Source organism: Paenibacillus periandrae, from assembly GCF_022458865.1.
In the GTDB taxonomy this organism is placed as follows: domain Bacteria; phylum Bacillota; class Bacilli; order Paenibacillales; family NBRC-103111; genus Paenibacillus_S; species Paenibacillus_S periandrae.
Window position 1 is genome coordinate 346028 of the sequence record NZ_JAJNMU010000003.1, and the last position, 113633, is coordinate 459660.

Consider the following 113633-nt stretch of genomic DNA (forward strand, 5'->3'; position numbering starts at 1 on the left):
TGGGATCAACTAAAGGTTAAGAGTGGGGTTAATTAAAATGATCAACAAATTTACCGTAAGTAGAGACGATAGTATTTATGAAGCATGGCCGGATCTTGTGCTGACAGAAAGCGACAGGCTGATCTGCGTATTCTCCGAGTGCACTCACCACAAGGATCGTTCCTACACCCGTATCGTGATGTGTGAAAGTACGGATCGGGGCAGGACATGGGGTGGAAAAGAACCATTAACTGACGGAACTAACGGTCTGCCTTACTGGAATTTGTTATTCATGTAATCGTAGATATCCCTCTCAACAACCTCTTTTATATATTTCACAAGCGAACCGATAGATGCGAGTCACATTTCCTAAGGTTTATTTCCTATGCTCGGAGGTGATCTGAATCGACACCTTTTATATATTGCAAGTGACAATACTTGTTATGGAAGCTGTATTCATGCGCTTCTGACGCATAGATCAAGAATTGTCCGTTATCGCCTTAAGGTGGATGCCGTATACTGAATGTACCTGATAGATTCATCCAGAGGAGGACTTTATGGCGAACCGGATTCAATCATGGACCCGTTATTTGTTTTTTGGAAAAGCGGGCCGCAGCGGAAAATATATGCACCGTTTTGTATGGATCGGCTGTTTGGCTGTCTGTATTCCGATCGGGTTAGCGGGCATGATCTACTATAACCTGTCGATGGAGCGCATGAAAAGTGAAATTATGGATGAGAGCAAATCCTCTCTTGTGCTGCTCAAGGACAGAGCGGAACGCATCCTGCAAAGCATTGAAAAGGAATCCTTGCAGCTGGCAGCAGACCCGGCCATTTATGATCTATTCACGAATCGGGTAACCGATAATCCGTTAGTCTGGCACCATGAGCTGCTAACGAAAATTACACTGGCGAAGAACGCTACCGACTTTATTAACGAAATTTATTTTTATAATGACATTGACCATATTGTTGTGTCCAATACGTACGGAACGATTGATATAGATAACTATAAATTTAAGGAGGATATTAAACTGCTCATGAAGCAGGAGGCGATCTCCAGTTGGAGCTACCTGCCGTCCAGCCAAAGAGAAGGTTACCTGACCTTTGCCAGACGACTTCCAGTAATAGGTAAGTCCCCTTCAAAGGGAATCATAGCTTTTCAGATTGAAACGGAGGTGGTCAGCAAGTTTTTGCAGGCAGATACGACGATTATGTCCCAAGGGCAGGAATTGGTTTTCGTCAATTATCCGGACCCGAAGCTTACGGGCAAGCATACGTTCATGAATGCAGACAAGCTCTCAAGCCTGCCGGCTCTGCACAAGATCAGCGAATCGGATAGCACGATCGACAGCTTTTATGATGATGGCCTGAATGGAAAGCGTGTACATTATTCGTATGTGAAAAGTGTATTCGGCCGCACCTATGTGGCAATTGTGCCTGAGGAGAGCATTACCGAAAGACTGATATGGATTCGTTCCTTTACGATGCTGACCGTTTTGTTTCTGATTGCTCTGGCTGTGGTGATTACGTATTTCAGTACGAAGCGGGCTTACAGTCCTATTGAGCAATTAATCAAGCACAGCAAAGCGGTCGGTGCAGGCAAGGTTCAAAGCAAGGACAACGAGCTGGACTACATCCGCGAATGTATCGACTATTTAAGTAAGGAAACGCAGTACCTCGGCAGTTATATGGAGAAGATTCAACCAACCTTGCGGGAGCGTTGCCTGCAGCAGCTGCTAGATGGGGATTACATCCGCAGTGAATCGTTAATTCAGGATTGCGACACCTACGGGCTAACCGTCAATTCCTATTATGTGGTGATGGTGGTTGAGGTGGAAAATGTATATAAGGAACGGCGGTTTTTGCCGGGAGACAAGCCCATTGTAGCGTTTGCCGTGACCAACGTCATGCAGGAGCTGATGGGAAAAAGTCCTCATTTGAATGGATATGTTTTTCCTTATCAAGGTAAAGGGATTGCCCTGATGCAGTGGAAAAATGAAATAGAGCAGATGAAGCTGCATCATAGAGTGATTGAATTTGCCAATTCGGTTCGTGAATCGTTAAAAAACTATTTGTCATTTGATGCTTCTATCGGGATAGGCAGATGCTACTCGCATATTGCCGATGTTCCGGTTTCATATAAGGAAGCGGAGCTGGCTCTGCAGTACCGGATTTATCACGATTCCGACTCCATCCTGCATATTGAGGATCTGGAAAATTCCAAAACCGGTTCCGCTTTCAGATATCCGCGTGAGCTGGAAGGTGCGATTATCGAATCTTTGACCAAAGGAGAGGTTGAGGAAGCGGAGAAGTCACTTACCGGATTTTCGAAAGCGCTTAACATTTCACAATCGTATAACTTTATTCATCAGAGCTATTACGTACTGGTTTCGGCGATTATTACCTCCCTGGAGAAGCAAGAGGGCAGCATACTCGATATTCTTGAGCACAACCTGTTTGGCCAGCTGGAAAGCAAGCATACCTCAAGGGAAATTACAGATTGGTTTGTAGAGGTGCTGTTTCCACTTTACAAAAAACTGACAGAGGATTACTACAACAATGTAGGACAATCCGTGATCCGGCAGGTATGTAAATATATTCGTGAGCATTGTACAGAGGATATTTCTCTGGTGCTTTGCGCGGAACGGATGGGTATCAGCCATTCTTACCTGAGCCGATTGTTCAAGAAGGAGATGGGTATCAACTTTTTGGAGTTTGTCGTGGAATGCAGAGTTGAAGAAACCAAACGGCTGCTGCTGGAGACGGATCAAAGCATCAGTGAAATTGCGGCGATCATCGGATATTCGGAACGCAATCTGACCCGCGTATTTCAAAGGCTGACACGGATGACTCCAGGTGTGTACAGAACGGAAAATCGCAATGGATAAGGAAACAGACATTTGGCAGGCCAAAGAGACAATTATTGACCTGAGGTAGCAAAATCCCAATCAGGAAAAGATTTGTCTCTTACCTGTTCGCCAATTTGCAACTATGCTATGGAAAGAAAGCGCTACCAGCCATCAGGCTTTCCAAGGGTTGGTCGTAAAGGTTAGTCCGTGAAGCATCATGAAACAACGTGAGGCATCTGGAACTACAAACTTTTAGGAGGGTTAACATGAAAAGATCATTTCGTAAACAAGTCAGCTGGGCAGTAGCTCCTGTCCTATCTATCAGCTTATTGGCTGGCTGCACCGGCGGCGCTCCTGCTGCGACAGGAACAGGTACGAGTACAAATACGGCAAAGGAGAATAAACCTGCCGCAGCCGAACCTGTAAAAATTCAATTTCTTGTACCATCGTTTGCCGAGGTTCCGAATATGGCCGACCAATATTGGACGGAGTTCCAAAAAAGGTCAAACAGCAAGCTCGATATCGAGTGGATTCCATCCGGTGACTATGATACCAAATTCGACCTGGTGCTGGCTTCAGGCAATCTTCCCGAGGTTATTGTGTCCCAATCGGCGACCCGTCCAACTTTGCTGAATGCGATCAATCAAGGCGCATTTTGGGATTTGACGCCTCTGCTCGGCGATTTCAGCCAATACCCGAACCTCAAGAAAAATGCCGATCCGAACGTCTGGAACTACATGAAGGTGAATGGCAAAATATACGGCGTAGCCCGTAACCGTCCGAATATCGATCCCGGTATCAAGATGCGTAAGGACTGGCTGGACAAATTAAATCTGCCGATTCCACAAACGCTTGATGAATACACGGCAGCCTTGAAAAAAATCGTTGAAAGTGATCTCGATGGCAATGGCAAGAAGGATACGATTGGTATTCTCGGTCATGGCTTCCTGGTCGCAGATGGAGATCCCTCCTACTTGGCAGCTTTCGGCGGACTTGATCCGATTTTTGATAAAGATGGCGGTTTGATCAAGGAAACGCTGACTCCCAACTATACGCAGATGATCGACTGGTTCCGCAAGCAGTACGCTGACGGGATTATGGCGAAGGAATTTTCCACAATCAAGAAAACACAGGCTGAAGAAATGTTTGCGACCGGACGTGCGGCTTCTTATACCCGTAATATCTGGCGCGATTTCTCTTGGGAGCAGGACATCAAGAAAGTCCAACCGGAGGCGAATGTTATCACCTTGCCGCCAATGAAAGGGCCGGGCGGAGTGAGCGTCGCCTTGGTGCCGCCGTTCTTCGGAGCTTTCTATATCTCGAAGAAGGTACCTGAAGCTAAGGTGAAGCAAATTCTGGAGTACTTCAACACGACTACGACTAAAGAATTCACCGATTTCAACTATTTCGGTATTGAGGGTGTGCATCACAAGTTGGTGGATGGACAGCCTCAGCTTACCGATCTGGGAGTCAAGGAAGTCACAACGAATGCAAACCAGCCGTTCCCTATGGCATTCAACAACATTATGAAGGTGTTCAATGCGTCTGCTCCTAAAGCTTACAATGACGCCAAAATCAAGGATACCGAAGTCTTTGCCAAGGTAGGTAAAATGAACTTATTCAACGTTGTTTACTCGGATACGTGGACAACAACATGGCCGAAATATGAAAAAGAGTGGCAGTCGATGGTTATTAAAGCGATCGTTGGACAAATTTCGATGGATGAATACAAGAGTTATGTAGACAAATTGAATACGAATGCGGATATTAAAAAATCGTATCAAGAGTTTGCCGCCAAATACAAAGAGTTTTTTGGAAAATAATTAACGGCAGCGAGCAATTGGGATTTTTGATAGACGATGCAGGAACGGGACATAGGTAGGGTAGTGCATTCCCGAAGTGTGAACCGTTCCTTTTACTTTCTTGGGAAGCTGATAAAGATGTGTTGCGCGATTGTGAATTTCTCCCATAATACATGCAGGAGGGGAACCATGACAGGATTAAGCAAGCTGCCTCAATTGCCTTACGGCGCCGTTTATTTTCGCAAATCCAACCCGCCAAGGGAAGATTGGGAACGTGATTATGCCGTAGCCCAGGAGGACGGAATGAATATGAACCGTCACTGGTTTATGTGGGGAGCCATCGAAGTAGAGAAGGGCGTATACGACTGGGAAGATTATGACCGGCATATGGATCTGGCTGCCGAGCATGGAATCAAGACGATTATTGCAGAGATGATTACATCGGTACCGGAATGGGCCGCTTATGAATATGCATATGCTGCCTATGTGAAGGCGGACGGCACCCCGCTTCGCACACAAATGGGCGTTAGCAGCTCAAGCGGCGGCTTCGGCGAAGGCTCGCAGGGCGTGCTTTCCCTGGATTGTCCCGAAGTCAGGGAGCTGGCTGGCAAGTTTCTGACAGCACTGGCGCTTCGTTATAAGGATCATCCCGCGATGGCGGGTTATGACGTATGGAACGAATGCAATTATTCACCGCAGGTGTGTCACGGTTCTTATACAAAGGCGAAGTTCCACGAATGGCTGCAAAATAAATACGGAAGCCTGCAGGCGCTGAACAAGGCCTGGCACCGGTACAGCTATTCCGCATGGGAGCAGGTAGAGACGCCCAAGCAGCTGGGACCGTATCCGGAATGCATCGATTGGCTGCATTTTACCAAGCACAATTTCTATGAGCATATGCAGTGGCGGGTCGATCTGATCCGCAGCGTGGATGATAAGAATCTGATCACCGCCCATGGGATAGCGGGGAGCATTAACGTTATGGCGTCTATGGGGGCCGATGATTGGCTCGCTGCCTCCAAGGTCGATTTGTACGGCTTCACCTGGGTCGCCTCGCGCAAGGGCAATGAGCCGTGGAAGCAATGGCATGCTGTCGATCTGACACGCGCAGCCTCGCGCGGTAAAACCTTCTGGCATGCCGAGACGCAGGGTGGTCCATTGTGGCTTCAGCCGCAGGTTATCGGACGGGCGAAGGATGACGGGCGGGTCACCGAGCCGGAGGATATCCGCATCTGGCAGATGATTACCCTGGCCGGAGGCGCGCGAGGCGTGCTTTTTCCACGCTGGCGTCCTTTGCTGGACGGCCCTTTGTTTGGCGCGTTTGGCCCTTATGCGATGGACGGCTCACGGACACCGCGTTCCGATATGGCCAGCACAATAACCAAGTGGGCTAATGCCCCTGAGCAGCGTGAGCTGCTCGAATCCGCTCCCGTACAGGGGGAAATCGGTATTCTGGTTGTACCCGATACGCAGGTTTTCGACTATTTGTTAAACCGTGAAGGCAAGAACGCTTTTTATGAGCAGGCGATGTGGGGAGCATATCAGGGATTTTTTGATCAGGGGATTCAAGCGGATTGGGTGCATATCGAGGATATTGCCAATTACCGTGTGCTCTACTGGCCTTATCCCGTGATGATTGGGAGTCATGAAGCGGAGGCGCTGCAGCAGTGGGTGGCTGATGGCGGTACGCTGATCAGTGAAGGATGTCCAGCCTACTTTGGAGATCGTGGCAAGGTCGGGACGCTGCAGCCTAACCATGGACTGGATCAGGTCTTCGGAGCCGTGGAGGACAATGTGGAATTTATGCCCGATATCTCGGATACTGTTTCTTTTGAGCTTGGCGGCGTTCAGGTGCGAGGCAGCATTTACAATCAATCGTACAGGTCAGCCGGAGGTCAGGTGATCGGACAATATTCGGATGGCTCTGCCGCTGTCGTCGAGCATGTTTATCGCAAAGGGAAAACGATGCTTGTCGGCTCCTTTCCATCAGCAGCCTACTATCATACGCACGATGAGGGCAATTTGCAGTACTTTTCCAAGGTCCTGGAATGGGCCGAGATACAGCCTCATGTAACACGATCCAATGCGAAGCTGCAGGTACGATTGTCGCGGGGAACCGGCGATTCGTTGTATATCTGGGCTGTAAACCCGCATAGGGAAGCACAAAACGTCGAGCTTGAGCTATCCGAAGCCTGGGGAGTCTGTAACGCGGAGCATGTATACTGGGGAACCGAAGAGTGGTCACAGCAGGGCACCAGACTGAAGCTGACGATACCCGGACGCGATGCATGGGTTGCCCGTTTAAAAGCAGCGGATAAAGCTTAACAAGAGTTTCCAAAGAAATGGAAATTGGCTTAAGGAGGATTCATATGAAAATTAAAAGCATCGAAACCTTTAGTACAAGAAATATCAGTATCGTAAGGGTGAAAACCAATGATGGCTTCGAGGGTTATGGTCAGCTGGCGACATACCACGCCAATATATCGGCAATGGTGCTGCACCAGCAGATAGCTCCCTACGCATTGGGGGCTGATGCCGAACGGATTGCCGATTTGGTTGACAAGGCTGTGGAGGGGGAGCACAAATTTCCCGGGTCTTATGTCTGCAGAGCTGTTGGCGGCTTGGACACGGCATTATGGGATCTTCACGGCAAGCGCGCCGGTCTTAGCGTCTGCGAGCTGCTGGGCGGGAAGCCGCGTGCTGTCGATGTGTACGGCTCCAGTATGCGACGCAACATTTCACCATCCGACGAAGCGGAGCGGCTGCAAAGGCTGCAAGCGGAGCAGGGCTTTCGTGCTTTTAAAATAAGAATTGGCAACAATTTTGGACGCGATATCGATGTATACCCGGGCAGAACAGAGCAGGTGGTAGCTGCTGTACGCAAGGCTATCGGTGACGATACGTCATTGTATGTCGATGCGAACAGCGGGTTTACGCCTCGCCGTGCCATTGAGGTCGGAAGGATGCTGGAGCAGCAGGGGGTATGCCATTATGAGGAGCCTTGTCCTTATCCAGAGCTGGAATGGACGAAGCAGGTGACCGATGCGCTCGACGTAGCAGTGACGGGCGGGGAACAGGATACGGATATGGCTCATTGGAAAAGAATGATTTCGATGCATGCGGTTGATATCGTTCAACCCGATATTTGCTACATAGGCGGCTTAAGCAGGGCGTTGGAAGTAGCCAAAATGGCCCAGTACGCGGGAATGACCTGCACGCCGCATGCGGCTAATCACTCGATGGTGACGGTGTTCACGATGCACATGGTTGCTGCAATTCCAAATGCAGGCACCTTTATGGAATATTCGATTGAGTCGGACTCATGGACAGAATCTCTATTCACTTCAAAGCTGCAGGTATCCAATGGACAGGTGCAGGTACCGGATGGTCCGGGATGGGGCGTTACGATTAACCCCGAATGGCTGGCGAAGGCTGATTACCAGATTTCACAAATCTAAAATTTGATCATAAAGGAGATTTTTCACTAATGACGCAAATAAACGGAGTATCCGTAACGATAACATATGACGCTTCCGATTCCTTGACAACCCATGATTCGGTAAGCTGGGCGATTACCCAACTGCAAACGGTGTTAACCCGTCAGGGCTTGCAGGTGAGCCATGCAGGCGATACAAGCCTGAAACCAACCGTCGATACGGCTGCCGATTTCGAGGTTATACCGGAAAGCATTCATATTCAGGTATCGGGAGCGGATTCAGTCGTGTCCAAGCAGCTGCTAAGAGCACACAGTATCGAAGCTCCGGAAGCTGCGGAATCCTTTAGTATCATTAATAATCAAACAGCCGAAGGAACTACCATTACGGTAATCGGTGTGGACGCAAATGGTCTCGTCTATGGACTGCTTGAGCTGGCTGACCGTGCTGCTTATAGCGAAGAGCCGGCGGCCGCGCTTCAAGCTGTCGAAACCTATTCCGATAAGCCTCATAACAAGGTGAGAAGTATTAACCGTTTATTCGTAAGTGAGGTTGAGGATAAGCCATGGTTCTATGACCTGGCGTTCTGGGATGAATATTTGACCGAGCTGGCAGGCCAACGTTTTAACCGGCTCCATTTGGCATTAGGAATGGGCTACGATTACGGGCATAATCCGAATGTAACGGACAATTACTTTTGCTTTGCCTATCCATATTTGCTGGATGTGCCAGGCTACGAGGTTCGTGCGGCAGAGCTGGCTGATGGAGAAATGGAGCGCAATTTGGAGACGCTGCAGTATATCGGCAGGGAAGCCAAGCGAAGGGGTATCCATTTTCAGCTGGGGATCTGGACACATGCCTTTGTGCAGGAGGATAGTCCAAACTCTGATTACACCATTACAGGTATCGACGAATCCAACCATGCCGCTTATTGCCGTGATGCGCTGAAGCTGCTGCTGGAAACGTGCCCGGAAATCGACGGCGTGACGATTCGTACCCATTACGAGGGAGGCATTCCTGAACCGGCCCATCTGTTCTGGGAGGTCGTTATGAGCGGCGTTAAGGCTTGCGGACGACCTGTCGAAATCGATATGCACACCAAAGGTGTAGATGATCAGATGCTGCAGCTGTTCCTTGATACCGGCATGCCGGTGGTGCTGTCTCCGAAGTTTTGGGCGGAGCATATGGGCCTGCCTTATCACCAGGCTGGAATTCGTCCCTGGGAGCTTCCGGTGGCGAGCACGGATCGTCCTGACCTGATGTCCATTACGGCGACCTACCGTAGATTTACCCGCTATGGCTATGGCGACTATTTAAAAGAAGGCCGTTCATACGGTGTGCTCCACCGCATATGGCCAGGCACGCAAAGAGTACTGCTGTGGGCCGATCCGGCGATGGCAGCCGGCTACAGCCGTCGCGGCAGCTTCTGCGGCAGCATTGGCGTCGAGCTGTGCGAGCCGCTTGCCTTCAAAGGACGCAAGGGCAGCGGCAAGGAAGGCGGGCGTGAGCCTTATCTGGACAGCACCCTTCAGTTAGATGGACAGGAATGGAAAAAATATTTGTATTATTACCGTCTGTGGGGACGCTTGCTGTACAACCCGGATACAGAGCCAGAGGTGTGGCAGCGATACCTTCGCCAGCAGTTTCACTCAGCAGCGGCTGATTGCGAACAGGCGCTAGCTTATGCCGGACGTATCCTGCCGCTAATAACGACTGCACATCTGCCTTCAGCAGCTAACAATGTCTATTGGCCTGAAATTTATACGGACCAGACGATTGTCAGTACAGGGGAACCGTCGCCCTATGACTTTGATACACCCGCACCGAAAACCTTTGGTTCGGTAAGTCCATTGGACTCGGCTTTATTTTACCGGGTCGATGACTTTGTTGACGATTGCCTGCGCAATCAACGCAGCGGCAAGATGACACCACTCGAGGTTGCGGACCGGTTGTCCGATATGGCTGTATCGGCAGAGAAGCATCTTAGCACTGCGCAATCGCTGGTGGGAGATTCGACGGAAGCAACATATCGCAGGCTGGCTATCGATGTGGCTGCACAAGCGGGACTTGGGCATTTCTTTGCACACAAGCTGCGTGCTGCGGTTGCCTACTCCTGGCACGAACGGACGGGCAGCATGGAACGTCTGGAGGAAGCACTCAGCAGCTATCGGTCAGCGAGGACGGCCTGGGAGCAGGTAGTTGAAACAACGAAGGATGTTTATCAGCCTGATCAGGTATACGGACACGTACAGATCATGCGTGGCAGCTGGGCGGACCGTCTGGAAGGCATCGATGCGAATATCGCCGTGATGGAGCAGGTGCACGCGAAGCTGCTCAGCGGTGTTGAAGCAGCGGCAGATGCAGAAACGGGAACAGACACGGCGGCATCAGCAGCTCCGTCCGCGGAAGCGTTCATCCCGCAAGCTGCATCCATTCAGGAGTTTATCCCCGCAGCGGTGACCGTAGGTCATTACCCTGACGCGCTAGCTTATGCGGATATTTTCCCCACAGCCGTGGTTGATTCAGCTAAGTTACGTCCAGCCTGCGAGCATGTGTCCCCTGTGCATTATCGCAAGGGTGCTCCGGTGGAGCTTGGTGTCAAGCTCTTGGGGTCGGTAGAGGGTGTGAAGGTGACCTTGTTGTACCGTCATGTCAATCAAGCTGAGGCTTATGAGACTGTAGCTATGTCTGGGAAAGATGGTTTGCTTACAGCTACAATTCCGGCTGCATATACCGATTCCGTGTACCCGTTAGTTTATTATTTTGAGCTTCAAGATGAGCGGAGTCACGCTTGGCTTGTACCCGGGTTTGACGCTGACTTATCCAACCAGCCGTATTATGAGCTTACGCAGATGGCCTAAGCAGGTATCAGCATGAGCTGTTGCCGTTTGATATTCCCCAAATGAAGAGAGGTGTTGCATATGCAGGAGCCTAATGCATTGGCCAACATGAAACTTACAAAAAGACGGCAGGTAACCGGATTCTGGCCACGGCTCGGAATTCGGATGCTGCAATACAAATATATGTATTTGCTCGCACTGCCGGGTGTCCTGTATTTTATTTTATTCAAATTTGTGCCGATGTGGGGTTTGCTGATTGCCTTCAAGGATTATAATCCGTTCAGCGGATTTTGGGGCAGCCCGTGGGTTGGCGGCAAGCATTTTGAATCGCTGTTCTCAGATAACAATTTTTATATTATGCTGCGCAACACGTTTTCGATTAACCTGATCGGACTGGTGTTCATGTTCCCGCTGCCGATCCTCCTGGCGCTTATGCTGAATGAGGTTAGACACGAAGCCTTCAAGCGGTTTAATCAGTCTATCGTATATTTGCCCCACTTCCTGTCCTGGGTTGTGGTGGCAAGTATGACCTTCTTTATTTTGTCTACCGATGTAGGGATTGTGAACAAGCTGATTACCGGATCAGGTCGCGAAAGTGTGGCCTTTCTAACGAACCCGAACTATTTTTGGGGGATGATCACCGCACAAAATATGTGGAAGGAAGCAGGCTGGGGTACGATCATCTTCCTCGCAGCCATGGCCGGCGTCGATCCGCAGCGGTATGAAGCAGCTGTTGTGGACGGTGCCTCACGCTGGCGCCAAATCTGGCATGTGACCCTGCCGGCGATTCGTCCGACCATTATCATTTTGCTGATTTTAAGACTGGGTCATATGGTGGATATCGGCTTTGAGCAGGTGCTGCTGATGCAAAATCCATTGGTGCTGTCCGTTTCCGAGGTATTCGATACGTATGCATATACTCACGGAATCTTGAAGGGACAGATCAGTGCAGGGGTAACGGTAGGCATGTTCAAGGGCTTCGTCGGCCTTGTACTTGTCATGGTATCCAATTATGTTGTCAAAAAACTCGGCCACGAAGGCATTTATTGAGGGGAGGATACCTGCTATGAGCTTTGTTGCCAGTAAAAAGCTGACGTCGTTCGATTGGGTGAACTACACCCTGCTCGGGATCATCTCGGCGGTGTGCGTGTTTCCGTTTCTGTATGTGTTCAGTGTTTCCTTTACAGATCCGAAGGTGTACGTGCCGCTGCAATTTTATATTTTTCCGGAAAAATGGTCACTGATCTCTTATAAATACATTTTGTCGACCAACAGCTTTCTGAACTCGTTAAAAAGTACAACGTTTATAACCGTGGTCGGGACGGTGCTTAATGTCGTGGTATCGTTCTCGCTTGCATATGCGTTAACCAAAAAAGGCATGCCCGGGCGAGGAATCATGCTGAGCGCCGTCATTTTCACGCTTGTTTTTAATGCGGGGATCGTACCGAGCTACATTTTGATTAAGGAATTGGGGCTGCTCAATTCGTACTGGTCATTGATCTGGTCGGGCTTAACCAGTGCCTGGAGTCTGATTGTGATCAAAAGCTTTCTCGAATCGCTGCCCTCCGAGCTCGAGGACTCGGCCAGAATCGACGGCTGCACGGATTTGGGGGTATTTTTAAGGATTGTCATTCCGCTTTCCATGCCTGCGATTGCCGCGTTTACGCTGTTCTTTGCAGTCGCCCACTGGAACACTTACTTTAATGCATTGATTTATATTTCCGATTCCAAAAAATGGACGCTGCAGGTACTCGTCAAAACACTGGTGATCGATTCCGATTCCAATGGGGTCGGTCAGGCGGGGGCTGGCGGCGATGACAGGACACTGCCGCAGGAAACGATTCGGATGGCTGCGATCATGCTGTCGATGGCGCCGATTCTGGTCATCTATCCTTTTTTGCAAAAGCATTTTGCCAAAGGGGTCATGCTCGGTTCGGTTAAGGGATAACAAATCAGGAAGCTCGATCTACATCGGGCTTCTTCAGCATGGAAGGACAGACTGAAATTGAAGGTTGGGCGGACATTCAGAGGAAGCACATTTAAGTGATGTCAATAGGATGTGAAGGAGATGTTGATGGATGAAGCAGGGAAAAGACGACAAGTTAACGGTAAATGTGGTTCGTGACACATCGGATGTATTAGCGGTGAGCGAACCGGTGAACTGGGCAGTTGCCCGGTTGGCAAACGTGCTGGAGCAGCAAGCCATAGAGCTTACGGAAACAGCCCTAGACGGTCAGGGCAAGGTAACCCGAAACGCCACAGCAGACACGCTTCGAATAACGATTGCAGGAAATTCCGAAGGCTCGGCCGTTGCCGAGTCGTTCCTGATCCGTCAGGAGGCTGCCGAAGCCGAAGGCTCAACAAGCCTGCTGCACATTACTGGTGCCGATGAACGCGGCTTGGTCTATGCGATATTGGAGCTGGCCGACCGTGTCCGCTGCAGTGAAGCGCCGCTTGCGGATCTGATCGAAATCGATTCCTACTCGGGTGAGCCTGCCAACGAGATTCGCAGCATCAGCCGATCCTTCTGCAGTGAAATTGAAGATAAGTCGTGGTTCTATGATCAGGCCTTCTGGCTGGAATATTTGACGGAGCTGGCTACCCATCGATTCAATCGATTTCACCTTACACTCGGGATTTCGTATGATTATGGTCATGATCCGAATGTGCAGGATAATTATTTTGGCTTCGTCTACCCGTATTTCCTGGATGTACCGGGCTATCAGGTTCGTGTTCGGGACATGCCGCAGGAGGAAGTCTCACGGAATCTGGAGACGCTGCAGTTTATTAGTCGGGAAGCGAAGCGTCGCGGGATTCATTTTCAGCTGGGGTTGTGGAACCATGCGTATCAAATGGCCGACAGCCCAAATGAGCTGCACATCATTGACGGCGTGGACGAGTCCAATCATGCTGTCTACTGCCGCGACGGATTGCGGCTTCTGCTGGAGCGCTGCCCGGATATCGATGGCGTCACACTACGCACACATTACGAGGGAGGTATTCCTGAGCCATCCCACGTATTCTGGAAAGAGGTCATGAAGGGCTTGACCGCGTGTGGACGCACGATCGAAATCGATATGCATCCCAAAGGTGTTGACGAGCAAATGCTGGAGGTCGCCCTGGGTACGGGGATGCCGGTGATCGTTTCCCCCAAATTTTGGGCGGAACATATGGGATTGCCTTATCACCAGGCGGCTATACGTACGAAGGAGCTTCCCGTCGCGACGACGGACCGTGCGGATCTGATGCTGATTACCAACACTTATCGCAGGTTTACCAGATACGGCTATGCGGATTACTTGAATGATAATCGCAGAACCGGTGTGCTTCATCGCATTTGGCCAGGCACACAGCGGGTGCTGCTGTGGGGCGATCCGGCGATGGCTGCAGGATATGGACGCAGCAGCAGCTTTTGTGGAAGCCTCGGTGTGGAGCTATGCGAGCCGATGTCGTTCAAGGCCCGCAAGACAAGCGGAACTCCTGGGGGCCGGGAGCTTTATAAGGAAGAAGCCTTAAAGCTTCCTGGGGAGGAATGGAAGAAGTTTTTGTATACGTATCGTGTGTGGGGCAGGCTCATCTATAATCCCGAAGCTGATTCTGCTGAATGGATGAGATATTTGCGCTATGAATTCAAGAAGGCAGCACCAGATCTGGAGCAGGCGCTTGCCCATGCCAGCCGTATTCTGCTGTTGTTCACAACAGCGCATTTGCCCTCTGCATCCAACAATTATTACTGGCCGGAAATGTACAATAATCTGGGAATCGTGAATACAGGCAAGCTGTCCGAGAGTGCCTTCGATACACCAGAACCACATACGTTCGGAGCGGTTAGTCCATTGGATACAGCTATCTTTTATGGCATTAACGAATTTGTTGCCGATTATTTGCAGAACCGACTCCAAGGCAAGTACTCGCCGCTTGCGGTTGCTGCGTGGCTGGAGGAGCTGGCAGATACGGCAGAACGGCACCTGGCTGCCGCTGATTCACTCATTGGTGACCAGACAATAGCCAATTATCGGCGTTGGTCCGTAGACATTGCTGCCCTGGCCGGACTGGGTCATTTCTTTGCACAAAAGCTGCGGGCAGGTGTATCCTATGCGCTGTTCGAGCAAACAGGTCATGTGCAGCAGCTGCGTGAGGCATTGGGCAGCTACCGCTCCGCCAGAGCAGATTGGCAGCACATCATCGACGTGACCCAAGACGTTTATCGCGATGATATTACATTCGGCTATAAGGCTCATATGAAAGGGCACTGGGCTGATCGCATGTCGGGTATTGAAGCGGATATTGCCGATATGGAGCAGGTATATGCCCGAGCAGCTGCCGCTGATAGCCGTGATCCGTTGTCTAACGAGTCGGCAGCAACTGTAAGCTTCCCGGATAATTCAGCAGTGCCGCCTCGGCCGATTCTTCATCACACGCCTCCGCAGATTATTCTCAAGGGTGAGGCTGTTGAACTGCACGCGATGCTCGTCGGGCAAGCAGCAGGACTGCAGATCAGCCTGCTATACAGACATGTTAACCAGGCGGAGGCTTACGTAACCGTGCCCATGTCGATTGAGAACGGAGTGTATAAAGCTGTCATTCCCGGCAGCTATACGGATTCACCTTATCCTGTTTTGTATTACTTTGAGCTGACTAATGAGCAGGGTGCGGTGTGGCTGGAGCCTGGTCTGGCAGCGAACTTATCAAATCAGCCCTATTATGTGCTCCAATACCAGGGCTGAGGCAATCGGTTCATTTATTGTGATCTGTTGTTCAGCAAGGTGGAGCTACCCACCGAATGAGTCACGGAACGCCTTGGACAATACGACGAGGTCTACCTTCCATAGCTCAGCAATCTCTGGAGCCACGTGCTCTTCCCACCAATCGGAGAGCACTCTGCGGTTGCTGCCGTTTGCCACAATCCATGGCAAATTCAAAATTACTTTTTTAAAATAAAGCTCGTCAGCCTGCTTCACCAGCTCGGGTGTAATATACTGCCCGAGCTTTTTGCGTGTCCGAAACATCTCGCGACTGCAGGAACGTCTTATTTTGCGTGCTGTGGGATAATCCTGATCATGTTTGACATTATTATTCAACGGCTTCACCATGAGGCTTCGCTCCTTCCTGTTATAGATTATGCGGAGGAGGCCTCAAGCGAAACTGTGCCTGGCAAAAACCGAAGCGCAGCATACAAGCTGGTTCGATAGCCCGCAAATATGTTAGAATGAAAAAGATGATTAGGCGGAGTTATTCCGGAGTAGAGAGGAAGAGGCTGGAAGAGGATGCTAAAAGAATTGATTCATAGCGCTTTAGTGTTTATTGAGGGTCTAGGTGTATGGGGGATTTTACTCGGATTGATGCTTGAGGTGATTCCAAGCGAGCTTGTACTGTCCTTTGGTGGATATCTGGTTTCACAAGGAAGGGTATCGTTCTTCTGGGCCATCGTATTTGGAACAATCGGTTGTGTCCTTCAGCAGGTTATCCTGTATTGGATTGGGCGGTATGGGGGCAGACCCTTTGTTGAGAAATACGGCAAATATTTGCTGCTTAAGCCGCATTTCATTGACATGGCAGAAAAATGGTTCAACAAATATGGAGCGGGGATGGTGTTCACTGCCAGATTTATCCCGGTTGTACGGCAGGCGATCTCCATTCCCGCAGGTATGGCGCGGATGCCTATGCTGCAATTTCTTTTGTACACGATGCTTGGAACGATTCCATGGGCCATTTTATTTGTTTATCTAGGTCGTACACTGGGCTCGAACTGGGAGCAAATCAATGAGATTGCAGCTCCGTATATGAGACCTTTGATCATCTCGGGTATTATTCTTATTCTTTTGTATATTATTTTTAAAGTATTAACCCGGAATCGTAAGCGCAGCGCATAAAATAGCGAATACAACATTGTACGAAATGCAGCGACAACATGAAGCCCCGTTCTTATCGGAATGGGGTTTTTGCGTACGCGGATGTGGCGAAATCACCAATCTTGTGCTGACGGTTATCGCTTCATGTCATTTGTCTGTAGATTTTTGATTGTCCAGGGTGTTCTCAAAAGAAGAGTTTGTTTTCGCAGCAGTTTCTCGTTAAAATAAGAAGGATAGCAGCCCATAAGGAGGTTTTAGGAACCATGAGTACAAACCTGGAAAGTAAGCTTCGCACAGGCTTGAAGCCGCAGCAATTTATTGATGGTATGACGAAGAATCAAGAAAAATTTGTGGAGTGGTACGAAGCTTTCACATGGGAAAACGAGGACGACAAGGAGTTTTTCGAATCCTTGAACAATCGTGATGACCTGCGTTGCCTCGCATTGATCGCGGATTGGTGCGGTGATGTGGTGCGTAACGTACCAGTCGTGTTCCGCGCATTGGAAATTTCCGGTGTACCTACCGAGGTATTGATCAAGGAAGAGCATCCGGATGTGATGGCACAGTTTTTGACAGGTGGCGGGGAAGCCGTTCCTATTATTATTTTCACTGATTTCAGCGGTCATGTACTTGGGCATTGGGGACCTCGTCCTGCACATGTACAGTCGGTGATGACCCAGTTCAAAAAGGAAAACCCGGATCGTAACGCTGCGGATTATAATGAGAAAATTCAGGTGGCGCGCCAGGAAATGGGCCGTCAGTACGGAGAAGGCACCGGTTATCAAACCGTTATCGTCAAAGAACTGCGCGACCTGCTTTCCTCGTTTTAAGGCGGGCGTACGATGAGCATTGAAGGTTTGAAGATTGAAGCTTTCTCGCTCGGGCCACTTGGGACAAATGCTTATTTGCTTTCCAGACCCAACGAGGGCAAGGCGATCATTATCGATCCCGGAATGAATCCGAAGCCGCTTCTGAAACGGATTGGCGATTTGCAGATTGAAGCCATTTTACTTACACATGCCCACTTTGACCATATCGGTGGTGTCGATGAGATTCGCAAGCTGAAGGGCAGCCCGGTCTACCTGCATGATGCAGAGGCAGATTGGCTGACGAATCCGAAGCTGAATGGCTCTACGAAATACCCCGAGCTTGGCGGACCGATCCAGACGGATCCAGCCGAATTCGCTTTGGATCAAGGACAGGTACTGAAGCTGATCGGTTTGGAGATCAAGGTATTGCATACGCCTGGTCATTCTCCGGGCAGTGTCAGTTTTTTGATCGGTTCTGAATCCGAGGGCTGGTATTTGTTCGGTGGCGATGTGCTGTTCCGTTTGTCGGTCGGCCGTACTGATCTGCCGGGAGGCCGATCGGAGGAGCTGTTCGATTCGATACATGACAAATTGTTCAAGCTGCCGGATGAGACTGTGGTGTATCCGGGTCACGGTGTGAAGACGACCATTGGCTATGAGCGGGACAATAACCCGCACGTGTAGCAGCTTGTTGGATGGTATAAGCTCTTTCGTTATCGCTTGTTTAAGCGGTAATGAAAGAGCTTTTGTGTAAGTATAAGGATGGATAAACGCATTCCTCCATGAAGGACGGAGTGGCCGTTTATCCTCGTCCCTGTACAAAGGAATTCATAAAAGGGACTGCCGCTTGGCAGTCCCAGGTTGTATCAGCTAACTAATTATTACGATTAAAGCTCAATTTCGGCAATTTTCAAAATATCCGCCAAATCGTCATGGGTAGGCTCCAAATTATCGGCAGCTTCATCGACTTTGGCTATGGCTGTCTTCTTGAAGCTGTCCAATGCAGCCGGATCCACGCTGACAGCATCCGATTCCTCAACAAGCCGCCTGATATAAATTAATTCCAAGAAATAGTCCAAATCCACAACGATGCCGCGGGCTTGTTTATTGCCTGTATTTTGAATCGTGTAGATGTCGTTATTTTGCTTGTTTGCATAAGAATCCAGAATCTCGGAAAGCTTTTCTGTCCGTGATACCTCGGAAACGTTAATCAAGTTCTTCAGAATCGGATTCAGCAAATCCAGTGGAACACCAGTTGGTTTTTCCATTTCACAACACTCCTCACCTTGACTTAAACGCTTACATGGCTCATAAGTTCTGTATGCGTAAATGTATCCTGAATACGGGATTCTTCTATTATGCCACTTCCGAAGCGGTCCTTCAAGCGTGCTATTCAGGTTATACGGGTGAGATTGTTGGAAATTACCTATAGCGAACGAGAATATCTATCGGATATCGTCCTGCATTGCGTCCGTATAGACATAGCCCTCCGGAACCATCAGGCAGATCCGCTGGTACCTCCAGTTTAAGTGTAAACGAGCCCTTGGCGATAATTTCGGGTGTGAGTCGGCTCGGAATACGGATATGCTGCAGATAGCCGTAGGAGCCAGCCTCATCGAGCTTGCGGTCATCAGTCTGATAATGCCACGATAGCACACCACGACTGTCGGCAGGGTCATCGGATAACTGCAGCTGCTCGATTTGGATGTTGTCGATGTAAACATTAACCGTGCTTGGATGATGGATGTCATCGGTCATATAGTAGGAATTGGCGTTCATTCCCGGATCAGCCTTCTTGCCGTGCATATATGAAATATCGATGGAAGGGTCATCGATCAGCTTTTGATCCTTGTCTAACAGCTGCTTGGCACCTGCTTCAACATACAGATCCAGATCGCCAAATGGATGATCGACCGTCAGGCTGGAAATATCAATTTCGTATTCAAAATATCCGCCGTTCGTACCGCTGCCGTTCACTTTGCTACGCTGAAGCGCCTGCCAGGCATAATCCCACTGCTGTTTTGAAAAGCTTGCTGGTTCAACCTGCAGCCATTGACCTTCCAGCTCGAACAGTCCCTGAGCGGTTTGACTGCGAACATCGAAGGTGATAAAATTACGCGCAACTGAATAACTTGAAGCACGTGTTGGATCCTTGAGCTCTACGACAAGCACAGCTACCGCATCGTTCTCCGGCATGTACAGCTCAAGTGGATTCAGCACTGTTGTGCCATATTTGCCCCAGCTAATGTCTTCAGTACCTTGGGCAGCTACCTTTTTTTCTCCGAGATGGTCGTACCAGAGCTTCCATGACAGCTGCATGTCCAGACCGTGATACGTATCAGCAAAGCTGGATACAGCAAGCGGAATGCTGACCTGCTGACCGCTGGCGACGGTGGTGCACGGTGGCGCATCAATAACGATAAAGTCTGGCTGATGGAGATCACGGAGGCTCATGCCTTCACTAAATCCGCTGTAGCCGAAGTCCTTATCTGAATCATCGATTCGGTAATAACCGTTGAATTCATTCGTTACGTCCTTGAACTCGGTGAATATGAAGCCGCATATATTTTCGTGCCTGCGGAATTCATTTAGCATATATCGATAATGCCAACCGAGATCGCTGTCACCGGCGCTGCCTTCAATCCCCCAGACCGCTCCGCATTCGCTGTTCATAAGCGGTGCATCAGACTGTTGATGTCCGTCAATGTAATTCCAGGTGGAGCCGGGATAAGTGCTAGTCGCAGCCTCTTCAACATGATCTCGCAGCAGTTGGTAGCCATTAATGTAAAAGTGCCATGTATTCAAATCGCTTTTCACATGATCGTTACGGCATGGAGAGTTATCCTCGATCAAGCGTGAGGGATCGATTATTTTAGCCCATTCATACACCTGCTTGACCCATTCCTGAGTTTCAGGCAGATAGATCGAATTGACTTTACCTGCTTCCGTTTCGGTTTTGTGAAGCAGTCCCCAGCTTTCATTAAAAATGACCCAGGAAATAATCGAAGGATGGTTCCAGTCCCGTTGGATCGTTTCGAGCGCTTCCGGCAGGTAAGCATTTTTTGCTTGCTCATCGGGTGTTCCCCAGAAGCAGGGCATATCTTCCATTACAAGCATACCGAGTTTATCCGCCCAGTACAGCTTGCGTGGCTCTTCAGGCTTAATATGAATACGGACGAAATTCAGGCCCAGACGCTTCAAGCGATAAATTTCATCACGCATCATATCATCGGTCGGATAAGTGAAGAAGCCTGTTGGGTGGAACGATTGATCCAAAGTCCCGTTCAGAAATATCGGCTTGTCGTTAAGCGTGATCCAGCGCGACTTTAAGCCTTCAGGCAGCACAGTACCTATCGTACGGATGCCGAAGTAGGTTTGTACACGATCTGCTCCGCCCCTTTGATCGGGGTGGTTCGTCTCGGTCTTGAGGGTAATCGTACCTTCATACAAATGAGGCTCATTGGGACTCCAAAGCCGGGGCTGCTCCACTTGAAACGTAGTTTGGAAAGCGTGTTCTCCCGGCTGAAGCTGCAGCTTCAACGTATGGGATACGGCACCGCCGTCAAAGTCAAAGCTTATTATGGCTTCTTGCGCAAGGGCAGACTGTACAACACCCTTCACGGTAATTGTACCGTCCAGCTCGGTAAGGAATTGGACACTCTCTACATATTGCTCAGGCCTTGCTTCGATCCACACCGTCTGCCATAACCCGCGGATTTCCCCGTACCCTTGTTTGCCTCTGGTTTGGTAAGCTTCGTCCTGGTCTTCGACACGAATGACGATCACATTATCTTGATCCAACTTCCAGGCGCTGCTCACTTCCAGCTCGAAGGTTCCATAGCCGCCGCGATGGCTGCCTACAAGTGTTTGATTCACCCATACTTGACATTCATAATCAACTGCACCGAACCGAAGAAACAAGCGGGAGCCTTTTGCTTCAGGTGTCCATTGGACAGTGCGCCGATACCAGGCAACTCCTCGTACGTTCTCACCAATACCGGACAACGGGGAGACCCAGGAAAAAGGCACTGTAATTGTCCTGTTCAAGGCTCCGGAGGTTCCATCATACCAATGTGCAGTTAGCCCTTGATTATCGTTGTCAAAACCGAAGTCCCACTCCCCATTCAAATTAAGCCAATCGGCTCGCTGCCAATCGGGTCTTGGATATTCGGGTCTGATGAGAACCTCTTTTGTAAGTGTTGTCACATGTACACAACCTTTCATTGATTATTTGATATACAGAATATACAATGTATATTATATAAACGCAATAAAAATATTTAAAATTAGCAATGTACATTATGAATTTACAATGTTAAATAAAAAGGATGGTATAAATATGGCTGACGAACAAATCGATACGGTGAAACGCATACCTGCGAATCAAATACAGGAGGTAGCCAAGGCGCTGTCAGGGGATTTGCGTCTGCGTATTTTAGAAGCATTGGGAGAGCGGCCAAAAAGTATTTCGCAGCTGGTTGAGGAGTTGGGTGTTGCACAGCCTACAGTTTCCATTAATGTGCAAAATCTGGAGCAGGCGGGTCTCATTAGCTCGTCAACAAGCGGAGGCAGCCGTGAGAAGATATGCTCCCGAGTTCTGGATGCGCTCCTGTTCGAGCTGCCGCGGCGACCGGGCGAAGGCTTGCAGCATATTGAAGAGATTTCCATGCCAATTGGTCTTTATACGGATTGTGTCATTCAGCCGCCCTGTGGGCTGTACGGTATGGAAGGTGCCATAGGCTGCCCGGATGATCCGCGTGCTTTTTATATGCCGGAGCGGACCAAGGCTAATTTGCTCTGGTTTAGTGAGGTCGGACATGTGGAATATGTGTTTGCTAATCCGCTACCTGGTGGTGTGCCGCTCCACAAGCTGCTGATCAGCGCTGAGCTCTGCTCAGAAGCCGCCGGCTATAATCAGGAATGGCCGTCGGACATCACGCTGAGCATCAACGGCAAGCAGATTGGAACCTGGACCTGCGACGGTGATTATGGCGACAGAAAAGGAAAGCTTTCACAAAATCTCCCGTTCGGCTGCACGCAGTATGGCTTGCTGACCGAGTGGAGCGTTTCGGAGACGGAGAGCTGTATTAACGGAATCAAATGCTCGGATATGACGCTTGCCGAGCTTGAGCTTCATTACAACCGACCGATCAAGGTAAGGCTGGAGGTTCTGGCGGATGCGAAAAATTGCCGCGGATTGAACCTGTTTGGAGCCGGCTTCGGCGATCATCCTCAGGATTTGAAGCTGCGGTTTGTCCGTGGTGGATGTTAACACGTATAGACGGTTGTCCGATGAAGGGCAGCCGTCTATTTTTATTCGTATAGGTGAATACCGTGTTTCCTATAGGTATATCTCCATAGACTGATGATGTGTTCAGTAGTAACGCCCTACACATTATGGAGGTGTCCCCGAATGGAAAGATATCCAATGTCAATGTCCAACGCACAAATGCCCAACATGCAAATGCCTTATGTTTCACCTGCATCCATGAATCCGATGCCGTCCATGCCTGCCAATCAAGCAGCACCAGTCACGGTTCATGCCACCTTTGAAGAAATTAACATCTATGAACCCAAAAAGCATCATCATCACGTCCATTGCAAGCCAGCAGGAGGAATATCCTTCGGAGCTATTCTGGTCCTGTACATCCTGCTCGTCATTATTCTTCGCGGCTTTCGCAGATAAAGCAGGTAGTGGCTATTTTGAACTTTTGAGGCAGCAATCCAGAGCTGACTCGGCTGCCATTAGCTGACGTGCTGATGTCAATGGCCTTATTAGAAAGGCCCCTTATTCAACACACGCTTTATGCAAAGGGGCCTTTCGATGGAGTTTAGGCAGCAGTTTACATCGTTATCCCACATACATAGTGAAGGAAATCACCCTTACAGCAGCTTCGTACGCCTCCTGCCGAGTGACAAGAGAGCCCGCAGAGGTAACCGGTCTAACCGGTCGTGGCGATGTCTCTGCCTTGCAATCAACGTGCGATAGTTCCTATAATATTGTATACAAGTTGCCGGCTCATGTTACGATATGACAAGAGAGAGGATGATAGTATGAATGAAACCATCAAGCTTTTAACAAGCCATCAATCCATTCGCAAATTTACGAATCAACCGGTTACGCAGGAACAGCTGGAGACAATCGTTACCGCTGCGCAATGGGCTTCAAGCTCCAGCCATGTACAAGCCTACAGTATCATTCATGTCACAGATGAAGCGATGCGTGGTCAAATCAGTGAATGGACAGGCCATCAGCCGCATGTGCTGAACAGCCCGGTTTTCCTCGTATGGTGCGCTGACCTGAATCGCTTGCGGACAGCGTATGAGATTCACGAAAATGCGGATGAGGCTTACTTGGGTACTGCAGAAAATTGGATTGTTGCCACTGTGGATGTTGCCTTGGCAGCTCAAAATGCCGCTATTGCAGCTGAGTCCCTTGATCTGGGCATCGTATATATTGGAGGCATTCGTAATCATATTGAAGATGTCTCCAAGCTGCTGAGGCTGCCCAAGTACACAAGTCCGATTTTTGGCATGTGTATAGGCTACCCGGATCAAGACCCAGGTCAAAAGCCGCGTTTACCGCTGCAAGCCATCCTGCATCATAATACATACCAGACTGGCGATATGCTGGAGCAGATACTGAAATACGATCAAACGATGAAGGCATATATTAGCAAACGAACCGATGGTAAGCGAAACGGGACCTGGTCCGAGGATATGAAAAACAAGCTGAAGACGCCGACACGAATGCAGATTAAAGCTTATTTGGAAGCTCAGGGGTTGAATGTGGAATAGAATTGTAAAGGGTTGTTTAAGAGGGCGGTGCGATTGTTACCCAAAACAATGCCAAATTTCAAATGCCTATGACCACAACACCAGCACCAACAGGGCCTGTGAACATGACCAAGGTATGGATGAAGCTGAACAGCAGCGAGCTGAAAATTAATGATAAAATGATCATGATGGACACCGCTCCATTCATGTCAAATGACAATACGTATATCCCGCTTCGTTACCTGAGTGAAGGTATCGGTGCTGAAGTGACCTGGAATGATACGACCAAAGAAGTTGAGGTCAAAGCCGGAAGCAGCGTGCTGAAATTCTGGATCGGTAAAGACTATATGGAAGCTAATGGCGTTAGACAAGATATCGGTGCACAGGTCTACATCAATAAAGATGGCCGCACGGTTGTTCCACTTCGTTTTATCACGGAGCTGCTGGGCTGGACTGTAACCTGGAATCAAGCAGATAATTCCATTACCTTGACCCAAGCAATGAAATGATTGTATTTGATTCAGCCCTATTATGTATGAATAAAAGACATGCCTCGATCCTTGTATGCTAAGGGTCGAGGCATTGTTGTAATTTTCATTCCGGCATCGGCCCTGTGTACACCGATTGCGGACGGAAAATCCGATTGACCTGTGCCTGCTCTAACAGATGGGCTGACCAGCCAACGACTCTGGCTGCTGTGAAGGTAGGAGTAAACAGCTCCGAAGGAAGGGCAATGGCACGCATGATCGATGCGGCAAAAAATTCGACATTGGTATACAAACGCCGCCCAGGCTTGTATTCTTCAAGTAGAGCGATGGCCGTTTTTTCAACATGAATGGCAAGATCGAACCATGGATCATTGCTGGAGAGAGCTTCGGTTACATGACGAAGCGCTTCTGCTCGTGGGTCACTTGTTTTGTAAATGCGATGACCAAAGCCCATCAGCCTGTCACCCCGTTCCAATGCCTGACGAATCCAGGCTTCTGCATGCTCTTTACTCCCTATTGCATCCAGCATAGCTATTACTTCAGTAGGTGCTCCGCCATGAAGTGGCCCCTTCATAGCTCCTACAGCCGCACTTACAGCAGAGGCCATATCCGATTGTGTGGACAGCACGACCCGGGCAGCGAAGGTAGAGGCATTCATCCCATGCTCCATACCTAATATTAGATAAGCGTTCAACGCCTTAACGTGGGCTGGTTCGGGCTGCTTGCCAGTCAGCATATATAAATAATTTGCTGTATGACTAAGCTGGTTGTCAGGCTCTATCGGAGCCAGACCTAGCTGGGTTCGATAGCTATAAGCAATAATTGTAGGAATAACAGCAGTTAAGCTAATAGCCTGTTCAAGGGTTGGGGGCCAGCTGAATTCTCCTGAAAGCATGGCTATTGCGGTTTGAAGCACGCTCATAATTGGCATTTCCCGGGGAATATTGTCGAGCAGTCTGCGGACGGTCAAGGGCAGCTCTCTGCTGCTCGCAAGGCGTGCTGTAAACTGCTGTTTTTCTGAGGCATCGGGAAGTTTTCCCATCCATAATAAATGGGCAATTTCCTCATATTCGTAATGAACTGCCAACTCCTTAGCCCAATAACCGCGATAGATCAAGTAGCCATTTTCTCCATCCACATGACCAATATCTGTTTCCGCGGCAACGATTCCATCCAATCCAGTTACTTTTGCCATTCATGTTCACGTCCTTTCAAGAATTACTTTAATTATAAAACAATACATTAATAAAGTAAATTTATATGTTTTTATATAATATATAAAATATTTTGATTGAAATTCAATTGTGCAAAAAGCTGGAAATTCACTGCTAACGGGTTTATGATGGGCTATAGAAAGTAGCAATCATACAGACGGAGTGAATGTCAGGAGGATTTACGGGATGCAAAAGAAAGCCATATTTTTGGCCGAGCAGGATAACATCATGATTAATCGGGTATTTGATGAAAACGTGAGGGACAGGCTTAATCAGCAGGTAGAGCTGCAGCCGATATGGATCAACCCTAGCAATGCCAACCTGCACAAGGACGAGCTTGCTGGAGTGGTAATTGCTTTTTCTACATGGGGGCTTCCCTTATTCACAGCTGAGGAGCTTCAGCTCTATTTGCCTAATTTGAAAGTCTTATTTTATGCTGCCGGTTCAGTCCAACGTTTTGCTAGAGTATACATGTCGCGCAATTGTGCTGTTGTCAGTACTTGGGCTGCTAACGCAGTACCTGTTGCCGAATATACAGCTGCGCAAATTGTACTGGCCAATAAAGGTTACTTTCAAACAGCGCTCCATTGTAAGCGTAACCATGAAGATGCCAAAAAGCTGGCCCAACTGTATCCAGGCAATTATGCAGCAAGAGTGGGAATTCTCGGTGCCGGTATGATCGGTAAAAAAGTGATTGAGCTGCTGAGACCCTTCAATATTCAGATCGACGTATTCGATCCGTATTTGCCCGATACAGCTGCTGTAGAGCTCGGTGTACGTAAAACCGATTTGCTGGATATTTTTACGAACTGTGATGTCATCTCTAATCATCTGGCTAACCTGCCGGCTACTGTTGGGATGCTGAATGAGCAGCATTTTGACAAGATGAAGCAACATGCGACTTTTATCAATACAGGACGCGGCGCTCAGCTTGTTGAAGATCATTTGATACAAGCTCTTCGTGAAGTGCCGACCCGGACAGCTGTGCTGGATGTGACTCATCCCGAGCCTGTGAGTCGTGACAGCGCTCTATTGGAATTGAATAATGTAATTTTGACTCCGCATATTGCCGGAAGTATGGGCAACGAGGTGGCAAGAATGGGACACTTTGCTGCCGGAGAGTGCGAACGCTATATGAGTGGCGTTCCCTTGCAATATCAGGTTACACTGAGTATGCTGGAAACCATGGCGTGACCTATAACGGGCTGGAATTCCTACCTAACTGGCAAACATATAATCAACCATACGTAGACAGCACTATTTAGACATTGGAGGATATACATTGATACAAACAGGACTTTTATCAGTTACTTTTCGTCAGTTGTCTCCACTTGAAATTATTCAGCTTGTCGCTCAGGCCGGCTTGCAGGCTATCGAATGGGGCGGTGATATTCATGTACCTCACGGGGATGTGAATCGGGCCAGGGAAGTCAAGAACTGGACGGAATCAGTGGGAATCACGATTGCTTCCTACGGCTCCTACTACCGGGTTGGGTGCACCAATAAAGAGGGTTTGACCTTTGAGCAGGTTTTGGAATCGGCATCAGCCTTGCACGCTCCTGCGATACGGGTTTGGGCGGGAGATCAAGGCTCGGCTCTGGCTGACGACGCATGGTGGGACAAGGTAATTACCGACGCGGCAAGAATCGCTGATCTGGCGCAGGAAGCGGGGATCACCGTTGATTTTGAATATCACGGAAACACCTTGACGGATACACGCGAAACGGCAGTTCGCTTACTGGAGGGAATCGGACATCCGAATATACGCTGCAACTGGCAGCCATCTGTCGCTTTGACCATTGAACAGAGACAGCAGGATTTACGAGCAGTCCTGCCTTGGCTGGCTAATGTCCATGTGTTTCAATGGGAGCCGGGCGTGCGCAGGCCCTTGACGGATGGCTTGGAGGAATGGCGCGATTATGTTAGTATCGTCCGTGAAGTCCCAGGTGATCGTTATGCGATGCTGGAATTTGTGAGGGATAATGATCCGCAGCAATTTTTGGCGGATGCGGGCATACTGAAACAAGTGGTTGCCGGCAGCCTGTCGAATTAGTACGGGGAATATGCTTGAAGATTACCGGATGGTGAAAGGATTGTGACCATGAGCGGAATTCATCTCTACGAGAGTAAGCATCGGGAAAGCTACGAAGTGAATATCCATCACCATAGCAACTATCAAATATTGTATGCGATAGAAGGGGAGGGCTCAATTCAACTGGATGGTGTCAAGCATGCAGTTGAACAGGAGTGTGCAGCAATTATTTTTCCGCACTCGGATCATGCTGTTTCCTCGGAATCCCATTTGACGCTGCTCGTTATGGAATTTGATGTTGCGCTGATGCAGGATGCATTTGCATCAAGGTGGAAGGCGGATATGATCGATGGCTCTATTTTGCTGCGGCTCAATTCGGTTAGCGGCAATGAGCTGAGACAGCTGCTGCGCAAGCTGCTCTTCGAGCAAAAGCAAGAGGATTCGCTCAGCCAGTGGGCGATGCAAATTCATCTGCTGGAGGTGCTGCTGCTGCTCGCCCGTGCCAAGCAGAGCGCACAAGTCACTGATGCCAATGGTTTACGTGCCGAACGGATTCGCTCCTATATCGATTCACACTATTTTGAGCCGCTGATGCCAGGTGAGCTTGCCCAAAGGCTTGGCATCAGCTCACGCCACGCTGCCCATATATTCAAAGAACAATACCAGCTGACCCTTCTGCAGTATTTGACAGAGGTGCGAATGAGCACGGCCATGAAGCTGCTTGCAGAATCCGATAAGGACATCGTTTCTATCGGCTTTGAGGTCGGCTATGAATCGCTTCCTACTTTTTACCGAACCTTTAAAAATTACGTCAAGCTTTCGCCCAACAAATATCGTCAGCAGCATCGAACTCCCGTCCAGTCCGTCTGAACGGGTTTTTGTCGTTTTGTGAAAAAACGCTTCCATATCTGAGAATTTTACTCCAATCTGATAAGACGTAACCAGATATTAAAGCTATGATGGGAAAGTAATCATAACGGAAAACGCCAATGATAAACGAAGAGGAGCTGCAACTATATGACAGTACACACAATAGGAATTATTATGAACGGAGTTACAGGAAGAATGGGGACGAATCAGCATCTAGTTCGTTCGATTTTGGCCATTCGCCAGCAAGGCGGCGTGACATTGCCCAATGGAGATATTATTATGCCCGATCCGATACTGGTAGGCAGACAAGAGCATAAAGTTAAGGCATTGGCAGAAAAACACGGCGTTACACGCTGGAGCACTGATCTCGACGCTTGCCTGGCAGATCCGGCGAATCAAGTGTATTTTGACTCCCAAACGACTGTACACCGCGCTGAAAGCATCAAGAAAGCTATTGCGGCAGGCAAAGATATTTATTGCGAAAAACCTACCGATACAAGCTTGGAAGGCTCCCTGGAGCTGGCTCGCTTGGCGAAGCAGGCTGGCGTTAAAAACGGTGTTGTTCAGGATAAGCTGTTCCTGCCAGGTTTGTTGAAGCTGAAACGTCTGATTGATTCCGGATTTTTTGGGAAAATTTTATCGGTTCGTATGGAGTTCGGTTACTGGGTGTTTGAAGGAGATTGGCAGCCAGGACAACGTCCTTCATGGAACTATCGCAAGGAAGATGGCGGCGGTATTATTGTCGATATGTTCGCTCACTGGCGTTATGTGCTGGACAACCTGTTCGGCAATGTGAAAGCTATTTCTTGCCTGGGTATGACTCATATTCCTGAGCGTGTCGACGAGCAGGGTGAACGCTACACAGCTACAGCGGATGATGCAGCATATGCGACATTCCTGCTGGAAGGCGATATTGTGGTTCAAGCCAACTCTTCATGGGCCGTACGCGTAGACCGTGATGACCTATTGACTATTCAAGTAGACGGTACAGAAGGCAGTGCGGTTGCAGGTCTTCGTGATTGCAAGGTACAACACCGCGTGAATACACCGAAGCCTGTATGGAATCCGGATATTGAAAATCCTTTTGCATTCACAGAGCAATGGGTGGATGTGCCTGCTAACCAAATTTTCGACAATGGCTTCAAGGTACAATGGGAATTGTTCCTTAAGCATCTTGTTATCGATACTCCATTCCCTTGGGATCTGCTTGAGGGCGCTAAAGGAACACAAATGTCCGATCTTGGACTTCAATCGTGGAAAGAACGGCAATGGGTTGATGTACCAGATTTGAAACTGTAATAGAGGATGAACACATGCTTAAATAAGGAGGAAACTGCATCATGACTGATAAGCTTACATTGCCCAAAGCCGGGGGTGCCTTGTACGAGTACGTCGCGGGTACCAAAGCTCCGATTGTTGCGCCACAAGGAGCATTTACCGGACGGATTGCATTCTCGGCCGCACATGTTGTGTGTGATCCATTTGCAGGGACCGATCCGTTGAACCAGCCTTCGATCGACTGGGAAAACACATTATCCTACCGGCGTCATTTGTGGTCGATGGGTCTGGCCGTTGCGGAAGCGATGGACACCGCGCAGCGCGGCATGGGCCTGAATTGGCTGCAAGCCAAAGAACTGATCAAACGGTCGATAGATGAAGCCAAAGCGGTTGGCGGTAAAGTCGCCAGCGGTGCGGGAACCGATCATTTGGCCCCGGGCCCGAACGTAACCTTGGAAGATGTTGAAGCTGCTTATGAAGAGCAGTGCGGTTATGTGGAAGGCTGCGGAGGCCAGATTATATTGATGGCAAGCCGGGCACTCGCTGCCTGCGCCAAAACACCAGAAGATTACGAACGGGTATATGGCCGTATTCTTCGTCAAACGAAGCAGCCTGTTATTCTTCATTGGTTAGGCGATATGTTTGACCCTGCCCTTGCCGGTTATTGGGGCAGCTCTGATTTCAACGAAGCGATGGAAACTTGTCTGCGTGTCATTCGTGCTAATGCGGACAAGGTAGACGGCATCAAGATTTCGCTGCTGGATGCGGACAAAGAAATTCAAATGCGCCGTTTGCTGCCTGACGGGGTAGTCATGTACACTGGTGATGATTTCAACTACCCAGAGCTGATTCGCGGCGATGAGCAGGGCTATAGTCATGCGTTGCTTGGAATTTTTGATGCAATCGCTCCGGTTGCAGCGTCTGCTTTACAAGCGCTGGATCGTGGAGATTTGGCACAATATGATGCCCTATTCGAGCCGACGATCGCGTTGTCCCGACACATTTTTCAAAAGCCTACCTATGCTTACAAAACAGGTATCGTATTTATGGCATACCTGAATGGACATCAGAACCATTTCCGGATGATTGCCGGCGCCGAAGGCTCGCGCTCGATTGTTCATCTGTCCGAGCTGTTTGTGCTGGCGGATCAAGCGGGATTGCTGCAGCGTCCTGAGCTTGCGGTGGAGCGGATGAAACGGGTATTGACGTTATCGGGAATTGAATAACAGGCCGAATCGATCCGATAATACAGATTCAATGGACGGAGGGATACTTGTGGAACGTTTTACAAACATAGATCGTCTGAGCTTAAATCAAATTACGACCAACAGCTGGAGCTTGCGTGAAGCTGCTGAAGGCTGCGTTCGGGCAGAGATTCCCTGGATTGCTTTATGGCGCAACAAGGTAGAGGAAGCAGGCCTGGCTGAAAGTAAACGTATTGTCCGCGATGCAGGCTTGAAAGTATCGAGCTTGTGCCGCGGCGGGATGTTCCCTGCAGCAACTGCAGCCGAACGCGCTGCTCGCATCGACGATAACCGCAGAGCGATAGATGAAGCGGCTGAGCTTGAAGCAGAGGTTCTTGTGCTGGTGTGTGGTCCGGCACCGGACCGCGATATCGATGGAGCTCGCCAAATGGTCGAGGATGCGATCCATGAGCTGGTGCCTTATGCGCAGGAGCGCGGGGTTACACTCGGCATTGAGCCGCTGCACCCGATGTATGCAGCCGAACGCTCCGTGATTTCAACACTTGCCCAGGCAACTACGATTGCCGAGCGTTTCACGCCACAGCAGGTCGGCGTTGTTGTCGATGTGTTTCATGTATGGTGGGACCCTGAGCTGTACAAACAAATTGCCCGCGCAAGCGGCAGAATTCTGGGCTTCCATGTTTCCGATTGGATCGTGCCTACTCCTGACATGCTGTTGGGCCGAGGCATGATGGGGGACGGTGTTATTGAACTGAATCGCATCCGTCAAGCTGTTGAAGCAGCAGGCTACAGAGGACCTATTGAGGTGGAAATTTTCAATCAGGCGATATGGGATCGTCCTGGCGATGAAGTGCTGGCCGAGATGAAGGCGCGTTATTTAGAGCATGTGTAACGATATCAATCATTAGCAGCGTATAGATTTAGTACTGTTAACGCTAAGGGTTATTAAAATTAAGAGACGTTAAGCCCGGTACTGAAGCTGCTGTGATCCTTATTGAATACGAATTTAAGCAAGGTTTACGGGCTGGTCAGCGGGTTACATCGTTGATCGGCCCAATGTCTTATACATGTGTGAGAGAAGGGAATTAACCATGAGAGCAATTCGTACTGCCTTGATAGGGGTAGGGGGATTTGGTAAAGTACATATCCGTCATTTGGTTGAGCTGTCAGGACAAGGTCTGTTGGAGGTCACAGCATTTAGTGATATCAATCCCGATGTGAATCCAGAGGGCTGGCAGCAGCTTATGACGCTTGGCGGTGCTCCTTATTCCGATTACAAAACGATGCTGGACCGTCATCCCGAGCTGGATCTGGTTGTTATCGCCTCACCTATTCCGATGCATAAAGAGATGGCGATGTATGCTTTTTCACGTGGAATCCATGTTATGCTTGAGAAACCACCTGCTGTAACCATACAGGATCTTGATGAAATGCTGCGTGCTCAAGCGGGTTCATCATCATTATGTCAGGTTAATTTTCAAAATACATCGGGAGCGGCCTTCCGTGAATTGCTTCGAATCATTCAGGAGGGGCAGATTGGCGATGTGCTGCATGTCACGGGAGTTGGCCTATGGAAGCGCACGCAGGCCTATTATGACCGTACACCGTGGGCAGGCAAGCTTATTCATAAGGGCAATTACGTGCTCGACGGTACGATCAATAATCCGTTGGCTCATTTGCTGAATAATTGCCTGTTGGTTGCCGGCAGCGGGAATATAGAAGAAAGCACTCCGTTAGATATTCAAGCTGAGCTGTATCATGCCAATGCTATTGAAGGCGAGGATACGTCTTGTCTTCGGATTCGTACGCAAAGCGGAGCAATCGTTCATTTCTATGCCAGCTTGTGCCACGTTGGGGAATCGATTCCTTCCATCACGGTTAAAGGGACACAGGGTGAATTAGTGTGGACGTATAACAATACGCTGAATGTTCGAACCGATGGTTCGCAACCATCCAGCCGCAGCTTTGCCAATGAGGATTATGTCCATAATATGTACCTGAATACGCTGGCGGCGATTCAAGATGAATCGGTCGCTCTTCTGAGCTCGCTTCAGCAGTGTCGCAATTTTGTGCTGGCTGTTAATGGTGCATTTGAATCAAGCGGGGAAACGCATCCGATTTCTGAAGGTTTTCTTGTGCGAAAAGATGAAGGAAATACCGTATTCACAGAAATCACAGGTATCGAAGCAGATGTGCGTCGTGCAGCGGCAGAGGGTGTGCTATTCTCGGAGCTCAGCGTTCCATGGGCAGTTGCAGGCAGGTTGTTTTCTTTAGACGGCTATCACAGCTTTGATTTATTTAGATCTTGAGACTTTTGCACAGGGATGAGCATTTCCTTCCTTCAGGAATAAGCGTATCTTTTGTCCGGGTAGAATACAAGGTAGCTGTTTATTCCTTCTTCGTGTAAAATGGAGGGGGATTCACAGTCGAGATGAGGGAGCGATAACCATTGAAAATTGCAGCACAGCTTTATACGGTTAGGGATTTTTTGAAAACACCGGAGGATATTGCAGCTAGTTTGAAAAAAGTCAAACAGATCGGTTATGATTCGGTCCAGGTTTCCGGCGTAGGACCTATTGACAGCAAGGAACTGAAGGCGCTTGCAGATCGGGAGCAGCTTACGATTTGCGCGACCCATATTCCTTATTCGGATTTTGACAATATCGATGAAGTTATTAAAAAGCACCAAATCTGGGATTGCAAATATGTAGGATTGGGCGGATTGCCGCCGGAATACCGGACAAGCAAGGAAGGCTACTCGAAGTTTGCGAAGGAGTTCTCTGAGGTCGGCCGCAAGCTGCACGATGCCGGATTGAGATTTATTTATCATAACCACGAATTTGAATTTGTAAAATTCGATGGCCGCACCGGAATGGACATTTTGTTCGAAGAGTCCGATCCGGAAGTATTTGATTTTGAGCTTGACCTCCATTGGGTACAGGCTGGTGGCGCTGATCCGGTTGAATGGATCCGTAAAGTCGATGGACGTATGAAAGTCGTGCATCTGAAGGACTGGGCAGTTACAGCTGACAGGGAACGCCGCTTTGCAGAAGTGGGAGAGGGCAATATGAATTACCCGGCTATTCTAAAAGCTTGTGATGCTGCGGGTGTGGAATGGGGAGCGGTTGAACAGGATCAATGCTATGGTAACGATCCATTTGACAGTCTTGCAATCAGCCTGCGCAACCTGCACAAGCTGGGATACAAATAAGCTATAAGCGGGTACTTATTAAGGAGAACCACGAGGGCAGTGTGCAGTTGGGGCACAGCGCTCGACATTGCAATGATGAAATCATCCAATTTATACAGCCTAACACACAGAAACCGGAAGCCTGAGGGCCTCCGGTTTCTGCAAATTCGGCTATACCTTCATCACATTGTAAAGAGGTAAAACAAATAACTTAACGATGGTTAGGTGAGAAAAAGAAAGTGGAGGTCAGCTCATGATTAGTACCAAATTAAACAAAATCGCTTATGGCGGCGATTATAGTCCCGAACAATGGCCGCAAGAAGTGATGACCGAGGATATGAGAATGTTTAAGCTTGCGGGTATTGATATCGCGACAGTTGCTGTTTTTTCCTGGTCCTTAATGCAGCCGGATGAAGAGACCTATCAATTTGAATGGCTTGACGAGATCATGGACAAGCTTTATGACAATGGTGTGTATGCCTGTTTGGCAACGAGTACGGGTGCACATCCGGCCTGGATGGCGCATCGTCATCCTGATGTGCTTAGGGTTGATTTTGAAGGGCGCAAGCATACCTTCGGTCAACGCCACAATTCGTGTCCAAATAGTCCGACCTACAGACTTTATGCTGCACGACTGGCACGCAAGCTGGCTGAACGATACAAGGATCATCCGGCGCTGGCTGTGTGGCATGTAAATAATGAATACGGCGGCATTTGTTATTGCGACAACTGCGCCAAAGCTTTTCGTGTATGGCTTCAGCAGCGATACGGCAGTCTGGATCAGTTGAACAAGGCGTGGAACACCCGTTTTTGGGGGCATACCTTTTATGATTGGGAAGAAATCGTCCCACCCAATTTATTAAGTGAGCATTCTGCAGAAACTCGAACCACCTTTCAAGGAATTTCGCTCGATTACCAGCGTTTTAACTCGGACGGGCTGCTGGATTGCTACTTGTTGGAATACAACGAATTAAAGGCAGTAACACCGGATGTTCCGGTTACGACGAATATGATGTGGATGTTCAAGCAGCTGGATTATGCCAAATGGGCGAAGCACGTTGATGTGGTTTCCTGGGATAGCTATCCCTCCAACACGACACCGCTCAGTCATGTGGCGATGTGGCATGATGTGATGCGCGGCTTGAAGGAGGGGCAGCCATTCATGCTGATGGAGCAGACGCCAAGCCAGCAAAACTGGCAGGCGTACAATGGTCTGAAGCGTCCAGGCGTGATGCGATTGTGGAGCTATCAGGCTGTAGCACATGGTGCTGATACGGTGATGTTTTTCCAGCTGCGTCGTTCGGTCGGTGCTTGTGAGAAATATCACGGAGCGGTTATTGAGCATGTAGGTCATGAGCATACCCGTGTTTTCAGAGAATGCGCGACACTTGGCGGCGAGCTTCAGGTTCTGGGAGATAAGCTGCTCGGTTCCCGGATCGAAGCCAGGGTGGCGATCATCATCGATTGGGAGAATTGGTGGGCCATGGAGTTCTCCTCGGGACCTACGATCGATTTGTCCTACATGACAGAGCTTGCCAAGTATTATGTTGCTTTCTATGATCAGAATATTGCGGTTGACATGATTTCAGTGGAAGCGGATTTTTCCCGTTACGATGTCGTTATTGCACCTGTACTCTATATGGTGAAACCGGGAGTTGCCGACAAACTGGAACGCTACGTGGAAGCAGGCGGACGTTTTGTAACGACATTTTTTAGTGGTATCGTGAATGAATCCGACCTAGTTACACTTGGCGGATATCCAGGTGAGCTCCGCAAGCTGCTCGGTATTTGGGTTGAAGAAATCGATGCATTATTTCCGCATATGTCCAACCGCATCGTGATGACCGAAGGACGGGAAGGCTTTAAAAAGGAATATGCCAGCACATTGTTATGTGATATTCTGCATACGGAGGGAGCTGAGGTTTGGGCTGAATATGGTGAGGAGTTTTATAAGGGTACGCCTGTGCTGACGCGTAACAGCTTCGGACAAGGTGAGGCGTGGTATGTAGCATCCAGTCCGGATAAATCGTTTCTTGCCGATTTTGCTGCGCTGCTGGTGAAGCAAGCGGGGATTGAATCCGTGTTGGCTGCTCCTGAAGGAATTGAAGCGACACGACGTGTTAAAGACGGACAGGCCTATACGATGATATTGAATCATAATGACAGCGAGACCGAGGTGAATCTCGGCACAAGCCAGCGCACCGAGCTGCTTAGTGGTCAAGTGGTTAGCGGAGCTGTGACGATTCCTGCAAAGGGTGTCTGGATCTTGGAAATGGCTTCGCTATAAATCCCGAAATGGGCGGTTAATCTGTGCATCTGTCTATACCGTTTCCGCTAATTGCCATACACTATGGCATAGGTTGATGTACATGAGGATTCGATGTCGTTGACTTAATCAAGACATAGGAGTGATTCTATTGGCACATGTTGGCGGTGTAGGTGTGGGAAGTTGTGCAGGGGCATATGGCGGGTTTGGTACATCAACAGGAGAAATTCTGGTTCTGTTCATTTTATTGGTTATCATAACAGGCTCAGGATTTTGGGGCGTATAAACGATAATAGCAATATTAAATAAGGTTTAAAAGATAAGTAAAGAAGCACCATGGCAGCAGTTTAGCAGATGCTGGCAGGTGCTTTTACTTTTCCATCTTACGGCTAAGAGCTTAATCGATTCCTTTGACAGGGCTGGTTTTGCGATATTCGAGCAGCTCCGAAATCGTGACGAAGCGATAGCCGCGGCTTTTAAGCACGGGCAAAATTCGCCTGAGTGCCTCAATGGTTTGTGTCTTGCCCTCTACATAATCATGAAACAATACAATATCTCCATTGCGCGAGTTGTTAAGCACCTTATTGGTGATATGGCTAACCCCCGGTGTATTCCAGTCCATCGTGTTGATATGCCAGGACCACATCACGACCGTATAGCCCTCTTGTTTGGCGATTTGAATCAACGGATCGTTATAGTAGCCTCCTGGCGGACGAAATAAGTGCGGCTTTTGCCCGGATACCCGAAATATAGCTTTTTCGGCCTTCATCAGCTGGTCACGCATATTGCTTTCTTTGACTCCGCGGGTGAAGTACATATGGGTATAGGTGTGATTCGCCAATTCATGGCCTTCGGCCACTTCCCGTTTAATGAGGTCCTGATAACGCTCAGCTTTTTCACCGATCACAAAAAAAGTAGCTTTAGCTCCATATTGCTTCAAGAGGTCCAGAATCTGCGGTGTATCCTCAGGATCGGGCCCGTCATCAAAGGTCAGCGCGATAATTTTTTCCTCAGTGGGCACCTCCCATACAATCTCACCTCTTTTTTCATAATAAGGACGCCCTTTACTGGGAGCGTTGGATAGCTCATTAATGGATCCTGTAAGCAGCATCGATAGCGACAGCACAATGGGGATGGAGACAGTCCACATGGTAATCAAAGCCTCCTTCGTGTAGTAGGACGAAGATAGTTTTCCCATTTCACCGAGTATTAGCCATCGAAGTCAAAAAAGTAATTTACCTGTACAAAACCTTGCAGTTCCTTGTTAAAGAAGGCAAGGGAAAGCCTAGTAATGATAATTTGCTGTTGGATACCAATCATTGGTTTTATTGATACGTTAACGGGTGTACATGCTATATGAAGACGGGACAATTGAAAAGGGCTCAAGCTATAAACTATACTTTTGATACTATCTTACATAAAAGTGGGTACTTGTATTTGATACTAAAAGCATCAATAATAAAATAGGCAGAGGATTTGATGACCTGCATATCGATAAGCCAAATTGGAAACAGCGGAGGGGATTACGATGAGAGACCAACTGTTTACGTCCTTTGAGATCAAAGGCTTGCAATTAAAGAACCGTGTAGTGATGGCCCCTATGTGTCAATATTCCGTTGATGCCAAGGACGGCAAACCGAACGAATGGCATTATGTTCATTATTTGAGCCGCGCTATCGGAGGTACGGCGCTTATTATTATGGAAATGACGGACGTTCATCCGGATGGTCGCATAAGTGATAAGGATTTGGGATTATGGTCCGATGAGCAAATTCCCGCCTACTCGCGAATTATTAAAGAAGTGCATGCTCATGATGCCAAAATTGGTATCCAGATTGCACACGCCGGTCGTAAAGCTGAAGATGCTGAAGTACCCGTTTCCTCATCTGCGATCAAATTTCCAGGAGCTGCTTATAAAGTACCGCGGGCGCTCACGACGGATGAAGTTAAAGGGATGGTACAGCTTTTTGCGGATGCAGCTCGTCGTGCTGTAGAGGCCGGTGTGGACATGATTGAATTGCATGGAGCACACGGTTATTTGATCCATCAGTTCCATTCTCCACTAACAAACCAGCGCGACGATATTTACGGACAGGATTTGGCCCGGTTTGGGGTTGAAATTATACAAGCTGTTAAAAAAGTAATACCTGCAGAGATGCCGTTATTTTTCCGTATTTCCGCTGTTGAATATGTGGATGGCGGTTATGATATCAATTACACCCTACAGCTGGCTAAAGCTTACAAAGAGGCCGGTGTAGACGTGTTTCATGTGAGCTCGGGTGGGGAAGGGCCAGCAGGTGAAAGAAAACCAGGAAACTACCCGGGATACCAGATTCCATATGCACGCACTATTCGCGAAGCTCTGGATGTTCCTGTTGTTGCAGTAGGTATGCTGGAGTCCCCGTCGCTTGCTCAATCGGTCATTGGCAATGGAGATGCTGATCTGGTTGGAATAGCGCGGGGTTTGCTGCGGGATCCGTATTGGGCCACTCATGCAGCTTTGGAACTAAAAAGTGAGCATGCTCATGTGCCGCAGCCGTACAAACGGGCTTATCTTTAAAAGCGATGAATAGACAAAAGCACGAGCCCAATCTATGGGCCCGTGCTTTTTTGGGATGAAGTGGTTTAATGGATTGCCGCCCACAGAAGGGAAAGCCCGGAAACTGCCAATAAAATGTCTAACACATATTGGAAGGTGATGACACTCATCCGCTGAACAATAGCTTTTGAAGCAAATGTTCCCAGCATCAGAGATGCACCAACGATAATTCCGTGTACCATCAGTTCTGTGGGGAGTGCTCCAAGCTCCTGGAAGGTTACAACCTTGCTGACATACAGGGCAAGTGAGCTGACCGCTTCCGTAGAGAGGAATGCGCCTTTCATTAATCCGTAAGAGGTGAATGCGGGTACGCTTAGAGGACCCGTAGAGAGGACGATTCCAGTCAAAAAGCCAATAATAGCTCCAGCGACGGCAAGCTGCCATAAGGAAATATGGAAATTTTTTGCCTTTAGCCAATACCTGACAGGGATCATAAGCAAAAAAAACATACCAAGCCCTATGTCTATAACAGCTGTTGGCAGTTCCCACAACGTTCGCGCACCCAGTGCGGCGGCGGGCACACCTGTAATCGAGTAGGCAGCAAAAGCCCGCCAATTGATTTCACGCCACCAGACAACGACTCTGGTCAGGTTTGCCATAACAGCAGCCACTGCCATAATAGGTACTGCTTGCTTAGGGCCAAATGCAAATACAAGAACAGGTAATAACATAATGGATGAGCCTGTTCCTATGACGCCACTGACAGCCCCGGCTACTAGTCCTACCAGCAACACAAATAAATAATCGCCCAAACAAACACCCCTAATGGATAATCTTATGGGTAGTTCATATCCGTACCCTGCGAGTCCTTGCACAATTGATTATAGCAATTATACTGAGAATATTGTAATTAGAGCGATACAAATGGTGACTTTTGGGGAAAATAATCGAATCTAGTTGCTTAAAATTGAAATATGTGGTAATTTATAGTCAATATTAGAAGTGATGAGCGGAAGAACCGCCTCTCCCATGCTGAAAAGCTTGGAAGGGGCGGTTTTTTTGCATTCCAATCAGCGTCACGGTTGGTGCTGCTAAATGCAATAGCTGTTCATTGCTGATTCTTGAACAAACGTGTAAAAGGATCGCATAGCTCAAATGGGGGTGGTTGAGATGCAGATGCAGCCGCAGGGCAAACAAATCGGCGATGTAGTCGAAGGGCGATACCGCATCGTTTCCGTACTGGGAAGCGGTGGGATGTCTACCGTATATTTGGCAGACGATTTGCGACTAGCCGGCAAACGCTGGGCGGTTAAGGAATCGAGGCAGAGCAACGGAACGGAATATGAATTTCTCGCGGAAGCAGAAATGCTTGTTAAACTTAACCATCCGAATCTTCCAGATATTGTTGATTATTTTCCAGCTGACCCCTATGGATGCAGCTATCTGGTGATGGATTATATTGAGGGAGAAACGCTGCTGCAGCGCTTCGAACGGTCCGGCAAACGTTTGCCGGTCAATCATGTGATTGATTATGCGCTGCAGCTGTGCGATGTATTCGCGTATTTGCACAGCCACCAGCCTGAGCCGATTATATACAGAGATGTGAAGCCAGCGAATCTGATGATCGATGCACAGGAGCGGATACGGCTCATTGATTTTGGCATAGCACGCAGCTATAAGGCTGGACAAGCTGCCGACACGGTGCGAATTGGCACGATTGGTTTTGCTGCACCTGAGCAATTCGAAGGGCGGCAGACCGACGCGCGCACCGATTTGTTCGGATTGGGTGCGCTGTTGTATTACTTGCTGAGCGGCGGTCATTATTATTATGCCGTGCGCAGGCCGCTGAGCGACCACAGCGCAGCGATCTCTGCGAGCTTGTCAGCGCTGGTGGAGAAGCTGCTGCAAGCGGAGCCGCGAGCTCGCTGCCAGAGCGCCGAGGAGGTACGCGACGAGCTGCTGCGAATTCAGCCGCTGCAAATAGCAGCGCGTAATAATGGAGCGGACGTGTATGGCGAAATAGACGGGGATGTTGGTCGAGGACGAAATCGAGAGGGAGGTCGAGCGGAACAAGGCGGCACAGCCTCAAGGGATAGTGGTGGAAAGGGACTGTCAAAGTCGCCGCCGCGAGTCTTGGTTGTAGCCGGGCTGTACGCAGGTGCTGGCGCAACATTCACGATACTATCGCTGGCTCGCGCACTGCACGGACTTGGTATCAGGCACGCGGTTATGGAGGCGCAATCGAGGAAGCCGGAGCTGTACGCACTATTGTATGGTGAGAAGCATGCTCCCCCCGATTATCACTGCTATAACGAAGCGGCAGTGGATTTGCGGCAGCAGCGGACAGCTTGGGAGGATGGCAACACGCTGTGGCTGCCAGCGGCACCGCAATCGGGAGCTGAATGGCCCAATGATTCCATAATTAGCGATTCGATACAGCCCAGCCTTGCAGATGGAAGCCGAACAGAGCTGGCGTTCAACCGACTGCAGCAGATGCTACTCCAAGAGATAGAGCGTCCTATTATATTGGTCGATATCGGTTCCGATTGGGAGGACGAGACGGCAAACGAGCTGATTAAGCTTGCTTCCGAATTTGTTTATGTCATGGATCCCATGCTGCATAAGCTGGAGTCGGCTGCTGCAAGACGTAATATGAAGCGGCTTAGGGAACTGCGACTGCTGGGTAAGCCGGTATGGGGTATCGCCAATAAGGCAGTGAATTCCAGCCATACCGGACAATGGCTGAGTGTGTTTCCCGAACCACCGGTTTGCATGCTTCCAGCGATTGATTTTACCAAGATAGCTGAGGCGAGCTGGTTGGGTATACTGGTGCAGGATCGCCCTGGAGTCCGTGCTCAGCTGGAGCGTTCGATGCAAGGCTGGCTTCGCAGCTGGCTGCCTCCTACGAGTCCCAAGGGGCTGCTGCACAAGCTGTGGGGAAACGGATAGTAAGGAAATGGAGGACCCGGCAGGATGAATGTTTGGTATAAATGTATGTATTATGTGTTGGTTATCGGCTTGTGCCTGTCAGGGCCTGCATTGCTGATCGGTTGGAAATGGTTCGTGGAGCCCAATTGGGGAACGGTTGAAGTGGTTCAGGCTGCGCGGTCTGTCGAACGCGGCTTACGGCTAACCGAAGCAGATCTCAAAACGGTCAAGGTAAAAAAAGAGCAGCTTGTTGACGGGGCAATGGTACGTATGCCCTTAGCACTTCGTCAGGAAACGACAAGAGCCGTTCGACTGAATGAGCAAATCACAGCTGATATGCTGAATACCGCTCATTTGCTGCCTGCTGCTGATGAATGGAACATGCCACTTCCAGTAGAATGGATGTTTGGAAAACCACCTGGCAGCTTGCTGCGAGGCGATCGGGTCTCCTTGCTGCTGGTGCAAAAGGAAGAGAGTAAAAAGGTTGATGACAAAACAGCCAATCAGGAGCTTTCGCGTGAGAAGCTGGACCAGCTGAATGTGTCTTACGAGGAAGAGAAAAAGCTTCAGGAAATTGTCGTCAGCTATGCCAAGGGCACCAACAATCAGGAAATCGGAGCCTCCGATGATCGTAAGAAGCCTACAGGCATGGTCAGTGCGGTAGAGCTGATTGTCAATAATGATCAAAAGGAGCTGATTCGCAAATACGGCACGAAGGGTTACCGATTCCTGGTCGTTTATCACTAAACGTACGTTGAATATAAGTTAAAAGGAGGTCAATCAATCGTTGAATGCTTATGTGGTGACAGGTGACCGAAGACTGCTGGAGGCATTACGAATTTCTGGAGATTATGAGTCCGTATCCAGCGTATCCAAGGATATGGCAGCGGTTCTTCTGATGGGAGAAAGGGTGGAAAGCAAACGGGACTCTCTACTGAAAACAGCGCGATCCCTCGCATCGAATCCTTCTGTAGCGGCTCCAGAGACTTCATTATTACCTGGAGATATATGGATTGTAAGCGATGCGCTGCTGGATATGCACGAATTGTTCACACTGCGCAGTTATTATCCGGATAATCGGATTATTTATTTACTTAGCAACGGAACGGACCCGTTGACCTTAAAAACAACACAAAGCCTGTGCGCAGCGCAAGGTATCGACTATGTGCTCCCTTACCATACACCCGAACAGGTAGCCGATGAGGCAGGGAGAATATGCCTGATTAAGGCAAGGACTGTCAGTAAGGTCATAACCGCAATCGGCGCACTCCCCCAACTGGGTGTCACCTCCAGTTTATTGTCAATCGGAGTTACACTGGCTGCACTATCAGGAGTAAAAGTAGGGATTTTTGGACTCAACGGTTGGAATCCGGGGGATAGCGGATTGCTTTATTCCGCCAAATATATGGATGAGCTGTGGGGAAGCTTGCAGGGCAAGCAGCTTCAGGCTGCAGAGCTTCAGGGGAAAATGCAGCTACTGGCACCTAACGTTTATTATTTAGCGGGCAGCCGGGATTTGAAGAAGCTGTACTATTACCAAACGGATGGAGTGTCATGGTTAATCGAGAAGGCACGAGAGTGCTTTGATCTGGTGCTGTTGGATGCAGGCAGCTATCCTGACCACGCATTGGCCGCACAAAGCATACATGCCTCTGATTTGCTGCTTGTTTATATGAGTCAAAGTCAGCAGGCCAAGGTACAGTGGAAGCGAATGTGTGAGCATATTTTGCACCCGGTTTTCCAATGGGAGCAGCGCCAATCGATGCTGCTGTTCAATAAAATGGTTCGCTCACCCGATATTGAAAATGAAAAACAGCTGTCACGCCAGCTTGAGATGCCTTATGTGGGCAGTTTGCCGTATGACCCATCGTTTTATCGCAAGGAAGCAGAGGTTGGGTGGGTTCATCCGAATAATCAAGATTACAACAAGGAGCTGGGCAAAATAGCAAGGGCGATGCTGTATTATTATGATTTGCCGCTCGTTCACAGTTCTGCTGTAGAAACGGCCACCAAGCTCATGGATTCTGCGGCAGGCTCCTCGAAGGGCTCATGGTTCCGTTGGTTGAAGCCTGTTAAGGAGGCCTAACCATTGGTCAGTCAGTCGAGGTTTCATATAGGACAGTTTCATACGGAGCCTGAGATTTGGGAACCGACGATTCCATCCTCTGTCGAGCACAAATATTCTCCACCCCTATTGATCAGCGGTGGCGGAAAGGTCCTTTTTGAGCAAGCCTGCCAAACTTATAAAGAATTTGTTGGTGAACGGTTTGCGGGTGCGATGCATCAAGGGATGGGCAATCGGAATCTGTCAGGATTACCGGATAACGATGATGCGGAGGCCTTCGTCGAGCTGGAAAACAAAGCGATTATCGGTGTACCCGAGACAGTGACGGCCATCATGGAACAAATACAATCTTATGTGGACCGTCAGGGACTGCACCAGCTGGAACTGCCGGATTACTACATGAATCTCAGACGGTTTGCCAAGGAAGAGCAGCGCTGCTATGGCGATGTGACACATGCGATGTTTCATGAAATATACGGCTTTAAGGCACTGGCCTGCTGGCAAACGTATCCGGACAGCTACGCCGCGCAAATTATTGGAACCTCCATCTGGATCCATCATCATGGCCGACATGAACGGATGCCATTTCAATTTGCCTCCACACAGGAGGTGGATAAAATCATTCGTGCACTTACTCGCCAAAAGGAAGATGCAATTGTCAATCTATACAATACAACCTTGGAGGTGGACTTATATACGGGGGAGCGGGTTACGCTCACGGTGAAGCCCGATGTAAGGCATGATGTGATTACGTTCCGGCGGTTTTTGATCGGTCGGGTAACCGTGGAGGATTTGGCAGATACCACACGCCGAACGATCCCACCGGAAGCTGTTGAACTGCTGCAGGGCATATCCAAAACTCATTGTAATGTAATTGTGATTGGCCCGCCGGGTACGGGAAAATCCACGACACTTAAAGCACTGATAGCTGAACGGGAAAACCATTACACAGGCGCGATTATCGAAAAGCATTACGAGCTGGCTGCCAGCCGTGATTTTCCCGAAAAGAAGCTGATCGAGCGAATCACCCATGAAGGCACCTTTCATCATGCAATGGATCAGATTCTGCGCTTTGATGTCGATTATGCGATTATCGGTGAAGTGCGCAGAGTTGAGGCCGAGGGCGCGATGCTCGCCTGCGAACGATTGCTCAAGGGCTTTGGCAGCACCTTCCACACCTGGAAGCCGGAAACCGTACCCTCCCAATTCGCGAGGCTGCTGTGCAGCTTGAATCCGGGTGTGCGTTTTGAAGAGGAAGAAAAACGTGTGGCCGAAAACATCGATATTCTGATCGTGCAGACGCAGGACCCGACTCGCACGCGTAAACGACTCAAAAGCGTGATGGAGCTTCGCTACAATCGCTATACCGGAGAAATTAGCACTCATGAGCTGATGCATTGGAATGAGCGAACGGATACATGGACGTATCGTAATGATTTGAGTGAGGGTCTGCGTAAGGAAATGCGAGAGGTTCATCCGGAATGGTCCGAACGCACCTTCCAAACGCTAGCTGCGTTAGCAGCGGCATCACCGATTCCAGAGAGTGAAGGCATAGTCGTTTATAATCCTGTAGCGGTCAATCCGCTGCACCGGATCAGTGTTTCGATGGGGCAAGTAGCTGCCGCAATGTCGAGGAACCTGCTGCATGAACATTCATCCATATCCTTGTCTATGGAGGGAAGTACAGCTGTACAACCACCCGCAATCACTTTTACATCACCTACAGTGCAGCAGACAGATGGGGAGGATTAGCCCTTGTCTATGTTTCCGTTTTTGACGATGTCGCTTTTGTTCATCTCAGCGTGCTTATTTACAATCGGTTTGTATATGGCTCTGAGGCAGCCGCTCCGATATCTTCGCAAGCTGCTGCTGACAGAGCATCGACACCGACTTAGCATGAAGCAGTTGAAGCGTAAGCCGCGAGGTCAGAATCAGCCGGGGCGTATTGCGACAATTTACCGAAGAATCCATCGTCAGCTGGAGCTGCTGCTGAAAGCGACGATGAAGGAGCGTTATAGCGAATATTCGGTTCAGCGATTTCTGCTGCTGGCTGTATCAAGCTCCTTGTCGGCCGGGATGGTTTCCTATGTAATGGCTTTTGACATACGCTTCAGTCTGTTTATAGCCATTGTCGCTTTTGCAGTACTGATTATTTACCAACGGTTGAAGCTGCGCAGTCAACAAATCCAAAGCGGTTATGATCTTGCAGAAACGATAGGCATATTGACCAGTAAATACAAGGTTACCCGCGGTAATATGCGTATGGCACTGCAGCTTGCTTGTCAGGAAATATCATCCAGTGCGATCCGCAGTCATTTTATGAACTTGATCAGAGAGGAGCTTAATTATGTGGACTCGCGCGAAATGGAGAAGGCGGTTGAAGAATTTATCTACAGTATTCAAACATCCTTTGCCAAGCAGCTTGGCTTAACGATGCTGAAAGGACTGCTGCGTAATGAAAATGTGGAAAGCACACTCATGGCAATTGATAAAAATATTCATAAACAGATCGATATGCTGCGCGATGAGGGGGATTCCAGCTCTGAGGTGCTGCAGCTGAGCTGGCTTCATGTGCTTTTGTTCCCATTGCTTTTGATAATGATGATCATATTTATGGGCTACACGAGCACGGTACATTATCAATTGGGAACAGAGCAGGGGCGATTTTGGCTGACAGTTACGGTTTGCTTCATTATAGGCTCGCTGCTTTTGGCGATTTGGTTCCGGCGTCCACCCAATGATTATTAGAACGTTGAGATCAGCTTCGGAATATGAAGCTGCAGAATACGATTAAGCCCATAAGGAGGTCGAAGATGTTCTTTCAGATGCACCATGATCTATATGCTGTTGGCGGAGGGCTTCTTGGCATCCTGATTTGCCTTATTTACATGCTTGCTGCTTATCTGATTCATCGCCGTTTGCGGACCCCCCTGTCCATCAAATACATGTCCCGCCTCCAGTATATACGATTAAAGGCCTGGCTTGATCATCCTGAGCTGGATCAACGACTGGAGCGTACCGGGTATCCATTAGGGATGAATGCGATAAAAATCCAGTCCATTCGTTATGGTGTCGCGCTGCTATGGTTAATCAACAGCTTATATGACATCTCCTTCAATTGGGATATTCAGTCCCTGCCTGCACTGCTGCTCCAGCTGTGGGGTCCGGTAGTGATGCTGCTTGCGACCAACACGAAAGCTTCGCTGCTCACCTACTTTTTGGCCAAATGGAAGGAGATTGACGACGGGGAAAAGAACCGTGAGCTGTTCATGATCTACAGCATGATCGCTGACGAGCTTAAAGGGGTTGGTCGCCGCAGGTTGAATCTGCATACGATGCTGACCAAGCTGCGCGATTATACGGTAAGAATCAAGCCCTCCTTGAATAAAGGTCTGCGGTTATTTGACGAAGGGGCGTCCGCTGCACTGCATGCGATTGGCGAGGATATCGGAACCAAGGAGGCTAAGGAGCTGTGCAAGCTGCTTGCAGATCTGGAAATGACGCCGCCAGAGGATATTTCTGTCCTGGTGGAGGCGAGAGAAGAGAGCTACACCCAGATGCTGCGCGAGAATCGGCGGCGAAGACGCAAGTTTTTTGGGAGCTTGGCTTATGCCGCGGCATTTAGTCCGCTGTTGATTTATTTGTGGAATGCGTTGAACATCGCCCAGCAGTATGTAACGGATTTGGCTCGCAGCACGAATCATTTTGGTTGAACCCTTGAAGGAGTGGATGAATAATGAAACCGGCCTTGGAAAAGTTTTTACTCATTGCAGCTACACTAGCTGCCATCGGATTGTTCATTTTTGTGGCGATGTGGAGCTCGATTAAGGATAAAAAGACGCAAATGGATGATTTGTTCAACAACACGAAATGTACATTAGTATCTACTATTGGAGCGCTAACGTCATTTCCTCTATGCGCCACACCTTATCGATCTTAGCAATTTTTATGGATGAATACAAACTCTGAATAAGTCGTTTTCGTTCGAGGTCATTAAGGTATTCCCAATTTTCAAGCAGGTTCTCAAGCAGCCTCACCGTTGCAGCATAAGTCAATTGGCCGCTAGCCGTTGTCGTCATTGGCAAATCAGAAAGTCTGCCCTCCAGCTCCGATACCCGATTTTTGATTTCTTCTCGTTCTTTTTCGTATGTCTGTAAGTCTACCTTATCCGCGAGATACAACTTCAGCAACTTTTCCATTTCCGCATTCTTCGTGGTAATCTCCTTTAACACTCTTTTGCGCTCCTTATCCGTTCCATCGCTAGTAGAAGCAACTTCCTTCCTTACGTTTTTAGCTTCATCCATAAACGTTCTGATTTGGGCCAGAACAAGACGTGTCACTTTACGCTCAGAAACTGTTGAGATGTTGCAGACACCCAATTGACGCTTACCTTGACAGTAGTACTGTATCTGCCGCCGGCCACTTTTCTGAATGTGTGAATTTCCATAGAAAGAATACCCGCAAGATGCACATTTCAAGATGCTTGAAAAATAGAACGTATAACTGCTGCTGGACATGTCGCCAGTTGCACGCCGTTTGATCAAGCTCTGTACGTAGTCGAATTTCTCTTTATCAATTAATGGTTGGTGAGTTCCCTTTTTAATCACTCGCTGCTCTTCTGGCGCTTCTTTAGGTTTCCAATGGTTATATCCGATGTAAGTGATATTCTGAAGCATGCTCATTATGGGTGATCGTGTCCAAACACCACCGCGCGAGGAAGGTATATTCCGCAAATTTAATTCACGAACAATTTTATGAACGCCCTTGCCTTCGATATACCAGTCATAAATCATGTGTAGAATCGGTATTTCTTCCTCATTTGGAGTCAGCGTGAGATCCGGACCCAGATGATAACCATAGGGGCGCGATGGGGTGTTACGTTTGCCTGAGTTAGCCCGTTTTATATACCCGAGCTTTGTACGCTCAGAGATCCTACGGCGCTCTGCTCGTGCCATAGCAAGTCTTATGGTCAGCATCATTTCCCCGTCTGCGCTCTTAATATCCAACTCTTCCATAATTGAAGCGAAATCAATACCTTTCTTGTAAAAGGTTTCGCGGCACATGATCAAGCCGTCAATCGGATCGCGCGTCAGTCGATCCAAAGCCCAAAATACGATATAGTTGATTTTTTTCGCGTTTACATCTTGTAGCATCCGAGTGAGTGCCGGCCGGTTCATCGTCTTTGCACTGTACCCGTCATCTGCATATACTTCATATTCTGTATATCCGCGCCTGAGCAGATATTTTACACACTCATCTTGTTGAGCTGGTAAAGAATGACCATGGATTGCTTGGTCCTCCGTGGATACGCGAATATAAATGGCTGCTTTCATTTTAGTTCCCCCATTCATAAAATTGTTTTATATTCATTTGAAGGACTTCTTCTAAGTCGTTTATTTCAAGGATGAACTGTTCAATTTCATAAGAATCAAAGTGGGGATAACGAATATTTTGCTCAATACGCTCAAGAACAAAAGGCAGATAAATGCCAAAATGATCTGGCCGTTCAAAGCTCTTAATTAAATCAGTTTGGATGATGGTCATACTCAGACTCTCCTCATCGTAATATTCAAATTGATGCCTTTCGAAGCCGGCTTGTATCGGAAAATACAAAGATGAACTATCCCAACGGATGCCCCCTTGTCCAAACCTAACAATCATCTTTATCGGTATGAAACATAGCCCGTCAAGTCCGGGGTGTTCTTTGTATAGTACCAAGATCTTCTGCATGCTGACCACCAAACCTTTCCACCCATTGTCTGCCTAATTCTTCACGTTTTTTCCTGATGTATTCTTGAGTTATCGGCTTTTGATTCTTAACGTGTTCTTTACGATCTCTTTCTTGCTGCTCCAAATATATTCGATTCTGAATTTGCTCAATTCGTTTGCGTACGAGTGGGATTGGTAATCGAAAATCGTTAGAGAGTGTGCTTATGTATTCTTGCTGATTTTGAATGTGGCAGTATGGTTCTAACATATAGCAGGGTATTGAAGCGTAAAGCTGGAAATGAGCTGCCTGATACTCCTGGAGTTCAATAAATAGGCTATGCATACCATTTTGAAATCCAGCATGTCGCACTACATGTCCAATCTCATGGAATGCTTGTTCGCGCCGTTGCCGTTCATCCAAGCTTTCATTGATATAAATGAGCCCAAATCTATCGTTCCAAATAACTTTTGTTTGACCGGGATGATAAAGGATGGACGCATTAAACATTCCAGCGATACGGTCAATATCGAGGTCGGGGGCATAGTAAACTCTATTTTTTTGATAGGTACATATGATCCAACTTTCAAGATCGTTAGTTTTATAAAGGGATAAATTCATAGGTGTCACCTCCAATGGAAACGTATGTTCTGTTTTGGGATAAAAATAAAAGGCCGAGTTACCGGACCTTAAAATCACAATTTTCTTTGATGAAGAAACCGCCATTGATATATACGCAATCCTCTGTGTGCTTCTCAATCTGGCCGCCGCGGTCTATTGGCTCGCCGTTTTGGAAGACTTCGATATTTGTTCCAAAAAACATGGCATTGTCAAAGTCAGCTGGGTGAAGCAGGGGGGTGTTGGATTTGAGCATGGGTCACCTCGTTTATGGGTTATTACCGATTCCGCAGACAATGGAAAAAACACCTTTGGCATCGTACTTTAGGATAACTATGAAAGTCCCTTGATTAATGTTTTTTTTAGTATAAAAGTCATCACCTAAGATATTGGGTAGAAGCTTACTTTCATATTGAATTACATCCTTTCCTTCGCTATGCGTCCACTCTTTAACTTTAATGGCGTCTGTCGGTATAATATCGTTGACTACTTTTAGGGCCTCTTCTTTTGAAACTCTTCTTAGGCTGGTCGTTTCGAAGGACCGAGCAAAATTATAAGTACGGTCATTCAAATACATCGCTGAGGCAATGCCATCCTGATATCCACCCACACTAGTATCTGATTTATTTTTGTTCTGATTGGGACCATACAATTTTTCAATGGTTTTTCGTGTATCCCCTAAACCACCTGATTTGGTGATCTGTTCATTAACCTTTTCTTCAGCTAGTTTCTTCTGCTCAGCCTCGGCTTTAGCTTTCGCTTCAGCATTTAACTTTTCTTTGGCTTCTTGTGCTTGCTTTTCTTTCTGTGCATTCTCAGCCGTGTTTATAGCTTTTGGTTCAGGAGCAGGTGCTGCAGCGGGAGTAGTGCTGCTCGTCCCACAGGCGGTCATTGATACTGCGAGAATTGCCCCTAAAAATGCATGCTTTATCAAGATTTAACAGCTCCATTCGAAAAAAATACCTCATTATCGAGGTGCATGCTATTTCTTATCTGGATTGTTCCGTTCAAACTCCTCGTCTTCACGGCGCTTTTTTTGCATTTCATAGAACTTCTTCTTTTCCTCTTCAGATATTCCGTCTAAGTCTCCACCATAAGCAGCAGCGTTCAGCTCTTCTTGCTCTTTAACCGGCATTTGTATCACATTGATTTCCTTCGCTTCAGCAACGGCCAGACGAATCTTTAAATATTCATTGAGAGCCTTCCGTTCTTCTGGCGGAAGCTTTTCTGTTGTCTGTATGAGTTGTTGCATGTCATTGGGCAATGATCTTTCGGGGTCGCTGAAAAAATGTGAAAGTGTTACCCCGAGAGCCGCACATAGACGTTCGATTGTATCAATTGTGGGCTTTTTCTTTCCTTTTTCAATCTCACCTATGTAAGGCTGTGAGACTCCTGATTTTACAGAAAGCTGATTCATAGTTAATCCAGCCGCTTCTCTGTGGTGGGTCAACATTTTGGCGAAATCCATATTTACTCCCCATTCAAAAGCTTAATCATCTCTATAGAGATTATATCATAACAAAAAAGCAAATAAATCATATCAATAGAGTTGACAAGTCATATCAATAGATATAATATAGAGGCATGGAGGTGATACGAGTGATGAATATCAAAGACCTACGGAATAACAAACAATGGTCACAAATGGAGCTCGCTAGAAGATCAGGCGTGTCCCAATCGTTTATTAATAGCTTGGAGACCGGAGCAAAAGACGCTACGTCCAAAACGCTACGAAAACTAGCGGACGCCCTTGAAGTTTCGATAAGCGAACTACTCGGAGAAAACGAACAAGCCGCAACGAAGGAGGTGGGGTAGTTGAGGGAAATCCAAATCAATCTAAGGGAGGGGATCACATGAAACTCGTAAATAAATCCGAAATTCCTGCACTACTGGCTCAGAAGATTCAGCCGATTGTAATTCAAGACACGCCAGAATGGGACAGGTTTTTGGAAGAGTTCGCGCCATTGGCTGCGGAAGTTGAACAAAGGAAAGAAAGAGCAAAAGAACAGGCGGGTTAAGAAGAACACCCGCCACCAAGCAGCGGCGGGCAGAGGCGTAAGGGAGTAGGTAACACGGGGGTTGGTTCAGGGGAACTGGCGGGGCAACTAAATAACTTATAAAAACAGCATACCTCCATTATCCAATAGTTACCAATCCACCTTGGAATAAATTCCAACTTGGCATAGGAGGGAGGTACAGAATTGTGAATGCAATCGTTGATCCGAATTTTATCTGCAAAAAGATTAAGAAAAAGCGGCGGGCAGCTGGCTACTCTCAAGAAAAAATGGCAATGGAACTTGGAATTACCCAAGCCACGGTCAGCAAATATGAGAATGGCAGAGTGCCCGATGCAGCTACATACGAAAGCTGGCTACAGGTTTGTGAAAGATCAATACAAGCAGTTCAAGAAGGGAGAGCATTGTATGTATAAAGTGGTTAGCGAACAAGCTTACTTGGACCATACAGAGGATATTCGTCGGGGAATGTTTCGTGATATTCACATCGATTTCGAAACGGCTTGCGGATACTACGATTGGTTGCAAGGACAAAAAGCTGAAATGGAGCGGGAGAAGGCTGAGGCAGCTGAACAAAAGAAAAACACCCGTCCTGCCAGACGGATGTATCTTCGTGCGTATTTGAAACTTCTTACTCAGAGTATAGCACACAATGTTTCTAAGAAAAAGGGGGCTGCGCAGGATGCTCCCTAATAAAGCGAAAATCGAAATGGACGGGCAGCAGATCAAGCTTCAGATAGCGGCGAACGAACTGGCTTACAAAGCAGCCTGCTATAGGCAAGATTTTCATCAGGCTAATCAGTACCGGATCATGAACGACTTGCTTGCGCTTGAACTAAAGCAATTTCACGAGCAGCATGCTAAGGCATTTGCTGAACGTTATCCGATTCACATACACATTCATGTCGGCGGACAGACGCGGGAGGGTTAAACGATGGAGATTAAAGCAGGGATGCGGGTATGGTCTTCAGTGTTTGAATGCAATGTAGACGTGATTCGGGTATACAAACACTCGGTTACAATACAAACCTGGGGACGCGGATTAAAGGAAGGTAAATTGATGACTTTCCGCGGACAGAGCATTGAATCACTTCAACCAATGCGGAAACGTGCATGTTAGTTTGACCTTATCAAGTGAGGGCCCACTGCGGTGGACCTTCGATGATGCGGTTAAGCATCAAAGCATAGGGAAGGAGAGATGAAATGAAATCATCCGAAAAAGCAATCGCTCAGTATGACACACTTCAAAAAATCGTCGAACAGTTGAGAAATGGCGGTTATGAGTGCGATGCAGGGATTTTGACAAAGAATGTAGCTTTTATTGCACTTGAACGCATGGCTGAAAATGAAAAATAGACCCTGTAGCGAGGGTCTTTTGCATCAAAACTATTAGCGCCATCTTAACACGGAAAATTGGAGTTGACAAGGAGGCAATCATTTTGAACCTCACAAACGCACAAATGGCAGCAGGCTTGGAAGAATTGATCCAAGGTATTGACGAGTCACTGGAGAACGGCTGGCGAGTCCTGCAACAGCTGGGGCTTGGTGATGAGCAGCGTCAACTGGATTTCGAACTCAATGAAGAGATAAAGGAGCGTGCAAGCGCATGAAACAAATCGTTTTACAGAGCCTTACACTTCGTAATTTCAAGGGGATTCGTAATTTCACCCTTAATACGAATGGAGAGAGTACAAAAGTTTTCGGTGACAATGCCGTGGGCAAGACGACCTTGTTTGACGCCTTCACATGGCTCAAGTTCGATAAGGACAGTCAAAACAAAAAGGATTTTGAGATAAAAACGCTGGATGCAAAAGGGCAGCCCGCTCACCATCTGGAACATGAAGTTGAGGGCGTGCTGCTGGTTGACGGCAGGCGCCGGACATTCCGGAAGCTGTATAAGGAAGTTTGGACGAAGAAACGCGGCTCGGTATCACAGGACTTCTCAGGCCACACATCGGATTACTTTATTGATGGGGTGCCTGTGAAGCTGGCAGAGTACAAAGCCGAGATCGCTGCTTTGATCAGCGAGGACATTTTTAAACTATTGACTAACCCTTCTTACTTTAATGAGCAAATGAAGACTGAGGAGAAGCGGGCGCTGCTACTGAGCATTTGCGGCAACTTGACAGATAACGAGGTCATTGCCACAAACATGAAGCTTTCCAAGCTGCCAGGTATCATCGGTGACAATACGATCGAACAGCACAAGAAAATCATCAAGGCACGCATGACCGCTATCAACAAAGAGCTTCAGGATCTTCCGATCCGAATCAATGAGGCCAATCGATCCATGCCGGACGTTGGGGATACAGATGAGGAATTTCTGGCAGATGACATTGCCTCACTTCAAAAGCGCATCCAGGACAAAGCGGATGAACTATCCCGCATTCAATCCGGCGGCGAGGTTGCCGTCAAGGAAAAGCGGCAGCGGGAGCTTGAGGGCGAGCTGATTCAGCTTCGCAATCAATTGCAGTCAGGAACGATGGAGAAGATCACTGAACAGCGCAGAGTTGTTTCCAAACTTCATAATGAGGCAGCGGCATTAGAACGGACCATAGATGAAAAGGCACAACGCGTAAGGTCGAATGAAGCAGCAATCAAGCGCGGCGTTGAGGAACGGAGCAGGTTGCGGGAGCAATATGACAGGATCAAAGCCGAGGAATTCCAGCATCAACATGACGAGAATTGTCCGACATGCGGCCAAACGCTACCAACTGAGCAAGTAGAAACGTCGCATCAAAAGGCACTTGCTGCTTTTAACCTGAAGAAGTCCGAACGCTTGGAATCGATAAGTACACAAGGCAAGGCAGCTAAGGCCATATGCGACAAACTGGAGGCCGAGAACAAAGAATTAGCTACTGAACACGATTTTCTTAACAATGAGTTGTTCTCGAAAAACACGGAAGTATCCTCCGCCGGTTCAGAACTGGAAACCCTACAAGCAGGCATGACCGACGTTAGCACGGACCCGGCATACATTGCCAAGCAGCGGGAAATCGACATGGTGAAGAGTGAAATCCTCGGACTGCGATCGGCAAACCTTGGAGCCTTAGAAACAGCTCGAATGGACCTTTCAAAGCTTCGATCCGAAGTCGGCATGATGCAGCAGCAACAAGCCAAATTCCAGCAGGTCAAGATATTACAGGGTCGCGTTGAGGAGCTAATGCAGCAGGAAAAGGTACTTGCCGACGAATACGCCAAGCTTGAAGGTGAGCTGCACCAGACTGAAGAATTCACTCGGACCAAGGTCGCGCTGCTGGAAAACCGGATTAATAGCAAATTCAAATATGCTCGATTCAAATTGTTCGATGTTCAAGTGAATGGAGCCTTAAACGATGTGTGCGAGACAACCTTCGAAGGCGTCCCTTACAGTTCCGGCCTTAACAACGCAGCTCGGATTAATGTAGGACTCGATATCATCAATACACTTTCCCAGCATTATGGCGTGACAGCTCCTATATTCGTTGACAATGCCGAGGCAGTAACACAGTTGATTCCTACTGATGGGCAGCAGATTAGTTTGATCGTCAGTGAAAAGGACAAGCAACTTAGGGTTGAATCAAGGAATGACGACCAGATCAGAAGCGATGAGTTACTTACATTCGTATCGGGTTATGCAGCAGTAAGCCAAATAATCGTAGATAACGAGGTGATCCAATGAGTGGCATTGTGACCGTAAAAGTTATCACTGGAACCGGATGGGAAGGGCTCACACGCGAAACGCTTGAGATCGATGGTAATGAAGTGATGAGTATTGGTCCATTGTCAGAGTGCCCAGAGGACGCCATTTTAGAACGGGATTTAGTCGGACCTTCCGACTTCTCCCGGTTACTGAAGGATTTCCTGATAGAGCATAAGGGCAAGCAAGTTAAATTTGTTTACGAAGATGCGAAGGAGGATGAGGAATGAGTATAGCAATCGTTAAAAAGGAAACTGTAGACGTTGTTTCCGCGAAGGTTCGGCAATTTCAAGAACGTGGGGAGATTCATTTCCCTGCGAATTACAGCCCAGAGAACGCAATAAAATCAGCCTGGCTTATGCTTCAAAACGTGCAGACAAAGGACTTCAAGCCAGCTCTTGAGGTTTGCACACGCGACAGTATTGCTAATGCATTGCTGGACATGGTTGTTCAAGGTTTAAACCCAGCAAAGAAGCAAGGTTACTTCATCGTTTATGGAAAGCTCCTTACCTTCCAACGTTCATATTTCGGCACCATGGCAGTGACCAAACAGGTGACGCAAGCCGAGGATATTGACGCTCAAGTAATCTACGACGGTGACGAATTCGAATTTGAAATCGTCAAAGGTCGAAAAAAAATAATTACACACAAATCCTCGTTTTCTAATATTGATGACTCCAAAATAATTGGTGCTTATTGCTCCATCTTCTGGCCTGACGGTCGCGAATATACAGAAATCATGACGATGGCAGAGATCAAGAAGTCATGGAAGAAGTCGAAAATGTCACCAGATAAGGAGGGCAGCACTCACAATGAATTCCCCAGCGAAATGGCTAAACGGACGGTTATCAACCGAGCCTGCAAAGCCTACATGAATACTTCTAATGACAGCAGTTTGATCATGAAGCACTTTAGGCAAAATGACGATGCGAATGACGAAGCTGAGGCAGAAGAAGAAATTGCCCAGAATGCTAATGGTCAAATCATCGACGTAACACCGAATAGGCCCCCTGAGAAAGCGAGGCAGGGTGATATGGGACAAACATTAACAAATCGCGATCCCAAATCATTTGATGATGCCATTGCTGATTTCGAACGGGATAACCCACCTGCCAGCGGCGATAGCGAGCCGGATTGGGCATGATCCAGATTATTCCCTTGGCTTCCAGCAGCGCCGGAAATGCCTACTATATTACAGATGGCACAACGGCGCTCCTGCTGGAAGCAGGCATACGCTGGCGAGATATACAAAGGGCTTTGGACTTCAAGACACAGGACATCGCAGGCTGCCTGATCACTCACGAACACGGTGACCACATTAAGGGAGCTACTGAGGTACTGAAAGCCTGCATTCCGGTTTACGCCTCACAAGGCACCTTGGACGCCGCCAAAGTATCTGGCCATCGCGCCAAGCCTGTGCAGGCTATGAAGAAATTTGTTATCGGAACATGGACGATCATGGCATTTGATGTACGACACGATGTATCGGAGCCTTTGGGCTTCTTGCTCGTTAACGAGGCAGGGGATAAGCTACTTTTCGCTACTGATACCTATTACATTCCTTATCGATTTGAAGGGCTCACACACATCATGGTTGAGTGCAACTATAGCAAACGCCTACTGGATGAAAATGTTGCTTCTGGTAAGGTTCCAGCGCTACAGAAGAAGAGATTGCTACGATCGCATTTTTGTCTGGAGAACGTTAAGGAGTTTCTGAAAGCTAATGATCTACACCAAGTTCAAGAGATATGGCTGCTCCATCTTAGCGACAGCAACAGTGACGAGGCCATGTTCAAGCGTGAGGTACAGGAGCTTACAGGCAAGTTAGTTTATATAGCGGAGAGGTAGGAAAATCCATGATTTGTAAAGCCCGCGGGAGGGGGAGAACAGATGCATGCCTGACAATCACATAATCCCTGTCTCCAGCGGTCTTTTCGAACACCGGGAACGTATAGGGCCTGCTTTGTGGGAATTCCTATGGTGCATTGATGCAGTGACTAGCGAGGAAATCGACGCACAGGGAAACCATTGGGGACTGGTACACGGCGGGGCAATCGTAAAATATGAGCGCATTGCCCAAGAAGCCATGACAAGCGAACGAACCGTTAAACGGAATATGGCCCTATTAATGGATGAAGGATATATCGAGACCGTTCGGACAGCCCGGGGATACATCATAAAACTTGCCAAAAATAAGAAAGACCTCTTTAAAAAGAGAAGTGCCAATAATGGCACATCACAAGAAAGTGATATACAAAAAGTGGCACATCACAACGAAAGTGAAGTGCCAATAATGGCACATCATGAGGCGAATTTAACAAAAAGTGGCACTTCATTGCATAGTGATGTGCCATATGTGGCACCTCTAAAAGACTTTAAAGATCTTAGTACTACTTCTACTACTACTACTGAATTTTCAGAATCTGATGAAAACGAGGAAGACCCGTATCTGCAATTATTAAATGCTTATTGCAAACTTAACAACCGTTTTGACATTCACGTGAAACGAAATGAGCGCGATGCCATGGGTAAGATGGTCGCCGGAGGTATGCCTAACCCTTTTACCATCCGAACTATGGAGAGCCTCCTTGAGGCCAAGCGCGCACGTGAAGGGAATGCCTTCAAGCTTCCGACCAGCTTTTTGTACTACGAAAATGCTTTGTGGGAAGCGTGGAGGAACGAGAATTCCATAACTGCCGCCGGGTCGACGGACGGGGTCATCCTTGGAACTCGTAAAAACAGTAAAAGCCAACAAGAACAAGACTTAGAAGAGCTTAGAATTGCGAAGGAGGAGGCGAAACGCCTTGCAAATGTGGGAAGTGATTGAGCTGTTTGAGGAAATTAAATTCCGGTATCCCAGCTTTTTGTCAGGCGAAAAAACGCGTGAAGTTTGGTATAAAGACGGATTGAAGAACGTAGAATTCGACGTCGCACTTGCCAACCTTGAGCAGTATCATGCCACCGAAGAAAAATGGCTGCCGAGCCTTGCTAGATTGTCCAGACCTCTTGTTGATCGTGAAGATCATCGGCATGAGTTTTTAAAATCCATGACTGAGGAGCACAACAACAACTTGGAAAAATGGAGTAAGGCAGCTGTACCACCGCCGGATCACATCAAGGAGAGGATGAGGCAGCTTGGATCAGGAACCAGAAATCAAGCCACCACAGAACATCGAAGCTGAGCAAACTGTGCTGGGAGCCATATTTCTCAGCAATGAAGCCTTGGACGATATCGAATGGTTGAAAGGCGAAGCGTTTTTTGATAAGCAGCATGCCCGAATTTACCGAGCCATGAAAAGCTTGCGAAGTGAAGGAGCTCCCATTGAGATTTCTTCCATGTTGACTAAACTGAAAGACGGCGGGGAGCTAGAGAAAGTTGGCGGGGTTATGTACTTGAATGCCCTGCTGGACGCGGCAACCACTGCAGCCAATATTGATTATTATGCTCGATTGGTTCTTGGTGAATATCACAAGCGCGTCGCCATCATGGAAACTGAGGAATTGCACGAACAAGCCAAGCAAGGCGGAGATACCAGCAAGATCATAGCCAACCTGCAAGCCGTACAGACTAAACTGGAAGATCATTCAGTCAAGGGTGCGGATTTCAAAATGATTAAGGATGTGTGCTTGGATTTTTATGAAAATCTCGAAGTTGTAGCTTCTTCCCCAAATAAAAGCGGTGTTACAGGCGTATCATCAGGATTTCCAGATTTGGATAGGGTGACAGCGGGGTTTCAAAAGCAAGATTCCATCATCGTTGCAGCTCGACCATCCGTAGGTAAGACAGCTTTTGCTCTGAATATTGCGCAGAATGTCGGCATCATCCAAAAGAAGGTTGTGCCTATATTCAGCTTAGAGATGGGCGCCCGTTTGCTAGTACAGCGGATGGCATGCGCAGAGGCTAATGTGGATGCTAACAAAATGCGAACAGGCATGCTGGACCCTGCAGATTGGGAAAAGGTTGCTATGGCAGTTAGCATCATAGCGGCATCTGACATTTACATCGACGACACTCCATCAATCACGATTAGTGAAATTCGGGCCAAGTGCCGCAGGCTGAAAAAAGAAAAGGGCGAAATTGGCATGATCCTGATAGATTACCTGCAGCTTATCGCAGGTTCGGGTGGGCATAAAAACAGGGAACAAGAAGTATCTGAAATTTCCCGTACAATCAAGCAAATCGCGCGTGAAATGGATTGTCCAGTGATCACATTGAGCCAGCTCAGTAGGGGCGTGGAACAGCGGCAGGAAAAGCGACCGATGATGTCGGACTTACGAGAGTCGGGTTCAATCGAGCAAGACGCCGATATAGTCGCCTTCTTGTATCGGGATGATTACTACGACAAGGAATCCGAAAAAAAAAACATTATCGAAATTATCATTGCTAAGCAAAGAAACGGCTCATTATGCACAGTGGAATTGGCATTTCTCAAAAGCTTTAACAAGTTTGCCACACTCGATCATGTGCACCAGGAGACAGCAGGCACTCAGCAGGCTCCACCGCCTAAGAAGGCATATGACAACCGGAGGAGGTTCGGAGCGTGAAAGCCAATCGCTGGCAAGTATATGAGTGGATTAAGCAATCGTACATGTTCTACGGCGTTGTTCCTACCCTGTATCAAATCAAAAGGCACTTTGGAAAGTCTCTACCAGAATCCGAGCTTGCAGAGGGCATTATCGAATTCGTACTTACCACACGGCAACCAGTTCGGAAATGGCGTGGCAAAGGTTATACAAGACCGAGGAGGCGAGGAGCTTGAACCCCAAATCAATAATTGATGAAGATATTGTGCACAAACTCTTCATGGCTGGCGTGCATGTTGATGATATTGCTGACCAGATCGATATCAATGTGAACACATTATATAAATTTATCGCAAAGCAACGAAGATTGAATCCGGAGAAATGGCCAATACGCAAACTGGGTAAGGCGTCCAAGAAAGATGTGAAAGAAGGTCGTGTTGTAATGCCGATCTTAGCCAGTCGCCCGCCGTTACCAGTACATCGCCACTCCGCTAGCCCAGTTACCATCAGCTATATGTCTAAAGAGGAAATCGAACGGCGTTATGGAGCTTATAAACCTCCAACCAATAGCGATGGTAAGGTGAAAAAAGCACCAATAGGCTTGTTTTCGGATTGGAGGCATACCCGTGAAGGTTGATCTGCTTGAGCAGGAGTATCACCCGTTTCTGATCATCGGTAAGGGCAATGAGATTCTGGCCGAGGTGTATGTCGTGCATCTCAAACATATCCAGTACACCCGAAGCACGCGGAAGGGAAAAATACGGATCAAAAGGGCGGTGTAGGGCGTGACAGAAGAAAAAGTCAAAACCAAGTACAATGCGTCGAAGGCCATTTTGTATATCACAAAGAACGTGATCGTCAAGGTGACGGCCGCCGAATTAAAAAAGCTTAAGGAGACAGGGCTGATTGATGCGGTTGTTTTCGATAGTGAGCTGGAGGCCAAGTTTTACCGGGACATATTGCTGCCCGAAGTGCAGCGAGGATTGATCACCGTAGAAATGCAGCCGAAATTCACATTGCTGCCAAAGCTGGAGAAGGGCGGCATTAAGCATCAGCCTATCACTTATTCACCGGACTTCAAGATCACTTATATCGCTTCGGGTAAGGTTCGATTCATCGACGTGAAGGGCATGGAGGATCAGAAGTTCCCAATCAAGCGCAAAATGTTTGATGCTGCATTCCCCGAATTCCCACCGCTTGTTGTCATGAAGCATGTCAAGAAATTCGGCGGCTGGATCACGATTGAGGAATATACCAAGAAAAAGCGCGAAGAAGACAAACTAAAAAAATCGAGTTGAGAGGATGATTTAAAATGGTTATGGCAAAAGGGAAAGCAACAATCGGCACAATCGCAGTCGGAGAGAAGAACGTCAAAATCGTCATGATAATAAGCAAAAAGGACTTCTTCCGGAATGCCAGATTTTTCGAAGATACTTCAGAAGAAGTCGAATTTGCACTTGGCGACAACCAAATGAGCCTAGATGATTATTTTGACGAAGAAGCAGAGGCCAGACAAGAAGATGCCCGACGCGCTGCTTGGCTTCTGAACCAGCCTAAGAAAATAGCCACTGTGGACGGTCAAGGAATCGTGCAGAGCCTTGAACCTATCGACGATGGGCAGGCAGAAATGCAGGACCAGAACGAAACTGAGGACAATGCAGAAGGCGAAAATGTTGAAACTGATGAATCGGACGAAGATCAGCGAGAAGAATCAGAATTCGACTCGGACACAGACGGAGATGAAGAGGACCTATGGCCCGACCCTAACGAGGACAACAATGATGACGATCTGGAAAGCTCGCTTGAAGGGTCTGAACCGGATGCTGAGCAAGATATTGAGCACGAGCCTACATCCAAGGAAGTGGATGCTTACATCATCCAGAAGCAGCCGAAATATGATGATATCGAATATGATTTCGCAGAGCTGCTGGTACGTAAGAATGAGTCGAATGAGACATGGCGTGAAATTGCAAACTCGTTCGGGATTTCAACCGGCGTCTTAACAGCCGAATTGAGCACTCTTCGTAAACGTGTAAAGCAAATTATCATCGAACAAAAAAGGGCAGCTTAGGCTGCTCTTCCCCTTAGGAGGCAGCATGAACGACACGATTAACGCGAATAAATGGATCTATTTTAAAAAAGACGTACACGGTCTAGAGGTTGGCGAGGAACGGGTCTGGCTGGTAGATGGCAAGGCAGTCGTTGTAAAGCTTGCTGAGGTGGCAGACCTTGACCGGATTAACCGAGGCGTGATCTGTATTGATTAATTTGGGAGGTACATCCTCCCCCACTAGACCCTTGTCGGCCTTAGCGGATTAAACATAAGGAGGTACAACGATGAAGGCACTCAGCCTATTCAGCGGCATCGGTGGCATAGACCTGGCATGTGAATGGGCTGGGATCAAGACAGTAGCTTTTTGCGAACGCGAGCCATTCCCACAAAAGGTGCTGCGGAAGCACTGGCCCAATGTACCAATCTACGACGATGTATGTACGCTTACGAAAGAGAGGCTAGAAGCTGATGGAATCGGAACAATTGACATTATTCACGGGGGATACCCTTGCCAACCTTTTAGTAATGCCGGGAACCGAAAAGGCACGGAAGATGACCGTCACCTCTGGCCTGAAGTGTTCCGTCTTATACAAGCCATACAGCCCCGGTGGTTTGTTGGTGAGAATGTTGCTGGGCACGTCACATTGGGGCTCGACATCGTGCTTGCTGACTTGGACAGTATCGACTACGCCTGGGAATCGATTATTATTCCGGCTGCAGCCGTCAACGCCCCACATCGAAGAGACAGAGTTTTCATTGTGGCCCACCCCAAAAGCATCGATCAGGGGGGATTGTCCATCAGAGAGAAGGCGGCACACACCAGATTTACATTCGGCGGTCAAGATGTGGCCGACACCCAGGGCAAACGATGCAGAGAAACGCGGGAACATCAATCCGAACGAACCGCGCAATGGACTACCGGCAGCAGTGAAACTCTTTCCGACCCCACAAGCCCGGGACTATCGATCTGGGGACGATCCGAACGGACCGAGATCTCAAAGGAAACGCGAACAGGGATGGAGCCCGAATCTAAACGACGTTGTGAAGATGTACCCGACACCGACTGCACAGGACGCAAAGAACAGCACGCTGCCACCATCACAGATAACTCGGGATTCAGTACCTGGGGCACTCCTTCGGGAGGGGAACAGTGGGCAATTGAACCCGACGTGGGTCGAGTGGCTAATGGGGTTCCCCAGCGGGTGGACAGACTTAAAGCACTCGGAAATGCCGTAGTGCCTCAACAGATTTATCCGATATTAGCTGCAATAAAGCAGATCGATGACATGATGTGGACGGTGTAGCTCTTGCCGTCAGGCCATCAATTCGACTGAATCCGCCCAAGCCGCAGCAGGTTTGGGCATTACAATCAAAGGAGGTACAAGCATGCTTGAACGATTTAAAGTAGTGATCCGGTACAATGGGAGCAGTGTTGTTCATTTCACCGAAACCGATGGAGAGGAAGTATTCCGGTACAAAGGATTTCGTTTCTTTACACATCGATATTACGGTAAAGATTTACCTGAATGGCGCGTATCATGCGCAATGAGTGGATCAGCTATAGGATGGGCTCCGTTTAGGGAAGATGCCATTAAAATGGCGAAAAAGAATCTTCACTTCGAATTCGAAAAATATCTAGCAGGACTGAAAAATCGTCCTAAAGCAAGATGGAGCCGTAGACCACCCCAGCCGCTAAAGGGCTAATCTATAACCTGATACGGATGGGTGGATGATTACTTATCCCAGTTATAAGGAGGAGAGTGGTAGAAATCGATCAATTCTCTGGCTTCCTCTACAGTGTCAACTAACTTAGTTCTTTTTGTGCCCAAGTCAGCTCGGTAACCATTTTCGGACTCATACTGTAAAATGCGAATTTTTTTATAAGTCTCAATCTCTTTATAATCTAACATCATGATCCACCTGCCTATAGGTATTTATTGGTAGTATACCATAAAATAATAAACTCGCATGATAAAGGATATTAAGCTCATTATCTATCAAAGGAGAGATGACCATGGCAAGCGGAATCATCATGGGTGATTGCCCTTATTGCGATGAGCTTGTGTGGGAGGACTCATGGACCCTCGATAGGTTTGATCGGGTATGTTGCGTAAAATGCCGAACAAAAGCAGGCAAGAAGGCGGCGATGGAACTGAAAATAAAGGTCATGATGGAAGCTCTTGAAAAATTATCTCCAGAGTCACTTATCGCCACAGAAGCGCTGTTCAAGGTTAAGGAAATTGATGGAGAGGGATAGGACGGTGTAAACATGGAAAAAACATATCAAATATTCTCAGTTGGTTTAGACAGACCAGAAATCATTGTCGCAAGTACGGAAGTAGAGGCTGTGAATGATCATTTAGAACGTGCTGGAGCAGGATTCTACGGTGCTGATGAAGCGCTCGAAGTATCGACAATATCCTTAGATAAAACATGCAAGTTTGAAGCCGATGACGGCAATTACAACGAAATGACATTTGCTGAATTCCTGGGCAAAGATTACATCTATAATGGTCCGCACTTGATTTGCTGGGTTGACTAATTTGGGGATAGGACGGTGTATAGGGAATGAAACCCGATAAATGGAAGCAGGAGTTAATCTTTATCAAGAGGGACGAAAACGGTGTGATCATCGGGGTCAGTGAACATACTCCAGAGGATTATGCGGAACCGGTTACGGATTCAGAAGAATAAACAAATTCCCCAGCGTGTGCCTTGGTCGGAGGCGCTGGGGAATAACTGTTCTCATCTACCATTATAACACGGGGGATGGGATTATACATGGCAAAACAGATGCAAATTTCAATGGCGATATATCAAATAGACGAAGAAGCAACCAAGGACGCCGTAGAGAAGTACCTGGGCGAAGCTCGGGAGTACCAAGTGACCGAATACATCCCTCTTGAGCAAAAGACAACACCAAGCTATGAGCCACGGTACCACGGTAATACAAATACCGTAAGCTCACCGGTTGAAAATATAGCGATGCATAATATAGAGGAGCAAGAACGCCGTGCCAAACACATTGAACGTGCCGAGAGAGCAATCTGCAGGCTTGGCTCCAGGCATCAGAAACTAATCAGAGTGCGCTTCATGGAGGATGATTATGTTACTGACACAGATGCAGCTGAAGAGCTTGGTTACTCAGGCAGACATTACCGCCGTATGAAGTCTCTTGCCGTTTACAGGTTGGCCGGAATACTCGGATTGGTAGTTTTAAGAGATGAATAAACACGTCCGCTCTAAGGCCATTCTGAGGCCGCTTTATGACCGATCCTTTGACGAAAGGCGTGGTATGATTGTATTGTAGCAAAATTGGATACGAACAAATGAGGGGCGCCGATGGTCAATGTCATTAAGTTAAAGCGTGTGCCCAATATTCAAAAGCAAGAGCAGGTTATCGAATAGATAGCCCGCTCTTTTTTTGTACCCCAAAAGACAAATAAGCCTTGACAAGCAGTTGGGAATGTGTGGCGAAGCCCCTTGAAAAAACGAGGAGGTTTCGCCCATGCATGCTTACGCGAGTTCACTAAAAGAAACGCTGACAACCCTCATTCAAGAGATGTCAGCGGCACCAGCGCCTTATGTCAAAAACCCCGAAAAAGACTTTACCCGGAAGAGAAAGCTGTCCTTCGAAACGATGATGCAACTTCTGATCTCTATGGGCGGAAACAGCATATACAAGGAGCTCTTGGAATCGCAAGGTTATGACGTAAACACGGCAACGACTTCCGCTTTTGTCCAACAACGCAATAAAATTTTGCCGTCTGCTGTAGAATGCTTATTTCATAAATTCACTCAAACGTACAGGGATATCAAGGATTACCGCGGGTATCGATTACTTGCCATTGACGGTTCGGATTTACATATCGCAACGGATCCAGCTGACAAGAACAGCTTCTTTCAAAGCCAACCCAACACGAAAGGCTATAACCTCCTGCATTTGAACGCAGCGTACGACCTATGCAGCAGACTTTACGTGGATGCTCTTGTCCAGCCAAGAAGGCTAAGTAACGAGGGAAGCGCGCTGGCAACCATGGTTGATCGTTCGCCCATCAAGAGCAAAACCATTGTGATTGCGGACAGAGGCTATGAAAGCTACAACAATTTCGCGCATATTGAACGTAAAGGGTGGAACTACGTCATTCGGGTAAAGGATTTGGATTCCAGTGGTATTCTGTCTAGCTTACGTTTGCCCGCTAGCGGAGAGTTTGATCGGGACATTCATCTGACACTTACCAGAAAACAAACCAAAGCGTTCAAGGCTTATCCTGGGTACAAATTCCTTCCGTCCAATTCTACATTTGATTTTTTGGATTCGCATGAGAACATGATTTACCCGCTATCTTTTCGGGTTGTTCGTTTCGTCCTACCTGACGGCGCTTATGAAACCGTCATTACGAATCTTTCTGCCGCGGACTTCCCGCCCGATGAACTCAGGTCCCTTTATCGCATGCGATGGGACATTGAAACCTCGTTTAGGGCATTAAAATACACGGTTGGTCTGACGAGTTTTCACACAAAGAAGCAAGCGTTCATCGCCCAAGAGATTTATGCAAGAATGATTCTCTACAACTTCGCTGAAATGATGACCTCGCACGTCGTCATTTCGCAAATGGATAAACGGCATCAATATCAAGTCAATTTCACGGTCGCCGTTCACGTTTGTAGACAATTCTTACGCTCTCGAGGTGATGAACCCCCGCTCGATGTTGAAGCGCTGATTCGCAAAAACATTTTGCCGATTCGACCCATTCGCCCGGGACAAAAGAACACGCGCAAAATCCGCTATAAATCAGCTGTCAGCTTCGTCTACAGAGTAGCATAATTCGATTCATATGAACATTTTTTTAAGCGGATCGTCCATCCGTTTGTTTGCTGTACCCATTTTTCAGTCTTGCAACAAAAAACAAACGGCACAGGGCTTTTCCCATGCCGTTTCAGATTCATTTTCTATTCACGATCTTGTCTCTGAGATTAACTTAATGACATTGCGCCGATGGTGTCCTTTTTTTGTTATCCATTTACCAATCGCAACTGTCGGTGGTACCGAAATCTTGATGGGGGTGAACACCTTCATTCAAATTAACACCTTTGCGATACAAGTTGGATACGTGCGGTTTACCGTGCTGGGAATATCACGCATTGAGGGCGAGGGGAGGGTGCCGCGTGAATGCATTAACAAATGAACAACGAATAGAATGGCTCGAACAAAGGATCTCACGGCTACTCAGCGATAGGAACCTGTATTTCAGAACAAGTCGAAGATTCATGGGTGAGTTATGCCAATTGTCTGTATGGGCCTATCAGAGGGAATTGCAGGTGCTGCAGCGATGAAGAGACTTACAGATAAAGAAACATCCAAGCAGCCTGCATTATGCGTAAAATGCGTTTGGGGTAATTGAGATCATCGGAAATAAAAGGAGCCTTCGATCGGCTCCTACTGTACTAATGATTTCCCCAGTTCAATAAACCTTTTTGAAAATTATCCGCGGCTAAAGGAACGATTCCCATTGCCATGCATACAAGCAGGGTCAAGACTATGACAGATAAAATACTGCCAATCAAAATGTCACGTACTGGTAGATTTTGTACCCATTCCAATGTGTTCAAATTAAATCACCTCCTTTAGACCTATTACTTTCGACGGGAAAAGAGGTAAATCCTTCCTTTTGTCGAATTGTGATGGTGGGGGGGTGATAGCTTGAAATACAAAGTAGTATTTACTGTTGCTGTTTCGAACGAATATGCAGCCGCTCATGTTGAAAATCTTTTTAATAAAATGGCGGATGATGGGTATAGACTTCATAGCTTAACACAACAAACAAACAGGATTGGTACATCTGGTAACTTAGCAGTTTTTGAAAAGATAGATCCCGAGGCACCCTAACCGGTGCTTTTTCTTTTGCCAACAAACAAAGTGAGGTGGTGGTCATGGCTAAGAGTAAGTGGGAAATAAACGTTAAGCCTAAGCTTGATCTAATCAAAAGCTGGGCTCAATCTGGTTTGATTGATAGGCAAATAGCCAAGAATCTCAATATCGCCTACTCAACATTCAATTTATACAAGGACAAATATTCGGAATTATCGGAAGCCCTAAAGAAATCCAAGGAAGAGGCGGACTACGAGGTCACAAACAGCCTCAATAGGGCTGCTAATGGCTTTGAATATTTCGAAGAGACACAAGAGCTTATCAATGGAGAATGGCAGGTTACCAAACGAACCAAGAAGGTCCAACCTCCGAACGTGACAGCTGCTATCTTCTGGCTCAAAAACCGCGACCCTAAGAACTGGCGGGATAAGCAGCATATCAACCATTCCGGTGGCGTTGTGAGTACAGTAGTTGATTATAGCCATTTGAGCGATGAAGAGCTTGAAAAGGAGCTTGAGAGTTATGGCGACGATTGAGTTGACCCGGGATGAAAAGGAGAAAATGCTTGCCCTGAAAAGAGAGAAGCGAATAAGAAGAGCCCGGGATTCCTTGTGGGAGTATTGCAAAACGGAAAGCCCTGGCTTCTACAAGGAAAACCGTTGGCACCTGAAGCTTAACTGCTGGATCCTTCAAGCGTTGTATGATCGGAAACTTACTAAAGAGGCGTTTATCGAGGCATGTGCTGAGATAGCGCCTATTTGGTTTATCAAGGGCCGTGAGTATATCGAAATGCTTGAACAACTCCAGGATCATCATACTTATACGCGCCTCATGCAGAATCTTCCCCCACGGGTTGGTAAGAGTCGCACGCTGGTTAACTTCTGCAAATGGGCATTCGGGCAGGATCAGGCGAACCGTGTCATTACATGTTCCTACAACGATGATCAGGCGAGCGATTTCAGTCGTTACACCCGGGACGGCATTGATGAAACCAAGAACTTCCCGCATGAGATTATATTCAATGATATTTTCCCGGGCGTTTACATCAAAGATGGCAATGGGTCCTATCAGCAATGGGCGCTGGATGGTCAGTTTTTTAATTACAAGGGAGCTGGGATCGGCGGGAGCATCACAGGTAAAGGTTGTAATATCTCCATAGTCGATGACCCTGTAAAGGATGCTGAGGAAGCTTATAACGAGAACAGGCTCAACGTGATCTGGCGCTGGTATACAGGCACATTCCTTTCCCGTTTGGAGGATGAGGGCAAGGGCGGTATAGAAATCGTCAACATGACTCGATGGGCCAAAAAAGACGTTTGCGGTCGTATTCTTTCCGGACCTGAAGCAAACGAATGGTTCGTGCTGAAGCTTGTAGCCATGGACGACGACGGAAATATGCTTTGTCCAGACCTGCTCTCTAAAAAGCGTTACCTCAGCCTTAAAACAAATGTAGACGCTGCTATCTTCCGGGCCAACTATCACCAGGAGCCCGTCGATATCCAAGGTAGGCTATACAAATCGTTCAAAACCTATGAGGACATTCCTCGCTTCTCCAATGGAGAAGTTGCTTTTGAGCGAATTATCTCGTACACGGATACAGCTGACACGGGTAACGATTATCTTTGTCAGCCTGCAGCTGGAGTTTACAAAGGAGAATTGTACATGCTAGATGTGCTTTATACGAAAGAGGGCATGGAAGTAACCGAGCCAGCTGCTGCGGACATGCTTGTCAAGAATGGCGTCAATGATGCAATTATTGAATCCAATAACGGGGGCCGCGGCTTCGCACGAGCCGTTGAGCGAATCATTTGGGAGAAGTATAAAACAAGGTCTGTCATTGTCAAGTGGTTTCATCAAACCAAAAACAAAGTAGCGCGAATCCTTTCAAATAGTACATTCGTGATGGAACACATCTACATGCCGGCGAATTGGAAAGATCGATGGCCTGAGTATTACGAAGCCATGACCACTTATCAGAAGGAAGGCAAGAACAAAAATGATGATGCTCCTGATGCGACTACGGGATTGGCTGAACAGATCAATGAACAGGCTGCCAATCCGTTAGATCGATTAAGACGGCTATCGAGATAAGGAGGTTATCCAAATAGATGCAAGATAGAGACACGCAATCAAGGCTGGACGGCATGCGTAGCCGGGCTAATGCTGTGCAGAGGAATGATTTCTTGGTCGGCCATGGGAAGGCGGGAGCAAAGGACGCTTTATCAAGGCAGCGGATTCCGCTTGGGTATAATCGTATTTCTCACCCTGAGCTTGCCGCTTTTTACGCCACGAATCAGTTCGTACAAAACATCATCGACATACCTGCTGAGGATCTGGTCCGTAACTGGTTCAAGCTGAAAATGAAGGATGAGAAGCTGAATGGGCTGCTCATGCGTAAGTTGCGGGACCTGAACGCCAAGGAAGCTTTCACGGACATGCGACGCTATGAACGGCTGCATGGTGACGGCTTTGTTTCTATTGGAGCGAATCAGGCGACAAACTTCACACTGGCCCAACCGCTTGACCCGTTGAAGCTTCGGCGCATTGATTACCTGCACGCGTTCAGTTCCTATAAGGTCGGCAGCTTCCAGGTCAACGAGGACATGTTCAGTCCGACATACGGGCAAGTCGAGCAATTCCAGATAAACAGGCGCAGTCAGATAGGGCGCCAGATCGCAGGAAATGATAACGGCTATGTTCATCGGTCGCGCCTCTTCCACGACCAGACACGGCGCTTAGAGATGGACCTGCAAGGTCAATCAGTCATAGAGCCTATGTATGATGTGCTGACGGTGTTCGATACGGCGCTATGGAGTGTGGGGCAAATCCTTTATGACTTTACGTTTAAAGCATACAAGAGCCCGGGTGTGGACCACATGAATAAGGAGGACAAGCAAGAATTCTCCATGCTTGCAGATTTTATGTTCCGCACTGAAGCGTTAGCCTTGATCGGTAAGGATGAGGAGTTAACCAAAGTTACAACCAATGTGGCGGGAATTAAGGATCTGCTCGACTTCGTATGGGAGTCTCTTGCCGGATCTGCCAAGATGCCTAAGAGCGTAATCAAGGGGCAGGAAAGCGGCACGATCACAGGCGCACAGTATGATGTGATGAACTACTACTCTCGTATCGCGGCCGCACAGGAGACAGAGTTAAGACCACACGCGGAGCGTTTGATTGGATACCTCATGCTGTGTTCCGACGATGTTGGCGGTCGCATCGATCCCGATAACGTTGAATGGGAGCTTGTCTTTAATCCACTGTGGAACGTCGATCAGGAAACGGATGCTAAGATCAGGAAGATGCACGCTGAGGCAGACAACATTTATATAACCGCTGGTGTACTGGATCCTGATGAGGTAAAGGCGAAACGGTTCCCTGAGCTGGAATCGTCTGAGACTGCATTAAAAACGGACAGCCTCATCTTTGCCCAAGAGGAATTAGACGAGCTGCTGAAAAGGGCAAGCGAACGGTTTGGGGAGTGATCACATGGCACGCCGAATGATTATACCACCTACTCGCTTCCCGAATGCTGTTGCAGCCAGCTATTCACGGGCGATGGCACAGATGATACAGCAGATGCACAGCATCACGTACGCTGCCTTACTAAAGTCTATTGCTGAGGAAGTGAGGATTTACCAAAACGAGAGTTACCGTGCTGATGGTCCGCTGGATATTATTTGGAACGCCTTGAAGTTTGCCAAGGATCGTGTCGCGGCGCAGATATTCAATCCGGCCAAGGTTGTTGAGGTCGCTTCTCAGTTCGTAAGCCGCGTTAATTTCTTCAATAAACGCATGGTCAACAACCAATTTGACGGCAGGGTTAGAGGATTCGATCCAACCGAACGAGAACCGTGGATAAACGACTATATGAAGGTGTCGGTCAAGGAGAACGTCAGTTACATTACAAAGCTCCAGGACGATTACGCTGCCCGTGTGGAATCTATTGTCATGCAGGGCGTCAAGAACGGGCAAAAGCTTACCGACATGGCGCAGGAGATCAGTAAGGCTGCCAACATAAGCTATCAGCGAGCCAAGTTTATAGCTCGGGATCAAACGGGCAGTATCACAGGGCAGCTCACAGCAAAGAGACACCAAGATGCCGGATTCAAACGGTTCAAGTGGTCTACAAGCCATGATGAGCGGGTCAGGCCAGAGCACCGAGGGTATGACGGCAAGATATACCCCTACGATCAACCGCCTGCTGGTAAGCTGCCAGGAGTACCTTTTAATTGCAGGTGTGTTGCTTATCCGGTAGATGATGAGGAATAAATTGTGTGAAACTTCCTGAGAATCGTTAATTTTCCGTTGTATAATCAATGTGTGTTAGTAGACGAAGGAGGATGAACGCGTTGAAAGATCGTTATTTTAAGATTACGGGCACGAGAGTGACTGGGGACTATTTTGTTAAAGAATACATCAATGGAGTTCCTAACGAGTTATTCAAAATAGTTAAGAAATACAAAGGTGGATTGAAAGAGGCTAGGCAAAGAATAGGAGAACACCTTAAAAATCAAGGTTACTCCATGAATGATGTTTTCAAACATGAATGTATTGTCCCTGGGAGAAAAAACAACCCATCACATAAATGGACTATTGAAGAATATCTAATCGGAGTACCAATAAAATAAAGAAATTAAAGCGCCGGAGGGTGCTTTTTTAATTGCCCGGAAGGAGGTGAACAAAAGCAATGAAGCAGCAACGATATGACCGCGCTACCGTGTTGGACTTTGCTGACGATGCCGCTGGGTACCTGACCGTTACCGCTGCTATAACGCGCCCGGGCGTCTTCCCTTACCGCAGGAGTGACGGAAAGGTGCGGTATGAAGCGAAGCTGCCGGAGGATATATTCAGCGATTTGGCAGTATCCACAGCTCGTGCAAAGCCCGTTACCGACGAACACCCGCCGGAACCAGTCACTTCTCGCAATTGGCAGCAGTATGCGAAGGGTACCAGCCACACCGATAGTCGGGTCGAGGGAGATATGCTTAAAATCTCAATGACCGTCACGGACCCGGCATTGATCCAACGTATTCGCTCTGGTGACCAGAAGGAGATTTCCATAGGTTTTGAAACCGATTTGATCAGCGAGCCTGGCGAGTACATGGGGCAGCGCTACGATGCAAAACAAACCAACATAGCAATTAATCATATTGCAATCACTAAGCAAGGGCGGGCGGGTCCGACGGTGGCGATCCGCGGTGATTCAGCATATGAGATTGACGAAAACGACAAAGGAGATGAAACGATCACAATGGCAAAGTATACGATTGACGGAAAAGAATTTGAAGTGCCAAGCGAAGTTAAATCTCGTTTGGATGCAGTTGAGGCTCAATTGGAGTCAGCTAAAACAAAAGCGGCTACGGTAGATACTCTGCAAGGGCGCTATGACGCTTTGGAAGCAACACTCAATACAACCAAGCAAGAGCTTGAGGATACCAAGAAAAACGCCCTCACGAATCAACTGGACGCTGCTGTTACTGCAAGGGTGGAGCTTATTGGGTCTGCGAAGACATTCCTTGGAGATTCTTTCAACTTCACCGGCAAGAATGACCGTGATGTGAAGCTGGCCGTGATTCAAAAAGTGAAGGGTGCGGATTTCAAGTCCGATGGCAAGACCGACGATTATGTGAATGCTTTCTATGATGCTACAGTCGAACGTTCCAAGGCAGATGGGTTTTCCTCTATCGGAGCTAACCACATGGCTACAGGCGGCACATATAGCACAGACAGCCAGAAAAAGGTTGATGAGAACCGTGCAGCTCGCTTGAATATGCACAATAAGGAGGCGAAATAAGTCATGCCCATTTCAAGCTATCCGCAATACATGAGTGAGGTTGGCGGCAAAGGTACTCTTGCTCTATATCCTGAACATCATGCCGACACGGTGGCTGCATCTGCGACAATCCCATGGGGTAAAGCAGTGCAATATACGGCTACCAATAAGAACAAAGGCGAGGTATACGCAGGTACTCGCAAGGTGATTGGCGTGGCAATGGCTAACCATTATGCGGAATATCGTACCACGACTACAGTAGGTGAGTATGTAGTCGGTGACGCTGTTTCCGCGCTTCGTAAAGGCTGCATTTGGGTCGAAGTGCTGGAAGATGTGGTAAAGGGCGATCTTGCTGTTGCAGACAACACCACAGGTAACTTCAGACCTTCAACAACCGGAACGGCAACGATTTCGGCTATTGTTGGAGAGTTTAAGTCATCTGCATTGGCGAATGGCCTTGCGATCCTTGAATTGAATCTGCCAAATGCTTAATCAAATTAAAATGGAGGTGCTCCAAGAAGATGACAATGACAAACGATGCGATCACAACAAGAATTAGGCCGCTTGATCTTGAAGCGGTGGACAACACGCTGTACGAACCGAAATACGAAGAGCTCACAGCACGCCAAGCAATCAGCCTGAAAACGGATATTCCTGCCGGTGCTGAAACCTACGCCTACAACATCATGACACGGTCAGGAGTTGCTAAGATTCTGGCCAACAATGCCGATGACGTACCTTTGGTTGACTTGGATATGCGCAGAGAGTTCCAACGCATCTATTCAATTGTAACAGGGTTCTCATACACGGTTCAGGAGCTACGCGCAGCTGCCATGGTAAATATGCCTGTGGACCCTGCTAAAGCGGCTGTTGCACGTAGGGCCGTAGCCGAAAAAGAAAATCGCTTAGTATGGGCTGGTGATGACGATTATGCAATTAAGGGTATCGTCAACACTGTAGGAATCCAAGTGACCAATGTTCCAAATAATGCAGCTGGTACCAGCAAGCTTTGGTCTGCAAAGACTCCAGCAGAGATTCTTAAGGATATCCGCATCCTTAAAGGTCTGATCACGGTTTTGCCGGGTCAATCAAATGGGAGCTTAACTTTGGCTTTGCCAGTTACGCAATTCGAAGCGCTTGACGAGCGGTATAGCGATTACGATTCTCGAACTCTAAGAGAGGTCATCAATTCTTACGGGTGGTTCAAGCGCATTCTGAGGGTTGCTGATTTAAAAGGAAAGGGGACGGCTGGCTCTGATAGTATGCTGATCTTTGACGGATCACCTGAGGTTGTTCAGTTACTGCTTCCAATGGATATGATTCGCCATGACCCTGAATGGAAGTTCCCGCGCTGGAAAATCGCGGTTGAAGAACGTTGCGGCGGCGTTATCGTTCGCTATCCCATGGCTATTGCGAGAGGAGACGGTATCTAATGATCGTTCATAACAAAGGGGATTTTGTAAGAAGTCAGGGAGGCGTCCGGTTGATTCCGGGCGTCAATAACATCACGGATGGGGAATGGGCTATCTTTAAAGCTGATTCTCTCAATCAGGAACTTATCGATGATGGGGAAATTGTTGCTCAAGAGATCGATGGCAAAGCAAAGACATTGGCTGATTTGAATAATGGAGAAGCAGCAGCTTTGATTAAGGACACATTTGATTTGAATTTGCTGGCTTCACTGCTCAAGGAAGAAGAGGCAGGCAAGAACCGTAAATCGGTCCTTGATATCATTTCCAAGCAGGCAGCTACGATTGAAAAAGAGATCGAGGAGGCCAAGAAAAAGGCCAAGGAAGGCGACGACAACGAGTAAAGGCGGTGCGTCATGAAAACAACTATTCAAAAAGTTCGTGGTATAGCTGCGCACCTTACAGGTATGAAAGATGAAGACCTACAGTTGTATGTTGATGATGCTTACGACGATGTAATTAACCTGTATGGTGTTCCGGACGAAAAAGCGGAACGTCTAAACCGCTATCTTGCTGCGCATATGGCTACTCTGAACATCCGGAGAGCTATTTTGAAAAAGGCAGCAGATTTACAGGTACAATATGCACGCGCAGATAGCGTAGGTGGTTCGGAGTATCTTGACGAATTCAATCGCTTGCTTGCTTTGCTAACCGGGAAGGGTCCGAGGATCGGATTAATGGTGCTCTAATGGCCTCTAGTGGCGTTCGTGTAAGTATTTTTGATCGCATTTCAAATTGGGTGAAGTTCAAGAAGCACATGAAGGAACTGGATAAGTATGGCGTTGAGGTCGGGGTATTCGGGGCAGATTCATTCATTCAGATGATCGCCAATGTTCACGAATACGGATTAACCATAAAACCTAAAGGTCAATTCTTAACAATTCCTACTGCAGCAGCGGGTGATCGAGGGGCAAGAGACTTCGGGAAAGAACTGTTCAGGCCAAAAGGTAAGAAAATTCTTGCAGTTGCAAAGCCGGACGGGACCCTTGAGGTCATGTTTTATTTAGTGGAGAGCGTAACGATACCAGAACGTTCTTTCATTCGTTCCACCTTTGACGAAAAGAAAAGGGAATGGGACCGTTACTTCGAAAAGCTGATGGAGGAATTGCTGCTCAAGTACAAAGCCACACCAAAGCAGCTATATGACAGGCTGGGGGCTCGCATGGTAGCTGATGTACAAGCTAAGATAACAGCTCTTCATAATCCGCCGAATGCGCATGCCACCAAGAAGCGAAAAGGAAGCACTAACCCATTAGTTGATACCGGAAAGCTGCGTCAAGCCATTACCTATAGGGTGGTGAGGAAGTGACACAGATCATGGACTTTAATGAGTTGTTTAGCGAGTGGGTAGCTACATTCCAACGTATTCCGAAGGGCGAGGGCCATTACGATTATGAAAACGGCGGTATTTGGGTATCAGGATATGGCGAGCCAGAGGAAATGACGGCAATAATCGTTGCGCTGACATACAAGGACCTGAATGACCTCCAGTTCTCTCCTGGGGGCGTGTATACGCGGGATGATTGCAAGATTTACCTGCAGAAACCACGGGAATTAATTAGGGATGATCGTGTAATATACAAAGGGCAGGAATACCTTGTCGTGGAGCAGATACCTTACGATGAATATGCCGATTTTGATATATTTATCATCAAGCGGGTGGATACCAAGGGGCGTGACCCTGTTGTTTGATATCCCAGCTATACGCAATCCGATTATCAAAGGGGCTTACCAAAAGCTCCAGTGCCCGCTGATCCGTGTCGATCAGACAGGCGATGTGCCGGATTACCCATATGTTACGTATACCATTACCTCACCGCGGATCGCTCAGAGCCAGCATGAAATCGACGTCACAACAGCGCTCGGTCGGACTCGTACTAAGACCGTGGAAATGGTGTTTTCCTTTACGGCCTACTCTGAAAAGGAAGATGAGACTATGGATTTATGCATGAAGCTGGTTGAACATTTTGACCGGACGGCTCGGGACGATCTACGGGATATCGGAATCGTGGTGGTGAACATTGGATCTATCGATAACCGTAGCGTATTTTTGGCAGAACATTACGAAAGGCGGCAAGGCTTGGATGTGCGAATCCGAGTCATTGACCGTCTTTTTGAGCCTGCAGGTACAGGAACGGGTTATATTGAGCAAGCAGAAATTACGAAGGAGGAATGATCGTGCCAATTTCAGATGTAAGAGTCATTATCGATTTGCAAAAGCCAGCAGGCCTGATTGGTTTCGGGCTGCCTCTCATACTCGGAACCAGCACAGCAGGAGCGGCTTACAAGAAATACGCTGATTTGACGGCAGTGGCAGTGGATTACATCGCAAGTACAGAAGAATATAAAGCAGCTGCGGCATTGTTTGGTCAGGGCGATAATTCGCCGCGGGAGATTGCCATTATAGCAAGGAAGACCGGATCAACAGCAGAAACGCTGGCTGATGCGCTGGTAAGGGTTCTCGCCGCGGACTGGTATTTCCTTATCGCCATCACAAACACGGTAACAGATGTAGTACAGATCGCTGATGCTATCGAAGCAGAAGGAAAGCGAATGTTCTTCACCCGCACGAGCAGCAAGACAGATCTTGCCACCATTCAGGCAGAGGATTACATGCGCACTGCTGTTTTCTATCACACCACGACCACGAATTACCCTGAAGCGGCATGGGTAGGAGATACAGGTGCTCTTCCGGTGGGCAGCGCTACATGGAAATTCAGAACACTGACAGGTATTCAGCCAATGGCAATCGATGCAACAGAACTGAATGCTATTCATGCGCTAGGGGCTGTTACTTATGTTACGAAGGCAGGAACGAACAGCACCTCAGAGGGCGTCGTCGTGGAGGGCGAATACATTGATAATGTCATGGCTCAGGATTGGGTTAAAGTCAATATCGAGAATAGTGTGCAGTTCCTTTTGAACCGCGAGGACAAGATCCCTTATACCGATGCAGGCATATCGTTAATCGAGGGGGCTGTCAGAACTGTTCTGCAAGCTGGGTTTACTCAGGGCATTATCGCAGGGGATGAGGCCGGGAAGCCCATGTATTCAACAGATTTTCCGACAAGGGGCGAGACAACCGCAGCAGACCGAGCAGCAAGGGTTTTGACAGGCGGTAAGTTTTCATTCCAACTTGCGGGAGCAATCCACTCGGTTGATCCAATTAAAGGCACTATATCGGTGTAGAAAGGGGAAAGAGACATGTCGAATTTAAATAGTTTCGATGCAAAAAGTGTCACTGTTACCGTTAATGGCACGTTTATAACGGGTTTTGCGGATGGCACATTTGTTCAGGGCGAGAAAGATGAGGATAACTTCACTACTAGCGTAGGCGCTCAGGGTGATGTTGTTGTAAACGAAGTGAATAACCCTCTCGGAACAGTCACCATCACGATCCAACAGACTTCGCCGTCGGTTGCATACTTAAACGGTTTGGCCAACAGTAAAGAGTTTGTTCCGGTTTGGGTTATCTCTAACAACTCACCTAAAGAAAAGTTTGGTGGAAGCAAGTGTCGTGTCAAAAAGCCAAGCAGTTCTTCATTTTCTAATGAAGATGAGGATAGAGAGTATGAAATTCAAGTTTTTGATTATACGCAGGAATAATGGGAGGTTTTTAGATTGGCGAATCCAAAACAAAAAGCAGTTACGATCCAAGGAGTAGAGTTTACTTTTCAACACCCAGGTGTACGTAAGTCCCTGCAAATTAATGATAGTTCTCGGGATAAACACGGAAATTTAATGTCTGAAGCATATTATGCGCAACTTATGGAGCATGTCATTGTTCAACCGAGAACAAATTGGGAATATTGGGACGAGCATACCGAGCTCTTGGAGGAAGTCATGACTGAAGCTGTCCGATTTCTTGTCGGCGCAAAATAAGCAGCCTCGCGAATACCGACGAATAGCTGAACGCAATTGGGCATTTTGGCGAATCGTTCTCTCTGATAACGGCATAACCTATGGAGATGCTCAATCGATGGATTGGGAAGAAATTTATGAGGCTAATGCAGCAATCGATATTTGGCAATCCAAAACTACGGGAGGAAGAAGGAGAAAGCAATGAACAGTGCTTTAAGAAGCTTACTCATAAGCATTGGCTTCAACGTGAATCAGACTCCTCTCCAAAATCTGGACAGGCTGGTCGGCTCCGTTAGTAATAAAATGATGGGATTAGCTAAGATACCAATAGGGGCGGCAATCGCAGGAGCAGGTGCGGCGGGTGTTGCCTCTATTGTTGCTGTTAAGTCCTCACTGGACAAGGCATTAGATTTTGAATCACAGTTGTCGAGTATCAAGGCGCTGACAGGTGCAACTGTTGAAGAAATGCTTTCAATGGAGGATTTGGCACTTGAGATGGGATCCAAAACGAAATACTCAGCGCTTGAAGCGGCTAAGGGTATTGAAGAGCTCTTGAAAGCAGGATTGACCCCTGCAGCTGTTAAAGCAGGTGGTTTAGAAGCTGCACTTAATCTTGCAACGGCAGGTGGCTTAGGACTTTCTGAGGCTTCTGAAATCATGGCCACCTCTTTAAATTCATTTAAAAAAGATGGGATGAGCGCGGCAGACGTTTCAAATATTCTTGCCGGAACAGCCAATGCTGCAGCGGCAAGTGTTCACGGGTTGGGCTATTCGCTATCTTCTGTTGGAAGTGTTGCTGATATGATTGGCATGTCATTTAAGGATGTTAATACAGCCATCGGAATTATGACTAACGATGGTAACAAAGACGGAGAGAGTTCAGGAACGAGCTTAAAAGCAATGCTGATGTATCTACAACCACAGACGGATAAGGCTGTTGAGATGTTTAATCAACTCGGCATTGGAGTTGGCAAGGCTAACAAGTTTTTCAAAGACGGTAAGATAAAAGATCTTGCTGGTGTTGCTGACGTTTTACAAGAAACATTCAATAAAATGAACGATCAGGATCGAACAGCTGCTTTTCTTGATATGTTTGGCACGGATGGGGTCAAAGCAGCTACTTCACTTTACAAAGCCGGTTCAAAAGGCGTAAAGCAATTTTACGATGATATGGGCAATGTAACGGCCTTGGAAGTTGCTACGGAACGAATGAATAACGGGAAAGGTGCTATCGAACAATTTAAGGGTGCCCTCGAAACCCTACAAATCAGAGGGATGAAGCCATTTCTGCCAGCAATAAAGTCATTATTCACACAGGCAGGCGCATTCATTGAACAAAAGTCACCGCAGATCATTGCAGCCACTCAGGCCATTGCTGACAAGGCGAAAAACTATTTGAAAACACATTTCATCGATAATCAGGAGTTTAGGGATTTGTCAGTAGAAGGCAAGATTAACTTTGTCTTTAATGATGTGATTGAACTTTTCAATTCATGGTATGCATCTAGCGGTTCTAAACAAATTGAGGATATATCGAAGAAACTGGCGGCAGGTCTTGCTAGTGGTATTGAGGCTAGTGCAGGACCTATTACCGATGCCGCAATGAAAATAGGTGCTTCTATTGCTAAGGGGATGGATGAGGGTTTACAAAAAGCAGCAGCAGATTATCCAGTTATATCGATGTTGCTTGGTGGAGTTGCAGGCGCAAGATTTGGTGTCCCAGGGCTAATAGGCGGTGTGGTAGCTGGTTCTGGATACTCTTTATATTCCTCTTATGAGCAAAATAAAGACAAGGGAAATCCCCTTGTAGATTTTGATAAAAAGGACAGAGGATTAGGGTATGTAAATGACTTTTATAAAAATAAACAAGAGAAACAGCAACAACAACAAACTCCAGCGCCCATTATTTATGGTCCTCCTGCTCCTGAGCCTATATACGGTCCTTTCCTTGATGGATCTCACGCGAATGGCCTTTCCAATGTGCCGTTTGATGGATACTTGGCTGAGTTGCACAAAGGCGAGCGCGTTTTGACTGCTTCAGACAACCAAGAGTACAGCTCATCCTTATTACGACGGGATACACAGCAAGGGTCGAATACTTCATCTGGAGGGTTATCGCCCACAATATATGTAACCATTCAAGGGAACGCAACCAAGCAAGATGCCTATGACGGAACAATGGCGGCTTTGGACGCATGGGGCCGAAGTAGACAACGTAGAAATCCTCAGGTGGTGATTGGCTAATGGCAACAATTGCAGGTGTGGAAATCCATGTGGAGACAGAAAGTCCAGCTTATATGGTCAACATCATGACGCATCCGGTAGAAGAAGGGTTAGCGATTACGGACCATGTTCAGCAGATGCCAATAGGCTTGTCTCTTTCGGGGCAGATCCTCAATCCAAATGCATCTGAGAAGCGGGATCGTTTGCGTGCTGCAATGAATTCCGGTGAGTTGGTCGTGTATCTTGGAAGGAATTCGGCATATACCATGCTGATAAGCTCAATGCATTGTGACCATACCCACCGGATAGCAAATGGGTTTAGCTTTACTATGGAGCTAATCGAAACACGTATTGTCAGGGTACTCCAAGAGGCTTCACTTGAGACTGACCCCACGCTGACGGCAACGGCAGAAGAGGGCAATCTCGGTACTCAACAGCTTGAACAGACAGGCGAAGAGGTCTATGCAACCATTCAAGACGGAGACACATTTTGGGGGCTATCTGGAGTGTTCAGGACGACGGTAAGCAGCATCCAAGATCTGAATCCTGGGGTTAACCCTTTGACTCTACAGATAGGTCAGAAGGTGAGGGTCACATAATGTACAGGCTCAATATTAACAAAGCGGCGATACCCTATGCTTTTGAGGTGACAATAGCCAATACCAGATATAAATTCACCGTCCGGTACAATGATCAGTACGATTTTTTTACCCTAGACCTCACCCGAGATGGTGGGGTTCTTGTCACTGGTGAACCTCTTATATATGGATCGCCTTTGTTTCAATCAATGGAAGACAGTCGATTTCCGAGGTTTGCCATTACTCCAACCGATCCAAGCGGGATAACTGATAGAGTGACATGGGAAACGCTACAAGAAACGGTATTTTTGGCGGTGCAGCCATGACGCAGATAAACGCATTCGGACGAGAGATTGAGGTGCTAGTAGGCGAGAACCTCCGATTCTTCCGCGATGGTCAGAGCGGGTTGGATATCGAGTTCGAGGTCCCATTTGATGACGACATACTGGCAAACGAAGCAACAGTAACTATTTACAACGTCAAACCAGAAACATACAACCAAATCGAACTCGGCATGGCCTTAATCATTAATGCTGGATACCACAAAGATCGAGGTTCTATATTTGTTGGCGAGGTTTCTTATGTTGAACCATTACGAGATAAGCCAGACAGCAGATTAGTCATACGCGGATTAGACAGCCTTGCGTTCGTTGAGCAGGACATACAAAAAACGTACCAAGCCAACGTCAAGGCGACTACGATCGTGCGTGACCTGCTGAGCGAATTGGGCTTGCCTGTTGGTTTTTTTGATTTGCCAGATGATGTTTCTTATCCAAGAGGATACACAGCAAACGGCAAGATATGCGATATTCTCAAGCAGGTAGCTGTGGATTCGGACGCGCTATGCTTCACTTCACGAGGCAAAGTATATGTCTGTTCTCGCTTTTTTGGCGAGGAAACAGACTTCATTCTAACCGTGGAAAATGGTTTGATTGGCTCGCCGGAGTTGAACATGATTGACGTGTCTAAAACAAATCTGGATTACATTGATAAACGTCCCACGGCAAAGAAGCCGAGAAAAACAACAGGACCACGCCGTGTTACTTATGGCAAGAAAGACGTAGAACTGCAGGAGCAATTCAGAGTTAAAAGCCTGCTTAACCATCGGTTTGGAACCGCAAAGATACTGGCAGTACGTAGCCGTTCATATGATTTTATCTATCGAATCAACCGCGGCAGGCATATTTGCCAAGGATCGGAATTCTACACGGAAATGGAGCTGATGTGATGGGCGATTTTGATAAGGCACTGGATGCAATGATCAATGAATCTCTTCTGAATTTGCATACGGCCCTCCCATGTATTGTGATTTCATTCGATCCTGTTGGAATGACCTGCGATCTTCAACCGGTATTTAAACAGAAGCATAATGACGGAAGCCTGGTAACCCCGTCATCCGTTATCAAAGCCCCCTGCGTCTGGCAGCGGTTCTTGATTGGGGAGGAAGAGAAGGATTTCAAGCCTGTTTACGTTGCTGGTGATCTAGTGCTGGCGATCATTGCTGAACGTGCAATCGATCATGCGTTGTCTGGAGTTGTTGCTGATCCTAAATTTAATCGACACCACGAATTACAGGATGCCATTGTCGTAGGGAGGTTGAGTGGTTGAGAACATTAAAGTTGACCGACGGTGACTTGGTATTTACGAATGGCACAATGCAATTGGTTGACGGTAATGAGGAAATCGCTCAAGCGGTTCGAATCGAACTTTTAACATTTAAAAAAGAATGGTTTCTTGATTCCCGGATGGGCGTGGATTACTACGGTGTAATTCTAATGAAGCAGCCGAACTACGAAGCGATTCGTGCAGAACTGGTGCAGGCTATTTTGCGGGAACCACGGATTCGTTCGGTAGATTCACTCGATGTTGATTTTGATCGAGCAGCACGAAACCTTAAGGTTACTTTTAAAGCGACAACGCGTTCAGGACAAGCAATCACGCAGCAGGAGGTGTTATCCGGTGCTTGATAGTACTGGTTTTAAACGAAAAACATATGCTGATCTGCTGACAGAAGGTGAAGCAAAGGCACGAGAGTTATTCGGAGAGGATATCAGCACAGCGTCAAAAACACCGCTAGGTATCGTTCTCCGGATTTTTGTTTGGTTTCTATCGATCCTTTGGCAGATAGCTGAGAGGATATATTTATCCGGCTTCGTAGATACAGCTGAGGGTGTATCGCTGGACCGTTTGAGTGTTTACGCAGGCATACGAAGGCGAGTGGATACGAAAGCGCGAGGTGAGGTTACGTTCATAGGAACGGCAGGCTTCACAGTGAACCCTGGTTTACTCATTGCTACACCTTCCGACATTCAATATGTTGTAACCAATAGCGTAACGCTGAGTGGCGGCGGTATTGGTACAACAACCATAGAAGCGGTTGATACAGGGAGTTCTGGCAATGCTGCGGTTGGGGAAATTACCGTCTTTGTAAATCCTGATGCGAATCTTGCCTCTGTTACAAATGCTGCTGCTATAGCCAATGGTGGGGATAGAGAAAGCGATGCAGCATTCAGGGCACGTTTTCGTATCTCGCGGGCAGCCCGAGGCTCTGCTAATATCAATTCTTTGCTTGCAGCCGTTAACGCACTATCCGGTGTTCGTTCTGCTGCTGTAGTGGAAAATGACACTCTTGTTATAGATTCAGAGGGCAGGCCTAGTAAAAGCTTTGAAATCTACGTTCTTGGAGGCGCTAGCTCGGGAATCGCCAAAGCAATTTTTGATAATAAGCCTGCAGGAATCACAGCATGGGGGACAGAAACCGTATCAGTGAAAGACATTGCTGGATTCCCTCATGTTATTGGTTTTAGTCGTCCGGCAACCATTCCTATTTACGCAGGTTTGACAGTCACAACGAACAATGAGGCTCCAGTAGATGTTGCGAATAAGATACGCAATGCTGTTGTTGCCTATATTGGTGGGAAGGCTGTAGATGGTACTGAGTTTAACGGGAGCAGCATGGGTGAGGATGTGCTTTGGGCAAAGATTATCAGAGCGGTATATAACGTACCTGGCGTTGAAAATGTATCAGGCGGTATAAGCTTCACAAACGGCAGTTTTACGGCTTCCGACCTTGCTATTGACCCTCAAGAGGTTGCACAGATTGATGCTGATAATATCGGGGTGACGATCATATGAGTCGCTGGGATGATATGAGGAAGAGGCTGCAGGATTTGTTTCAGAAAGCTCCTGACAGCAATATAGCGAAGCTACTTAGGCTTGCAGCAGAACCTATGGACGAGATTGAGGAAGTGTTATGGCTCATCGATGCTTGGCGGGACCTGGACACGGCAGAAGGCACAACGCTGGATGCGATTGGATCCAATGTTGGACAACCGAGGGGTGGTGTGGGCGATCCCATTTATCGGGCGCTGATTCGTTCAAAGATTGCTCGAAACCTTTCTACCGGAACCATCGACAGCATCATTGACGTTCTTTCCTTGGCGCTAAATAGTAGTCCTGACACGATTCGATTAGTTGAGTTATCGTCCGATATAGTTACAACTGAACCAGCTGCTTTTCGTATAACAGAGGTGCCATTGGCTCGATTAAATGAGATGGGAATGAGCAGCTTGCAGTTTGTCCAACTCACAAAGAGTGTGGCCCCTTTAGCGGTCCGAGTGGATTATGTTAGCTTCTCCGGAACGTTTAGATTCTCAAATCAAAACGGGGTTGTTGAATCTACAGCGGAAGGTTTCTCAAATATAGCCGGAAGTTCAGGCGGGACGATTGGTAATGTTTATGAAGGTGGCAATGTTCCGGATCTACCAGTATAGAAAGAAAGGATGTTGAAAATGGCATTTAACAAAGAACTCCCTAAATGGAATGCCACAGGCGTAGAGCCGCCTGATTCCAAGAAAACTGAAGGGTGGCTTGAAAATGATCATCCCCCAGCAGATTGGTGGAATTGGCAGCAAAACCGGACATATGAAGCATTAAAAGAATTACAGGAAAAGGCACTGGACGTTAGTACGCCTGGGGCGATTAGTGATTCGGTAATCGGCAGCCGAACCGCAACGGACAGCGTAACCCCATCGTTTACGGGACAACTCACACCGCTGATTAGCAGCTTGTTCACACTATTGAAAGGTGTAACGGGTAAATCGAGCGCATTAACGGCTCCAGCTATTACGCTGGAAACGGTAAGCGGGCGGCTGGGACAATCGGTAAATGCAACGAATAGTCCGACGTTTGCAGGGTTAACCTTAACCGCGCCTTTGCCGATTGGAAGCGGCGGTACCGGGAGCACTACGAAAAATTTTGTGGATCTAACAACAGCGCAAACAGTAAGCGGCACAAAAACGTTTGGTGACAAACTAAGAATTGCACTTGGCGCATTAGGGACTGTAGCTGGAAATACCTTAGAAATATCGGAACAATCTGCTACGGTTTCTAATGGCTTAAGTTTAATCACACGCGCCAGACGGATAGCGAACGGAACAACACATGATACGGCGTCAATAGACCTAATAAGGAAAGTCGATGCCACCTACCAACAGTTTTTGAGTTTTCAAGGCGATGGAAGTATTAGAACACCTAACACTATCCTTGATGATGGAGCAGGAAATGCGACGTTCGGTAATTTGCGCGCAATTGTTGGGGCAGCCAGCACAGTTGTAGGATCAGACGCAATCAATGGTAATTATATAGGGAGCATTTCGAATCACAGGTTACGATTTATAGTAAATAATGTAGAAAGAGCATCCATAGGCACAGATGGAACACTCAACGCGTTAACAATAAACGCGGGGGCTGCAAGTGTGTCCTCTGCCGGAAATGATGCCCAAATAACGCTGCAGAATACAGGATCAGGCGGTAAAGGGTACTTGTTAACATCAGGATCAGGCGGTTCAGGGGCCGGAGTTGGCGGCTTTGCCGTGTGGGACACGGTGGCTGGATTAAGGCTTCGAATCGACGCATCAGGTAATGTTTATGTGCCAGTATCATTTACAACAGCGGGACCACTCACAGCAGGCGCCGGAGGATCATTTTCTAGTACCCTTGGGAATAACGGCTATCAAAAATTGCCTGGTGGATTGGTTTTTGCTTGGATGTATGTAACACTTCCTGCGAATACAGCGGCAAATTACGCTAACCCGGCCGGACTATCTACTATTTATATGGCTCATGCAATGGTGAGCGTAGGCACCGGAGGAACACCGGACAAGCCTTTATTGTGCAGTCCTTCCGGGGCCAATATAAATATAACGAACAATAATACTATGGAAATTTGGTCTCGTGTTTTCATGATAGGGATTGTATAAAGGAGTGATTTTTTTGGAACGGAAAATATTTGTCGTAGTTAAAGAAAATGAACTACCTAGATTTTACCCAACCGATTTGCACGATGCAGATAGTATCCCAAAGTCTGCAATCCAGATCACTGAGGATGTTTGGCAAGATTATCTTAGCAACCAACACCTACGGAAATTCAACTCTACAGGTGACTTGCTTATCTTGGACCCACCAACACAGGAAGAACTTGATGAGATCGAAGCTAATAGACCGCGTACAGATGCTGAGAAAATCGCTGTTCTTGAATCGTACAACGCTTCCTTACAACAACTAAATATGCAACTCGAACAGCGCCTCCAAGCCACGGAGAGCGCTGTTTTAACGATCATGGACTTTATTTAATTAAGGAGGTGAAAAAGCTATGTATGAATTTGTGCTCAACATGTGGATTATGAAACGGATTGACGAAGCAAAGGTTCGGTCCTACGTCACAAAGGGCTTCATTACGCAAGCCGAGGCTGACATGATTATAGCAACACCACAGCAGGCTTAAAAATATAAACGAGAGAAGGAATGTAAAATGGCAATTATCCAACCCAAATTAGAAGTCGTTCTAAACCCAGCAAACCCAGTACAAGAGGTGTGTGAGGTAATCAATGCCGTATCTGCTTACCATCCAAACAAAGAAGCTGAGATCCTTGCAGGGCTTATGCAAGCTATTGGAGCTCGATTGCAAGAATTGCAGAAGCCTCCTGAGCAAGAATAGTCGGTAATAGCAAAGGAGAGAGCTGGACCCCGAGCAATCGGGGCTATTTATTTGCCCTAAGGGACGGCTTACACGAAAAAAATACGCCCCAGTGATTTGGGACGTATAACTGTAAACATAGGTATTCAATTATTTGCACATATTCGTGGAGGTAGATTACTTATTTATTCCTAAAATCTTTAAACCTTCTTTTTTAAGATAGGGTTCATTTTTGTAGATCAATAAAACCGAGCCATCTGCACTTGTTATAAGAAGAGGGATTTCAGATGGTTTGGTGTTTATTCCCCAAGGAAACGAAAGAGTTGCGACACTGGTCTTCAAAATAAATCTTTCATCTCTATCCATTTGAAGTAATTGCTCTTTCGACAATTCCTTAACGGAAAACCATTCATCCATATTTAAAACTGTATTTGGCGCTACGAAGAACACAGTCCCTTCACTTGTCGTTGGATCAGGGGATGAAGTAGGTGTTGCAGTCGGTTTCGGAGCAGGTGATGTAGTTGGTGTTGTATTAGGCGTTGCAGTAGGTGTTGGAGCTGGCGGCAAAATTTCTAACTTATAGGTCGCACTTGTTACATTGTTTAATGCAATCGTCCTACTGTCTGCTTTGTATGTAACATCATAGCCGATCAAATTGGCAATATCTCGAACGGGCAGGTAGGACGTTCCGTTGTAGACAAGGGGCAAGGTTTCAAATTCCTTGGTCTGTCCGTTTATTTCCAAGTTGAATTTTGCGAAAACAGCTTTAATTTCAGTTCCGACTAAATCTGTAGATGCCAATGCGGTTACAGAAGAACCGAGCATCATAGACACGACTGCAGTAAGGATAATCTTTTTCATCATCAAGCCTCCATATATTTGGTTACTACTGGTAATACATTATTTATACTGCCAAAGTTTGGAAAAGTTGCGCTCCGAGGAATCGGGGTTATTTATTTGCCTTCGGGCAGAGAGGGGGAGCATTATGCCAGACGACGAAAATCTTAAAATAACGGAGCAGCTTACAAATGTACGTTTGGATCTCCGGGAGCTCTCAACCAAAATGGATACGTTCAAAGACATGTCGCGAAAAATTGATGAGGTGGACGACCTTGCTAAGAAGGCTATGGAATCAACGAAATCTGCACACCGAAGATTAGACCGAATAGATAAGCTTGTTACCTGGTTGTCTACTACAGTCATTGGAGCTATTATTTTGGCGGTGGTAGGGTTTGTTATCAAAGGTGGAACAAAACCATAAAGGAGCTACTATATGGAAAACCAATTTTTTACTTGGGACGCTCTGTCAGCATTGGCAGGAGCGTCTTTGCTTACGTTTTTTATTGTGCAGTATACAAAGGTGCTCGTAGATCAATGGAGGGTTATTCCGACTGATATTTACGCGCTGATCATTGCATACTTCGTCCTGTTGGCCGCGCAACTGGCTACCGGCGCAAATGCAAGCGACTGGAAGCTATATGTGCTTACTTTTGCCAATTCGTTTTTAGTAGCTGCAGCAGCTGGTCAAATCCAAAATAAGTCCCTTAAGCCTCCCGGCGATAACGGGGAAAGGTGGTTAAGATAATGCAATCCAGAAACACAAACAATATCAAAGTTATCGATGTATCAATACATCAAGGCTTTATCGATTGGGTAGCAGTCGCAGCGGATGGCGTACAGGGTGTGCTCATAAAAGCGACTGAGGGTGTTGGATTCCAAGATAGTAATCTAACTCGAAATGCGGAGGGCGCTGCTGCTGCAGGTTTAAAAGTGGGCTACTATCACTATGCGCGTCCTGAGACTGGCAATAACGTGCTGGATGAGGTTTACTCTTTTTTAGCTGCCATTGACGGCCTACCCGTTGATCTGCCGCTAGTCTTGGATGTGGAAGATAAAGCTGCTCAACTCGGATCGGCCAAGTTAACAGACTGGTCGTATACCTGGTTAACAGAGATTCAAATCAGATCCGGTCACCGCGTAATGCTCTATACCGGAGCAAGCTTTGCACGTTCTTACCTTGGCAGTAAGCTGGGTGAATTTCCATTGTGGGTAGCACACTACGGAGCAACTACACCGATGTCAAACAGCACATGGGAAAAGTGGGCAGTGTTTCAGTATTCAGAGTCAGAAAGGGTTGCAGGCATTGCTGGCAACGTGGACATGAATGAAATGGACCTTGCATTTTGGAATGAGATTATAGAGGTAAAACAAATCGAGGAGGTTGAAACAAACATGCCTATGAAACTGGAAGGCTGGCAATGGGATATGTTGTACAAAGTAATGGGAACGGCTTACAATGAGGATCAACTCAATTGGGATTGGATGCAGAAGATCAAGGAGAAGACGCTCACAGCCTCGGAGCTGGCGTTTCTGAATACGGTGTTGGATGGTAGGGTTGATCGGGGAATTGAGGTTTAGCTCCTTACGATTGTCACCTAATTATAGGGGCATTCCTTACTGCAAACTCAAAAAGCAAGAGTTTCAACCCACACTCCCGTAAGGGAAGTGACTTCGCGCTCTAGGTGTAATAAATATACTGAAATGGAAAGTATTTACTAATAGTATTATTAATGGTATATTTAGAGAGCAAGATATCCTATTTATACCAGTGGAGGTAACTAAATGTTTAAATTGAAAAAGGCCCTCATCGTCACAGCTCTTTCTTGCAGCATGGTATTCAGCGCTCAATCCGCTTTTGCAGCTTCTGAAGTTGAACCAAATAACAGTATTACTGCCGCGCAATCCATTTCAATCAACACCAATTACTTTGGAACTTTCTCTTCAACATCCGACAAAGATTGGTACAAGTTCACTATTTCTACGCCCGGTGACTATCAAATGGTTGTTCAAAATCCTTCTGGTGGCGATTACTACATTGTTCCTTGGAAATTAATCGGCGGTACATGGACTAATATTTACTCAAGCACTACACACCTTACGGTTGGCAGTAATGATATTACACAGTTTTTCTCTGGAGCAGGTGAACAGTACGCCTTCCAAATTATCAATCGTAATTCTTCAGTAAATTTGCAATATAATACGTATGTTGAACATTATTAAGCATCGATTTCACGATCAAACGATTACTTTTATATCTCTTTCTTTCACAGAAAAAAAGCCCTCATCCTTTGGGATTGAGGGCTTTTTTTAATTTCCATGACTTCACATAATCATTACCTGTCGCAAACCTTTAATTACAATAAAAGGAAATATAAGTTTAGACATTCCATGGAATATCTTGTAATCTACTATTTGTCTTATACATAATAAATTTGGAATATAAGGGAGAGATTTGTTTGAAAAAGTATTTAGCGGGTTCACTGTTTGGAGTAATTTTGTTTTTAATGGTTTCAGTCTCGGCAGTTTTAGCTTCACCAACTATTCAAATGGGTAGTGCCCTTAAACCAAATTATACTCAGTATAGTCACAGCACTTCTTCTATTTCGTATTCAGGTAGCTGGCTTCAAAATAACAACTTATTTAGGTATACAACTGCAATTGGCGATTCCCTAACCTTTCCAATTAGAGCTGAAGATACAGGATTTCAACTTTATATTGATCGCCAATCTGACGGTCGTAGCGCGGATGTTTATATCGATAATGTTCTTATCGGTGAAGTATCGTCTTATGTCGCAGGTACTCATAATGATGTGTACTATTACATTAGTGGATATCCTTCAGGAAGCCACACTGTAAAATTAGTTGTGAAAAGTGGTACTGGTAATTACGGATTTTATTTTATCGGTTATGCCGTTGGGGTTGCAGATCCTACCTTGCCTTCTATACCTGTGGATCTGTTGGCCACAGCTGGTAATACCCAAGTCACCCTCACATGGCCTGCCGTCACTGGAGCCACAGGTTATAACATCAAACGCTCCACAACAGCAGGTGGCCCTTACACTCCAGTTGCTACCAACGTCTACGGTTCACCTTATATTGATACAACAGTCACGAATGGGATTAAATATTATTATGTAGTTACAGCAGTTAATGCAGGCGGAGAGAGCGGCAATTCAAACGAAGCTTCAGCTACACCAACAGCACCGGCTGCTACGAACAGAGCTCTTCTCGTTATCACCCTTGTTAGTGGCCTTGAAAAAGAATATGATCTCTCGATGACCGAAGTAAACAGCTTCACCACCTGGTATGCTGCTCGCGCTGCGGGAACTGGACCTGAGGTCTACACGATCAATAAGTCATTCAACAAAGCTAGCTTCCTAACGCGTAAGGATAATATCGCATTCAATAAGATCGAGCTATACGAAGTTAATGAGTATACACCAGCGCCATAAGACAAAACGAAGCCCTCAATTTTCTGAGGGCTTCTTTTCTATATAAACTCGTGTGGGGGAGGTATTAATATAATCGCCCATGTTTTCCCTGATCATACATGACAATGTAAATGTTAAAATTATATCGGGTGATTAATATGTTTATCGAACCAATGCTCCTACATCCTCAAGAGAATCCTTTTTCTGATCAGGATTTTTTATTTGAACCGAAGATTGACGGACATCGTTTGATCCTATCTAAAAGTGTAGAGGGGGTCAGATTGTATACACGGCATCATAATGAATGTACTGGCCAGTACCCCGAACTGTGGGACGTTCCAATTGATGATGATGTAGTTCTTGATGGTGAAGTGTGCTGCGCGGATCCGGAAACAGGGAATATAAGTTTTGAGATGGTCATGGAACGGTTTCAGTTAAAAAATAAAACTAAGATTCAGGCTTATAGAAATCAAAGTCCAGTCAGCTATGTGGTCTGGGATATTCTTTTTCATAAGGGAAGAGACCTAAGAAAACTACCCTTGGCAAAGCGCAGGTCTATTTTGGAATCGGTTTTAATAACAAGCGACTACTTCAGCATTGTCCCTCAGATCGATACACGGGGAGAAGACTTATACCAATCCATTGTTGAAAGGTCCATGGAGGGTATTGTAGCCAAACGAAAAAGCAGCACCTATGTGTCGCGGCGCTCTCACGATTGGATCAAGGTAATTAACTATCAATATGCGGATGTTTATTTGGCAGGCTATCGCAAGAATGAATTTGGCTGGCTTGTCTATGTGATGGAGAATGGGAAACTGCGGCCTGCAGGTATCATTGAGCTTGGGGTTAGTCCGACACATAAAAAAGCTTTCCGATCTGTTTGTAAGCAGCTGGAGATCGGTGAAGATAAAAGCTTTGTTTATTTGCAGCCGCGTATCCAGGCAAAGGTTAAGTTTAGAAATTGGACCCGACATGGAATGCTAAGAACACCGAGTTTTGTGGATTTTATTTTATGAATGCACGTATTACAATAAATTTGACTTGTAAGCCCTCATCCTTCGGGTACGAGGGCTTTATTTATGACCATATAAGGTCATATTACGTTCATTTCATGAAGGTAATCGCAAGGCTTACCAGACTTATAGCAAGTGCCGCGATGCTTATGACGAGAGCAGCCGTTAATATTTTTGACGACTTCATATTCCCATCCCCTTTGTGGTATAATTGTTAAAACGAGAAAGTTACAGCACCCTTGTATTTCACCATTCCCCTTTTAGGGGGCCCGCTTGCGCGGGCTTGTGAGTTTAGCGGCTCAATGTGATGATGAGGGCGATTATCGAGTTTGTCAGGCTAATGATTGCAGTCACTAGCGTGATGATTGCGACTCGATTATCTTTTTGCTGTGGCTTTCTCTTTTTCTTCATCTTGTTCTCACCTCCTTATATTCTTATTATACAACGAATATCGTTGAATGTCAACCATTTAAGTTGAATAATTTAACTTATATAGTTGATTTTATATTTGGATATGTGTATAATACCTATTGAGGTGATAATATGCTGCGGTTAAAACTTGAGCAGATTATGGATGAGAAACGATACAATACTAAGCAGTTAAGCGATGCGACAGGCATACGATGGAATACAGTGGATGATATGGTTAAGAACAAAGCAAAACACTGGTTACCCGAAAATCTTGAAAAGATCATGATGGTACTCGATATCAAAAGTATTAGTGAATTAATCGAATACGAAAAAGAAAGCCCAAGCGAGTAATTCGAGGGCTTTTTTGTTTGCATAAAAATACCTCTTGAATTAGGAATATACGTTCGCTTATTATGGGTATAATAAGAATATATGTTCGCATAATTTGGAGGTGTTTGCTTTGGAAAAGGAAATCATAAAGCACATCGGAAAAACTATTGAAATCATTTACATGGGCGTTGACGGTCGAATTTCGCAACGACTGATCGAAGTCAGGTCCGTAAAATCAGACAGTGTGATGGCCTATTGTTTGCAACGTAAAGCGCCGCGGGTATTCAGGCTCGATAACATCCTGGCTATCCAGCCAGCTGCAGGGAGGGTGATAGCGTGACCACTGTACAAAAACCTACAGAGGAAGAACAGGAAATGATACTCAACTCGCTCCTGCTGCCCATGATGCTTACCATGATAGAGAGGAACGGCAAGGAGTTCGAACTATCCACTAACATGCTTCGTAGGTATTACATAGCAGCCACAGAAATCCTCATGAATCGAATCCATGCCGAAATGGTCAAAAATAAAAATGAATTGAGAGTCAGAAATATCAAGGTTTTTGAAGATAATAAACGTATGGACGATGACTTGCACTATAAATATATTTGCCGCGGATATGAGTATCCGTTTTCCGTGATGCGCGATGTCGTTAGGTCGCGCATCAGTATTATGATGGGTGAGTACGTTAAAGTTTTGTTGACTAAAATGAAAGAGTGAAAATATGTAGAGGAACGAAAAGGCCCCAAGCAGAGGAACTGCAAAGGGCATTTTCTTATTTCTTTCTCATCCAATAAGTTCGGTCAGGAGCTTTTCGAAAAAGATTATACTAATGTAACATTCGTGAATACTAACGTTCCTTCGAGCTTTATTAATACGCCAGCGTTTGTCCAGGGAGGCATTCGTGAAGACATCCATCGCAGCCTGTACGCAGACACGGAATACAGAAGGAATACGCCACCATCCTTATATCCTGCTTTTGCGATACCATCTGACTCTATACCAGCATGAAAGCTGCTTTGGTGGAGATGCTGAGCGTTTATATTTTGCTGCTGCTGCTTTTTCAGCCGATTTTGCATGATATATATTCAACTCGGGCCAATGCAGTAGAAATGGTGCTCGACAGTGCCATTCAAAAAGCAGCTAATGCAGATAACGGACGATTTACTCCGGAAATTATCGACGAGATGCGCTATACCCTGGAGCATACGTTTTTGCTGGATAGTGCGGATATCGGATTTACGGGAACGACGATACTTACCCCAAGAGGCGAATATATTGAAGGCACACTTTCTGTAAAAAGTACGCCACGTTGGTTGTTTCGCAGTATGTTTGGCAGTCAGGACCGCGAACCTCCGCAAATTGTCCGTTATGCCAAACAGATGAGTGAGGCGATGGTACGGTGATTAATGGATGAATCGAGCGCTGCTGCTGCTGTTTGTAGTGTTGATGTTTTTGTATACGACGGGGTTTGAGGCGGACAGGTTTGTTACGACGACTACACATAACCGGCTAAAATTCACTTTGAATCGCGGCGCACATGATGCGGCCCTGCAGGTAAATAAGGATTGGCTCGCTGAAGGCCTTGTGGTGTTTGAGCGGCCTCTGGCACATGCCGCCTTTGAGGCAGGACTTCGCGGGAATTTACAGCTGCGTCCGGATGGAACGCCTTATGAAGGCAGTCTGCTGACGGCTGCGCCTGTTATCGTATTTGAGGATTATGTAGACGATTTATCCCCGGGTGTGGTGTTTCCTTACAGCTATGTAAGGGAAAGTGAGCATATCGTTCAGGTTCTGAAGGGGCCGGCTGTCATCTACAGGGTTAAGGTAAAGATGCCGCGCAGCAGTTCACTGTCTTATAACGGAGATGTTTATAAAACGGTAATTTATGAATACCCATTGGACTTTAAGTTAAGCCAGTAAAAGGGGGAGGCGTGCTGATTGCATGTGAATAAGATTGTACAGAAAAGCTTGCTGAAAGCCTGCATGGCGGGTTTGGTTAGTGTGGCTTTGCTTCCGGTAGGGATAGGCGGTACAGCATTTGCTGCTGCATCGGTTCCACCAGCTCCAAGTATGATCCGTATTGAAAATAAGCTGTCTGGGACCCCGGATGTGGTTACTGTAACCGGACTATCCGCGGGAGATATCGTTAAGGTGTATGCAGATGGAGGAGCGACTACACCACTGGGTACTGCGGCAGTACCCAGCGGGTCGAATAGCGCAGTAATCACGATCAATCAGTTGGGTGCTGCCGCTGGTTATGTGTATGTTACTGTAACACAGCCCTCGTATTCAGAGAGCAGACGTATTGTGAAATCTTACCTTGCAGAGCCGTTGTCCGTGGCGCCCGCTGCTAGCAGCATTCGGATTACGAATAATTCAGCAGGCACACCGGATACAGTTGCACTCCTGGGGCTGCAAGTAGGCGATCTCGTCAAGGTATATGCAGATGCTTCGAAAACCAGTTTATTAGGCTCTGCCACAGCAGTAACGGGTTCCCGTGAAGGCACTGTTGTTTCCATCGGACAGCTGGGAAGTAACGAAGGTGTTGTCTATGTTACGTTGACGGAGACAGGAAAAAGTGAGAGCAGGGCAACGGAAAAGGGATATGCTGGTGAAGCCATGAGCGTTAAACCGAAATTGGCACAAATTCGTGTACTGAATGAGCTTAGTGGAACAAATGATCATATTATCGTGAGCGGCTTGCAGGCGGGTGATATTTTGAAGGTATATGCTTCAGAGAAGGCCGCCGTACCTTTGACTCAGGTCACTGTGGCTGCAGGCTCCGACACAGCGGATGCATCAGTGTCGCAGTTGGGTGTGGGCGAAGGCAGTGTGTATATGACTATTACAAGTCCACCCCTGCAGGAAAGTGTGCGTGTTGTGAAGCAGTATCGCTCGGAACCGGTTACGGCTGCACCGTCACCAAGCACTATTGTAGTGACAAACGAGCCAGTAGGAACCGATGATCGAATCGAGCTGTCCGGTCTGACAGCGGGAGATGTTGTAAAAGTATATGCGGATGCGTCATCAACCACTGTGATCGGGACGGCTACTGCCGACAGCAGCTCGACACTAGTAAAGGTTGTGGTTCCTCAGCTGGGCAGACAGGCCGGATATGTATACGTTACAGTAACCTCTTCTCTTCGTAGTGAAAGTCGCCGTGTCATTAAAGCATACGCCGCCGAATTGGCAAGCGGTGCACCCGATCGATCCCAGATTCAAATTCATAATGCTGTGGGCAACGAGGATACCGTTACGGTGAATGGCCTGCAGGCTGGTGATACAGTGAAGGTATATGCGGACGATATATCAGTAGTTGCTATTGGCAGCGCGACCGCAACTGATGATGCGAGCTCTGTTATCGTGCATGCAGCTTTACCTGGAACCGGCTATGGCCTTGTTTATGTAACGGTAACGCATAAGCAAGAGGAAGAAAGCGCACGAACGGCTAAAATATATGCGGCCGAGCCTGTTACTCTTCCACTATCCCCTAATCAGCTGCGAGTATCCAATGTGACAGGAGTTTACGGCAATGATGAGGTTGCAGCAATTGCGATTAAACCGGGTGACACGATCAAGCTTTACAATGATGCGGTGATAGCTACGCCAATGCAGACGGTGAGCGGGGGAGAGGCGTCAGCCACAACGGCATCTGGTGTAACTACAGCTACGATTGGTGGTCTTCAGCTTAACAGCAATGGAGGTCGGATTTATGTGACGATAACCTCAGAAGGCAAACGAGAGAGCAGCCGCATTGTGAAGGATTATGAAGCAGAGTAAGTCGTTAACATTAAAGAGAGGGGCTTGAATAACGATGACCTATCCCAAAAGCAATGTTCTTCATCGTAAAGCGGTTTCTGACAGAGCTCGCGCATACCGAATTTTTAAAAACAAAATCAAGCTCATGGTGGCCGTTTCCTTATTATCTATTTTAAGAAAGTTGGTCTGCGTGATAACGGTTGTCACAGTGCCTTTTAGCTTATTAATTCCGAGCCACATAGGTTTCGCCAGATCGAACGAAACGGTCGTTGTTGCTGATTCGATTCCCGTAACTGAACCTGGTAGCGATGCTGCTGTCAACGATGAAGAGATGGCTATCTTATTTAGCGATATAACAGGTCATTGGGCCGAAGCTCCGATTCGTGAGGCAACTGCTAACGGTTTCATAGCCGGTTATGCGGATGGAACCTTCAAGCCTGATCAATCCCTGACACTGTTGGAGTTTGCCACCCTGCTGACTTCAAGCCTCAGTGTACCAATTTTGACTCCAGGCACGTCCAATTCAGCTCCAAGCGTGGAGACTTCCACTGAGATTACGCAATATAATGGTAATATTCAGTCATTACGGGATGTCGGTATCATTAAAGAAAATGAATTTACACCCGACCAATGGAATCGTAATTTAACGCGGTCAGTACTTATGTCGCTAAGCTTGAGAGCGATAGACCCCAATTCAATTATCAGCGAATCGGAGCTTGAACAACGCGCGGTCTCAGCAGGTTTGTTGGATGGTAGTGATTCAACGATTACCGGCACCAAGCAAGTACAGGCTGAATGGGCAGCTAAGGTAAGTACACGAGCTGAAGCTGTTGTTGTCATGCTGCGGTTACGCTATGCACTCGGTTTAGCCGAACCGAATAGGGAGGCGGCTCCTTACTGAGCAGCAGCTCTTTAATCGGTAGAGGAGCAGCTATCTTCCTACCACAGAAGTCGCCATCTGGATGAGTTCTTCCTCATGTCGTAGTTAATGATTGTTGCTAACACAATGAAGCCTCAGGCTCCACGATGTAGTGGATTCGGAGGCTTCTTCGATCATTCATCTATGCCGTTGTTTTATTAGCCTGTATGATCCGGTAGCCGTTAGGGGTTTCGCTGGATTTTATTTGGTAATCCTGTTACCCTCTAGGTAGGATCAATCACAAGGGGGACATGAATTTATGGCTTTTATGGACTGTCATTTTTTCTCGGAATCACTCGGGGTATCCGCATCCATGCACGTCATTTTACCACAGTCGACTACAGGACAGATCGGTATGGAATCTAATGCAATTAAGAAAAAGCATCCTACGCTTTTTTTACTGCACGGTTTATCAGATGACCATACGATTTGGATGAGAAGAACTTCTATTGAAAGGTATGCTGCTGCTTATGGCCTGGCTGTTGTGATGCCTGCGGTCAATCGGAGCTTTTATACGGATATGGCTGTTGGCTACAAATATTGGACCTTTATTAGCGAAGAGCTGCCTGCTTTGGCGAGGTCATTTTTTCCGTTATCCGAGGCAAGAGAGGACACCTTCGTAGCAGGTTTGTCGATGGGAGGGTATGGTGCATTTAAGCTGGCGTTGTCGTGTCCGAGTCAATTCGCAGCAGCAGCAAGCTTGTCGGGGGCACTTGATATTGCGTCCATTGCCAAGCAGCGTGATCCGATAGAGTTTGAACGTATCTTTGGTGATCTGAATCAATTTCAGGGGAGCCATAACGATCTTTTTCAACTGGCTGAGGAGGTCGCGCTAGGTGAGGGACCAAGCCCAATGCTGTATCAGTGCTGCGGCACGGAGGATTTTCTGTATCAGGACAATGTACGATTCCGTGACCATTGCCGTGCTTTAAAGCTGGATTTGACCTATGAGGAAGAGCCGGGAAGCCATGAATGGGGTTATTGGGATCATAAAATTCAAAACGTGCTGAGCTGGCTGCCAATTCGATAATGTGCATATGTCAAATGCGTTTTGAACGGAATTATTAAAGGAGAGGTTTCATGAACGAGCATGCTGAACGTATAAGACGGCTACAAGAAAGACTGCTGCAATTGCAAATCGACGGCTGTATGATCACGCAAAATGTCGATTTATATTATTTTACCGGATCGATGCAAACGGGGTATTTGTTTGTGCCGAATGAGGGAGAGGCCGTGTTCTTCGTTCGCCGAAGTGTTGTACGTGCAGAGGAAGAATCGTCCATTATTGTGGAGCCATTAGGTTCATTCCGAAGCTTTGGGGAACGGCTGGCCGATGTGTATCATTCCTTATTTCAGGCAGCACATTCGCGTCACCTGAGGTTTGCTGCTGAATTTGATGTGCTTCCCGTGCAGCAGCTCAAGCGATTGGAAGCTGTACTGCCTCAAGTGGAGTGGGTGGATGGTTCACTGCTGATTCGCGAACTGCGGATGATCAAATCAGCTGTTGAAGTTGAGCGCATTCGTGAAGCGGGTCGCATCATCAATCTGGCCTTTGAGGATGCGCTCGACAAGCTGCGTCCGGGTATGCTGGAGCTGGAACTGATGAGTCATATCGAGACGTATGTAAGACGCGCTGGTCATATCGGTATCATGAGAATGCGAGGCTACAACCAAGAAGTAATTACGGGCATGATTGGAGCGGGTGCAGCAGCAGCAATGCCAACTTACTTCGATGGTCCCGCCGGAGGTCAGGGTCTGTCACCAGCGAGCCCGCAAAGCGCAAGCCGCCGCCCCATTGCACCCAATGAACCGATTCTGATCGATATCGGCTGCTGCATCGATGGCTATGTTATCGATCAGACACGAACAGTCGTGATCGGAGCGTTAGACGAAGACTTGCTTCAGGCCTATGAGCAGTCGGAGCGAATTATACGCAGTGTGGAATCGAAGCTGCTGCCAGGTACCGTGTGCGAGCAGTTGTACATGCACTCCCTCCAAATGGCGCATGCTGCTGGATTAAGTGATCATTATATGGGCTATGGTGACGATCAGGTTAAATTTCTCGGACATGGAATCGGGCTTGAGATTGATGAGCTGCCTGTACTTGCCAAAGGCTTCAGCTACCAACTACAGCCCGGAATGGTCATAGCTGTCGAACCCAAATTCACATTCCCGCAGCGTGGGGTGGTCGGTATTGAGAACAGCTATGTGATTACGGATACCGGGTTTGACAAGCTGACCGTATCGCGTGAAGGACTGATTCAGCTCTAGTCTGAGGTGCATATCAAGAAGCGGCTGTCTACGCAGCTCTCCTAGCTCCAAATAAATGACGTGCAGGTTGTTTAACCTATCCAAAATATGAACCCTTGCATCTACAAAAATAGGCTGAAACAAACGAAGAAATCACAGAGCTATTGCGGTATGCTTAAGCTGAGGAATATTATAAAAGTAGATCACAGCTTGATCATAAAAGGAGTGCGGTTATGGCGAATATAGTCGTATTGGATGGCTACACATTAAACCCGGGGGATTTGGACTGGGGAAGACTGGAGCAGCTCGGCAATGTTACCATATATGATCGAACGGCTTTAACTGAGATCGTAGAACGTGCAGCTGATGCGGATATCGTGCTGACTAATAAAACACAGCTGTCCGCTGCTACAATTGAGCAGCTTCCGAAGCTCCAATATATCGGTGTGCTGGCAACTGGCTACAACATTGTAGATACAGAAGCGGCAAAGCAGCGGGGAATTCCAGTGACGAATATCCCTACATACGGAACCCAATCTGTGGCTCAGTTCGTATTTGCCCTGCTGCTGGGGTTATGTCATCAGGTGCAGACTCACAGTGACGCAGTCCATGCGGGTGATTGGAACAACTGTCCAGATTTTTGCTTTACACGTTCGCCGCTGATTGAGCTTTCAGACAAGACGATGGGCTTGATCGGGCTTGGACGTATTGGCGGCCAAGTAGCGAGAATCGCCAATGCTTTTGGCATGAGGGTTATCGCAGTTGGCAGTGGCAGAAGCAATCCGACTCCCGTGGAGGGTGTAGAGTGGGTGGAGCTAGACCAGCTTTTGGCAGAATCGGATGTTATCAGTCTGCACTGTCCGTTAACACCGACTACGGAAAAGCTGATTAATGCGGAGCGGCTTTCCCAGATGAAGCAGTCGGCTATGTTAATCAACACCTCGCGTGGAGCGCTCATTAACGAGCAGGATCTAGCTGATGCTTTGAATGATCGACGGATTGCCGGAGCTGCGGTGGATGTGCTGTCCGTGGAGCCTCCTGTACCTTCGAATCCGTTGTATGCGGCAGCGAACTGCTTGATTACTCCTCATATCGCCTGGGCGACGAAAGAAGCCAGAGCCAGATTGATGGGAACGGCTGTAGATAATGTGCAAAGCTTCCTGTCGGGTCAGGCCGTTCATGTAGTAAACGGGCAAAAATAATCTGCAAATGACGATTAGAAGCATCCATGTTCTACTGCGCGCCGGTAGCATGGGATGCTTTTTATTTGATGTAGCGTCGATCCCCCAATTTACATACCTACAACATGCTGCTCCTTCTGATTTCTCTGCTTCATGCTCTCGAGCTCATGGTGAAACTTCTCCTTAATAGACGATTTATTACCATACACATACAAAATGTCACCCTCCTGAATCGTCAGCTTCAGGCACTGCTGTCTGATTTTTTGATCATCCCGCTGAACGAATAGCAGCAAAATATCTTCCTCCGTACCCAATAGCACATCCGTTCGTTGGTCTACTAATTTGGAGTCGGCATGGATATGAACATCCGTGACCCAATCGGTGTCGCTCGTATACAAAATTTCATCGATAGGCAGCTGGTGCAGTTCAAATTGTTGATTCAGATGCCGATGAAACTTGCGTTTGAGCAAGCTCATCATCTTTTTATTTTTGACCGATAGTAAAATAACTGCGAGACCAATGGTGACTACGGTCAAGGTCGGAATCCGTAAATTTTGTCCCAACATGCTGCTGATAATGGAGATCAGAACTGCCAGCGAGAAAACGCCGAACAAAATAAGAAATACGCCAATATTGCGGCGTACCGGGTGACGCAGGATCAGCTCCGATTCGAGTGTCGTGTAACCGGTTGCCGTCAGCATGGATACCGCCTGAAAGCGGGCAATCTCTTTTTTGAGCCCAGATATGATCAGAAGGGTAGAAGACACCTCCAGCACCAAGGCAATCAGAATCAAATAAATGACGATAAACAGCATCTCCACGAGTGATCTCCCCCTTGCAACCGTATATATCCTATCATTACCATTCAGCAGCAGTCTTGAACCCTCCAATTGAACATGGATAGAGAGCTTTACTTCAATTTTAAGTATTTTTAATCTTTGTTGATTGATTGGGCGGGTTGTGGAGTAATACTACCTATAGAGAACAATTCGGTGATCAGTAGGAGCGGTGAAAAGAATGGTCCAACCCCATACCATGGAACAGCCTGTATTGGAAGAAAAGCAGCTTAAGGCTGCGCTGTTTCAGTTCGTATTTCCGTTCTCGCTTAATGAGGATTGTCAGGACGATTTGAAGCAGCAGCTGCAAAAGGACGACTTTGCTGCGTTTGAGCTGGGAAATCTGGAGCTGGAGAATGCTTTCTACGGGGAGGGCTACCAGGTATCCCATTTGAATTTGGAGCGGTATTATTTGCCTTTTACGAATAGCGTCATTTTTCCACATAAAGATTCCGACGATGTATTTATGCGGTATTCCAAGCGTCTTGAAATGGATTGCAGCCTGCGGATGAGTCAGCATCATATCCCGTTTCGTATACATTCGGTCGATGTCGTGTTATGTCCCTTTGATTTGGGCTTTATTACGGTACGGACCGAGGTGCGTTGTGACGATTTAACCTACTCACAGGTGCTGGAGTTCGTGAACCGATTCCGTATTTTGCAAAACATGAAGGATCAGGATGAGCTGATCGAGCTGGTCCAGGATGGAAAGCGTTACAACGAAGTCGAAGAATTTATTTTGGATGGACTTGTTCCCGGGATGATCTCCTTTCTGGACAAAACGGATCTGGAGAAAACGTATTTTGAAAAGCTGCCCTTTTTCGTGGATGAGCGGATGTTTGTACAGGGATTGATTTCCTTCACGGATAACTGTCCGATTGCGCCTGAGGATATATACCGTGCCTCTCGGGTTGATGGGCTGGATTTTCAGGGAAAGCCATATATTAGCGCTTCGAATATGGACTACATCAAGCGGTATTTGGATGACCACATCTATGACAGGTGGGGGCCGGATACGTTTTATGTGATTGAAGAGAACTCCTTCTTTTGCTTGACGAATCAGTCGAAGGAGGTGACTACGGCTCTCGGCAACCACATGTACGGAGCGTATTACTATGGTGTGCTCATTAATTTGTTTTATAAAATCGTGCTGCTTAAATTATCAAACCGTTATTCGCATGTCCAACTGGATCAGAATCAGGACGAAATCGATGATTTGATCCGCTCGATTACGATTTTTTCTGCCCGCTATTACTTTCTGGAGGTCGCTACCCAATCGCAGGGCAAAGAAATTTTTCTCCAGCTTCGCAAGCATTTAGGCAGTGATGAGCTATATGCAGAAGTGAATGAAACGCTGGCTGATCTGTACAAATACCAGGAAAATTTTACTGCGAAACGGTCCAATTACTTGCTGCTGATCTTAACGATCTATTCGGTGGTCAGTGGCATTTATGGAATGAATCAGGTGATTGATGATTTGAAGGGACCCATCGATTGGGGGAAGATGAAGGATTATTCCGTGTTTGAATATATTGCGCTGACCGTGATGGTTACAGGTATGGGGGCTGCGATTACGCTCGGGGTAACTACGCTGAGGCGATTAATTAAGGAAATAGGTAAACGAAAATAAAGCAGAAGCCTCTGTACCTTCCCCTTACGTAATAGTTTACAATGGGGTTAACAGGGAGATGGGAATATGAAAATTAATGAGCTGGCCCGCAGGTTGGATGTTACTCCGAGGGCGATTCGTTTTTATGAGGAGAAAGGGCTGCTGCAGCCAGTCAAAAATGAACACAACGGTTATCGGCACTACAATGAGGAGGATGCATGGCGGCTGCAAACGATCACTTCATTTCGCGAGATGGGGATCGGCATCGAGAGCATTGCCAAGCTGCTGCGGGTGTTTGACAGCGGCGATGCGACCTCCCTGCATCATCATTTGGAGCTCCAGCGGGCGATTCTGTTTTCCAAGTGGGTAGAATGGAAGCAGACCTTGTCCGCCATGGATGAGCTGATTGATCAGGTGGACGAAGGAAAGCCGCTCGTCATGGACGATCTGTTCAAGCTCGCAGAGCATACGAAGCGAATTCGAACAGCCCGTTCCTCCTGGGAGGATCAGTGGGGCTTTGACCAGATCGCTGACCAGTTTGACCGCAAACGGCATGATTTGAACGAAAGCCCGGTTGGATGGATTGCCTCAGCAGACGAGTACGAGCAGGCTTTGGCCTTTACCGTTCAGTGGTTGGCGCCAAGGGCTGGAGAGGTGGGGCTCGATATTGGCGCGGGGACGGGTAATTTGGCGGGAAGGCTGCTGGAAACAGGTGCTGAGGTTGCGGCTGTCGAGCAATCGCGCCAGATGCTGGTTCGCTGCCGCAGCAAATATCCCGCACTGCAAGCGAAGCTTGGCAATCTGCTCGCACTGCCGTTCTTCGATGGCCAGTTTCATTTTGCAGCGACCAGCTTTGCGTTTCATCATGTGAACGAGACCCAGCAGCTGCTGGGTCTTGCGGAAATGGACCGTGTGCTGAAGCCGCACGGACGTGTCGTTATTACGGGTCTCATGTTCGAGCATGAAGATGCCAGAGCGGCACATCTCACCCGGCTGCAGGCAGCTGGCAGGACAGAAGTGCTGGACAAGCTGACCAACTGCTACCCCTCTGACCGCTCTGTGCTGCTGCAATGGTTTCATGAGCATGGCTACATCACGGTACAGCAGCAGCTGAACGAATGGGTACACATGGTGTATGCGCTTCGCCAACCCTAATTGCCATGCTGGAGAAGTGTCAGATGAATCTTATTTTCTCTACATCGGATAAGCACGTGGCATACCTTCGGTTGGTTTTCCCAGACTATCAATGTCATTGTCGTTCAGCAGGGGAATACGAATCGTAACGGTGACGCCGCTTCCGGCGTCATTGTCATGGATATTGATCCCGTAATCTGTACCAAAAAAGGCCTCGAAGCGTTCCGTGACGTTATGTATGCCGAATACGAAAAATAAATGATCGTTATGGGTTTGATGCAGCTGGGGTTGTCCGAGAGTCGAACAGACTTGATGGATAACCTCTTCCTGTCATGCGGTAGGCTGTACCGGGATAAAAACTTGTAGATTCGACTCCTTTTTCTATAAAAAGCGCAGTTGGCTGCCATTTTGGAAACAAAGTATCCTTGCTTGTTGTCTATCATTGCTTAACCCTATAAAAGATGCTAGAATAAAAACAATTATTACAAGCTACCTAAAAGTGCGAGTTCAAAAAGTTGACATTTCAGCACAGGCTTTTTGAAAATCCTCTAATAATTGTAGTCTTTTTTGACTCCATTTATGGACGATCTCTATCATTATTTTGCTAATAGGCATATATTTGTATAGAATACTAAGCATGAGACGCGTCAATCTTGGGGAGGAATGGCATATGTTGCGTTTGGGACAAAGAGTAATTATCGTGGCAGACACTTTTGAGCAAAACTTGCCTGTTAATGAATATGGTTATATCATGGCTATTGATCGGAATGCCGACAATGTGTTTGATTATGTTGTGCGGGTTCCCAAAATAAATAAGCATTTTTTTGTAACAGCTGCGGATATTGAGCTGGAGGAAATTTTGATTCAGCTGGAAGCGGACCGGTTGCAGCGTGAGTCGCTGATTGATTTTGCACTGGCTACCAAGAACGAGGAACTGTTCCGTCGTATTATGAATGGGGAAGATCAGGAAGAGGCGGACGCGATGAAGCCGAGCTCCGAGGTTCAGTCCCAGGCTGAATTTATTAAACAAGTAAATTTAAAGGCTTGGATTTAACCACAAGTCTTCGTATAGTAAGGTAAGAGGCCTTCATTTCCGTGCGAATAGTCGTCGGGAGGAAGGCTTTTTTCGCATTCGTTTATAAAGCTGCGCCTGCCGTGTCTCTCCCTGTAGCTTACTTACATGACAAGGTTGTTACATAACCCATATTTGTTGAAAACGCTATTTTGAATGAGAGCAGCATGTTACCTTTGTGTTCGTGCCCAAAAATGCGTTCGTTCATTTGGTATGCTTCCCATAGGAAGGAGAGTCTGCTTTTGTTATAGTTTTGAAGTAAGTTAAGAGTCAATGTCAGGTATTGTGTGAGATTCATGTAATGTTAAGGGGGCTGCTTTGGGGCTCTAAATTACGAGGCTAGGCGGGGGTGAGGAGTGACTTTTCAAGGCAGACATACATGTATTCAGATGATTGGTTTATAGGACGGATATTCAACATGGGAGGCAGCTATATATGAATGAAAACAAAAAAGTCAAAGATAAACACCCCTCGATATTTGAACCAGTTGCCTTGATCATGAATATCTTTTTGGCGATTGTAGGAGCAGTTATCGGTATGCAGCTCATGACCTCGCTCGGGCTGACCCCTAATACCGCGATTATCGGTGCTGTAATTGCCATGCTGATAGGGCGGATTCCTATCCCTGCCTTCTCCATGTTCAAGTCCATCCATCGTCAAAACTTGATGCAAACCTCGATTTCATCGGCTACATTTGGTGCAGCCAACAGCTTGTTGATTCCTATCGGTATTCCGTTTGTCATGGGTAAGCCGGAATTGATCGTGCCGATGCTGATCGGTGCTGCTCTGGCGATGTTTCTCGATGCAACACTGCTGTATAAGCTGTTTAATTCCAAGGTGTTTCCTGCGGCGGGTGCCTGGCCACCGGGTGTAGCGACGGCAGAGGCTATCGTAGCTGCTCAAAAGGGCGGTAAACGGTCGGTGCTCTTAGGCTTGGGGGCTGCTGGAGGCATTGTGGGCGCCTACTTTGGTCTCTCCATGTCGGCTTTTGGGGTCGCTTTTATCGGCAATATTTGGGCATTAACCATGTTTGGAAGCGGTCTCTTACTGAGGCAGTATTCGATACCGTTGTTTGCCGTTGATATGAATCTGCTCTATATTCCGCATGGATTTATGATTGGCGGGGGGCTTATGGCGTTGGTGCAGACAACGATGATCATTTTTAAAGCGAAAAACAAAAAGCGGCAATCCACGGAGCAGCAAGCGGGCGAAGGAACGGAAGCGACGGACTGGATGAAAAGCGATCAGGAAACGACCCGTACCCTTGGATTCGGTTTTGTGGCTTATCTGGTTATTGCCTTGATCTTAGCTGTGATCGGCGGATTGTTAACACAAATGTCGTTCGGCATGTTTATCTGGTTTCTTTTATTCGCGGCATTGGCTGCTTATCTGCATGAACTGATTGTAGGCATTGCCGCCATGCATTCCGGATGGTTTCCGGCGTTCGCCGTCGCTTTGATTACGCTGATATTAGGAGTATTGATGGGATTTCCTCCCGTTGCACTGGGGCTCTTGGTAGGATTTAGCGCAGCGACGGGTCCTGCTTTTGCGGACATGGGCTACGATTTGAAAACAGGTTATATTTTACGGGGTAACGGTAGTGACCCAGAGCTCGAGCTGCATGGACGCAAACAGCAGTATATTACCGGCATGATAGCCTTTGGTGTCGCTTTGCTGACCGTACTGTTTTTATATAAAGGATTTTTCGCGAGGAACCTGATTCCTCCTGTGGATCTGGTGTATGTGAAAACGATTGAAGCTGGTGCATCGATAGAAGTGGCGAAGCAGCTCTTCCTGTGGGCAATACCGGGAGCTATTCTGCAAATTATCGGTGGCTCCAAGCGGCAGCTCGGTGTTTTGTTCGCCACAGGTCTCTTAATTCTTAATCCTAATGCAGGATGGGTTGTATTATCCGGTATTCTAATCCGCATCATTGTATTGAAGGTCAAGGGAAAAGAAGCGGAAGCGCCTATGGGTATTCTTGCCGCTGGATTTATTGCTGGTGATGCGTTGTATGGCTTCTTCAATTCGATAATCAAATTTGCTAAAAAGTAGGGATAAACAATGGGAAAAATAAATGTGGATGAGCAAATGATGGAATATGCCGTGTATGGAGGCGCTGTGCTTGGCGGTGGTGGAGGCGGCTGGATCGAGGATGGGCTGCAGCTCGGCAGGCTGGCATTGGAAGTGGGTCCTCTTCAGCTGCTCACTGCCGATGAAATGGATGAGGATGCTACGCTTCTTACCACATCGATTGTTGGTGCACCTGCCGCCAAGGATAAACATGTCAAACCGATTCACTGTCTGAGGGCGATGGAATTGCTGGGTGAATCGTTCAAAAAGCCGATCGATGGGATCATCGTCAATGAGAACGGAGCGAACACGACAGTGAATGGCTGGTTTCAGGCTGCGATCACTGGTCTTCCCATTATTGACTTGGCATGTAACGGCAGGGCTCATCCAACCTCTATTATGGGTGCGATGAACCTGCATGAATTACCCGATTATATTTCTCATCAAGCTGCGGCTGGAGGCAGAGGCAATCAGTATTTGGAGGTCAGTGTATCGGCAACCATTGAACAAACCTCATCATTAATAAGAAGAGTGTCCGTGGATGCTGGTGGGCTGGTAGCCGTAGCGCGTAATCCGGTAACGGTCAAATATGCGCGGGCCAATGGTGCGCCGGGTGCGATCAGCCAAGCTATAGAGCTGGGTGAGGCACTGCTTACCCATAAGGGAGAGGCGGCAATTGAAGCTGTATGCAGCAAACTGGGCGGACGCGTTGTTGCCGTAGGCGAGGTTAGTGAATTTGCAATAACGACGGATCGTGGCTGGGATGTCGGGCATGTAACGATTGGTGATTACGAGCTGACGTTCTGGAATGAATATATGACACTGGAACAGGACGGTCAGCGATTGGCAACGTTCCCTGATCTCATTATGACTTTTGATGCCCTCACTTCCCATCCGATCGTATCGGCTGCGATTACCAAAGGACAGGCCGTAGCCGTCATTCATGTGCCAAGAGGACAGCTGATTCTAAGCACGACGATGAGCAATCCCGCATTGTTACAGCCGATTGAAGACGTGATCGGCAAGTCGATTAATAGTTATATATTCAAATGATGGAAGGGACGATTACGGATGGAATCGATAGGCAGCAAGGAATTAACAGATATCAGTATCCAAATATTGATCAACAGTCTGGGTTTACAGGCAGGAGAAACCTTTCTTGTAGTTGCCGATGAGGCCAAGCAGGAGCTGGGTATAGCACTATGGTCAGCAGGAAAGCAGCTGAAGGCTGAGGCTATGCTCCTTATTATGCGGGATAGAGGGAAATCGGGTGAGGAGCCGCCAGCCGCCGTAAGCGAGGCGATGAAAGGCTCCGAGGTAATTGTTTGTGTGACCGAGCATTCGCTGACACATACGAAGGCGCGCAAGGAAGCGGTAGCACGTGGAGCACGAATCGCCACGATGCCGGGAATTACACCCGACATGTTTCTGGAGGGCGCGATATCGGCAGACTATGCCCAGGTCAAAGAGCTCTCCGTCAAAGCAGCCGGGCTGCTGGAGAACGGGAGTACAGTACGCATTGAGAAGGGAGGCAAGTCGCTAACCTTTTCCATTGCAGGCAGAAAGGGCTATCCGAGCACAGGTGTCTACCTGAACCCTGGAGAATGGGGAAACCTGCCGTCAGGAGAGGCTTATACAGCTCCGGTGGAAGGAACTGCAGAGGGACAGATAGAGGTCGACTGTTCCTTTGCAGGCATCGGCAAGCTGGAGGCTCCGTTGCATCTCACGATCAGGGAGGGACGTCTGGTCGACGTGGAAGGTCCTGCCTCGGATAAGCTGCTGCACATATTGGGTGATCAGGAAGGTCGTATGCTCGCCGAGTTTGGAATTGGAACCAATAACAAAGCCAGGATTACAGGCGTCGTATTGGAGGATGAGAAGGTATATGGAACGATCCATGTGGCCTTCGGCAGCAACCACACGTTTGGCGGTACTATTGTGGCTGGCGTCCATGTGGATGGAGTCGTGAATGAGCCGGATGTTTATATCGACGGGCAGCTGATTATACAAAAGGGCAGGCTGCTCGTGTGAAATTAAGGAATCGTATAGGACTTTATCTATACGGTTCTTTTTGTTTAGAGGAGGCAATGGAATGGATATTCGACAGCTGAGTTATTTTGTAGAAGTGGCTAGACTCAAAAGCTTTACAAAAGCATCGCAAACCTTATTAGTCTCGCAGCCATCGATCAGCAAGACGATCAAAAACCTTGAGGATGAGCTCGGGGTTCTGGTGCTGAACCGGTCGGAGAAGGAGGTCGAGCTCACGGATGCCGGTAGCCTTGTGTACGAGCAAGCCTTGCATATCATGCAGTCGATGAAGGATTTATCGTTGTCCATCCATGAGCTGGTTCAAGTAAAAAGGGGAAAAGTGGTTATGGGCTTAATGCCTACGGTAGGCGCACTGCTGTTTCCACAAATCATTGTCGGCTTTAAGAGCCAATATCCGGGAATCGATATCCAAATGGTCGAATACAGTGCCAAGCATCTGGAGATCCAGGTCAATGTTGGACATATCGATTTTGGGGTTACGGTGCTGCCGGTGGATACAGGGCTATATGGCACGTTCTCTTTGTTGAAGGAGGATCTGGTTGCCATTGTTGACAGTCAGCATTGGCTGGCATCGAAGGAGTCTGTCGATTTAAAGGAACTGGAGGAGGAATCGTTTATCCTGTTCTCCAAAGAGTTTGCGCTTTACGATGTTGTCATTCAAGCCTGCTGGCAGGCCGGTTTTGAACCAAGGGTGGTCCATATGTCCTCAATGTGGGATCTGGTTTGTGAAATGGTAGCGAATCAGCAGGGAATTTCGTTGATTCCCAGATCGATGGCGAATCGCTTGAAGCATCTGCCTATCCATACCGTTGCAATCACCTCTCCTGCTATGGTCTGGGAGCTGGCTCTCATTTACCGCCGTAATCAATATCTTTCCTATGCTTCACGTGAGTTTATAGCCTATATTCAGACACATCTCCCCAATCAGAGCCTATAGTTTGTTTGCATGCATGGGATGCGATATAGGTATTGTACGGATGGAGCTGTGCGCCTTTATGATATACATACGGGGGCACAATCTGACAGTACGGGAGGTATCGCAGTGTGATGTTTGCAGAGAGAACGAAGCATTTGAATGGTTCGGATATTCGGGCGATTCTGAAAATGACGGAACAACCAGGTATGATCTCTTTTGCCGGAGGAATGCCTGCTCCCGAATTGTTTCCAATCGAGGAAATCCAGGAAGCATCCCAGCACGTATTGAAGCACCACGGCCAGCAAGCATTACAATATACGATCACGGAGGGCTTCCTGCCGTTAAGAGAGCAGATTGCACAGCGAATGCTGGAAAAGTTCGATAAAGCCTGCTCTTCACGGCAAATTTTGATCACAAGCGGTTCGCAGCAGGGGATCGAGCTATCGGGCAAGCTGTTTCTCGACGAAGGGGATGTGGTGCTGTGCGAAAGTCCCTCTTTTCTCGGTGCCTTTCAAGCTTTTCGCCTCTACAATCCGAGATTTATCGAGGTGCCTACAGATGATCAAGGGATGATTATGGAGGAATTGACACGTATTCTGGAGACTACAGATCGGGTGAAGCTGCTTTATGTGATCCCGGATTTTCAGAATCCTACGGGTCGGTCGTGGTCACTGGCAAGACGCAAGGAATTGATGGAGATTGTCAGTCATTACGAGATCGTAGTGGTCGAGGATAATCCATATGGCGAATTGATTTACGAAGGTGATTCGCTCCCTTCATTAGCTTCGTTGGATCAGAAGGATCAGGTCGTGTTTCTCGGCTCATTTTCCAAAATTCTCTGTCCCGGATTCAGAGTCGGCTGGGTGTGTGCTTCTCCACAGTGGCTGGAAAAGTATGTGATGGCCAAGCAAGCTGCGGATACGCATACGTCAACTTTTTGCCAGCAGGTGATCCATTCTTACTTGGAACGATACGATTTGGATCGAAATGTCAGTAAAATCAAGGACGTGTATCGAAAACGTAGAAATATCATGC

At 47.4% G+C, this 113633-nt stretch carries 133 protein-coding genes (1 of these 133 cut by a window edge); 117 read left to right on the top strand and 16 right to left on the bottom strand.

Features of this window, described 5'->3' with window-relative positions; all coding sequences use genetic code 11:
- Positions 1–37: 37 nt before the first annotated feature.
- The 9 genes from LRL21_RS06505 to LRL21_RS06545 all read left to right on the top strand — a co-directional run bounded on the left by LRL21_RS06505 (position 38) and on the right by LRL21_RS06545 (position 15634).
- Positions 38–277 carry a hypothetical protein gene (locus tag LRL21_RS06505; protein ID WP_240414940.1) on the top strand — a complete coding sequence of 80 codons (240 nt, stop codon included), beginning with the start codon at positions 38–40 and terminating at the stop codon, positions 275–277.
- A 259-nt stretch (positions 278–536) separates the two neighbouring features.
- Positions 537–2870, top strand: a complete 2334-nt coding sequence (locus LRL21_RS06510; protein ID WP_240414941.1) for a helix-turn-helix domain-containing protein — start codon at positions 537–539, stop codon at positions 2868–2870.
- Between the two features lie 227 nt (positions 2871–3097).
- Complete coding sequence (locus LRL21_RS06515) at positions 3098–4654, top strand: extracellular solute-binding protein (RefSeq protein ID WP_240414942.1); 1557 nt, start codon at positions 3098–3100, stop codon at positions 4652–4654.
- A gap of 168 nt (positions 4655–4822) precedes the next feature.
- The gene (locus tag LRL21_RS06520; RefSeq protein ID WP_240414943.1) at positions 4823–6958 is read left to right on the top strand and encodes a beta-galactosidase; all 2136 of its coding nucleotides are present in this window, start codon (positions 4823–4825) and stop codon (positions 6956–6958) included.
- 44 nt (positions 6959–7002) lie between these two features.
- Positions 7003–8091 carry a mandelate racemase/muconate lactonizing enzyme family protein gene (locus LRL21_RS06525; protein ID WP_240414944.1) on the top strand — a complete coding sequence of 363 codons (1089 nt, stop codon included), beginning with the start codon at positions 7003–7005 and terminating at the stop codon, positions 8089–8091.
- A gap of 29 nt (positions 8092–8120) precedes the next feature.
- Positions 8121–10928, top strand: a complete 2808-nt coding sequence (locus tag LRL21_RS06530; RefSeq protein ID WP_240414945.1) for a hypothetical protein — start codon at positions 8121–8123, stop codon at positions 10926–10928.
- A gap of 87 nt (positions 10929–11015) precedes the next feature.
- A complete protein-coding gene (locus LRL21_RS06535) occupies positions 11016–11957 on the top strand; it encodes an ABC transporter permease (protein ID WP_076229955.1) in 942 nt (313 codons plus the stop codon).
- Positions 11958–11973: 16 nt separating this feature from the next.
- The gene (locus LRL21_RS06540) at positions 11974–12855 is read left to right on the top strand and encodes a carbohydrate ABC transporter permease (protein ID WP_240414946.1); all 882 of its coding nucleotides are present in this window, start codon (positions 11974–11976) and stop codon (positions 12853–12855) included.
- Between the two features lie 130 nt (positions 12856–12985).
- A complete protein-coding gene (locus tag LRL21_RS06545) occupies positions 12986–15634 on the top strand; it encodes a hypothetical protein (protein ID WP_240414947.1) in 2649 nt (882 codons plus the stop codon).
- A 45-nt stretch (positions 15635–15679) separates the two neighbouring features.
- Here LRL21_RS06545 and LRL21_RS06550 read toward each other — a convergent pair whose 3' ends face one another.
- Entirely contained in the window at positions 15680–16000 is a 321-nt protein-coding gene (locus LRL21_RS06550) for a dehydrogenase (protein ID WP_240414948.1), read from the bottom strand.
- A gap of 174 nt (positions 16001–16174) precedes the next feature.
- On the opposite strand from LRL21_RS06550, the gene uptA reads away from it, so the two are divergent.
- The 3 genes from uptA (at position 16175) to LRL21_RS06565 (ending at position 18252) form a co-directional block, all read left to right on the top strand.
- Positions 16175–16780 carry an undecaprenyl phosphate transporter UptA gene (uptA, locus tag LRL21_RS06555; protein WP_240414949.1) on the top strand — a complete coding sequence of 202 codons (606 nt, stop codon included), beginning with the start codon at positions 16175–16177 and terminating at the stop codon, positions 16778–16780.
- A gap of 242 nt (positions 16781–17022) precedes the next feature.
- Positions 17023–17589 (top strand): thioredoxin family protein, encoded by a 567-nt coding sequence (locus LRL21_RS06560; RefSeq protein ID WP_076229857.1) that lies wholly within the window; start codon positions 17023–17025, stop codon positions 17587–17589.
- A gap of 12 nt (positions 17590–17601) precedes the next feature.
- Positions 17602–18252 (top strand): MBL fold metallo-hydrolase, encoded by a 651-nt coding sequence (locus LRL21_RS06565; protein ID WP_240414950.1) that lies wholly within the window; start codon positions 17602–17604, stop codon positions 18250–18252.
- A gap of 203 nt (positions 18253–18455) precedes the next feature.
- Here the strand turns inward: LRL21_RS06565 and LRL21_RS06570 are convergent, their stop codons facing one another.
- Both LRL21_RS06570 and LRL21_RS06575 read right to left on the bottom strand, forming a co-directional pair.
- Positions 18456–18836, bottom strand: a complete 381-nt coding sequence (locus tag LRL21_RS06570) for a hypothetical protein (protein WP_240414951.1) — start codon at positions 18834–18836, stop codon at positions 18456–18458.
- Between the two features lie 154 nt (positions 18837–18990).
- Positions 18991–21774 (bottom strand): glycoside hydrolase family 2 protein, encoded by a 2784-nt coding sequence (locus tag LRL21_RS06575; RefSeq protein WP_240414952.1) that lies wholly within the window; start codon positions 21772–21774, stop codon positions 18991–18993.
- Between the two features lie 133 nt (positions 21775–21907).
- Here LRL21_RS06575 and LRL21_RS06580 point away from each other — a divergent pair, with 133 nt between their 5' ends.
- The 4 genes from LRL21_RS06580 to LRL21_RS06595 all read left to right on the top strand — a co-directional run bounded on the left by LRL21_RS06580 (position 21908) and on the right by LRL21_RS06595 (position 24854).
- Positions 21908–22840: an ArsR/SmtB family transcription factor gene (locus LRL21_RS06580; RefSeq protein WP_240414953.1), complete on the top strand. Its 933-nt coding sequence runs from the start codon at positions 21908–21910 to the stop codon at positions 22838–22840.
- 141 nt (positions 22841–22981) lie between these two features.
- Positions 22982–23254, top strand: a complete 273-nt coding sequence (locus LRL21_RS06585; protein ID WP_240414954.1) for a hypothetical protein — start codon at positions 22982–22984, stop codon at positions 23252–23254.
- A gap of 368 nt (positions 23255–23622) precedes the next feature.
- A complete protein-coding gene (gene nfsA / locus LRL21_RS06590) occupies positions 23623–24366 on the top strand; it encodes an oxygen-insensitive NADPH nitroreductase (RefSeq protein WP_240414955.1) in 744 nt (247 codons plus the stop codon).
- A 68-nt stretch (positions 24367–24434) separates the two neighbouring features.
- Positions 24435–24854: a copper amine oxidase N-terminal domain-containing protein gene (locus tag LRL21_RS06595; protein WP_240414956.1), complete on the top strand. Its 420-nt coding sequence runs from the start codon at positions 24435–24437 to the stop codon at positions 24852–24854.
- A gap of 85 nt (positions 24855–24939) precedes the next feature.
- On the opposite strand, the gene LRL21_RS06600 is transcribed toward LRL21_RS06595, so the two are convergent.
- On the bottom strand, positions 24940–26028 hold the full coding sequence (locus LRL21_RS06600; protein ID WP_240414957.1) for a citrate synthase/methylcitrate synthase: 1089 nt from the start codon (positions 26026–26028) through the stop codon (positions 24940–24942).
- Between the two features lie 205 nt (positions 26029–26233).
- Between LRL21_RS06600 and LRL21_RS06605 the strand changes: the two genes are divergently transcribed.
- The 10 genes from LRL21_RS06605 (at position 26234) to LRL21_RS06650 (ending at position 37174) form a co-directional block, all read left to right on the top strand.
- Entirely contained in the window at positions 26234–27241 is a 1008-nt protein-coding gene (locus tag LRL21_RS06605; RefSeq protein WP_240414958.1) for a hydroxyacid dehydrogenase, read from the top strand.
- Positions 27242–27329: 88 nt separating this feature from the next.
- Complete coding sequence (locus LRL21_RS06610; RefSeq protein ID WP_240414959.1) at positions 27330–28100, top strand: sugar phosphate isomerase/epimerase family protein; 771 nt, start codon at positions 27330–27332, stop codon at positions 28098–28100.
- A 48-nt stretch (positions 28101–28148) separates the two neighbouring features.
- Positions 28149–28949, top strand: a complete 801-nt coding sequence (locus LRL21_RS06615) for an AraC family transcriptional regulator (protein ID WP_240414960.1) — start codon at positions 28149–28151, stop codon at positions 28947–28949.
- 147 nt (positions 28950–29096) lie between these two features.
- Positions 29097–30248 (top strand): Gfo/Idh/MocA family protein, encoded by a 1152-nt coding sequence (locus LRL21_RS06620; protein ID WP_240414961.1) that lies wholly within the window; start codon positions 29097–29099, stop codon positions 30246–30248.
- Positions 30249–30289: 41 nt separating this feature from the next.
- Positions 30290–31453 (top strand): dihydrodipicolinate synthase family protein, encoded by a 1164-nt coding sequence (locus LRL21_RS06625; RefSeq protein ID WP_240414962.1) that lies wholly within the window; start codon positions 30290–30292, stop codon positions 31451–31453.
- Positions 31454–31484: 31 nt separating this feature from the next.
- Positions 31485–32324 carry a sugar phosphate isomerase/epimerase family protein gene (locus LRL21_RS06630; protein WP_275900645.1) on the top strand — a complete coding sequence of 280 codons (840 nt, stop codon included), beginning with the start codon at positions 31485–31487 and terminating at the stop codon, positions 32322–32324.
- Between the two features lie 199 nt (positions 32325–32523).
- Positions 32524–33741 carry a Gfo/Idh/MocA family protein gene (locus LRL21_RS06635; RefSeq protein ID WP_240414964.1) on the top strand — a complete coding sequence of 406 codons (1218 nt, stop codon included), beginning with the start codon at positions 32524–32526 and terminating at the stop codon, positions 33739–33741.
- 140 nt (positions 33742–33881) lie between these two features.
- Positions 33882–34643 carry a sugar phosphate isomerase/epimerase family protein gene (locus LRL21_RS06640; RefSeq protein ID WP_240414965.1) on the top strand — a complete coding sequence of 254 codons (762 nt, stop codon included), beginning with the start codon at positions 33882–33884 and terminating at the stop codon, positions 34641–34643.
- Between the two features lie 232 nt (positions 34644–34875).
- Positions 34876–36909 carry a beta-galactosidase gene (locus LRL21_RS06645; protein ID WP_240414966.1) on the top strand — a complete coding sequence of 678 codons (2034 nt, stop codon included), beginning with the start codon at positions 34876–34878 and terminating at the stop codon, positions 36907–36909.
- 154 nt (positions 36910–37063) lie between these two features.
- Positions 37064–37174, top strand: coding sequence for a sporulation protein YjcZ (locus tag LRL21_RS06650; RefSeq protein ID WP_240415090.1), 111 nt, complete (start codon positions 37064–37066; stop codon positions 37172–37174).
- Between the two features lie 111 nt (positions 37175–37285).
- On the opposite strand, the gene LRL21_RS06655 is transcribed toward LRL21_RS06650, so the two are convergent.
- Positions 37286–38038, bottom strand: coding sequence for a polysaccharide deacetylase family protein (locus LRL21_RS06655; RefSeq protein ID WP_240414967.1), 753 nt, complete (start codon positions 38036–38038; stop codon positions 37286–37288).
- Between the two features lie 378 nt (positions 38039–38416).
- On the opposite strand from LRL21_RS06655, the gene LRL21_RS06660 reads away from it, so the two are divergent.
- Entirely contained in the window at positions 38417–39448 is a 1032-nt protein-coding gene (locus LRL21_RS06660) for an NADH:flavin oxidoreductase/NADH oxidase (RefSeq protein WP_240414968.1), read from the top strand.
- A gap of 65 nt (positions 39449–39513) precedes the next feature.
- On the opposite strand, the gene LRL21_RS06665 is transcribed toward LRL21_RS06660, so the two are convergent.
- Positions 39514–40239 carry a sulfite exporter TauE/SafE family protein gene (locus LRL21_RS06665; RefSeq protein ID WP_240414969.1) on the bottom strand — a complete coding sequence of 242 codons (726 nt, stop codon included), beginning with the start codon at positions 40237–40239 and terminating at the stop codon, positions 39514–39516.
- Between the two features lie 358 nt (positions 40240–40597).
- Here LRL21_RS06665 and LRL21_RS06670 point away from each other — a divergent pair, with 358 nt between their 5' ends.
- From LRL21_RS06670 to LRL21_RS06695, 6 genes are all read left to right on the top strand, one after another.
- Entirely contained in the window at positions 40598–42376 is a 1779-nt protein-coding gene (locus LRL21_RS06670) for a serine/threonine protein kinase (RefSeq protein WP_240414970.1), read from the top strand.
- A 24-nt stretch (positions 42377–42400) separates the two neighbouring features.
- On the top strand, positions 42401–43102 hold the full coding sequence (locus LRL21_RS06675) for an SAF domain-containing protein (RefSeq protein WP_240414971.1): 702 nt from the start codon (positions 42401–42403) through the stop codon (positions 43100–43102).
- 40 nt (positions 43103–43142) lie between these two features.
- Positions 43143–44441 (top strand): P-loop NTPase family protein, encoded by a 1299-nt coding sequence (locus LRL21_RS06680; RefSeq protein WP_240414972.1) that lies wholly within the window; start codon positions 43143–43145, stop codon positions 44439–44441.
- Positions 44442–44444: 3 nt separating this feature from the next.
- Positions 44445–46172, top strand: coding sequence for an ATPase, T2SS/T4P/T4SS family (locus LRL21_RS06685; protein ID WP_240414973.1), 1728 nt, complete (start codon positions 44445–44447; stop codon positions 46170–46172).
- Between the two features lie 3 nt (positions 46173–46175).
- A complete protein-coding gene (locus LRL21_RS06690; protein WP_240414974.1) occupies positions 46176–47168 on the top strand; it encodes a hypothetical protein in 993 nt (330 codons plus the stop codon).
- 65 nt (positions 47169–47233) lie between these two features.
- Positions 47234–48133 carry a hypothetical protein gene (locus tag LRL21_RS06695; protein WP_240414975.1) on the top strand — a complete coding sequence of 300 codons (900 nt, stop codon included), beginning with the start codon at positions 47234–47236 and terminating at the stop codon, positions 48131–48133.
- A 174-nt stretch (positions 48134–48307) separates the two neighbouring features.
- On the opposite strand, the gene LRL21_RS06700 is transcribed toward LRL21_RS06695, so the two are convergent.
- The 6 genes from LRL21_RS06700 to LRL21_RS06725 form a co-directional block, all read right to left on the bottom strand.
- Entirely contained in the window at positions 48308–49753 is a 1446-nt protein-coding gene (locus LRL21_RS06700) for a recombinase family protein (protein WP_240414976.1), read from the bottom strand.
- A 1-nt stretch (position 49754) separates the two neighbouring features.
- A complete protein-coding gene (locus LRL21_RS06705; protein ID WP_240414977.1) occupies positions 49755–49964 on the bottom strand; it encodes a hypothetical protein in 210 nt (69 codons plus the stop codon).
- A gap of 142 nt (positions 49965–50106) precedes the next feature.
- Positions 50107–50748 (bottom strand): ImmA/IrrE family metallo-endopeptidase, encoded by a 642-nt coding sequence (locus tag LRL21_RS06710; RefSeq protein WP_240414978.1) that lies wholly within the window; start codon positions 50746–50748, stop codon positions 50107–50109.
- Between the two features lie 58 nt (positions 50749–50806).
- On the bottom strand, positions 50807–51001 hold the full coding sequence (locus tag LRL21_RS06715) for a hypothetical protein (protein WP_240414979.1): 195 nt from the start codon (positions 50999–51001) through the stop codon (positions 50807–50809).
- Positions 51002–51013: 12 nt separating this feature from the next.
- Positions 51014–51679 carry a hypothetical protein gene (locus tag LRL21_RS06720; RefSeq protein WP_240414980.1) on the bottom strand — a complete coding sequence of 222 codons (666 nt, stop codon included), beginning with the start codon at positions 51677–51679 and terminating at the stop codon, positions 51014–51016.
- Between the two features lie 48 nt (positions 51680–51727).
- Complete coding sequence (locus LRL21_RS06725) at positions 51728–52213, bottom strand: helix-turn-helix domain-containing protein (RefSeq protein WP_240414981.1); 486 nt, start codon at positions 52211–52213, stop codon at positions 51728–51730.
- Positions 52214–52347: 134 nt separating this feature from the next.
- Here LRL21_RS06725 and LRL21_RS06730 point away from each other — a divergent pair, with 134 nt between their 5' ends.
- The 23 genes from LRL21_RS06730 (at position 52348) to LRL21_RS06840 (ending at position 64720) form a co-directional block, all read left to right on the top strand.
- Positions 52348–52560, top strand: coding sequence for a helix-turn-helix domain-containing protein (locus LRL21_RS06730; protein ID WP_240414982.1), 213 nt, complete (start codon positions 52348–52350; stop codon positions 52558–52560).
- Positions 52561–52598: 38 nt separating this feature from the next.
- Positions 52599–52763 carry a hypothetical protein gene (locus tag LRL21_RS06735; RefSeq protein WP_240414983.1) on the top strand — a complete coding sequence of 55 codons (165 nt, stop codon included), beginning with the start codon at positions 52599–52601 and terminating at the stop codon, positions 52761–52763.
- A gap of 185 nt (positions 52764–52948) precedes the next feature.
- A complete protein-coding gene (locus tag LRL21_RS06740) occupies positions 52949–53176 on the top strand; it encodes a helix-turn-helix domain-containing protein (protein ID WP_240414984.1) in 228 nt (75 codons plus the stop codon).
- Positions 53169–53453, top strand: a complete 285-nt coding sequence (locus tag LRL21_RS06745) for a hypothetical protein (protein WP_240414985.1) — start codon at positions 53169–53171, stop codon at positions 53451–53453. The genes LRL21_RS06740 and LRL21_RS06745 overlap by 8 nt, the downstream gene beginning before the upstream one ends.
- Positions 53443–53691: a hypothetical protein gene (locus LRL21_RS06750; RefSeq protein ID WP_240414986.1), complete on the top strand. Its 249-nt coding sequence runs from the start codon at positions 53443–53445 to the stop codon at positions 53689–53691. Before LRL21_RS06745 ends, LRL21_RS06750 begins: the two co-directional genes overlap by 11 nt.
- A gap of 3 nt (positions 53692–53694) precedes the next feature.
- The gene (locus tag LRL21_RS06755; protein ID WP_240414987.1) at positions 53695–53880 is read left to right on the top strand and encodes a hypothetical protein; all 186 of its coding nucleotides are present in this window, start codon (positions 53695–53697) and stop codon (positions 53878–53880) included.
- An 83-nt stretch (positions 53881–53963) separates the two neighbouring features.
- Entirely contained in the window at positions 53964–54116 is a 153-nt protein-coding gene (locus tag LRL21_RS06760; protein WP_240414988.1) for a hypothetical protein, read from the top strand.
- A gap of 83 nt (positions 54117–54199) precedes the next feature.
- On the top strand, positions 54200–54370 hold the full coding sequence (locus tag LRL21_RS06765) for a hypothetical protein (protein ID WP_240414989.1): 171 nt from the start codon (positions 54200–54202) through the stop codon (positions 54368–54370).
- On the top strand, positions 54367–56421 hold the full coding sequence (locus tag LRL21_RS06770; RefSeq protein ID WP_240414990.1) for an ATP-binding protein: 2055 nt from the start codon (positions 54367–54369) through the stop codon (positions 56419–56421). The genes LRL21_RS06765 and LRL21_RS06770 overlap by 4 nt, the downstream gene beginning before the upstream one ends.
- Positions 56418–56669: a hypothetical protein gene (locus tag LRL21_RS06775; RefSeq protein ID WP_240414991.1), complete on the top strand. Its 252-nt coding sequence runs from the start codon at positions 56418–56420 to the stop codon at positions 56667–56669. Before LRL21_RS06770 ends, LRL21_RS06775 begins: the two co-directional genes overlap by 4 nt.
- Positions 56666–57583: a recombinase RecT gene (locus LRL21_RS06780; protein WP_240414992.1), complete on the top strand. Its 918-nt coding sequence runs from the start codon at positions 56666–56668 to the stop codon at positions 57581–57583. Before LRL21_RS06775 ends, LRL21_RS06780 begins: the two co-directional genes overlap by 4 nt.
- Positions 57580–58287 carry an MBL fold metallo-hydrolase gene (locus LRL21_RS06785; RefSeq protein ID WP_240414993.1) on the top strand — a complete coding sequence of 236 codons (708 nt, stop codon included), beginning with the start codon at positions 57580–57582 and terminating at the stop codon, positions 58285–58287. The genes LRL21_RS06780 and LRL21_RS06785 overlap by 4 nt, the downstream gene beginning before the upstream one ends.
- A gap of 46 nt (positions 58288–58333) precedes the next feature.
- Positions 58334–59266, top strand: coding sequence for a hypothetical protein (locus LRL21_RS06790; RefSeq protein WP_240414994.1), 933 nt, complete (start codon positions 58334–58336; stop codon positions 59264–59266).
- Entirely contained in the window at positions 59244–59621 is a 378-nt protein-coding gene (locus LRL21_RS06795; RefSeq protein ID WP_240414995.1) for a hypothetical protein, read from the top strand. The genes LRL21_RS06790 and LRL21_RS06795 overlap by 23 nt, the downstream gene beginning before the upstream one ends.
- The gene (gene dnaB / locus LRL21_RS06800) at positions 59575–60984 is read left to right on the top strand and encodes a replicative DNA helicase (protein ID WP_240414996.1); all 1410 of its coding nucleotides are present in this window, start codon (positions 59575–59577) and stop codon (positions 60982–60984) included. The genes LRL21_RS06795 and dnaB overlap by 47 nt, the downstream gene beginning before the upstream one ends.
- Complete coding sequence (locus tag LRL21_RS06805; protein ID WP_240414997.1) at positions 60981–61199, top strand: hypothetical protein; 219 nt, start codon at positions 60981–60983, stop codon at positions 61197–61199. Before dnaB ends, LRL21_RS06805 begins: the two co-directional genes overlap by 4 nt.
- Positions 61196–61600 (top strand): hypothetical protein, encoded by a 405-nt coding sequence (locus tag LRL21_RS06810; protein WP_240414998.1) that lies wholly within the window; start codon positions 61196–61198, stop codon positions 61598–61600. The genes LRL21_RS06805 and LRL21_RS06810 overlap by 4 nt, the downstream gene beginning before the upstream one ends.
- Positions 61590–61745, top strand: coding sequence for a hypothetical protein (locus LRL21_RS06815; RefSeq protein WP_240414999.1), 156 nt, complete (start codon positions 61590–61592; stop codon positions 61743–61745). The genes LRL21_RS06810 and LRL21_RS06815 overlap by 11 nt, the downstream gene beginning before the upstream one ends.
- A 3-nt stretch (positions 61746–61748) precedes the next feature.
- Entirely contained in the window at positions 61749–62261 is a 513-nt protein-coding gene (locus LRL21_RS06820) for a DUF1064 domain-containing protein (RefSeq protein ID WP_240415000.1), read from the top strand.
- A gap of 14 nt (positions 62262–62275) precedes the next feature.
- Complete coding sequence (locus LRL21_RS06825) at positions 62276–63034, top strand: hypothetical protein (protein WP_240415001.1); 759 nt, start codon at positions 62276–62278, stop codon at positions 63032–63034.
- 25 nt (positions 63035–63059) lie between these two features.
- Positions 63060–63230 (top strand): hypothetical protein, encoded by a 171-nt coding sequence (locus LRL21_RS06830; RefSeq protein WP_240415002.1) that lies wholly within the window; start codon positions 63060–63062, stop codon positions 63228–63230.
- 70 nt (positions 63231–63300) lie between these two features.
- Positions 63301–64320 carry a DNA cytosine methyltransferase gene (locus LRL21_RS06835; RefSeq protein WP_240415003.1) on the top strand — a complete coding sequence of 340 codons (1020 nt, stop codon included), beginning with the start codon at positions 63301–63303 and terminating at the stop codon, positions 64318–64320.
- Between the two features lie 82 nt (positions 64321–64402).
- Positions 64403–64720 carry a hypothetical protein gene (locus tag LRL21_RS06840; protein ID WP_240415004.1) on the top strand — a complete coding sequence of 106 codons (318 nt, stop codon included), beginning with the start codon at positions 64403–64405 and terminating at the stop codon, positions 64718–64720.
- A gap of 29 nt (positions 64721–64749) precedes the next feature.
- Here the strand turns inward: LRL21_RS06840 and LRL21_RS06845 are convergent, their stop codons facing one another.
- Entirely contained in the window at positions 64750–64929 is a 180-nt protein-coding gene (locus LRL21_RS06845) for a hypothetical protein (RefSeq protein WP_240415005.1), read from the bottom strand.
- Positions 64930–65030: 101 nt separating this feature from the next.
- Here LRL21_RS06845 and LRL21_RS06850 point away from each other — a divergent pair, with 101 nt between their 5' ends.
- From LRL21_RS06850 to LRL21_RS06870, 6 genes are all read left to right on the top strand, one after another.
- Positions 65031–65273: a hypothetical protein gene (locus LRL21_RS06850; RefSeq protein WP_240415006.1), complete on the top strand. Its 243-nt coding sequence runs from the start codon at positions 65031–65033 to the stop codon at positions 65271–65273.
- A 12-nt stretch (positions 65274–65285) separates the two neighbouring features.
- Positions 65286–65558, top strand: a complete 273-nt coding sequence (locus LRL21_RS06855; RefSeq protein WP_240415007.1) for a hypothetical protein — start codon at positions 65286–65288, stop codon at positions 65556–65558.
- Positions 65559–65584: 26 nt separating this feature from the next.
- Positions 65585–65710, top strand: a complete 126-nt coding sequence (locus tag LRL21_RS45555) for a hypothetical protein (RefSeq protein WP_275900624.1) — start codon at positions 65585–65587, stop codon at positions 65708–65710.
- 87 nt (positions 65711–65797) lie between these two features.
- A complete protein-coding gene (locus tag LRL21_RS06860) occupies positions 65798–66247 on the top strand; it encodes an ArpU family phage packaging/lysis transcriptional regulator (RefSeq protein WP_240415008.1) in 450 nt (149 codons plus the stop codon).
- Positions 66248–66524: 277 nt separating this feature from the next.
- Positions 66525–67844 (top strand): IS4 family transposase, encoded by a 1320-nt coding sequence (locus LRL21_RS06865; protein WP_240415009.1) that lies wholly within the window; start codon positions 66525–66527, stop codon positions 67842–67844.
- Positions 67845–67854: 10 nt separating this feature from the next.
- Entirely contained in the window at positions 67855–68205 is a 351-nt protein-coding gene (locus LRL21_RS06870; RefSeq protein ID WP_240415010.1) for a hypothetical protein, read from the top strand.
- A 259-nt stretch (positions 68206–68464) separates the two neighbouring features.
- On the opposite strand, the gene LRL21_RS06875 is transcribed toward LRL21_RS06870, so the two are convergent.
- Positions 68465–68629 (bottom strand): hypothetical protein, encoded by a 165-nt coding sequence (locus LRL21_RS06875; protein ID WP_240415011.1) that lies wholly within the window; start codon positions 68627–68629, stop codon positions 68465–68467.
- Positions 68630–68720: 91 nt separating this feature from the next.
- On the opposite strand from LRL21_RS06875, the gene LRL21_RS06880 reads away from it, so the two are divergent.
- From LRL21_RS06880 to LRL21_RS07015, 30 genes are all read left to right on the top strand, one after another.
- Positions 68721–68906, top strand: a complete 186-nt coding sequence (locus tag LRL21_RS06880; RefSeq protein ID WP_240415012.1) for a hypothetical protein — start codon at positions 68721–68723, stop codon at positions 68904–68906.
- A gap of 44 nt (positions 68907–68950) precedes the next feature.
- Positions 68951–69424, top strand: a complete 474-nt coding sequence (locus tag LRL21_RS06885) for a transposase (protein ID WP_240415013.1) — start codon at positions 68951–68953, stop codon at positions 69422–69424.
- The gene (terL, locus tag LRL21_RS06890) at positions 69411–70979 is read left to right on the top strand and encodes a phage terminase large subunit (protein WP_240415014.1); all 1569 of its coding nucleotides are present in this window, start codon (positions 69411–69413) and stop codon (positions 70977–70979) included. The genes LRL21_RS06885 and terL overlap by 14 nt, the downstream gene beginning before the upstream one ends.
- A gap of 17 nt (positions 70980–70996) precedes the next feature.
- Complete coding sequence (locus LRL21_RS06895) at positions 70997–72373, top strand: anti-CBASS protein Acb1 family protein (RefSeq protein WP_240415015.1); 1377 nt, start codon at positions 70997–70999, stop codon at positions 72371–72373.
- Positions 72374–72377: 4 nt separating this feature from the next.
- On the top strand, positions 72378–73160 hold the full coding sequence (locus LRL21_RS06900) for a phage head morphogenesis protein (protein ID WP_240415016.1): 783 nt from the start codon (positions 72378–72380) through the stop codon (positions 73158–73160).
- 80 nt (positions 73161–73240) lie between these two features.
- Entirely contained in the window at positions 73241–73519 is a 279-nt protein-coding gene (locus LRL21_RS06905; RefSeq protein WP_240415017.1) for a hypothetical protein, read from the top strand.
- A gap of 59 nt (positions 73520–73578) precedes the next feature.
- Positions 73579–74685, top strand: coding sequence for a DUF2213 domain-containing protein (locus LRL21_RS06910; RefSeq protein ID WP_240415018.1), 1107 nt, complete (start codon positions 73579–73581; stop codon positions 74683–74685).
- Between the two features lie 3 nt (positions 74686–74688).
- Positions 74689–75156, top strand: coding sequence for a structural cement protein Gp24 (locus LRL21_RS06915; RefSeq protein WP_240415019.1), 468 nt, complete (start codon positions 74689–74691; stop codon positions 75154–75156).
- Between the two features lie 29 nt (positions 75157–75185).
- Positions 75186–76097, top strand: a complete 912-nt coding sequence (locus tag LRL21_RS06920; protein ID WP_240415020.1) for a DUF2184 domain-containing protein — start codon at positions 75186–75188, stop codon at positions 76095–76097.
- On the top strand, positions 76097–76477 hold the full coding sequence (locus LRL21_RS06925; RefSeq protein ID WP_240415021.1) for a hypothetical protein: 381 nt from the start codon (positions 76097–76099) through the stop codon (positions 76475–76477). The genes LRL21_RS06920 and LRL21_RS06925 overlap by 1 nt, the downstream gene beginning before the upstream one ends.
- Positions 76478–76489: 12 nt before the next feature.
- A complete protein-coding gene (locus tag LRL21_RS06930; protein WP_240415022.1) occupies positions 76490–76822 on the top strand; it encodes a DUF4054 domain-containing protein in 333 nt (110 codons plus the stop codon).
- Positions 76822–77442, top strand: coding sequence for a phage virion morphogenesis protein (locus LRL21_RS06935; protein WP_240415023.1), 621 nt, complete (start codon positions 76822–76824; stop codon positions 77440–77442). The genes LRL21_RS06930 and LRL21_RS06935 overlap by 1 nt, the downstream gene beginning before the upstream one ends.
- Positions 77439–77825 carry a hypothetical protein gene (locus LRL21_RS06940; protein ID WP_240415024.1) on the top strand — a complete coding sequence of 129 codons (387 nt, stop codon included), beginning with the start codon at positions 77439–77441 and terminating at the stop codon, positions 77823–77825. Before LRL21_RS06935 ends, LRL21_RS06940 begins: the two co-directional genes overlap by 4 nt.
- Complete coding sequence (locus tag LRL21_RS06945; RefSeq protein WP_240415025.1) at positions 77818–78309, top strand: phage neck terminator protein; 492 nt, start codon at positions 77818–77820, stop codon at positions 78307–78309. The genes LRL21_RS06940 and LRL21_RS06945 overlap by 8 nt, the downstream gene beginning before the upstream one ends.
- Before the next feature lie 2 nt (positions 78310–78311).
- The gene (locus tag LRL21_RS06950) at positions 78312–79322 is read left to right on the top strand and encodes a DUF3383 family protein (protein WP_240415026.1); all 1011 of its coding nucleotides are present in this window, start codon (positions 78312–78314) and stop codon (positions 79320–79322) included.
- A gap of 15 nt (positions 79323–79337) precedes the next feature.
- The gene (locus LRL21_RS06955) at positions 79338–79739 is read left to right on the top strand and encodes a phage structural protein (RefSeq protein ID WP_240415027.1); all 402 of its coding nucleotides are present in this window, start codon (positions 79338–79340) and stop codon (positions 79737–79739) included.
- A 15-nt stretch (positions 79740–79754) separates the two neighbouring features.
- Positions 79755–80015, top strand: a complete 261-nt coding sequence (locus LRL21_RS06960; protein ID WP_240415028.1) for a hypothetical protein — start codon at positions 79755–79757, stop codon at positions 80013–80015.
- Entirely contained in the window at positions 79999–80199 is a 201-nt protein-coding gene (locus LRL21_RS06965) for a hypothetical protein (protein ID WP_240415029.1), read from the top strand. Before LRL21_RS06960 ends, LRL21_RS06965 begins: the two co-directional genes overlap by 17 nt.
- Positions 80196–82238: a phage tail tape measure protein gene (locus LRL21_RS06970; protein WP_240415030.1), complete on the top strand. Its 2043-nt coding sequence runs from the start codon at positions 80196–80198 to the stop codon at positions 82236–82238. Before LRL21_RS06965 ends, LRL21_RS06970 begins: the two co-directional genes overlap by 4 nt.
- Positions 82238–82816 carry a LysM peptidoglycan-binding domain-containing protein gene (locus LRL21_RS06975; RefSeq protein WP_240415031.1) on the top strand — a complete coding sequence of 193 codons (579 nt, stop codon included), beginning with the start codon at positions 82238–82240 and terminating at the stop codon, positions 82814–82816. The genes LRL21_RS06970 and LRL21_RS06975 overlap by 1 nt, the downstream gene beginning before the upstream one ends.
- Complete coding sequence (locus LRL21_RS46760) at positions 82816–83121, top strand: phage baseplate plug family protein (RefSeq protein WP_420832429.1); 306 nt, start codon at positions 82816–82818, stop codon at positions 83119–83121. Before LRL21_RS06975 ends, LRL21_RS46760 begins: the two co-directional genes overlap by 1 nt.
- Positions 83118–84023 carry a phage protein gene (locus LRL21_RS06980; RefSeq protein WP_240415032.1) on the top strand — a complete coding sequence of 302 codons (906 nt, stop codon included), beginning with the start codon at positions 83118–83120 and terminating at the stop codon, positions 84021–84023. The genes LRL21_RS46760 and LRL21_RS06980 overlap by 4 nt, the downstream gene beginning before the upstream one ends.
- Positions 84023–84403, top strand: a complete 381-nt coding sequence (locus LRL21_RS06985) for a Gp138 family membrane-puncturing spike protein (RefSeq protein ID WP_240415033.1) — start codon at positions 84023–84025, stop codon at positions 84401–84403. The genes LRL21_RS06980 and LRL21_RS06985 overlap by 1 nt, the downstream gene beginning before the upstream one ends.
- Positions 84400–84762 carry a DUF2634 domain-containing protein gene (locus LRL21_RS06990; RefSeq protein ID WP_240415034.1) on the top strand — a complete coding sequence of 121 codons (363 nt, stop codon included), beginning with the start codon at positions 84400–84402 and terminating at the stop codon, positions 84760–84762. Before LRL21_RS06985 ends, LRL21_RS06990 begins: the two co-directional genes overlap by 4 nt.
- Positions 84755–85930, top strand: coding sequence for a baseplate J/gp47 family protein (locus tag LRL21_RS06995; RefSeq protein WP_240415035.1), 1176 nt, complete (start codon positions 84755–84757; stop codon positions 85928–85930). The genes LRL21_RS06990 and LRL21_RS06995 overlap by 8 nt, the downstream gene beginning before the upstream one ends.
- Positions 85927–86568: a DUF2612 domain-containing protein gene (locus LRL21_RS07000; protein WP_240415036.1), complete on the top strand. Its 642-nt coding sequence runs from the start codon at positions 85927–85929 to the stop codon at positions 86566–86568. The genes LRL21_RS06995 and LRL21_RS07000 overlap by 4 nt, the downstream gene beginning before the upstream one ends.
- 18 nt (positions 86569–86586) lie before the next feature.
- Positions 86587–88056, top strand: coding sequence for a hypothetical protein (locus LRL21_RS07005; RefSeq protein ID WP_240415037.1), 1470 nt, complete (start codon positions 86587–86589; stop codon positions 88054–88056).
- Between the two features lie 13 nt (positions 88057–88069).
- The gene (locus tag LRL21_RS07010; protein ID WP_240415038.1) at positions 88070–88429 is read left to right on the top strand and encodes a hypothetical protein; all 360 of its coding nucleotides are present in this window, start codon (positions 88070–88072) and stop codon (positions 88427–88429) included.
- Between the two features lie 19 nt (positions 88430–88448).
- Positions 88449–88580 (top strand): hypothetical protein, encoded by a 132-nt coding sequence (locus LRL21_RS45560; RefSeq protein WP_275900627.1) that lies wholly within the window; start codon positions 88449–88451, stop codon positions 88578–88580.
- Positions 88581–88607: 27 nt separating this feature from the next.
- Positions 88608–88793: a hypothetical protein gene (locus LRL21_RS07015; protein ID WP_240415039.1), complete on the top strand. Its 186-nt coding sequence runs from the start codon at positions 88608–88610 to the stop codon at positions 88791–88793.
- Between the two features lie 156 nt (positions 88794–88949).
- Here the strand turns inward: LRL21_RS07015 and LRL21_RS07020 are convergent, their stop codons facing one another.
- The gene (locus LRL21_RS07020) at positions 88950–89636 is read right to left on the bottom strand and encodes a stalk domain-containing protein (protein WP_240415040.1); all 687 of its coding nucleotides are present in this window, start codon (positions 89634–89636) and stop codon (positions 88950–88952) included.
- Positions 89637–89757: 121 nt separating this feature from the next.
- Here LRL21_RS07020 and LRL21_RS07025 point away from each other — a divergent pair, with 121 nt between their 5' ends.
- From LRL21_RS07025 to LRL21_RS07105, 17 genes are all read left to right on the top strand, one after another.
- On the top strand, positions 89758–90033 hold the full coding sequence (locus LRL21_RS07025) for a hemolysin XhlA family protein (protein ID WP_240415041.1): 276 nt from the start codon (positions 89758–89760) through the stop codon (positions 90031–90033).
- A gap of 12 nt (positions 90034–90045) precedes the next feature.
- Complete coding sequence (locus LRL21_RS07030; protein WP_240415042.1) at positions 90046–90357, top strand: hypothetical protein; 312 nt, start codon at positions 90046–90048, stop codon at positions 90355–90357.
- The gene (locus tag LRL21_RS07035) at positions 90357–91190 is read left to right on the top strand and encodes a glycoside hydrolase family 25 protein (RefSeq protein ID WP_240415043.1); all 834 of its coding nucleotides are present in this window, start codon (positions 90357–90359) and stop codon (positions 91188–91190) included. Before LRL21_RS07030 ends, LRL21_RS07035 begins: the two co-directional genes overlap by 1 nt.
- A gap of 204 nt (positions 91191–91394) precedes the next feature.
- Positions 91395–91832, top strand: coding sequence for a hypothetical protein (locus LRL21_RS07040; protein WP_240415044.1), 438 nt, complete (start codon positions 91395–91397; stop codon positions 91830–91832).
- A 236-nt stretch (positions 91833–92068) separates the two neighbouring features.
- Positions 92069–93064, top strand: coding sequence for a fibronectin type III domain-containing protein (locus tag LRL21_RS07045; protein WP_240415045.1), 996 nt, complete (start codon positions 92069–92071; stop codon positions 93062–93064).
- Positions 93065–93201: 137 nt separating this feature from the next.
- On the top strand, positions 93202–94059 hold the full coding sequence (locus LRL21_RS07050) for an ATP-dependent DNA ligase (protein WP_240415046.1): 858 nt from the start codon (positions 93202–93204) through the stop codon (positions 94057–94059).
- Positions 94060–94599: 540 nt separating this feature from the next.
- A complete protein-coding gene (locus LRL21_RS07055) occupies positions 94600–94818 on the top strand; it encodes a helix-turn-helix domain-containing protein (RefSeq protein WP_240415047.1) in 219 nt (72 codons plus the stop codon).
- Between the two features lie 109 nt (positions 94819–94927).
- Entirely contained in the window at positions 94928–95137 is a 210-nt protein-coding gene (locus tag LRL21_RS07060) for a hypothetical protein (RefSeq protein WP_240415048.1), read from the top strand.
- Complete coding sequence (locus tag LRL21_RS07065) at positions 95134–95517, top strand: YhjD family protein (protein ID WP_240415049.1); 384 nt, start codon at positions 95134–95136, stop codon at positions 95515–95517. Before LRL21_RS07060 ends, LRL21_RS07065 begins: the two co-directional genes overlap by 4 nt.
- Before the next feature lie 123 nt (positions 95518–95640).
- The gene (locus tag LRL21_RS07070; RefSeq protein ID WP_240415050.1) at positions 95641–95808 is read left to right on the top strand and encodes a hypothetical protein; all 168 of its coding nucleotides are present in this window, start codon (positions 95641–95643) and stop codon (positions 95806–95808) included.
- Positions 95805–96203: a hypothetical protein gene (locus LRL21_RS07075; RefSeq protein ID WP_240415051.1), complete on the top strand. Its 399-nt coding sequence runs from the start codon at positions 95805–95807 to the stop codon at positions 96201–96203. Before LRL21_RS07070 ends, LRL21_RS07075 begins: the two co-directional genes overlap by 4 nt.
- A gap of 7 nt (positions 96204–96210) precedes the next feature.
- Positions 96211–96720, top strand: coding sequence for a hypothetical protein (locus LRL21_RS07080; protein ID WP_240415052.1), 510 nt, complete (start codon positions 96211–96213; stop codon positions 96718–96720).
- A 24-nt stretch (positions 96721–96744) separates the two neighbouring features.
- Complete coding sequence (locus tag LRL21_RS07085; RefSeq protein WP_240415053.1) at positions 96745–98580, top strand: hypothetical protein; 1836 nt, start codon at positions 96745–96747, stop codon at positions 98578–98580.
- A gap of 34 nt (positions 98581–98614) precedes the next feature.
- On the top strand, positions 98615–99460 hold the full coding sequence (locus tag LRL21_RS07090) for an S-layer homology domain-containing protein (protein ID WP_240415054.1): 846 nt from the start codon (positions 98615–98617) through the stop codon (positions 99458–99460).
- Positions 99461–99737: 277 nt separating this feature from the next.
- Positions 99738–100508 (top strand): alpha/beta hydrolase, encoded by a 771-nt coding sequence (locus LRL21_RS07095; protein WP_240415055.1) that lies wholly within the window; start codon positions 99738–99740, stop codon positions 100506–100508.
- 50 nt (positions 100509–100558) lie between these two features.
- A complete protein-coding gene (locus tag LRL21_RS07100) occupies positions 100559–101749 on the top strand; it encodes a M24 family metallopeptidase (RefSeq protein ID WP_240415056.1) in 1191 nt (396 codons plus the stop codon).
- A 212-nt stretch (positions 101750–101961) separates the two neighbouring features.
- On the top strand, positions 101962–102930 hold the full coding sequence (locus LRL21_RS07105) for a D-2-hydroxyacid dehydrogenase (RefSeq protein ID WP_240415057.1): 969 nt from the start codon (positions 101962–101964) through the stop codon (positions 102928–102930).
- A gap of 89 nt (positions 102931–103019) precedes the next feature.
- On the opposite strand, the gene LRL21_RS07110 is transcribed toward LRL21_RS07105, so the two are convergent.
- Positions 103020–103724 (bottom strand): TrkA C-terminal domain-containing protein, encoded by a 705-nt coding sequence (locus LRL21_RS07110; RefSeq protein ID WP_240415091.1) that lies wholly within the window; start codon positions 103722–103724, stop codon positions 103020–103022.
- 220 nt (positions 103725–103944) lie between these two features.
- On the opposite strand from LRL21_RS07110, the gene LRL21_RS07115 reads away from it, so the two are divergent.
- The 8 genes from LRL21_RS07115 to LRL21_RS07150 all read left to right on the top strand — a co-directional run.
- Positions 103945–105375, top strand: coding sequence for a hypothetical protein (locus LRL21_RS07115; protein ID WP_240415058.1), 1431 nt, complete (start codon positions 103945–103947; stop codon positions 105373–105375).
- A gap of 66 nt (positions 105376–105441) precedes the next feature.
- Positions 105442–106509 carry a MerR family transcriptional regulator gene (locus LRL21_RS07120; protein ID WP_240415059.1) on the top strand — a complete coding sequence of 356 codons (1068 nt, stop codon included), beginning with the start codon at positions 105442–105444 and terminating at the stop codon, positions 106507–106509.
- Between the two features lie 649 nt (positions 106510–107158).
- Positions 107159–107542 carry an ATPase gene (locus LRL21_RS07125; protein ID WP_240415060.1) on the top strand — a complete coding sequence of 128 codons (384 nt, stop codon included), beginning with the start codon at positions 107159–107161 and terminating at the stop codon, positions 107540–107542.
- Between the two features lie 453 nt (positions 107543–107995).
- Positions 107996–109615: an OPT/YSL family transporter gene (locus LRL21_RS07130; RefSeq protein WP_240415061.1), complete on the top strand. Its 1620-nt coding sequence runs from the start codon at positions 107996–107998 to the stop codon at positions 109613–109615.
- 9 nt (positions 109616–109624) lie between these two features.
- Positions 109625–110686, top strand: coding sequence for a DUF917 domain-containing protein (locus LRL21_RS07135; RefSeq protein WP_240415062.1), 1062 nt, complete (start codon positions 109625–109627; stop codon positions 110684–110686).
- Positions 110687–110704: 18 nt separating this feature from the next.
- The gene (locus LRL21_RS07140) at positions 110705–111664 is read left to right on the top strand and encodes an aminopeptidase (RefSeq protein ID WP_240415063.1); all 960 of its coding nucleotides are present in this window, start codon (positions 110705–110707) and stop codon (positions 111662–111664) included.
- Positions 111665–111725: 61 nt separating this feature from the next.
- Positions 111726–112619 carry a LysR family transcriptional regulator gene (locus LRL21_RS07145; protein ID WP_240415064.1) on the top strand — a complete coding sequence of 298 codons (894 nt, stop codon included), beginning with the start codon at positions 111726–111728 and terminating at the stop codon, positions 112617–112619.
- A gap of 110 nt (positions 112620–112729) precedes the next feature.
- On the top strand, positions 112730–113633 hold the 5' portion of the coding sequence (locus LRL21_RS07150; RefSeq protein WP_240415092.1) for an aminotransferase-like domain-containing protein. Its footprint extends 272 nt past the window's final position; 904 of the gene's 1176 nt are visible here — the first part of the coding sequence; it begins with the start codon at positions 112730–112732; its stop codon lies beyond the right edge, outside the window.

What these genes read in the sequence shown, in the direction of transcription:
- LRL21_RS06505 (WP_240414940.1), top strand. Translation starts at nt 38, where the DNA reads ATGATCAACAAATTTACCGTAAGTAGAGACGATAGTATTTATGAAGCA.
- LRL21_RS06510 (WP_240414941.1), top strand. Translation starts at nt 537, where the DNA reads ATGGCGAACCGGATTCAATCATGGACCCGTTATTTGTTTTTTGGAAAA.
- LRL21_RS06515 (WP_240414942.1), top strand. Translation starts at nt 3,098, where the DNA reads ATGAAAAGATCATTTCGTAAACAAGTCAGCTGGGCAGTAGCTCCTGTC.
- LRL21_RS06520 (WP_240414943.1), top strand. Translation starts at nt 4,823, where the DNA reads ATGACAGGATTAAGCAAGCTGCCTCAATTGCCTTACGGCGCCGTTTAT.
- LRL21_RS06525 (WP_240414944.1), top strand. Translation starts at nt 7,003, where the DNA reads ATGAAAATTAAAAGCATCGAAACCTTTAGTACAAGAAATATCAGTATC.
- LRL21_RS06530 (WP_240414945.1), top strand. Translation starts at nt 8,121, where the DNA reads ATGACGCAAATAAACGGAGTATCCGTAACGATAACATATGACGCTTCC.
- LRL21_RS06535 (WP_076229955.1), top strand. Translation starts at nt 11,016, where the DNA reads ATGAAACTTACAAAAAGACGGCAGGTAACCGGATTCTGGCCACGGCTC.
- LRL21_RS06540 (WP_240414946.1), top strand. Translation starts at nt 11,974, where the DNA reads ATGAGCTTTGTTGCCAGTAAAAAGCTGACGTCGTTCGATTGGGTGAAC.
- LRL21_RS06545 (WP_240414947.1), top strand. Translation starts at nt 12,986, where the DNA reads ATGAAGCAGGGAAAAGACGACAAGTTAACGGTAAATGTGGTTCGTGAC.
- LRL21_RS06550 (WP_240414948.1), bottom strand. Translation starts at nt 16,000, where the DNA reads ATGGTGAAGCCGTTGAATAATAATGTCAAACATGATCAGGATTATCCC.
- uptA (WP_240414949.1), top strand. Translation starts at nt 16,175, where the DNA reads ATGCTAAAAGAATTGATTCATAGCGCTTTAGTGTTTATTGAGGGTCTA.
- LRL21_RS06560 (WP_076229857.1), top strand. Translation starts at nt 17,023, where the DNA reads ATGAGTACAAACCTGGAAAGTAAGCTTCGCACAGGCTTGAAGCCGCAG.
- LRL21_RS06565 (WP_240414950.1), top strand. Translation starts at nt 17,602, where the DNA reads ATGAGCATTGAAGGTTTGAAGATTGAAGCTTTCTCGCTCGGGCCACTT.
- LRL21_RS06570 (WP_240414951.1), bottom strand. Translation starts at nt 18,836, where the DNA reads ATGGAAAAACCAACTGGTGTTCCACTGGATTTGCTGAATCCGATTCTG.
- LRL21_RS06580 (WP_240414953.1), top strand. Translation starts at nt 21,908, where the DNA reads ATGGCTGACGAACAAATCGATACGGTGAAACGCATACCTGCGAATCAA.
- LRL21_RS06585 (WP_240414954.1), top strand. Translation starts at nt 22,982, where the DNA reads ATGGAAAGATATCCAATGTCAATGTCCAACGCACAAATGCCCAACATG.
- nfsA (WP_240414955.1), top strand. Translation starts at nt 23,623, where the DNA reads ATGAATGAAACCATCAAGCTTTTAACAAGCCATCAATCCATTCGCAAA.
- LRL21_RS06595 (WP_240414956.1), top strand. Translation starts at nt 24,435, where the DNA reads ATGACCACAACACCAGCACCAACAGGGCCTGTGAACATGACCAAGGTA.
- LRL21_RS06600 (WP_240414957.1), bottom strand. Translation starts at nt 26,028, where the DNA reads ATGGCAAAAGTAACTGGATTGGATGGAATCGTTGCCGCGGAAACAGAT.
- LRL21_RS06605 (WP_240414958.1), top strand. Translation starts at nt 26,234, where the DNA reads ATGCAAAAGAAAGCCATATTTTTGGCCGAGCAGGATAACATCATGATT.
- LRL21_RS06615 (WP_240414960.1), top strand. Translation starts at nt 28,149, where the DNA reads ATGAGCGGAATTCATCTCTACGAGAGTAAGCATCGGGAAAGCTACGAA.
- LRL21_RS06620 (WP_240414961.1), top strand. Translation starts at nt 29,097, where the DNA reads ATGACAGTACACACAATAGGAATTATTATGAACGGAGTTACAGGAAGA.
- LRL21_RS06625 (WP_240414962.1), top strand. Translation starts at nt 30,290, where the DNA reads ATGACTGATAAGCTTACATTGCCCAAAGCCGGGGGTGCCTTGTACGAG.
- LRL21_RS06630 (WP_275900645.1), top strand. Translation starts at nt 31,485, where the DNA reads ATGGACGGAGGGATACTTGTGGAACGTTTTACAAACATAGATCGTCTG.
- LRL21_RS06635 (WP_240414964.1), top strand. Translation starts at nt 32,524, where the DNA reads ATGAGAGCAATTCGTACTGCCTTGATAGGGGTAGGGGGATTTGGTAAA.
- LRL21_RS06645 (WP_240414966.1), top strand. Translation starts at nt 34,876, where the DNA reads ATGATTAGTACCAAATTAAACAAAATCGCTTATGGCGGCGATTATAGT.
- LRL21_RS06655 (WP_240414967.1), bottom strand. Translation starts at nt 38,038, where the DNA reads ATGTGGACTGTCTCCATCCCCATTGTGCTGTCGCTATCGATGCTGCTT.
- LRL21_RS06660 (WP_240414968.1), top strand. Translation starts at nt 38,417, where the DNA reads ATGAGAGACCAACTGTTTACGTCCTTTGAGATCAAAGGCTTGCAATTA.
- LRL21_RS06670 (WP_240414970.1), top strand. Translation starts at nt 40,598, where the DNA reads ATGCAGATGCAGCCGCAGGGCAAACAAATCGGCGATGTAGTCGAAGGG.
- LRL21_RS06675 (WP_240414971.1), top strand. Translation starts at nt 42,401, where the DNA reads ATGAATGTTTGGTATAAATGTATGTATTATGTGTTGGTTATCGGCTTG.
- LRL21_RS06695 (WP_240414975.1), top strand. Translation starts at nt 47,234, where the DNA reads ATGTTCTTTCAGATGCACCATGATCTATATGCTGTTGGCGGAGGGCTT.
- LRL21_RS06700 (WP_240414976.1), bottom strand. Translation starts at nt 49,753, where the DNA reads ATGAAAGCAGCCATTTATATTCGCGTATCCACGGAGGACCAAGCAATC.
- LRL21_RS06705 (WP_240414977.1), bottom strand. Translation starts at nt 49,964, where the DNA reads ATGACCATCATCCAAACTGATTTAATTAAGAGCTTTGAACGGCCAGAT.
- LRL21_RS06710 (WP_240414978.1), bottom strand. Translation starts at nt 50,748, where the DNA reads ATGAATTTATCCCTTTATAAAACTAACGATCTTGAAAGTTGGATCATA.
- LRL21_RS06715 (WP_240414979.1), bottom strand. Translation starts at nt 51,001, where the DNA reads ATGCTCAAATCCAACACCCCCCTGCTTCACCCAGCTGACTTTGACAAT.
- LRL21_RS06725 (WP_240414981.1), bottom strand. Translation starts at nt 52,213, where the DNA reads ATGGATTTCGCCAAAATGTTGACCCACCACAGAGAAGCGGCTGGATTA.
- LRL21_RS06730 (WP_240414982.1), top strand. Translation starts at nt 52,348, where the DNA reads ATGAATATCAAAGACCTACGGAATAACAAACAATGGTCACAAATGGAG.
- LRL21_RS06735 (WP_240414983.1), top strand. Translation starts at nt 52,599, where the DNA reads ATGAAACTCGTAAATAAATCCGAAATTCCTGCACTACTGGCTCAGAAG.
- LRL21_RS06745 (WP_240414985.1), top strand. Translation starts at nt 53,169, where the DNA reads ATGTATAAAGTGGTTAGCGAACAAGCTTACTTGGACCATACAGAGGAT.
- LRL21_RS06750 (WP_240414986.1), top strand. Translation starts at nt 53,443, where the DNA reads ATGCTCCCTAATAAAGCGAAAATCGAAATGGACGGGCAGCAGATCAAG.
- LRL21_RS06755 (WP_240414987.1), top strand. Translation starts at nt 53,695, where the DNA reads ATGGAGATTAAAGCAGGGATGCGGGTATGGTCTTCAGTGTTTGAATGC.
- LRL21_RS06760 (WP_240414988.1), top strand. Translation starts at nt 53,964, where the DNA reads ATGAAATCATCCGAAAAAGCAATCGCTCAGTATGACACACTTCAAAAA.
- LRL21_RS06770 (WP_240414990.1), top strand. Translation starts at nt 54,367, where the DNA reads ATGAAACAAATCGTTTTACAGAGCCTTACACTTCGTAATTTCAAGGGG.
- LRL21_RS06775 (WP_240414991.1), top strand. Translation starts at nt 56,418, where the DNA reads ATGAGTGGCATTGTGACCGTAAAAGTTATCACTGGAACCGGATGGGAA.
- LRL21_RS06780 (WP_240414992.1), top strand. Translation starts at nt 56,666, where the DNA reads ATGAGTATAGCAATCGTTAAAAAGGAAACTGTAGACGTTGTTTCCGCG.
- LRL21_RS06785 (WP_240414993.1), top strand. Translation starts at nt 57,580, where the DNA reads ATGATCCAGATTATTCCCTTGGCTTCCAGCAGCGCCGGAAATGCCTAC.
- LRL21_RS06790 (WP_240414994.1), top strand. Translation starts at nt 58,334, where the DNA reads ATGCCTGACAATCACATAATCCCTGTCTCCAGCGGTCTTTTCGAACAC.
- LRL21_RS06825 (WP_240415001.1), top strand. Translation starts at nt 62,276, where the DNA reads ATGGTTATGGCAAAAGGGAAAGCAACAATCGGCACAATCGCAGTCGGA.
- LRL21_RS06830 (WP_240415002.1), top strand. Translation starts at nt 63,060, where the DNA reads ATGAACGACACGATTAACGCGAATAAATGGATCTATTTTAAAAAAGAC.
- LRL21_RS06835 (WP_240415003.1), top strand. Translation starts at nt 63,301, where the DNA reads ATGAAGGCACTCAGCCTATTCAGCGGCATCGGTGGCATAGACCTGGCA.
- LRL21_RS06840 (WP_240415004.1), top strand. Translation starts at nt 64,403, where the DNA reads ATGCTTGAACGATTTAAAGTAGTGATCCGGTACAATGGGAGCAGTGTT.
- LRL21_RS06845 (WP_240415005.1), bottom strand. Translation starts at nt 64,929, where the DNA reads ATGATGTTAGATTATAAAGAGATTGAGACTTATAAAAAAATTCGCATT.
- LRL21_RS06850 (WP_240415006.1), top strand. Translation starts at nt 65,031, where the DNA reads ATGGCAAGCGGAATCATCATGGGTGATTGCCCTTATTGCGATGAGCTT.
- LRL21_RS06855 (WP_240415007.1), top strand. Translation starts at nt 65,286, where the DNA reads ATGGAAAAAACATATCAAATATTCTCAGTTGGTTTAGACAGACCAGAA.
- LRL21_RS45555 (WP_275900624.1), top strand. Translation starts at nt 65,585, where the DNA reads ATGAAACCCGATAAATGGAAGCAGGAGTTAATCTTTATCAAGAGGGAC.
- LRL21_RS06860 (WP_240415008.1), top strand. Translation starts at nt 65,798, where the DNA reads ATGGCAAAACAGATGCAAATTTCAATGGCGATATATCAAATAGACGAA.
- LRL21_RS06865 (WP_240415009.1), top strand. Translation starts at nt 66,525, where the DNA reads ATGCATGCTTACGCGAGTTCACTAAAAGAAACGCTGACAACCCTCATT.
- LRL21_RS06870 (WP_240415010.1), top strand. Translation starts at nt 67,855, where the DNA reads ATGAACATTTTTTTAAGCGGATCGTCCATCCGTTTGTTTGCTGTACCC.
- LRL21_RS06885 (WP_240415013.1), top strand. Translation starts at nt 68,951, where the DNA reads ATGGCTAAGAGTAAGTGGGAAATAAACGTTAAGCCTAAGCTTGATCTA.
- terL (WP_240415014.1), top strand. Translation starts at nt 69,411, where the DNA reads ATGGCGACGATTGAGTTGACCCGGGATGAAAAGGAGAAAATGCTTGCC.
- LRL21_RS06895 (WP_240415015.1), top strand. Translation starts at nt 70,997, where the DNA reads ATGCAAGATAGAGACACGCAATCAAGGCTGGACGGCATGCGTAGCCGG.
- LRL21_RS06900 (WP_240415016.1), top strand. Translation starts at nt 72,378, where the DNA reads ATGGCACGCCGAATGATTATACCACCTACTCGCTTCCCGAATGCTGTT.
- LRL21_RS06910 (WP_240415018.1), top strand. Translation starts at nt 73,579, where the DNA reads ATGAAGCAGCAACGATATGACCGCGCTACCGTGTTGGACTTTGCTGAC.
- LRL21_RS06915 (WP_240415019.1), top strand. Translation starts at nt 74,689, where the DNA reads ATGCCCATTTCAAGCTATCCGCAATACATGAGTGAGGTTGGCGGCAAA.
- LRL21_RS06920 (WP_240415020.1), top strand. Translation starts at nt 75,186, where the DNA reads ATGACAATGACAAACGATGCGATCACAACAAGAATTAGGCCGCTTGAT.
- LRL21_RS06925 (WP_240415021.1), top strand. Translation starts at nt 76,097, where the DNA reads ATGATCGTTCATAACAAAGGGGATTTTGTAAGAAGTCAGGGAGGCGTC.
- LRL21_RS06930 (WP_240415022.1), top strand. Translation starts at nt 76,490, where the DNA reads ATGAAAACAACTATTCAAAAAGTTCGTGGTATAGCTGCGCACCTTACA.
- LRL21_RS06935 (WP_240415023.1), top strand. Translation starts at nt 76,822, where the DNA reads ATGGCCTCTAGTGGCGTTCGTGTAAGTATTTTTGATCGCATTTCAAAT.
- LRL21_RS06955 (WP_240415027.1), top strand. Translation starts at nt 79,338, where the DNA reads ATGTCGAATTTAAATAGTTTCGATGCAAAAAGTGTCACTGTTACCGTT.
- LRL21_RS06970 (WP_240415030.1), top strand. Translation starts at nt 80,196, where the DNA reads ATGAACAGTGCTTTAAGAAGCTTACTCATAAGCATTGGCTTCAACGTG.
- LRL21_RS06975 (WP_240415031.1), top strand. Translation starts at nt 82,238, where the DNA reads ATGGCAACAATTGCAGGTGTGGAAATCCATGTGGAGACAGAAAGTCCA.
- LRL21_RS46760 (WP_420832429.1), top strand. Translation starts at nt 82,816, where the DNA reads ATGTACAGGCTCAATATTAACAAAGCGGCGATACCCTATGCTTTTGAG.
- LRL21_RS06980 (WP_240415032.1), top strand. Translation starts at nt 83,118, where the DNA reads ATGACGCAGATAAACGCATTCGGACGAGAGATTGAGGTGCTAGTAGGC.
- LRL21_RS06985 (WP_240415033.1), top strand. Translation starts at nt 84,023, where the DNA reads ATGGGCGATTTTGATAAGGCACTGGATGCAATGATCAATGAATCTCTT.
- LRL21_RS07000 (WP_240415036.1), top strand. Translation starts at nt 85,927, where the DNA reads ATGAGTCGCTGGGATGATATGAGGAAGAGGCTGCAGGATTTGTTTCAG.
- LRL21_RS07005 (WP_240415037.1), top strand. Translation starts at nt 86,587, where the DNA reads ATGGCATTTAACAAAGAACTCCCTAAATGGAATGCCACAGGCGTAGAG.
- LRL21_RS45560 (WP_275900627.1), top strand. Translation starts at nt 88,449, where the DNA reads ATGTATGAATTTGTGCTCAACATGTGGATTATGAAACGGATTGACGAA.
- LRL21_RS07015 (WP_240415039.1), top strand. Translation starts at nt 88,608, where the DNA reads ATGGCAATTATCCAACCCAAATTAGAAGTCGTTCTAAACCCAGCAAAC.
- LRL21_RS07020 (WP_240415040.1), bottom strand. Translation starts at nt 89,636, where the DNA reads ATGATGAAAAAGATTATCCTTACTGCAGTCGTGTCTATGATGCTCGGT.
- LRL21_RS07025 (WP_240415041.1), top strand. Translation starts at nt 89,758, where the DNA reads ATGCCAGACGACGAAAATCTTAAAATAACGGAGCAGCTTACAAATGTA.
- LRL21_RS07030 (WP_240415042.1), top strand. Translation starts at nt 90,046, where the DNA reads ATGGAAAACCAATTTTTTACTTGGGACGCTCTGTCAGCATTGGCAGGA.
- LRL21_RS07035 (WP_240415043.1), top strand. Translation starts at nt 90,357, where the DNA reads ATGCAATCCAGAAACACAAACAATATCAAAGTTATCGATGTATCAATA.
- LRL21_RS07040 (WP_240415044.1), top strand. Translation starts at nt 91,395, where the DNA reads ATGTTTAAATTGAAAAAGGCCCTCATCGTCACAGCTCTTTCTTGCAGC.
- LRL21_RS07050 (WP_240415046.1), top strand. Translation starts at nt 93,202, where the DNA reads ATGTTTATCGAACCAATGCTCCTACATCCTCAAGAGAATCCTTTTTCT.
- LRL21_RS07055 (WP_240415047.1), top strand. Translation starts at nt 94,600, where the DNA reads ATGCTGCGGTTAAAACTTGAGCAGATTATGGATGAGAAACGATACAAT.
- LRL21_RS07075 (WP_240415051.1), top strand. Translation starts at nt 95,805, where the DNA reads ATGAAAGCTGCTTTGGTGGAGATGCTGAGCGTTTATATTTTGCTGCTG.
- LRL21_RS07080 (WP_240415052.1), top strand. Translation starts at nt 96,211, where the DNA reads ATGAATCGAGCGCTGCTGCTGCTGTTTGTAGTGTTGATGTTTTTGTAT.
- LRL21_RS07090 (WP_240415054.1), top strand. Translation starts at nt 98,615, where the DNA reads ATGACCTATCCCAAAAGCAATGTTCTTCATCGTAAAGCGGTTTCTGAC.
- LRL21_RS07095 (WP_240415055.1), top strand. Translation starts at nt 99,738, where the DNA reads ATGGCTTTTATGGACTGTCATTTTTTCTCGGAATCACTCGGGGTATCC.
- LRL21_RS07100 (WP_240415056.1), top strand. Translation starts at nt 100,559, where the DNA reads ATGAACGAGCATGCTGAACGTATAAGACGGCTACAAGAAAGACTGCTG.
- LRL21_RS07105 (WP_240415057.1), top strand. Translation starts at nt 101,962, where the DNA reads ATGGCGAATATAGTCGTATTGGATGGCTACACATTAAACCCGGGGGAT.
- LRL21_RS07110 (WP_240415091.1), bottom strand. Translation starts at nt 103,724, where the DNA reads ATGCTGTTTATCGTCATTTATTTGATTCTGATTGCCTTGGTGCTGGAG.
- LRL21_RS07115 (WP_240415058.1), top strand. Translation starts at nt 103,945, where the DNA reads ATGGAACAGCCTGTATTGGAAGAAAAGCAGCTTAAGGCTGCGCTGTTT.
- LRL21_RS07120 (WP_240415059.1), top strand. Translation starts at nt 105,442, where the DNA reads ATGAAAATTAATGAGCTGGCCCGCAGGTTGGATGTTACTCCGAGGGCG.
- LRL21_RS07125 (WP_240415060.1), top strand. Translation starts at nt 107,159, where the DNA reads ATGTTGCGTTTGGGACAAAGAGTAATTATCGTGGCAGACACTTTTGAG.
- LRL21_RS07130 (WP_240415061.1), top strand. Translation starts at nt 107,996, where the DNA reads ATGAATGAAAACAAAAAAGTCAAAGATAAACACCCCTCGATATTTGAA.
- LRL21_RS07135 (WP_240415062.1), top strand. Translation starts at nt 109,625, where the DNA reads ATGGGAAAAATAAATGTGGATGAGCAAATGATGGAATATGCCGTGTAT.
- LRL21_RS07140 (WP_240415063.1), top strand. Translation starts at nt 110,705, where the DNA reads ATGGAATCGATAGGCAGCAAGGAATTAACAGATATCAGTATCCAAATA.
- LRL21_RS07145 (WP_240415064.1), top strand. Translation starts at nt 111,726, where the DNA reads ATGGATATTCGACAGCTGAGTTATTTTGTAGAAGTGGCTAGACTCAAA.